Origin of the sequence: Streptomyces sp. NPDC018031 (assembly GCF_044327625.1) — a bacterium.
Lineage (GTDB): Bacteria > Actinomycetota > Actinomycetes > Streptomycetales > Streptomycetaceae > Streptomyces.
Map to the genome: position 1 here is coordinate 92,284 of NZ_JBIRFT010000015.1, position 86,685 is coordinate 178,968.

The window sequence follows — 86,685 nt, forward strand, 5'->3', positions numbered from 1 at the left end:
CGGGGGGGGGCACGCCCCCGCGCGGGGCCCGGGGGGGGGCGCCCGCCCCGCCGGGGCGGGGGGGGGCGCGGGGGGCCCCCCGGCGCCGCGCCGCCCCCCCGGCGCCGGGCCGCGACCCCGCTGCCCGCCGCGGCGCGGCGGATCATCGCGCTCAACAACGGTTTCCAGCTGCTGTTCAACCTGCTGTGGTGGATGCCGGTCTTCTACGCCTACCAGCGCGAGGCCGGGCTCTCCGACCAGGAGATCTTCGGGATCCAGAGCATCTACTACATCGCCTTCTGCCTCTTCGAGATCCCCACCGGGCTGGTCGCCGACCGCATCGGCGCCCGCAACTGCCTGAGCGCGGGGGCGGTGGTGATGACCGCGGCGAACCTGGTCCCGGTCCTCTCGCCGAGCTACTTGGGCTTCCTGGTGCACTTCCTGGCCATCGCCGCGGGCCGCTCCCTCACCTCCGGCGCGGCCAGCGCCTACCTCTACGACGCGCTGCACGCCCACGGCGCGGGGGACCACTATCTGCGGGCCGAGGGCACGGCACGCGCCCTCGGGCTCGCCGCGAAGGTGGTCTGCTGGCCGCTGGTCGGCCCGTTGATGAGCCTGGCCCGGCCCGTCCCCTACCTGCTGAGCGCGGCCGGTGCCGCCGCGTCCCTGGGCTGCGCCCTGGCGCTGCCGCGCCGCGTCCGCCCGGCCGGCGCCGGGGGCTTCGGCGCCGCCGACGAACCCGGACGGCGTGCCGCCGAGCCGCTTCCGAAGAGATCGCGGAACGTCGCCAGGGCGGTGCGCTGTCTGCTGGCGAGCCCATGGCTGGTGCTGGTCATGGTGCAGGGCGTGGCGCTGTTCACGCTGTCCCGCATCTGCCAGGTCAATCTCTTCCAGCCGATCCTGCTCGACCACGGCGTGCCCGAGACCTCGCACGGCGCCGTACTGGCGGCGGTGACCGTGGCCGAGGCCGTCGGGTCGGCCAGGCCGCAGTGGCTGGGCCGCCGGCTGCGGCCGCTGCCTCTGGTGTCCCTGCTCAGCCTCGCCATGGCCGCCGCCCTGGCGGGCACCACCCTCGGCGGTCCACTGCCCGCCATCGCACTGCTGTGCCTGTTCTCGGCCGTCACCGGATTCGCCTATCCCCTCCAGCGGAAACTGGTGAACGACGCGATACCCGACGGCGCGCCGCGCGCCACCCTGCTCTCCGCCGAGAGCATCGTGGACCGGGGCGTCTGCGCGCTGGCCGCGGTGGCCGCGGGCGGTTATCTGTCCGCCGGCCGGATGGACGCCCTGCTCTGGCAGAGTGCCGCGGCCACCGCCCTGGTCATGCTGGGCGTCCACACGGCGGCGGCGATCAGGGCGCTGCGCGGCGGATCCGGCGGCTGAGCCGACGGCGCCGCTGTCGGTGGCGGCCGAAGCGCACCGGACGGTCCCCGCCGCCGGCAGCGGTGGTCACGCGGGCGGAGCGCCGCGGCTGGGGCATGGCCGGGCCGCGGCGCCGGTGGCCCCGTGGTGGCGGCTCACGTCCCCGCCTCCGGGGACGGCTTACCGAGGATCTCCGCCATCACCGAGTGGAGCGGCTCGCCGTCGAGGAGTGTGCCGAGCTCCTCGACGCCGTGCTGTCGCTGCGGCGGGGTGAGCGAGACGTAATGCTCGATCCGTTCGTTGAAGGTGCGGCGGTACCGTGCGTAGAGCGCCTCGTCCTCCCGGATACGGCCGGCCAGCCGGACCAGGGCCGCGGTGCCGGCGAAGTCGTCCTCCGGCAGCGGGTGGCGCGGCACCACGTCCGTGAACCGGCCCCCGCCACGGCCGAACAGCGTGCCGTCCAGCGCGCGCATGGTGAACACATGGGCGTAGTGCTGCTCGTGGATCGCCAGCGGCAGTCGCCCCAGGGCGATCGATTCGTGGAGTGCCGTGAGCCCGGGGGCCAGCAGGTAGTCCGGGGTGCCCGCCACCGCCTGGAGCAACTCGCGCTGGCGCAGGAGACGGCAGTCGGCCCGCCCGCCCGCGGCCGAGACGGTCCGCTCCCGGCCCTGGCCGAACGGGCCGCCGCAGACGAGGACGCGACGGAACCGGGGCCAGTCCCGCAGCAGGTCGGGGATCCACCGGTCCAGCAGGAGCAGGTAGTCGTTGTTGACGTCGAAGTCCAGGAGGAAGTTCTTGAACCCTCCGACGTTGATCAGCAGGTCGTGTTCCGGTCCGGCGGTGGTGCGCGCCACGTCCCGCAGCCCCTCGACGTCGACGATCGAGCCGGTTCGGTGGATCCGCGGACCGGTGCCCAGGGCGGCGATCTCCGCAGCGCGCTCGGAGACCCCGGGAAAGTTCTGTACGACGCTGTGGGTGGCGGTCAGGTGGGCCGCGACGATCCGCTCGTGCGGCGACAGGCCCGCCAGGTGCCGGTCGGCGGCGGCGAAGCAGGAGCGCGGCATGGTCGCGCAGAGTTCGTGGATCCCGGCAGGTGGCCGGGCGAGCTGCCAGAAACCGAACAGGCTGTCCACCATGGTCACGGGCCGCCGCGCCACGACGGACCGGAAGACCAGCTCGGCGTCCATGACCGACACCACGTGGTCACTGCCCCGCAGCAGGACGTCGATCACCGCTGCCCTGTCCTTCTCCGGCATCCCGCCGGTGTCGTACACGCCGTCGAAGGCGTCGGCGTTGTGCCGGGCGAAGACGGCGGCGACGCCGTCTCCGACGAACACCCGGTCGTGCCCGCGGAGCTGCCGGGAGACCGCGACGAGTTCGGCGACCGGACCGAAGCCGCAGTTCTGCGCCCCCATCACGATCCGCATGTCACAGCCCTCCGCCGGCGGTCCCCCGCGGGCCGCCCGCCGTGCCGGGCGCCGCGGTGAGGACCTCGGTGAGCCGTTCGGCGAAGTCGACGGGGTACCTGGCGTAGCCGACGTGCCCGCCGGGGAACAGTTCAGGTTCACGCCCGAGCCGTCCGGCGAGGAGGAGCACGGGGCGGTGCACGAGGTCCCCGCGGGAGGCGTGGCCCCCGGCCCACACGACTGTGTCCGCCACCGCCTCGAGTGCGGCCAGGTCGGGTACGAAACGCGTGAACGGCCGGACGAGGTGGGTCAGGAAGAAGTCGGTGTTGTCGTGTACCTCGGGCAGCGCCGGCGCGGGCCGGCCGCCGTGCAGGGCCTGCAGTTTGACGAGGGCCGGTGCCATGCCCTCCTCGCGATACGTCCGGCAGACGTCGTCGAGGAGCGCCAGGTGCCGTGCCGCGTCCGGCAGGATGCTCAGGACGGGTGGTTCGTGGGCGACGGTCAGCCGGATCCTCTCCGGGTGGCGGATCGTGAGTTCCAGCGCGATGAGTCCGCCCGAGCAGCTCCCGAAGACGCGGACCGGCTCGTCGGGAGCGGCAAGGTGCTCGATCAGCCGGTACGCGTCGTCGGCGTGCTCCTCGACCCGCTGGTCCACCGGGGGGCCTTCGAGCACGCTGCGTGAGTTCCCCCGCGGATCGTAGGTGACGACACGGTGGTCGGGAGCCAGGGCCGCGGCCAGGCGCTTGAAGACGGCCGCATCGGAGTTTCCTCCTCCGATGAGCAGCAGGAAAGGCCCCTCGCCGCGCACTTCGTAATAGATCCTCGCTCCCAGAACCGGGAGCGTCCCGCTGTTCGATGGATTCATCACACTCCACTGGCGAGACCGGTGTGGTGGCCCAGCGTCGCAGATGTGGCGGGGTGAGTGCAGAGCGCGCGACGGCCGGCACCGCCCGGTTCGCACGCCTCCGGGCCGCATGCGCTGTCCACTGCTCCCGCGCGCCGGTCTCGTCCTGAGCCGCACCGGGCATACCGCTCACGGCTCTCACAGCGAGGGAGGCTGCCCATGACCGCGGGGAACACGACCGGTCACCGGTGGCCGCCGCCATGTCCTGGAACGAGGAGACCCGGTTGACGGGCATCGAAGAAGTGCGAAGGATCCTCCGCGACCTGGGAATCGAGGAAGAGCTGCTGCACGACGGCGCACGGTTGCGTGCGCATCTCGCGCTCGACTCCGTCGATCTCACGCAGATCCAGGTGGAGCTGGCCGATCGGTTCGCCACCCGCGTCGATCTGTGGACCGAACACGACTACACCCTGCGTCAACTCGCGGACGCCCTCGGCGAGGACCGGCCCGGCACGGAGCGGTCCGGCCTGGAGCGGTCGGGGTACCGGGACCGCGGCTGGTGGCGCCCGGAGTTCCTGGACGACCTCGTGCTGAGCACCCGCGTGCACCCGGGTCACCGTGCGGCACTGGACGACGGCGACCGCACCTGGACCCGGGCCGAGCTGGACGCCGCGGTGTCCGGCTGCGCCGCCCGGCTGGCGGACACCGGCATCCGGCCCGGCGAGACCGTGCTCGTACAACTACCCAACCGGAGCCGGATCGTCGTTCTCGTGCTCGCGCTGATCAGACTGGGTGCGCGCCCGGTTCTCGCCCTCCCCGCCCTGCGGGGGCACGAGCTCGAGCAGGTGCTCACCGCGGTGGCACCCGCAGCGCTGGCCGTACCGGCCCGGCACCACCGCTTCGACCACCTGCGGCTCGCCGAGAAGCTCCGTGCGCGGCATCCGTGCGTCCGCACCCTGCTCGTCTCCGGCCTCGCCGGCCCGGCCGGCGGCCATGTGGACCTCGACGGTCTCGTCGAGGCCGGTGGGCCGGGTCCCGCGCATCCGGATCGCCACCCCTCGGACACCGCCCTCTTCCTGCTGTCGAGCGGAACCACGGGCGCGCCCAAGGCCATTGCCCGCACCCATGAGGCGCTCGGGCACGTGATCCGCACCTCGGCGGCGGTCTCGGGGCTGACGCCGGAATCGGTGTACCTCGCCGTCCTGCCCGTGACCCACGGTTTCGCCTTCTCCAGTCCGGGGATTCTCGGCACTCTCGCCTGCGGTGGGAAGGTCGTGCTCGCCGCACCGGACGATGCGGCAGGGGCCATGGCGCTGATCGAGCGAGAACGCGTCACGCACTGTGCGCTCACTCCCGCGCTCGCCCGGCAGTGGCTCCTCGCCCGTGCCGGCTCCACCGGTCACGACCTGTCGAGCCTGCGGGTCCTGCAGATCGGCGGGGCCCGGCTGGACGAATCCACCGCCGCCCGGCTGGCCGGTGCCTTCGACTGCCGGATCCAGCAGGTGTACGGCATGAGTGAGGGCCTGCTGAACTTCACCCGGCTCGACGATCCACCCGAGGTGACCTTCACCACGCAGGGCCGCCCGTCCTCGCCGGGTGACGAGACCCTCGTGGTGGACGAGGAGGGCCGGCGCGTCGCCGACGGTGAAGCCGGCGAGCTGCTGGCCAGAGGCCCGGGAGTGATCACCGAATACCACGGCGGCGTGGCGGCGGCGTCGTTCACCTCCGACGGCTTCTACCGCACCGGTGACCTCGTCCGTCGTCACCCGTCCGGGAACCTCGTGGTCGTCGGGCGTCTCAAGGACGTGATCAATCGCGGAGGGGAGAAGATCCCGGCGGACGAACTGGAGGCGCTGGTTCTGGCGCATCCCGGGGTACGGGCCGCGGCGGCCGTCGCGATGCCGCACCGGGTGCTGGGGGAAGCCGTGTGTCTGTACGTCGTGGCCGGTGACGAAGGAACGCCGTCCCTGCGGGAGATGCGGAGGTATCTGGAGGAGAGCGGACTGGCCCGGTTCAAGCTTCCCGAACGTCTCGTCGAGGTTCCGGAACTTCCTCTGACCGCCGTCGGCAAGACGGACAAGACACGGCTGCGTGCGGACATCGTGGCTCGGCTGGAGAGCGAGGGCTGAGCCCCCGGCCACGGGTGCCGGTGCGGCGGCACCAGGCCGACGGGCCGCATGCCGGCGACGGCCCCGGTGCGCGGTGAAGCGGTCCGGAACGTCCAAGCCTCCGCGGGGGCCGACCGTGTCGGCGCTCGGCGGAAGTGGCACGGCCCGGCGTGCCCCGCATCCCGGGTCGCCCGGCCCCGCCCACGGCGGCTGACCGGTTCGGATCACCCGATGCACCCATCCAGGTCACTTCCGGTTCGCCTTCGAGCGGGAGATGCCCGGCGGGGGTAGATCGCTGTGCGCGGGGTGCACTCGGGACGCATGAGGAGATCAGCTGTGTATGCGGTGATTCGGCGTTACGAAGGGGTGACCGACCCGGCCGAGGCGGGGCGCCGAGTGGGCGAGGGCTTCGTGCCTCTCCTCCGCCAGGTCCCCGGCTTCGTGGCCTACTACTGGGTTGACGCCGGGGACGGGGTGATGGTCTCCACCAGCGTCTTCGAAGACCGAGACGGGGCCGAGGAGTCGATCCGGAGAGCGGCGGACTTCGTACGGGACAACCTGGCGGCGCTGCTCCCCCATGCACCTCAGGTCACGGCCGGCCAGGTCGTGGCTGCCGGGTAGCGGCCCGCGGAGTGACCCCGGACGTCACGTACCCCGCTCCGGCAGCCTGCCCGCGTCGCCGGGCCGGGGAAGGGAGCGCCGCGAGGGGCCGCAGGGTGGCGCTCAACGCTTCCACCTGCGGCGTTCGCCTACGAAACGGGCACCAGGAGGCCCGCGCGTGCGGGATGCGTAGGATCCCCGGATGGCAAGCACCGGTTACCTCCTGCACGGACCGCGCGTGGCCGTTCGCCATGTCCGCCGTCAGGATTACGACGAGCTCACCGCGCTGGCCCAGGAGAGCGCCGCGATGCTCAGCCGCTGGCTGGGCGCCCGCGAGAACACGGTGGAGGCGTTCGAGAGCCGCCTCAGACGGTTCGAGGGGCCCTCTCACGAGGGATTCGTGATCTGTCTGCGCGGCACCGGCGCCATCCTGGGTGGTGTCAACATCAACGACATCGTCCGGGGCGCCCTCCAGAGCGGAACCCTGGGCTACACCGCCTACTCCTCCACCACCGGCCGCGGCTACATGACCGAAGGTCTCCGGCTCGTCATCCGGCATGCCTTCGACGGTCTCGGACTGCACCGGCTGGAGGCGAACATCCAGCCGGACAACACCCCGTCACGGAACCTCGTCAGGCGCCTGGGTTTCCAGCGCGAGGGCTACTCGGCGGCCTTCCAGTTCATCAACGGTGCGTGGCGAGACCACGAGCGCTGGGCCATCACCGCCGAGACGGCAGGCGCGGCCGGCCGTCCATGAACGGAAGTGGCCCCCCATCCGGTGCCCTCGGCTCGGGGCAGCACCGGCGTCCGGCGCCCGCCCCGCCCGCACCGTGCGGCCGCCCCTCGCGGTGTGGTCGCGCCTCCCGCGGTGTGCCCCCTCTCGGTGCGGTCGCCCCTGGCGGTGTGGTGGTGGCGTCGTCATCCCGAGGTGGCGAGCAGCTGCGTCGCCGCGAGTTCGCCGTAGAGCGGATCGGAGGCCACCAGCTCGGAGTGGGTTCCCACGGCCCGTACCCGCCCTGCTTCCATCACCACGATCCGGTCGGCGAGGGTCACCGTGGAGAGCCGGTGGGCGACGACGAGCACCGTGGTGTGGCGGGCCGCCTCCGCGACCGTGTCCCGCAGCGCCTGTTCGTTGACGGCGTCCAGCTGCGAGGTGGCCTCGTCGAGCAGGAGCAACCGGGGGCGGCGCAGCAGCGCCCGCGCGATCGCCACCCGCTGCCGCTCACCGCCCGACAGCCGGCTGCCCCGGTGGCCGACGAGGGTGTCGAGGCCGTCCGGCAACCGTGCCACCAGGTCCGCCAGCCGGGTCCGGGCCAGCACCTCGCGGATCTCCTCGTCCGTGGCGGCGGGAGCGCCGAAGACCAGGTTCTCCCGGAGTGTTCCGGCGAGTACCGGGGCGTCCTGCTCGACGTAACCGATGGCCGCCCGCAGCCGGTCCAGCGGCCACTGGCTGACGTCCACCCCGTCGACGAGCACCCGGCCGCCGGTGGGTGGGTAGAACCGCTCGATCAGGGCGAAGACGGTGGACTTGCCGGCGCCCGAGGGCCCGACGAACGCCGTCATACCGCCACTGGGCACCCGGAACGACACTCCGTGGTGCACCCCGGGCGACTCCGGCTGGTAGCGGAAGGCGACCTCCTCGAACTCCACCGTCGCCGGGGCCCCGCCCGGCGTGGCCGCACCCCGCGGCTCCGCCCCGGACTCCGGCTCGAACGCCCGCGCCCCGGGCTCCGGTTCTGTCTCCAGCCGCTCCACCTCGTGGATGCGGGCGATCGCCGCCGTCCCCACCTGGTACGACGACACGGCCTCCACCAACTGCGAGACCGGCTCGATCAGGTAGAACAGGAAGAGCAGGAAGGCGACGAGGGTGGCGACGTCCGTCTGACCGGACGCCACCCGGGCCCCACCGATCCCGAGCACCGCGAGGAACGACACCTGCACCGCCAGGCCCACCGACGACCACGCCACCGCCTGCCACTTCGCCGCCCGCACCCCGTGCCGCCACGCCTCCTCGGTGGCCGCCCACACCGCCTCCGTCTCCCGCTGCTCCGCACCGGACGCCTTGATCGTGCGGAAGGCGCCGAACGCCCGCTCCAGCACGGTGGAGACCGCGCCCACCGCCTCCTGCGCCTGCTTCGTCGCCCGCGCGATACGAGGCATCACCAGCCCCAGCGAACCGCCGATGAGAACCATCACGCCGGCGGTGACCCCGAGCAGCACCGGGTCCATCACCGCCATCATCACCACCGTCGCCGCCAGCGTCAGCCCTCCGGTGACCAGCGAGACCAGCGATTCGGTGGTCACCGCCCGCAGCAGTGTGGTGTCCGAGGTGACGCGGGACATCAGATCGCCGGGCTGGATCCGGTCCGCCTCGGGCACCCGTAGCCGCAGCAGCCGCGCCACCAGCCGCCGGCGGGAGGAGAGCACGATCGACTCGGCGGTGCGCGCGAGGAGGTATGCGCCCACCGACTCGATGACGGTACCCAGCACCACGAGTGCGGTGAGCAGGACCAGTACGCCGGCCACCGGTTCTTCCTCGCCGAGCCGGGTGACCAGGGCCTTGGCCGCGAGCGGCTGGGCCAGGGCGGTCAGCGCGCCGACGAGGGTACAGAGCCCGCCGAGCGCGATGGCCGCGCGATGGGCCCGGATGTGGCCGTACATGATGCGCCAGGTCTCCCGGACCGGCAGCAACGGGGTGGCTGCCCCGGTCTCCTCCGTATCGCCGCCCGGGTCCGCGCCCGGGCCCCCGGCCGCCACGGCGGTACGGGGGTTCCCGGCCGGGCCGGGAACGGCGGTGTCAGGCATGACGGGGGCGGGGGTTCGGGGTTCCGGTGTCCCGCCAGGGGTCGAATCAACTCTCACACCCCATCGGACGCGCTCCGGAAGGAGTTCACCTGAGCGGCCGGGCACATCGGTGCTCCGAGGCTGCGGAACCCGCCCCCGGGGCGCGGGTGCCGCCGCCGTCGCAGCACACCGCGGCGATCCGGCCATCACGGTCCGGCGGCTCGCGAGCCCGCACGGCCGCATCACACCGGGGTCATCAGCGCGCGGAACGGCCCACGAGCCAGTCCATGGCGGCCGCGCCGGCGCGGAGGACGGAGATGTGTCCGTCGGCCGGGCTCAGCCGCAGTTCCGCGGTGGGGCAGCGGGCGGCGAGCCACTCGGCGTGCGCGCTGGGCACGACCCGGTCCTGGTCGCCGTGGAGGAGGAGGACCGGCGCGAGGATCCGCGCGGGATCGAATCCCCAGGGGGCGACGTAGGCCAGATCATCGTCGATCAGGCCGTCCGGTCCGGCCTCGACGGCGGGGCCGACGACGTCACCGAACCAGGACCAGTCGTCGGCGAGCGCGGCGTGGTCGGCGGGGGTGAACATCTCGGGGTCGTACTCGGCACCCGCCTCGTGGCGTTCCTTCGCCTCGCGGCCCCGGGCGGCAGCGCGCAGGGACGCCACGCCCGAGTCCGTCATGCCCGCGTACCAGTCGAGTCCTGCGGCGCGGTACGGGGCCAGTCCGGCCACGCTGACCACCGCGATGACGCGTTCGGGCAGCAGGGCGCCGCAGGCCAGGGCGTGCGGGCCGCCGCCGGAGTGCCCCATGACCGCGAACCGCTCGATGCCCAGCGCCTCGGCGATGGCGGCCACGTCACCGGCGGCCGACGCCAGGTCCCGGCCGGGACGGGGGGTGGATCCGCCGTATCCCGGCCGGTCGTAGGACACCCAGCGGATGCCCAGCCGGGCGGCGGCCGGGAAGAGAGGCTTGGGGGGCGCGCCGATATTGGGCGTGCCGTGCTGCCAGAAGACCGTGAGGCGGGCGTCCGAGTCGTCCGAGCCGGTGTCGTAGACATGCAGCCTGCGGCCGTCGCCCAGCTCCAGGTCGGTCTCCGTCAACGCCGCCACCCCGTCCGTTTCCGTCGTCGATCCCTCAGGCTCCGGTGGTACGAACCTACGGGGCAGCGGCCCGCCGGGGTAGTCGGACCGCTGTCCGGGTGACCGGAAGGTGTGTCGTCCCTCGCGCGCCGCGCCCGCACCGGTACCACGGGCATTGCCGCCGCCGGTGGCGGTCGGCGACCGGCTCGTCATGCCTCGCTCCGGTCTCGCCGGCCGGCCGGCCGCTCGGGGCCGGCCGGAGGACGGCAACACTTCGGAACATGTCCGGCAAGGGAAAGGGATCCTCTCGTGGCTGTGCCCGTCTCGTTCGACCAGCGCTCTCCCGGATACAGCCTGGAGCGGGCCTACTGGCTCGCCCGCGCCTCGGATCTGGCCTACAAGGACAAGTCCACCATCGAGCAGCAGGCCGCCGAGTGGGGCTTCCCCGTGGTGCGGCACCATGAGACGCGGTTCACCCCGCCGTTCCCTCTGCAGGACACCCAGGCCTACACCATGGCCGGCGACGACATGATCGTCACCGCGTTCCGCGGAACCGAACCGCAGCAGATCAAGGACTGGCTCTCCGACGCCACCACCCCGCCGCGCCCCGGCCCCGGCGGCACCGGACACGTCCACCAGGGTTTCGGCGAAGCCCTGGAGTCGGTCTACCCCGAGGTGAGGAACACGCTGGCCGAGCTGCGCACGAACGGCCAGCGGGTGTACTTCACGGGCCACAGTCTGGGCGGGGCGCTGGCCATGCTCGCCGGCGCCCGGATGTTCCTGGAGGAGCCGCGGCTCACCGCCGACGGTGTCTACACCTACGGCCAGCCCCGCACCTGCGACCGGATCCTCGCCACGGCCTACGACAAGGGCTTCAAGGACCGGATGTTCCGGTTCGTCAACAACAACGACGCCGTCCCGCACCTCCCGCCGGAGCCGGTCTACACCCATGTGCGCGCCCTGCGCTACATCGACTCCCACGGGACGCTCCACGAGACGATGCCGCTGGTCAGTGGCGTTGCCGACCACGCCACGGGGCTGACCGCCGACCCCTTCGCGCCGGCTTCCGACGGGATGCGCGACCACTTCATGCGCAACTACCTCGCGGCCATGGAGAAGAACCTCGCCTGACGCCCCGGATCGGGCGTTCCCCTACCTGACCGGAGTCCACATCGTGGGCGCCTTCTTCCGGTCCGCTCGGTACGCCGAACGAAAACCCCCAGGTCGGCACCTCGACCGCGCACGGCTTCAGTGAGCTCGTCAGCCGTGGGGCGAGGGCGATCCCTTCGAAGCGCCGCGTCCGGCATGATGTGCGGATACGCATGGGCCGGAAGGGTGACACGTGAGCCTCGATCAGCCGCCGCAGCCGTCGGATCCATACGGCCCACAGGGCGGGTTCGGACAGCCGCAGCCGGGCTACGGACCGCCGCCGCCCCTGCCACCGGGCCCGCCACCCGGCAGGAGCGGCGGCAGCGGCAAGGCAGCCGTCATCGTCATCTCCGCGGTCCTCGCGATCGCTCTGGTCGGCGGCGGTGTGTGGTATTTCCTGGGCACCGGTTCGGACGGCCCGGAGCTGACGGACGACGGGAAGAACTACGAACTGACGGCGCCACGGACCGTGCTGGGTGAGTTCACGTTGGACAACCCGGGCGAGACCGACGACGACATCACCTATGAGCAGACGAAAGAGCTGGGGATCAAGCGGGCCCACGCGATCGACGCCGAGTACGACGCCGGAGACGTCGTGGACGGCGTGGTGGCGAAGGACGTCAACCTCAGCGGAGTCTGGGGTGAGGTCGAGGATCCGCAGCAGGCCGTGGACAGCGCCTTCGCCCTCATGACCCAGGGCATGGGCCCCGACTCCGAAGCGGAAGCGGTGGGCAGCCCGGAGCGCGTCGAACCCGAGGACCTCACCGACGCCGTGATGAAGTGCCAGGTCATCAAGTGGACGAATTCGCAGGAAACCAGGTGCGTCTGGGCTGACTACAGCACCATCGGCATCGTGTCGGCGAAGGAGCGCGACAAGGAGGTCACCATCGACGCGGCCGCGCGGATCGCCGCGGACCTCCGGGACGAGGTGCGGCAGGAAGTGAAGTGAGGTCCTCCTCGGGCCTCAAGGCCGGCGAGGCGGCTCCGCGGCTCCCACTCACCGTTCAGCTCCGGTTCACCGCCCCGCCCGGGCGGGCGGGGTGCCGTGGCAGCGCGGGCCGCTACGGATGGTAGAGGGTCCGGGCGCGCGCCAGGTCGGCAGGCCCGTCGTCGCCGAGACTCAGGAAGTGGTTCACCTGCCATGCCTGGGTGCTGCGGGCCTGCCGGCTGGTCGTGGTCACCCACGGCGGGTAGACACGGAATCCGCGCTTCCCGCCGGAGCCGTCGCGGGAGACGATGCCACGCTCGCACAACACCTCGCGCGGGAACACGAACTGCCCGAAGCGGTCGTCGTCGCGGCTGCTGATGACGAACAGGTCCACCCCGTCCTCCGCGTCGAAGGGCCGGATGGGCCCCTCCTCGGACCGCTGCCACACGGTGACGAACTGGCCCGCCTTCGTCGGGGTGGTCTTGGCCACCCGGAACCGCACCGAGCGGCCGTCGAGTACGAACGCGCAAGCCGCGTACTCGGCGCTCTCCGGTTCGGCCACCGGCAGCGAGCAGACGAAACCGCTCGGGTCGTACACCAGGGTCTTCGCCGCCAGCAGGTCGCCGTGGAGGTCCGTCCACGGCCGATTCGACACCATGCCCCCATCCTGCCATCGCGTCCGGACGCACTGCTCCGGACCTCACCGCACCGGCCACTCGGCCACCACGCCGGCACCCGGGGCACGTCCTCCGGCCGACGCCCGGATCACCCCTCCCCCCGAAGCAGTCGGGAGCGTCGACGGCCAGGGTCTGGAGCCGCTCGTGCGGGGCATCCCGCCCATACGGTCCCGCCGCGGGCCGCGGCGACGGCGGCCGACGAAGCTGCTCGCAGACAAGGGGGACGACTACGACCACCTGCGGCGATGGCTGCGCGAGCGTGGAATCCGCCACCGCATCGCCCGCAAGCGCGTCGAGTCCTCACAACGGCTGGGCCGACATCGCCGGGTGGTTGAGAGGACCGTGTCCTGGCTCGCAGGCTGCCGGCGTCTCCACCGTCGATACGAACGCAAGGCCGAACACTTCAGCCTTCGTCGGCATAGCCGCAGCCCTCATCGGTCACCGCCGACTCGTCCGCACTACTCTCCCGACATGACCGACGAAGCTGCCGTTTGGCACCGGCTCGCTGCTCTCCTACCGCCCGACGACGCCCGGGCCGTTGAGGACTGCTGGGGCATTGGCGAACAGGAAGGCGGCCTCGAACTGCTTGTGGCCGCCCTGCTGCGACACCAAGTGCCCATAGACGAGACCATCCGGGCCGAGATCGCCGTGGTCTGCGAAGCCTGGGGGATGTGGCCCTTCCCACTGGCCCCGCGCCTCTCGCAGTGCCCCGGCAGTACAACCGCCTCAGTCCTGCAACTGATCGAGAACACCGCCAGCGCTCCCCAGCCTGCGACCACAGTCGGCTTGGGTGATCAGCTCGTCCTGGTCCCCTGGATCAGTTGCACAGCATGCGGCCGGACTCTGGCCCGCACCCACACCCTCGAGCCCTGGGGCATGTCCCTTACTCCTGAGCACTACGTCATCCTGGACCCTGGCCAGAGCGCCATTGACCGCCTCTTCATGCAGGGAAACGGCTGGGACGCGCTGACAGCACTCCGCACTTCATGTGAGAAACCGGAGCTTGCCCAGCCATAGGAAACGACTTCTTGTGAGTCGGGGCCGTGTGGTCTTCGCCGAGGGTTCAGGGCGAAGGGCTTCGGTGGCATCACCGAGGAGGAGACGCACCTGCCGGCCGAGGACGCATCGCTCGGCGACGCGGGGATCCGCCGCACAATCCCGGACAAGGCCGGCCAGGTTCGCAACCGCGAGAAGCGCGGCTCCCGCGACGGTCGGCCGCCGAAGTTCGACAGGACCGACGACAAGGAGCGCCACGCAGCCGAGTGCGGGACCGATCGCCTCCAGCGCCACCGCGCGTTGCCGCCAGCTACCGCTCGACACCTGACGAGATCCGCTTCCGCGTACAAGTCGTGACGTCGGAGACCGCAGAGCCGTTGCCGTGAGCCGGCGACCTGCGACTTCCGCCCGACTGATGCAGCCCCGGGGGTCCGGACAGCCGGTGCCGCTCCCGGCCGGCACGTGGTGGCGGTGGACACCGATGGCGGCCTTGGTGCTTTCCCTTCCGCCGGGGTCTCTTGCGGTGACCCGGAAGCCATAGGAGAGTGTGGGCTGACCTGGAAGAACGCACTGATCGGCGACTGGGGAACCTGATGGTGACCAAGCAACTGCTCAAGGGCCTGCCCGAGGACGCCGACCTGCGGCGCGCGGACTCCCTGGCGCGGGAGATCTTCTCGGACGTCGCCAACAAGTGGGCGCTCCTGATCATCGAGGCGCTCGGCGAGCGCACCCTGCGCTTCAGCGAGCTGCGCAACCGGGTCGAGGGCATCAGTCACAAGATGCTCACCCAGAACCTGCGCATGCTGGAACGCAACGGCCTGGTCGACCGGAAGGTGCACCCCACCGTGCCGCCACGGGTCGAGTACACCCTCACCGAGCCGGGCCGGGCCCTGCGCACCACGGTCGATGCCATGTGCGGCTGGACCCACCGGCACCTCGGGCACATCGAGGACGCGCGCCGCCGTTTCGACGGCTGACGGACGACGCCCGGCACACCGCTCCGGGCGCCTGTGCCGGGCGCATGAGTGGCAGGAGCCTGGCGGTCGGCGCGCGGACGCCGGCCGCCAGGGGTCGCCGGGAGGGGTCAGCCGGAGGGTCAGCCGGTGAAGATCCAGCCGAGCTGGCCGCCTGAGGCCTGGCCTTCGCAGTTGGTCTGGTTGGACTCGAAGAACTCGCGGTGGCTGCCGACCATGCACCGCATCAGCGGGAGCGTGCCCACGTCGGACGGCTGGCCCGGGTGGATCCAGCCGAGGCGGGTCACGTAGGTCTGGCCCTCGCAGTTCACGTCGGTGGACAGGAAGTTGTCCTTGCGCACGACGCAGTGGTACAGCGGCACGGTGCCCTCGCGCGGGGACATGTACAGCTGGCCGAGGCTGCCCTCGACGCGGTAGCCCGGGGGTACGTTCCACACGGTGCTGATGTGCTCGCCGTTCGGTCCGACCAGCCGGTTGAGGCTCCGGGTCGGGGAGCTCGACGCCGGGTCGCCCGAACACGTGCCCTTGACCATGGCGTTGTAGTAGCCGCCGGTCACGTGCTGCAGGATCGGCCCTTCCGTGATCCGGCACTGCGAGGAGCCGAATCCGAGTTCGGCGGCCTGCTGGAGGAAGTGGCCGACCGCGGCGCCGCCCGCGACGTTCGCGGGGCCACCGCCCAGGCCGGTGATGTTGACCACGACCGGGCCTACGTCGGACGCGGCGCCGGAGGCCGCCGAGGGGGTGGGAGCGGGGGTCGCGCCGGCCGGGGCGGCCGTGGTCACGGCGGCCGCCACCGCGGCGGTGAGAGCGAGGAGCGTGGTGCGGAGACGCGAGGTGCGGTGCAAGTCCGTACTCCTGTGTCGTCGGCCGCGGCGGCCCCGTCGGACGACCGCGGGAAGAGCGACTGTGCGCACCGCCCGGCGGGCGGATGCGTATGCATTCCACCCGCCGAATGCCCATATGGGCCAGTCTCTCTTCGGCCGATCCACGGCCGGAAACCACGTCGGGGGCGCTGCCCCGCGCGGGCGGACCCGGCTGCCGGGAGGCGGCGGAGGGTTCGCCCGACGGGATCCGGACCGGGCACGACTTCGCGGTGCGGCCGCCGCTTTCCGAGACCACGCCGGTGGGCAGCGAACCGGGCGGTTTCGCCGCCGAGCGGTGGCTGAGGCGACCAGAGGCAGGCTCGGCGAACACCTCCGGGGCCGCTGAGGCCGGCGGCCGGGGCCGAGGTACGGCGGCGTGCCGGGAGCGGCCTCCGGACCGGCTGGCCGGTGTGCCATGGTGATGGCATGACGTGGAACGGTGACGAGTACCAGGCGCGCTTCGACCGTATCGCTGCCACAGGTGAGGACGTTCACGGCGAGGCCGCGCTGGTTCGTTCCTTCGGGCCGGCCACGGTTCTCGATGCGGGCTGTGGCACCGGGAGGGTCGCCATCGAGCTGGCGCGCCACGGAATCGCCGTGGTCGGCGTGGATGCCGACGAGTCGATGCTCGCCACCGCCCGGCGCCGGGCGCCGGACATTCGCTGGTACCACCGTGACCTGGTGGGGCTCGATCTCGGGGAGTCGTTCGACGTCGTGGTGATGGCGGGCAACGTGCCCCTGTTCACCCCGCCGGGAACGGAAGCCGGCCTGGTGGCCGGCGCGGCGGGCCACGTCCGGCCGGCCGGGCACCTCGTCGCCGGATTCTCCCTGGACCGCGATTACCCACTGGACGACTACGACGCGCACTGCCGCGCGGCGGGGCTCACTCTGGAGGCCAGGTACGCGACCTGGTCCCGGGAGCCCTACACCGGCGGGCAGTACGCCGTCTCCGTGCACCGCAGAGGCTGATCACCCCCGCCCACCACGCCCTGCCGGCGCCCGGGCGCCCGGACACCGGCGCTCTGACGGTGTGTGCGCACCGTGCGTGCGGGGCGCCGGCCCGGCACCGTCGGGCCGCCGCGGCCCCGTGCGCGCCGCCCCCTCGGGCCGGCCGCCCGGATCGCCTCGCCCCGAACACGGCGGCAGGCGGCCCGACGACCGCTTTCCCGGACGATCCCGGAAGTCCGGGGCCGGTCGTATTGCCGTGCCGCGGTGGAGCGGACCGCCTGCCGACCGGGCTCCGCGTGCACCACGACCGATTGTCAGTGGTGGGTGGGAGGATCGAAGCATCCAATCGGAAAAGGGGGGCCGGTCATGTCCGGAAACCAGAACTACATCAATCACGTTGCTCTCGTGCTGGATGCCAGCTCGTCCATGTCGCACCTGAGCCGTAAGGTCGTCGAGGTCGCGGACCAGCAGATTTCCTATCTCGCCCGCCGGTCGAAGGAACTGGACCAGGAAACCCGCGTCACGGTGTACGTCTTCGCGGACACGGTGGAATGCGTCATCTACGACAAGGACGTGCTGCGGATGCCGTCCTTGAAGCAGCTGTACCGGGTCGGTGGAATGACGGCTCTGCTGGCGGCCACGCTGAAGTCGCAGCGGGAGCTGGCGCAGACGGCCCAGTTGTACGGCGACCACAGCTTCCTCACCTTCGTGCTGACCGACGGCCAGGAGAACGCGAGTCATCGCTGTCCGGACGCCCCCACCAGGGACCAGCGCGCACTGGTGAAGGCCGTGGCCGAGATGATGGCCACGCAGCAGGACAACTGGACGCTGGCCGTCCTGGTGCCGGACCAGATGGGCAAGCGCGAGGCCATGCAGTGCGGTTTCCCGCGGGACAACATCGCCGTCTGGGACGCCACGAGTACCCGGGGTCTGGAGGAGGCCGGGCAGGTGATCCGGCAGGCCACCGAGAACTTCATGGTGGGCCGGGCCCAGGGCATCCGGGGATCGCGGGCGGTGTTCTCCACGGGGGCGGACGCGGTCAACAAGGACACCATCAAGGCAGCCGGCCTCACTCCGGTGAATCCGTCGGAATACCAGCTGATTCCGGTGGCTCGAGAAGCGGCGATCCGGGAATGGGTCGTCGAATGCGGGCACACCTACCGTACCGGTTGCGCTTTCTATCAGCTGAGCAAGTCGGAGAAGATCCAGGCGCGGAAGCAGATAGCGGTACTGGAGAAGAAGACGGACCGGGTGTACACGGGACCGGAGGCCCGGACCCTGCTCGGTCTGCCCGATACGGAAGTTCGCGTCAAGCCGGACCACAACGACGACTTCACGATTTTCGTGCAGAGCACCAGCGTGAACCGGAAGCTGGTGCAGAACACGCGGCTGCTTTTGATGCTCTGACACCCCGCACATTCCACGGGCGTCGCCCGCGGGGCGGGGTCAACCCTGGCCCGTATGGGGCAGCGGTGTGACGTGGCCGTGCTGAGCCGGCTTCGGCCATGCCGCGTCGCGTCACCGGCTCCGGCAGCCGGGTACGCCTGCCCCGCCGCCGCCCCGGCCGGGGCCCGGGTCCCCCGGCCGGGGCGGCGGCGGCCGGGACGCCGGGCCCGCGTTGCCGTTCGTGGCGCTGTCCCCGCGGGGTGCCCGGCGACGCCGTAAGGGTTGCCACCGGCGTGCCGGTGCGCCGGGACGTGGCCCGGTGGGGCGGCGGTACCCGGCCGGGCGCCCGGTACCGCGCCGGGGGGAGAGCCTGCCTCCGGCCCGGTGGAACCCCGGCCCGGCCGCTCGTGGTGACGCTCGCGGGGCCCGGGGCCCCTGCCCGGTGCCGGGCAGTGAGCACAGCATAATGACGGTGCTCAGCGCCCATTCCGCCATGCGGTCGGTCCGACCCGGGGACGGGCGAAACACTCGACAGGCCGGGTCCGGTGACGGCGCGGCACGGAAACGGAGCCGCCATGGACCTCCAGCACTTCGAGCGGATCAACGCGTTCATCGAGGACCGGCTCCGCCCGCTCTTCGACGCCGACAGCGGCAACGAGCACGGCTGGGCGATGGACGACACCTCCCGCTCGCTGCGCGCGCTGCGGGACATCGCACTGAGCGCCGCGGCGGTGAAGGGGATCGCCGAGCAGCAGGAGACGGGGAGCGAGGACGTACGGCGCATCGCCGGTCAAGCGCTGGCGCACCAGTGGGACCTGCTGGTCCGCATCGCCCGGCACTGGGAGGACCACCCGGACTTCCGCCGCGAGTTCAAGCGCGGCTCGTGGGAGTTCGACCTGGCGGCCGCCGCTCCGGGCGCCGCGGACTGATCCCGAGCCGGGCGGAAGGGCTCCCCACGGGGCCGCCGGCCGGATCGGCGGCGGCCCGCTCACCTGCTCGGCCGGCCCCCGCGGCTCAGCCGGAGAGCCGGAACCGCGGTTGCCGGCGGTCCGGCTTCCCGGCTGCGGTCAGCGGACGGACCTGCCGCGGGGTCGCGTGCTCCGGGAGGGAACGGGTGTCCCTCGGGCCGTGCCGGCGTCCCCGGGACCTCCTGCGGTGCGGGCGGCGGGCGCCACCGCGGCGTGGAGCCCTTCCACCGGCTCCCCGTCACGGCGCCGAAGGTCACGGGCCGGGCGACGGCGGGACGACCCGGCGGCAGGTCCGGGCCCGGTCTACGGGCAGATCCAGCAGTACAGGCGATGACCGCGGCCGACGGCCCGATCCGCCAGCTCGGCCAGCCGGCGGAGGAAGTCGGCCAGTTCCTCGGGGTCGGGTGGCGTGGAGAAGTCGCCTGATGCCGCCCAGCCCTGGGCGACGTCTTCGAGCAACTCCCGCTCGAATGCGGCGAGCCGGTCGCGGAAGGTGTCGGTGAGCGCCACGCTGACGACCTCTCCGTCCGCCACCATGGCCACCAGGTGTCCGCGTCGGGAATCGGCCTTGACCTCCTCCGCGGGCAGGCCGGTGACGAGCACCTCGGCGGGCAACAGGTCCACCACCGGATCGACGCCCTTGACCACCAGTTCGTCGTACCCCGAGCCGATGGGCTCGACGTCCGCACGCGCGACCGCCCGGCCTGCGTCCTCGTCGTCGGCCGCGGCGTAGTAGCCGAACAGAACCCCCATGCGGCCCATCATGCCATCGGGACCCGCCGACCGGTTCCCGCGTCGGCCCGCGGTGGCGTCGACCGGCGAAGTCGCACGGGGACCGGGACCCGCGCACCGGCGGGCAGGAGCCCCGGGCTGGCGCTTCGTGCGGCGCCGGCCGGCGCCGCCACCGCGCATGGCACCGCGCCCCCGACCGCACGCCGGGCTGCGACGACGGCAGTTCGTACCGTGTCCCGCCCGCCACGGCCCGGGAGCCGTGGAGCTGCGCGGCTCGCCCGCCACGGCCCGGGAGCCGCGAAGCTGCGCGGTCGGCACCGGCGGGTCGTGGCACGGGCGATGCCCTGCGCCCCGCGGCTCCGGTGGGCTCCGCCGCGTACGCTCGGCTCCGTGCCCCGTCATCCGAGAAAGCCCCGTCTGCTGGTCGCCGACGGACAGGCGTACCTGTGGACCCTCCGTCACAGCCACCGCGTGCCGGACGGTGGCGGCCCCGCCCACTGCCGCGAGACCCTCACGCTGTATCCGCAACCGGCCGGCGCCGGCGGCCCGCTGCGCATCGTCTTCGCCGCCGGGCCGGGCCGGTACGTCCCCGGCGGGTTCCCGCTGGGCTCCGGGGACGTGAGGGACGTCCTGGGCGGTTCCCTGAACCTTCACGAACCGGGCGCCGCGCGGGCCCTGCTCGACGCGGCGTCGGCCCGTGGATGGCAGGCGGGACAGCGGGCGGCGGTGGAGGTCGACGGCTGGACCCTGCTGGAGACAGCGGCCGCCGCGCGCGCCGGGGACACCGGTCCCCCGGCCCGGTAGGGGGCGCGTCCCCGCCCGGCGAAGCCCCGCCCGCCCCGTCGCGGCAGCAGGCGTATCCGCCGCAGGTGACCGGAGCCCGTCCGCTGCCGGCCGGGGTGCCTGGCACCGGGCACGGGGTCCGTCGGATCCGGGTGCACCCGCCGCTGACCGGGGCGCGGTGGGACGGGCGGGTCCGGGCGGCAACCCGGGGCGGGCCGTGCACGGCTGACGCTGCCACAGTGCGCCGCGCCGACGGGCGGAGGAGCTCCGGCCGAGGCGGCGGTAGCGGAGTCCCGCACCCGCGCGGGCACGGCGGCCGGCCTCGATATCGAGTCGTGTCCGAAAAAGTGCGGCGCGTCAGACAACCTGCCACGCGGGCGCACCCTCTGGATAGGCGGCGGGTGCAGGGGCAGCCACGGTCGGCTCCCCCCTCTTCGGGGGTCGGGCTCCGCCACTGATGAGTCTTCTGCTTTGGAGGAACCCCGTGCACGCCGCACTTCGTCGCCGCCCCGCCCGGTTGCTGCCCGCCCTGGTGGCCGCGGCCGGCCTGCTCACCGCGTGCGGAGGGGGCGATGGCTCCTCGAAGGCCGACGGGCCGCCCGCCAAGGTGACCGTCACCCCCGCCGGGGGCACCAAGGCGGCCAAGCTCGGCTCGGCGATATCCGTGCGGGCCACCGGCGGCAAACTGACCTCGGTCGACGTCAAGGCCGACAAGGGCGGCAAGGTCGGTGGCCGGCTCTCCGATGACGGCACGTCGTGGACCGCGGACGGCAAGGTCCGGCCGGGGGCCACCTACACGGTCCGGACCGAGACGACCTCGGACCAGGGCCGGAAGGCCACCGCCACCTCGGTCTTCACCACCGAGGGCGCTGACAAGGTCAACAAGCTCACCAACCGCCCGAACGGCGGCGAGACGGTCGGCACCGGAATGCCGGTGTCGATCCTCTTCGACCACCCGATAGCCGAGGACCAGCGCGCCGAGATCGAGAAGGCGCTGAAGGTCACCAGCCAGCCGGAGGTCACCGGTGCCTGGGGCTGGGTCAAGGACTACTCCGGCAAGGACCGGATCGACTGGCGTCCCAAGGACTACTGGCCGAGCGGCACCAAGGTGTCGGTGAAGGGTGCCCTGTCCGGCATCAACTCCGGTGACGCCGGCGGCTGGTTCGTCCGGGACTACGACTTCGACTTCACCGTGGGCGCCGACCGCAGAGCCGTCATCGACGTTCCGGGGCACCGCCTGACGATGTACGAGGACGGCAAGAGCGTCGGCAGCGTCACCGGCTCCGCCGGCTCCCCGCAGGACCCGACCCGCGGCGGCGTGCACACGGTGCGCAGCAAGAACGCCGCCGAGACGATGGACTCCTCCACCATCGGCTACGGCGACCAGTGGATGCTGGACTCGCAGTGGGTGACCCACCTCACCGCGTCCGGGACCTTCCTGCACTCCGCCCCGTGGAACAAGTCCATCGGCGTCGTCAACAACAGCCACGGCTGCTTCGGTATGACCACCGCGGACGCCAAGAAGGTCTACGACTTCCTGACCATCGGCTCCACGGTCGAGGTGAAGGGCACCTCCAACCCCAACAAGACCGACGTCGGCAACGGCCTGGAGGTCTGGCAGGAGACCTGGGAGCAGTGGCAGCAGCGGAGCGCCCTCTCGTAGGGGTGTCTCTCCCCCCTCCCGCCGCCGGCCGACCACGTAAGGTCACCGACCGGCCACGGTCCGGCACAGCGGCGGCGGGACGGGCTACACCCTTCGGATGACCGCGGGGGTGCGCGAGAGGCCCGCGCCGACGGCCCGGCCCACCCCTCGTGCGGGCCCTCGGCCGGTGGCCGGCCGCCGCCGGGTGTCCTCGAGTACGGGGCCCGCCTGCATCCTTCGGCGCAGTCCCGGCCGGGCCGGTTTCACCGGCTGGGCCGATGGCCTGCCGCGGCCGCGCGCCTACGGTCGAGGAAACGGCGGCGGAAAGGACGCCGCCACTGGCCCGAGGGGTTGCCGTGAGGCGCGAAGTCCGACCGCAGAGCACCCGGGGAATCGCCGCCCGTGTCGGTGGCTGGAGCGCCCGGCACCGGTGGGCGGCGGTGGGGGGCTGGGTGATGTTCGTCGTCCTTGCCCTCGCCGTCGGAGCGACGGCGGGCCGGGAGGACGTCAAGGAGAGCGAGCAGGTGCCCGGCGAGACCCAGCGCGTCTCCCGGATACTCGACGACGCCGGTCTCCAGGATCCCGCCGGCGAGAGCGTCCTGGTGCAGGCCAGAGGCCCGGACGGGGCCGAGGCCGGCGATCCGGAGTTCCGGGCGGCGGTGGACGCGGTGCTGACCGCGGTACGCGGCACCGGCCAGGCGTCCGCCGTCACCTCGCCCTACGCCTCGGACGGCATATCCGCGGACGGGCGTTCGGCGCTGGTCCGGTTCGACCTGCGCGGCGACCCGGAGCGGGCGGCCGACCGGGTCGGTCCGGTGCTGGACGCCGTGGCGGACGTCGCGGACCGGCATCCGGAGCTGCGCGTGGAGCAGTTCGGCGACGCGAGCAGCGACAAGGCCGTCGACGAGGCGTACGGGGACGACCTCACCAAGGCGGAGTTCTCCGCACTGCCGGTGGCGTTCGGCATCCTGCTGGTGGTGTTCGGGGCGCTGGTCGCGGCCCTGCTGCCGGTGGCGCTGGCGCTGAGCGCGTTCCTGGCCACCACCGGGCTGGTGGCCGCGGTCAGCCATCTGGTGCACATGAGCGACACCGCGAACTCGGTGATGCTGCTGGTCGGTCTGGCCGTCGGGGTCGACTACTGCCTGTTCTACCTGCGCCGGGAACGTGAGGAGCGGGCCGCCGGGCGGGACGCGGGAACGGCGCTGCGGATCGCGGCGGCGACCTCCGGTCACGCCGTGCTGGTCTCCGGTTTCACCGTCATCGTGGCGATGGCGGGCATGCTGCTCACCGGTGTCGCCGACTTCAAGGCGATGGGTCTGGCCACCCTGATGGTGGTGGCGGTCGCGATGACCGGCTCCGTGACGGTGCTGCCCGCGCTGCTGTCGCTGCTCGGGGAACGGGTGGAGAAGGGGCGACTGCCCCTGTGGGACCGGCTCCGGCACGGCGGCCGTGACCGCCGGGGCGGCGGTGGTGAGCGCGACAGCCGGATCTGGGGTGCGGTGCTCCGCCGTGTGCTGCGCCGGCCCAGGCTGTCCGTCGCGGTCGCGGGCGGGGCGCTGCTGCTGCTGGCGGTGCCCGCCGCGGGGATGCGCACCGCGGAACTGACGCTCGACCAGGAGCTGGGTGACTCGGTGCCGATCGTGGCGACCTACGAACGGATCAACCAGGCGTTCCCCGGCGGCGCCGAGCCCGCGGAGGTCGTGGTGCGGGCCGACGACATCGAAGCCGCACCGGTGCGAGCCGCCATCGCCGAGTTCGGCACTCAGGCGGTCGCCCAGGGGGCCGCCGGCGGTCCGGTCGAGGTGACGGTGCACCCGCGGCAGAACGTCGCCGTGCTGGACGTGCCGCTGGCCGGCGCCACCGACCAGCGGCAGAGCGAACGGAGTCTGGACATCCTCCGGGACGACGTGCGGGCGGCGACCCTGGACCGGGCCGAAGGCGTGCACGAGGCGCCGATCGGCGGCCCCACCGCCGCCTCCAAGGACTTCACCGCGGCGATCGGCTCCGCCGTGCCACCGGTCCTCGCCTTCGTCGTGGTCTTCGCGTTCCTGCTGATGCTGGTGTTCTTCCGCTCCCCGGTGATCGCCCTCACCGCCGTCGCGCTCAACCTGCTGTCGGTGGGAGCCGCCTACGGCATCCTCACCGCCGTCTTCCAGCACGGCTGGGGCGCCGGGCTGGTGGGCGCCTCCGGTGTCGGGGCGGTGGTGCCCTGGCTGCCGCTGTTCCTGTTCGTCATCCTCTTCGGGCTGAGCATGGACTACCACGTGTTCGTGGTCTCCCGGATCAGGGAGGCGCGGATGGCCGGCCGCGGCACCCGCGACGCGGTGGTCCACGGCATCAAGACCACCGCCGGTGTCGTCACCAGCGCGGCGGTCATCATGGTCGCGGTCTTCTCGGTCTTCGGCACCCTGTCCATGCAGAGCATGAAGCAGATGGGGGTCGGCCTGGCGGTGGCGGTGCTGATCGACGCCACCGTGATCCGCGGCGTCCTCCTCCCGGCGCTGATGACACTGCTGGGTGACCGCAACTGGTACCTCCCGCGCTGGCTGCGCCGCCTGCCGGACCCCGGTCACGCCGAGGTGTCCCGGACGGCCGCTCCGGTGCACCGCGCCATGGAGACCACCGGGCGGCGGGAGTGACGCGGTAGGCCCGGGTGCGGCTGAACGGCCGCACCGGACCGGGCCGCGGTGGTGCCCCGAGGGCACCGCACCGCGGCCCGGGCCACCCGAGGAGGGCCGGTTCCCCGATCGTGGGGAACCGGCCCTCGTGCGTCATGGGTGGCGTGTCATGCCCGGGGTTCCGTCGCCCGCCGCCTGACGGGACGTGGCCGCGTGCCGGCAGGCGGGTCCGGGTGCCGTGGCGGTCTCGCTCGGGGGCGGGGACCCGCCGCCGACGCGTGTGCGGGCGCCGGCGGCGGATCAGCGGCCGGCCGAGCCGTCGATCAGTTCGCGGAGGATGTCCGCGTGGCCGGCGTGCCGGCCGGTCTCCTCGATCATGTGGGTCAGGGCCCAGCGGACACTGGGGCGGGGGTGGCCCGGCCGTGGCCGGGGGACGGGTGCGGTGAGATCGGTGCACCCGTCGAGGACGTGGTTCGCGCGCTCGACCGTCTCCCGGTAGCGGGCCACGACATCGGCCACGCTGTCCGTCGGCGCGGCCCGGAACGTCCCCTCCCAGTCGGGGACGTGGTGGCCGAGGAACATCGAGCGCTCGACGAACGTCAGGTGGTTGAGCAGGCCGAGCAGGTTCGTGCCGGAGAGCACCACGGCCGTGCGCACCTGCGGCTCGGGGGCACCGTCGACCTTCGCGGCGATCGAGGTGCGGAGGTAGTCGAGGAAGCCGCGCAGGACCTCGGTCTCGCCGGCTCCGGTGCGGGGCGGCGGGGTGTCGCCGCGGCGGTCGGGGCGGATGGTGCCGGACATCGGTGATCTCCTTCCTTCGCCTGGGCCACCGGCCACCGGGTCAGGCGCTGCGGCGGATGAGGAGGACGTGGTCGACGACCTCGGCGGTGCGCCCGTCCGGTCCGGTCGCGACCCGGCGGAGAGCGTCGGCCCGCTCGACGGTCCATGTCCGCGGGGCCGGATCGATCCCGGCGGCGACCTCTCGCGGGCTCGGGTACCGGGTACCGGGGTCCTGGTTCCACGACCACGGCGCGGTCGAGCCGTGGTCGACGACCAGCAGCCGCCCGCCCGGGCGCAGTGCGCGCACGGCCGAGCGCAGGACGGCTGCTCGGTCCGGTTCGTGGGGGCTGTGCAGGTAGTGGGCGCAGATCAGGTCGAACGCGCCGGGCGGGAAGGACTCCCGCAGGTCGCGCCGCACGGTGCCGACGCGGTCTGCCAGGCCGTGGGAGCGGGCGAGGGCGGCGAGCCGCTCCAGCGCCACGGCCGAGATGTCGGCGGCGGTGACCCGCCATCCCCGGCCGGCGAGCCACAGCGCGTCGCCACCGTCGCCGCAGCCGAGGTCCAGCGCGTCGCCGGGCGGCAGACCCCTCACCGTCTCGGTGAGCCGAACGTTCGGTCGCGGGTCGGCGGCCGCCGGCCGGGCCGCGTGGACGCCGTCCCAGAACGCGACCGCATCGGTGGTACTCATCAGCACTCCTCGTGTCGGTGGGCGGCCAGTCTCACCGGGCGCGCCACGATCCGGCACGAGAACTTGCGGTAACGGCAAGATGGGCGTCATGGACCCCAGGACGGACGACGACGTGCTCGACGCGGTGGGGCCACGGCTCCGTGCCCTGCGCCGTGACCGCGGCATCACCCTCGCCGGCCTCTCGGCCACGACCGGCGTGTCGGAGAGCACCCTGTCCCGGCTGGAGAGCGGGCAGCGCCGGCCGACCCTGGAACTTCTGTTGCCGCTGGCCCGTGTCTACGACGTTCCGCTGGACGACCTCGTCGGTGCCCCGCGCACCGGCGACCCCCGGATCCACCTCAAGCCGATCCGGCGCCACGGGATGACCTTTGTGCCCCTGTCCCGGCGGCCGGGCGGGGTGCACGCCTTCAAGATGGTCATCCCCGCCCGGCCGGAACCGCTCGAACCGGCCCCGCGGACCCATGAGGGCTTCGAATGGCTCCATGTGCTCAGCGGCCGTCTGCGGCTCGTGCTCGGCGAGCGCGACCTGACGCTGCCGCCGGGTGAGGCGGCCGAGTTCGACACGTCCCTGCCGCACTGGCTGGGCAGCGCCGACGGCGGCGCGGTGGAGCTCCTCGTCCTGTTCGGCCCGCAGGGGCTGCGTGCGCACGTACGCGCCGGCCCCGACCGGTCCTCTCCGGCCGGGCCCCGGCGGTGAACCACCCTCCGCCCGCGGGCGTCCGGCGGCGGCGCCGGTCCCGTCACCAGGCGCACCGCCGCGAGGCGTGCACCGGTCCGCGGGGGAACACATCACCCGTCGGCCCCGGCTCGGCCGTCAGCACCTGTCCCATCGAGCCCGGCGTCCCGGGGCGCTGCCCGGCCGCGCTCGGTTCGGTGTCTCCTCACCCGGGCGCTCCCCAGCCCGGGGCCCGGCCCGCTCAGTGGGCCCCGCCGCGTACCGCCCCCGCGCTCGCGGCGACCACCAGGGCGATGCCCGCACACGCCGGCACCGTCGGCGTCTGTCCCAGCACCAGGAATCCCGCCAGCGTGGCGAGCGCCGGTGCCAGGCTCGTCAGCACCGCGAAGGTCTCCGTCGGCAGCCGCCGCAGGGCCAGCAGCTCCAGCGTGTACGGCAGCCCCGAGGACAGCACCGCGATGGCCACCCCCAGTGCCAGCACGCCCGGTTCCAGCAGCGTGCCGCCCGCCGAGCCGATGCCCAGCGGCAGGCTCACCAGGGCGGCCACGGCCATCGCGACGGCCAGACCGTCCAGCCCCGGGAAGCGGGCTCCGGCCCGGGCGCCGAAGACGATGTACGCCGCCCACATGGCCCCCGCCGCGAGGGCGAAGGCCACCCCCGCGGGGTCGAGTCCGGCGAGGCCGCTCCGGCCGAGCAGGAGGACCCCCGCGAGGGCCAGGCCGGCCCACAGCAGGCCGCGGGCCCGGCGCGCCCCGACGACGGACAGCAGTAGCGGGCCGAGGACCTCCAGGGTGACCGCCGGGCCCAGCGGGATCCGGTCGATGGCCTGGTAGAAGAGGACGTTCATGCCGCCCAGCGCGAGGCCGAAGACGCCGGCCACGGCCCAGTCCGTACCGGAGCGGCCGCGCAGCCGGGGACGGCACACGGCCGACAGGAGCAGCGCGGCGATCGTGATCCGCAGCGACACCACGCCGAACGCGCCGGCCCGCGGGAAGAGCAGGGCGGCCACCGCGGAGCCGAACTGCACCGAGACCCCACCCGCCAGGACCAGTCCGATCCCGCCGAGGCCGGCCACGCCCGAAGGGGTGCGGACCAGGGTGCCCGTCGTCGATGCCCGCGCCGCGGGCGTTGCCACCGTCTTCGTCATGGACGTCACGCTACGGATCCCTCGGCACGGCGTGAAATGCCGGTTCGAGCGGCCGTTATGCTTCACCGGCATGACCATGGAGCTGCGCCATCTGCGGGCCTTCCTCGCCATCGCCGAGGAGGGCACGATCACCCGGGCGGCGGCCCGTCTGCACACCGGCCAGCCCGCCCTCTCCCGTACGCTGCGCCAACTCGAGGACCACCTGGGCGTACGGCTGGTCGACCGCTCCACCCACCACCTGGAGCTGACGGCGGAGGGCCGTACGTTCCGGCAGAAGGCGACCGCGGCGCTGGCCGCCGTCGACGCGGCCCTCGACCCTGGCGCCCTGGGGGTGTGGCCGCTGCGGCTCGGTCACCCGTGGGCGGCACTCGGTCCCTACACGGTCCCGCTGCTTCGGCGCTGGGACGAGGAGCACCCCGACGTACCGCTGGAGCTGCGCCGCATCGACGACCGCTTGGCCGGCCTGGCCCATGGCGCGGTGGACGTGGCACTGCTGCGCGGTCCGGTGACGGCCCCGGGACTCGTCACGGTCCAGCTGCTCACGGAGGAGCGGGTGGCCGTGGTGCCCGCCGACAGCGACCTCGCGGCACGGGAGACGCTCACCCCGGCGGACCTCGCTGCGTGGCCGGTCGTCCTGAACACGGTCGCCGGGACGACCACGCTGGACCTGTGGCCGGTGGACGCCCGCCCCGCGACGACGATCGAGGTCACCAACACGGACGAGTGGCTGACGGCGATCGCCGTGGGCCGCGCGGTGGGCGTCTCCACCTCGGCGACGCCCCGCATGCACACGCACCCGACGATCGCCTACCGGCCGCTGACCGGTGCCCCGCCGGTCCCCCTGGTCCTGGCCTGGCCCGGCGGCACGCCGGGACACCCGGCGATCGCCGATCTGCTGGCGCTGGCCCGCGAGGTGGTGTCGGGACGTCAGGACCCCTCGGCCACCGGGTGCGCGCCCCGGCCTGACGGGACCCCGTAGGCCCGGGCGAGGACGCCCACGGTGGCGGCCATGGCCTCGCGCAGTTCGGCCGGCGCGACGACCTCGACGTCGACACCGAGCCGCAGCAGCTCGCCGCAGGCGTGGTCGGTGCTCTCGGTCGGTATGACGGCCTCGACCCATCCGTCGTCGCCGACCGGGGTCGCGGTGGCCTCGACCGCCCGCACCACCTCCGCAGGGACGTTGTCGGGCAGGCGTCGACGTCCGCGCGGGGACAGCCGGACGGTGGCGGTGCCGGTGTGACGGCGGGCCTGGAAGTCGTCCAGGTAGGAGGTCCAGTACGCGCCCAGGTCGAACCCGTGCGGCCGGTCGAACCGCTCGTCGCTCGGCACCGCGTCGAGGACCTGGGTGACCCGGTACGTCGCGATCCGGCTTTCCCCGGCGGCCACCAGGTACCAGGTGCCGGATTTGAGCACCAGCCCGTAGGGGCGCAGCCGGCGGGCGACTTCCTGCGGCGCGCGCCAGCGGCGGTAGCGTACGTCCACCGCGCGCCGGGTGAGCAGCGCGTCGACGAGCACCGGCAGCCGCGGCGTCGGTTCGGGTTCCCGGTACCAGCCGGGAGCGTCCAGGTGGAACACCGCCGCGGTACGGGCCGCCTCCTCGCGCAGTCCGGTCGGCAGCGCGGCCAGGAGCTTCAGCCGTGCCGCCGTCACCTCCGCCGCGAGGCCCAGATCGGCGGCGGGCCCGGGCAGTCCGGCGAAGAACAGGGCCCGCGCCTCGCCCTCGCTCATCCCGGTGAGCCGGGTGCGATAGCCGTCGAGCAGCCGGTAGCCGCCCGCCCGGCCCTGCTCGGCATAGACCGGGACCCCGGCGGCCTGCAGACGTGCCAGGTCACGGTAGGCGGTCCGGACGGATACCCCCAGTTCGTCGGCGATCCCGCGGGCGGGCATGCGGCCGCGGGATTGCAGCAGCAACAGCAGCGACAGCAGGCGACCGGCAGACATGAGCGCATTCTCCCCGGAAACCCTGACAGCTCCTGGCACACGGCTCCCCTAGCGTCGAGGAGCGTCCGGCACCGGCCGGACCGGCCGGCCGTCCGTGGCCGGAGAAGAGCGGTGAACAGGAGTCCCGTCATGTCCCCCACCGGCCCCGCCGACCGCCCCGCCGTGGTCGAGCTCCGCCAGTACACGCTGCGTCCCGGTCGGCGCGACGAACTCATCGACCTGTTCGACCGGGAGTTCGTCGAAACCCAGGAAGCGACCGGGATGGTCGTGCTCGGCCAGTTCCGGGACCTCGACGATCCGGACCGCTTCGTCTGGCTGCGCGGGTTCCCGGACATGGCGGTACGGCACCGCGCGCTGACGGACTTCTACGGCGGGCCCGTCTGGGCCGAGCACGGTCCGCGGGCCAACGCCACCATGGCCGACTCCGACGACGTCCTGCTGCTGCGGCCTCTTTCGGCCGGCAGCGGCCTCGCCGTCCGCCGGTCCGAGCGGCCCCGGACCGGTGCGCCGGCGCCGGACCGGTTCGTGGCCGCCACCGTGTGGTCCTTCCCTCCCGGGCGGCCCGACGGCGGCGCACTCGTCCGGGACGGTCTGCTGCCCGTGCTCCGCGAGGCGGGGCCCGCGCCCCTCGCCGTCCTGACCACCGAAACCGCGCACAACACCTTCGCCAGGCTGCCGGTCCGCACCGGAGAGAACGTCGTGGTGGTCCTCACCTCCTACCCCGACGAGAGCGCCCACCGCCGGCATCTCGCCGAGGTGCTGGCCCACCCCCGTGGCGAGGCGGTCCTGGCGGAGATCGGGAAGGAGCAGGTGGCAGCGCCCCATGCGCTGAGGCTGGCACCCACCGGACGCTCGCTCGTCCGCTGACCCGGGAGCCCCAGGCTGTCGGCGGCCCTGGCCCCGCCGGTGCCGCACGCCGACGTCGGCACTCCCGCTCGCGCCACGCCCGGCGCCCGGCGCCCGGTACGGCGGCGGCTCGCGGGACCCGCCTCCCCGGCGCCGGGCGACCCGGTTCCGGCCCTTCCGGCCCTTCCGGCCCTTCCGGCCCTTCCGGCCCTTCCGGCCGCGAGCCTTCCGGTTGCGGTGCCTGCCGGTTGGGGACCGGCCGGCGCCGGTGCGGGGTCAGACCCCGGTGTGCTCCGCGACGACCCGGCCGTCGCGGAGCGTCAGCCGGGAGCCGCTGAAGCGGGAGCGCATGCGGCGGTCGTGGGTGACCACCACCACCGCACCCTGGTAGTCCGTCAGCGCCTGCTCCACCTCCTCCACCAGCACCGGGGTGAGGTGGTTGGTGGGCTCGTCCAGCAGCAGCAGATCCACCGGATCGCCGACCAGCCGGGCGAGTTCGATCCGGCGCCGCTGTCCGTACGACAGGTCCCGCACCCGCCGCCGCAGGTCGGACGGGCCGAACAGGCCCAGGGAGAGCAGCTTCTCCGCGTGGTCCTCCAGCCGGCCGTCCCGGCCGTGCGCGAAGGCTCGCAGCACGGAGAACCCGGGCGGCCACGGCACGTCGTCCTGCCGCAGATGGCCCACCCGGCCGGACACCCGCACCGAGCCGCCGTCCGCTGCGAGTTCGCCGGCCAGCACCCGCAGCAGGGTGGACTTCCCCGCTCCGTTGGGGCCGGTGACCAGCAGCCGTGTGCCGCGCCGCAGGGTCAGCGCGTCGACGGCGAGCCGACCGTCGACGCGTACTCCGGCCAACTCGGCCACCACCTCCTCCGCCCCGGGGCCCGCGGTGCTGATCCGGACGGCGAAGGACAGCGGGTCGGCGGGCGGTGTCACCGGGTTCCCGGTCAGCCGGGCCACCCGCTCCTTGGCATTGCGGATCCGCACCATGGCGCCGTGGTCGCGTCCGCGCCGCCGGTAGGCGCCGGCGCCGAACACCGCGAGGGGCAGCTTGCGCGGGATGCTGTCCATCCGTGCCACGTTGGAGAGGACCAGCTGCCGGTTCCGGTCCAGTTCGGCCCGCCACTCCTGGTACTCCCGCAACCGCCGTTGGCGCTCCACCGCCTTGGCGGTCAGATAGCCCTCGTAGCCGTTGCCGTAACGGACGACGCGCCCGGAATCGACCTCCAGGATGGTGGTGGTGAGCCGGTCGAGGAACACCCGGTCGTGGGTGACCGCGATGACGGTGCCGCGGTGGTCGCGGAGGTGCTCCTCCAGCCACCGCACCGCCCGGTCGTCGAGATCGTTGGTGGGCTCGTCCAGCAGCAGCAGTTCCGGCGCCGAAGCCAGGGTCGCCGCCAGGGCGAGGCGGGACCGCTCGCCGCCGGAGAGGGTACCCAGCCGCCGGCCCCGGTCCAGGCCCGGCAGGCCGAGCCCGTGCAGCGCCACCTCCACCCGTACGTCGGCCTCGTAACCGTCGCGGGCCTGGTACTCCTCGACGAGGCCGGCGTAGCGCCGGAGGAGGGCGGACAGCTCGGGGCCGGTGCCCTCCCGGTCCCGCTCGGCCAGTTCCGCTTCGGCCCGGCGCATTCCCGCCTCCAGCTTCCGCAGGTCGGACAGGGCCAGGTCGACGGCGTCCTGGACGGTGGCGTCCGGCGGCAGTTCCAGCCTCTGTGCCAGATAGCCGACGCCGCCGGGTGCGCTCACCGTCAGCGTCCCGTTGTCGGGCCGCTCCCGCCCGGCGATGATTTCGAGGAGCGTGGACTTGCCCGACCCGTTGTCACCGATCACCCCGACCTTCTCGCCGGGCCTGACGGTGAAGCCGATCCGGTCCAGGACGACGTGCTCGTCGTAGCGCTTGGTGATGTCATGCAGAGCGTATTGCGCGATGGGCACGCAGGCGTCTCCTGTTCACGATGAGGATGAGGGTTGCCTGAAGCGCGCTCGGCGAACGGTCGGAAGGTCCCGGAAAGAATCGGAAAAGACGACGACCGGGCCACCGCCGCGGCGGACGGCCCGCGGGGCGGCGGTGGTTCAGCGGCGCGCTGACGGATGCGGCGACGGAGACCGGCTCAACGCCACGCATCCTCATCCATCACAGAGATCCCATGCCGGGCACCGTAGACGGCCAACGGAGCGTCCCGCAAGCGGATTCCGGCGCCCACCGGCCGAGGCGCCCGGTCGCGCCGAGACGGTCACCCCGGCCGGCCGCCGGCTTTCGTGGGCGACCGCACGCCCCACCGGCACGAGGACCGAGCCACCCGCACCCTCGCCGATCCGCGTGCCTCCCTTTATCCGGAGATGCGTTCGGCGACCTGAACCGCCGGAAATGAACGGTGGTCACTTTCTCGTCATGCGTTCATCACGGGCATTCCCGCCCGGCCCTTGTCGTCCCTTGGCGACTTCGCAGCCCCGGACCGGTACTTGCAGTACACAAGAGTCTCCAAGTCGGCGCCAAGACCATCGAGGTAGGCTCCGCGAGCCGGACAAAAAATCTCGTCTGAAATCGCTTCCACGGCCTGGGGGATCGTGGAGTGCGCCGCCAGGGAACCCGACGCCGAGTTCCTCCCTCACGGTAGCGGTCGAGTGGCAGCAAGGACCTATTCGATGCGTACATCGGAAGGCATGACGGCTGTGATGAGCGAATGTGCGGGCCGCGTGATCGCGGGGGTGGGCGGCCGCCGCCCGCATCTCGGGGCGGCGGCCGCCGAACCGTTCGCGGAGCGCCCCTTCGGCAGGTCCGCCGAGGAAGCCGCCGCCCCGGCTCCGGGGCGGCACCGCACACCGCCGGCCGTGCCCGGCCCGCCGGTCCTCCGCCGCGGTCTCGCCGATGGTGCCGGCTCCGCCGCACCGGGAGCCGGCCGCCGCGCCGCACGCCGGCGCCTCCCGCGGCCGGGGGGCGCCGCTCCCCGCGGGGCGGTCGTCCCCACAGCCCCGCCGGGGACTCCGGGCCGGGGTCTCCTCCTCGGCCGGCAGCGGCGCCGACACCCATGTGGTCCTGGGCCGGGACATGCCGGAACAGGGCGTACGGGAACGGGGCGTTGACGAGTCCGCCGCCGGCGCGGACGGCGGCGGCGCCGACCTCGCGACCGGCCCCGAGGCCCGCTGCCATGTCCCCGCTCCGCCGGCCGGTCGACGCGTTCCGGTGCGGCGCCGCGCACCCGGGGGTCACGGGCGGGCGGCACCGTCCGCGCGGCCTCCGGGGGCGTTCGCTCGGGCCCCGCACCGTGCCGTCCACCGGCCGCCGGTGGCCGGCCGCCGGTGCGGCCGACTCCGTTCGCACGCCCTGTGGCCGCCCGCGGCCGGCCGCTGCCGGGGCCCGTTCGCACCCCCGGGAGAGGCCGGACCCGCCCACGTCGCCGCCCTCCTCCCCGAGACGCGCGGACCGGCGGCGGGCCGCCGGTCGTCGCCGTCCGGCACGCGGAGCGGAGGGGCCGCCGGCTCTCCCGGACGGCGGTCCGGACGCGGCGGCGGATGGCGAGGCCGGCGACTTCGCCGAGAGGGAACTCGATATCTCATGACCGGAACCAACGCCGGATGCGGCAGGGCAGCGGCCCCGGATTCCACGGAATGCGCGGCATTCACGTTGCCCGGGAAATACAGGGCATGCAGCGAGGGAAGGTTTCAGCGTGGAGAATGACGAGAAGCTCCGTTACTTCCTCAGGAAGGTCACCGTCGAGCTCACCGAGGCCCGCCGTCGGTTGCAGGAACTCGAGGCTGTCGAGGGCGAGCCCATCGCCATTGTCGGAATGTCCTGCCGCTTTCCCGGCGGTGCCGACAGCCCGGAAGGGCTGTGGCGGCTGGTCGCCGACGGCCGCGACGCCGTTTCCGCCTTCCCCACCGACCGCGGCTGGGATCTGGAAGAGCTGTACGACCCCGACCCCGACGCCCCCGGCAAGACGTACGGACGCGCGGGCGGCTTCCTGTACGACGCGGACCGTTTCGACGCCGGCTTCTTCGGTATCGGCCCGCGCGAGGCCCTCGCCATGGACCCGCAGCAGCGGCTGCTGCTGGAGACGGCGTGGGAGGCGTTCGAACGGGCCGGGATCGATCCCGCCGCGGTGCGCGGCAGCGGCACCGGGGTGTTCGTCGGCACCGGCCACCAGGAGTACGGGGCCCTGCTCCAGCGGGCCACCGAGAACTTCGAGGGCTATCTGCTCTCCGGCAGTGCGGCGAGTGTGATCTCCGGCCGGCTGTCGTACGTCTTCGGCCTGGAAGGCCCGGCGGTGACGGTCGACACGGCCTGCTCGTCGTCGCTGGTGGCACTGCACCTGGCCGGCCAGGCACTGCGCCGCGGCGAGTGCGACCTCGCCCTGGCCGGCGGGGCGGCGGTGATGGCGTCCCCGGGGATGTTCGTGGAGTTCGCCCGGCAGCGGGGGCTGGCGCCCGACGGCCGGTGCAAGGCGTTCGCCGCGGCCGCCGACGGCACCGGCTGGGGCGAGGGTGTGGGTCTGCTGCTCGTGGAGCGGCTCTCGGACGCCCGCCGCAACGGCCATCCGGTGCTCGCCGTGCTCCGTGGCTCCGCCGTCAACCAGGACGGCGCGTCGAACGGGCTGACCGCGCCCAGCGGTCCCTCCCAGCAGCGGGTGATCTGGCAGGCGCTGGCGAACGCCCGCCTCTCGGCCGCCGACGTCGACGCCGTGGAGGCGCACGGCACCGGTACCGCGCTCGGCGACCCGATCGAGGCGCAGGCCCTGCTGGCCACCTACGGCCAGGACCGGGCCGCCGACCGCCCGCTGTGGCTGGGCTCGGTGAAGTCGAACATCGGCCACACCCAGGCCGCCGCCGGTGTGGCCGGCGTGATCAAGATGGTGATGGCCATCCGTCACGGGCGGCTGCCCCGCACTCTGCACGTCGATGCGCCCACGCCGCATGTGGACTGGAGCGCCGGTGGTGTCGAACTGGTCACCGAGGCGATGGACTGGCCGGACGTCGAACGTCCGCGGCGGGCCGCTGTTTCCTCCTTCGGCGTCAGTGGCACCAACGCGCATGTGATCCTGGAGCAGGCGCCGTCCGACGACATCGCGGCGCAGCCGGCCGAAGCCGGAGCGCGGTCCCCGGCCGCGGAAGGGGCCGGAACGCCGTCCCCGGCCACGGGAGAAGCGGGGCCGAACGGCACGGACGCCGAACGCGCGGCCACCGGCGGCGTCCTCCCCTGGCTGGTGTCGGCCAGGGACGAGCGGGCGCTGCGCGCCCAGGCCGGCCGGCTGGCCGACTTCGCCGCGGCCCACCCCGGCCTGGAGCCCGCCGAGATGGGCTGGTCGCTGGCGACCGCGCGGAGCGCGCTGGAGCACCGGGCGGTGGTGGTCGCCGCCGGCCGGGACGCGCTGGTGGCCGGCGCGCGCGGCATCGCCGAGGGGTCGGACCCGGCCGGCACGGTCACCGGCCGGGCGGCGGACGGCCGTCGGCCGGTGTTCGTCTTCCCCGGCCAGGGCGCCCAGTGGGCGGGCATGGCGGTGGAACTGCTCGACGCCTCCCCCGTGTTCGCCGACCGCATCGCCGAGTGCGAGGCGGCGCTCGGCGGCTTCGTGGACTGGTCCCTCACCGACGTCCTGCGGGGCGCCGACGGCGCCCCGGGCCTGGACCGGGTCGACGTGGTGCAGCCCGTGCTGTGGGCCGTGATGATCTCCCTCGCCGGGCTGTGGCGGTCCTTCGGCGTCGAGCCCGCCGCCGTCGTCGGCCACTCGCAGGGCGAGATCGCCGCCGCCGTGGTGGCGGGCGGCCTGTCGCTGGAGGACGGCGCACGGGTGGTCGCACTGCGCAGCCGCGCGCTCGGGGTGCTGGCGGGGCGGGGTGGCATGGCCTCGATCGCGCTGCCGCGCGAGGGCGTCGAGGAGTTGCTGCGGCCCTGGGACGGGCGCGTCACGGTGGCCGCGCTCAACGGGCCGGCCTCGGTCGTGGTCTCCGGCGACGCGGACGCCCTCACGGAGCTGCTGGCCGGCTGCGAGCGCGACGGCGTGCGCGCCCGTCGCGTCGAGGTGGACTACGCCTCCCACTCACCGCATGTCGAGGCCATCGAACGCGAACTCGCCGAGGCACTGGCGCCGGTGGCACCGCGCGCCGGCGACATACCGTTCTTCTCCACCGTGACGGGGGACTGGCTGGACACCGCCGGGCTGGACGCCGCCTACTGGTACACGAACCTGCGGCAGACCGTGCGCCTGGAGCCCGCCGTACGCGCCCTCGCCGGGCAGGGCCACACCACCTTCGCGGAGATCAGCCCGCACCCGGTGCTCACCGCGGCGATCGAGGAGACGCTGGACACCGCCGACGCCCCCGCCCTGGTGGTGGGTTCGCTGCGGCGCGACGAGGGCGGCTGGTCGCGCTTCCTGACCTCGGTGGCCGAGGCGTACACCGGGGGTGTGGCGGTGGACTGGTCCCCGGCGTTCGCCGGGACGCCCCGGCGGGGGCTGGACCCCGGCCTGCTGCCGACGTACGCCTTCCAGCGCCGCCGGTACTGGGTGGACACGCTGCCGCCCGGGGCGACCGGCGGCCCGGCGGAGGATCCGGCCGAGGTCCGCTTCTGGGAGGCCGTGGAACGCGGGGACCTGGGCAGCCTGGCCGAGTCGCTGGGCATAACCGACGACGACCAGCTGTCCACCCTCGGCTCGCTGCTGCCGGTGCTGTCCTCCTGGCGCGGCCGCGGCCGCGAGCGTGCCGCGGCCGACGACCCCATCTCGGCGGCGGCCGCGCTGCGCCGGCGGCTCGCCGGACTGCCGGAGGCCGAACGGGAGCACACCGTCGCCGAGATGCTGCAGACGCACATCGCCGCGGTACTGGGGACCGAGGAGCCCGTCGACCGGGCGCGCCCGTTCACCGAACTGGGCTTCGTCTCGCTCACCGCCGTGGAGCTGCGGAACCGGCTCAACGCCGCCACCGGGCTGCGGCTGCCGGCGACCACCGTGTTCGACCACCCGACCCCGCAGGCGCTGGGCCGCCGGCTGCTGACCGAGCTGCTGGGCACGCAGCCGGACACCGCCGGACCGGCCCCGGTGGCCTCGGTCGCCGCCGACGACGAGCCGATCGCCATCGTCGCCATGGCCTGCCGCTTCCCGGGGGACGTCGGCTCGCCCGAGGACCTGTGGCGGCTGGTGGACGGCGGCGGCGACGCGATCTCGGGGTTCCCCGACAACCGCGGCTGGGACATCGAGTCGGTCTACGACCCCGACCCGGACCGCGCGGGCCGGACCTACACCCGGGAGGGCGGGTTCATCGCCGACGCGGACGAGTTCGACGCCGCGCTGTTCGGGATCAGTCCGCGCGAGGCCCTCGCCATGGACCCGCAGCAGCGGCTGCTGCTGGAGACGGCGTGGGAGGCGTTCGAACGGGCCGGTATCGCGCCCGAGTCGCTGCGCGGCAGCCGTACCGGGGTCTTCGCCGGCTCCAGTGGCCAGGACTACACCCAGCTGATGGTCGGCGCGGTGGCCTCGGGCGTCGAGGGCTACGCCCTCACCGGCAACGCGGCCAGTGTGATCTCCGGCCGGCTGGCCTACTCCTTCGGGCTGGAGGGGCCCGCCGTCACGGTGGACACCGCCTGCTCGTCCTCCCTGGTCGCGCTGCACCTGGCCTGCCAGTCGGTGCGCAGCGGCGAGAGTTCGCTGGCACTGGCGGCCGGTGTGACGGTGCTGAGCACCCCGCTGGCGTTCATCGGCTTCAGCCGGCAGCGCGGGCTGGCGCCGGACGGCCGGTGCAAGGCGTTCTCTGCCGCCGCCGACGGCACCGCGTGGGGCGAGGGCGCCGGCGTGGTGCTGGTGGAGCGCCTGTCGGACGCCCGGCGCAACGGCCATCCCGTCCTGGCCGTGGTACGCGGCACGGCCGTCAACCAGGACGGCGCGAGCAACGGGCTGGCCGCGCCCAACGGTCCCGCCCAGGAGCGGGTGATCCGCCAGGCGCTGGCCAACGCGCGGCTGACGGCGGGCGAGGTGGACGCCGTGGAGGCGCACGGCACCGGCACCGCGCTCGGCGACCCCATCGAGGCGCAGGCCCTGCTCGCCACCTACGGCCGGGAGCGGCCCGCCGACCGGCCGCTGTGGCTGGGCACGGTGAAGTCGAACATCGGCCACACCGCGGCCGCCGCCGGCCTCGCCGGCGTGATCAAGATGGTGCTGGCGATGGAGCGCGGCGTGCTGCCGCTCACCCTGCACGCCGAGGAGCCCACCCCGCATGTGGACTGGTCCATGGGCGCGGTCTCCCTGCTCACCCGGGCGATCCCCTGGCCGGAGACCGGCCGCCCGCGCCGGGCCGGCGTCTCCTCCTTCGGGGTCAGCGGCACCAACGCGCACGCCATCATCGAACAGGCCCCCGCGCCGGTCGAGTCCCCTGAGTCCGCGGTGGCCGCTCCGGAGGAGTCCGCGCCGGACCGGGCGGAGCACGCCGCGGGCACGTCCGCCGCGGCGGCTGACCCGCCGCCGCCCGGCGCGGCACCCGTGTCGGATGCAGCGCTTCCCCCCGGGGCCGCCCCCCGGCCGCCGCTCCCCGTCCCCTGGCTGCTGTCCGCGAAGAGCGAGCCGGCGCTGCGCGCCCAGGCCGCGCGGCTGCGCGACCACCTCGGCGAGCGGCCCGGTCCGCGGCCGGTGGACGTCGGCTACTCCCTGGCGGTCTCCCGGTCCGCGCTGGAGCACCGGGCGGCCGTCGTCGCGGACGAGGACGGGCAGCTGCTCGCCGGGCTCGACGCCCTGGCGGCGGGGCGGGCCGCCCCCGGGCTGGTGCGCGGCGTCGCGGCGGGCGGCAGGACCGCGTTCCTCTTCCCCGGTCAGGGGAGCCAGCGGCCGGGGGCGGGCAGCGAGCTCTACCGGGCGTTCCCGGTGTTCGCCGAGGCACTGGACGAGGTCTGCGGACTGCTGGACCCGCACCTCGCGGCGCACCTCGGCCGGCCGCTGCGCGAGGTGATGTCCGCGCCCGAGGGCTCCGCCGAGGCCGGACTGCTGGACGAGACGGTGTGCACCCAGCCCGCGCTGTTCGCCCTCGGCGTCGCCCTGGCCCGGCTGCTGGACTCCTGGGGTGTGGTGCCCGACTGTGTGAGCGGCCACTCGGTGGGCGAGCTGACCGCGGCGCACCTGGCCGGGGTGCTCTCGTTGGAGGACGCCTGCGAGCTGGTCGCGGCGCGCGGCCGGCTGATGCACGGCACCTCCGCCGGCGGTGCCATGGTGGCGGTGCAGGCGGCCGAGGCCGATGTGGCGCCGCTGCTGGCCGGCCGCGAGCACCTGGTGTCCGTCGCCGCCGTCAACGGGCCGCTGGCCACGGTGGTCTCCGGTGACGCCGCCACCGTGGCCGAGGTGGCGGACACCCTGGCCGCGCAGGGCCGCAAGACCAAGCGCATCCGGGTCGCGCGGGCGTTCCACTCGCCGTTGATGGACGACGTGCTGGAGGAGTTCGGCCGGATCGCGGCGGGGCTGTCGTACCGGGCGCCGCGTATTCCGCTGGTGTCCAACCTGACCGGTGACCGGGCCGGCGAGGAGGTCGGCTCGCCGGAGTACTGGGTGCGGCATCTGCGCGAGGCGGTGCGCTTCGGTGACGGCGTCCGCCGGATGGCGGCCGACGGCGTGACCACCTGGCTGGAGCTGGGCCCCGGCGGGGTGCTGTCGGCGCTCGTCCAGGACTGCCTGACCGAGCCGGACGCGCCCGCCGCGGCGGTGCCGCTGCTCCGGCGGGACCGCCCCGAGGCCGGCAGTCTGCTGACGGGCCTGGCCCAGGCGCACGTCCACGGTGTCCCGGTGGACTGGCGGGCCGTGTTCGACCGTTCCGGCGGGCCCCGGCCCCGGCTGGTCCAGCTGCCGACGTACCCCTTCCAGCGGCAGCGGTACTGGCCGGACTGGTCCATGACGTCATCCGGCGACGGGTCCGGCGCGGCGCCCGCCGGCACGAGCGCCGGAGCCACCGGGACCGACGGCCCGGCCGCGCTGCGGCAGCGTCTGGCGGAACTGTCCGCCGCCGAGCGGGAGGAGGCGGTGCGGGAACTGGTGGCCGCCCAGGTGGCCGCGGTGCTGGGGCACCCCACGACCGAGGCGGTGGAGAACAGCATGGGGCTGCCCGAGCTGGGCTTCGACTCGCTGGCGGCGACCGAGCTGCGCAACGGACTGCGGGCGGCCACCGGCCTGCCGCTCGTCGCCTCCCTCGTGTTCGAGCACCCCACGCTGAAGGCACTCACCGCCCATCTGGTGGCCGGTCTGGAGTCCTCGGACACCCCGTTCGAGCCGGGCGCGGGCGCGGGCGCGGCGCCGGCGACCGGTGACACGGCGGCGGCGACCCCGGCTCCCGAGGGCACACTGACGGCGCTGGCGTTCCGGGCCGCGGAGCTCGGCAGGTACCCGGAGGTCCGTGAACTGCTGATGACGGCCTCCCAGTTCCGTCCCTCGTTCGACCACACCTTCGACGCGGCCGGGAGCCCGCCGGCGGCCCCCGCACCGGTCCGCCTGTCGCACGGCCCGCAGGGCCCCCGCATCCTCTGCTTCCCGTCCTTCGCGGGCCGCTCGGCCGCCCGGCAGTACGCCCGGCTCGCCGCGGCCGTACACGGCCGGCAGGACCTGTGGGCGCTGCCCGCACCGGGGTTCGCCGCCGGCGAGCCGCTGCCGGCCGACGTCGACGCGCTGGCCCGGCTGCACGCGGAAGAGGTGGTGCGGCGGGCCGGGGGCGAGCCGTTCGTGATCCTCGGGCACTCCTCCGGCGGCTGGATCGCCCACGCGGTGGCGGCCCGGCTGGAGCACCAGGGCACCCCGGCCGCGGCGGTCGTCCTGCTGGACAGCTACTCCCCCGACAGCGTCACCCTGCCCCGCATCCACTCCGCGATCGCCCGGCGGCTCCTCGGCGCCGGGGCGGACTCCCCCGGTGCGGCGGAGGAGCGGTGGGACGACCTCTGCCTCACCGCGATGGGCGGCTACGACCGGCTCTTCGAGCGCTGGCGGCCCAAGGACATCGCCACCCCGACGCTGCTGCTCCGGGCGACGGACCCGCTGCCGGGCTACCCGGCCGACGACTGGCGGGCCTCCTGGCAGCTCGCCCACACCGCCGTCGACGTGCCCGGCGACCACTTCACCGTGATCCGGGAGCACGGCCCGACGACCATGCAGGCCATCACCGACTGGCTTGCCACCTCTCCCAACCCCTCGTGAAAGGCGACACATGAGCATCGACCACAGCCGTGATCCGAAACCGGTCGACCAGGACGTCCTGGACGGGCAGTCCGCCTACCACAAGCGCGCGCTCGCCTTCTACGACCTGATGGTCCACCGCGGCAGCGCACCGTTCTTCTGGCGCTGCCCGCCGCGGAACTTCCTGCAGATGTACGACACCTGCGTCGGCGCCGAACACGTCGAGATCGGCGTCGGCACCGGCTACCTCCTCGACCACTGCCGCTTCCCGGTCCCCGACCCCCGGATCACCCTGGTCGACCTCAACCCGGCCACCTTGGACTTCACCGCCAAACGGCTGGCGAAATACCGCACCACCCAGGTCGTCGCGAACGCGCTGGAGCCGCTGCCGCTGCCCAAGGGGGCCCATGACTCGGTCGCCCTGAGCTTCCTGCTGCACTGCATCCCGGGCAGCCTGCGGGAGAAGGGCGTGGTGCTGGCGCACGCGGCGGAGGCGGTACGGCCCGGCGGCGTGGTCTTCGGCAGCACGGTGCTGTCCTCCGGTGTCCCGGTGAGCCGCGCCGGCCGCTGGCTGATGAACAACCTCAATGCCAAGGGCGTCTTCCACAACGACCAAGACAGCCTCGGTGACCTGCGCGAACAGCTCGACAAGCACTTCGCCGGCCATGAACTGGTGGTCCGTGGCAGCGTCGGACTGTTCCGCGCCCGCACCGCCGCCCAGTGACAACGCCAGTGAGAGCTCGGTAAGAAAGGAATTCGCCCGTGGGCAACCGCTGGTACGCGATCGAAGAGGTCGACGACTCGTTCTTCGACAAGGCTCCGCTGCGCCACGCCCGGTCGGTGGACATCCCCTTCCCGGTCGAGGAGACCTGGGCCGCACTCACCGGGGACGAGGTGTCGAGCTGGACGAAGGGCATGAACAAGCTCACCTGGACCTCGCCGCGGCCGTTCGGTGTCGGCACCACCCGGGAAATCGACATGAGCGGCAACTTCCTGCTCCGCGAGCGCTTCTACCGCTGGGAAGAGGGGCGCCGCAAGACCTTCACCGGAGTCGAGGCGACCCGCCCGATATTCCGGCACCTGATCGAGGACTACGTCGTCGAGCCGACACCGCAGGGATCCCGGTTCAGCTGGCGCTTCGCGGCCGAGCTGCGGCGTCCGTGGAACTTCGTCCAGGGCCCGCTGGACCGGTTCTTCTTCGCTCCCACGGGGCGGTCACACATCGACGGACTGCGCGACTTCATGATCGGCCGTGCCGGCGCGCGCGGCGGCGACTCCACGGCAAGGGGGAACTGACATGTGTGGCATCTCCGGATGGGTCTCCTTCCAGCGGGACCTGGCGAGCGAGCGTGAACTCCCGCTGCTCCAGGCGATGAACGAGACCATGATCTGCCGCGGCCCGGACGCCGAGGGCACCTGGGTGTCGCGGTCCGCCGCGCTCGGGCACCGCCGGCTGGCCGTCATCGACATCGAGGGCGGCACCCAGCCCATGGTCGTGGAGACGCCGGACGGCCCGGTCGCCATGACCTACAGCGGTGAGGCGTACAACTTCACCGAGCTCCGCGACGAACTGCGCCGCCGGGGCCACGCGTTCCGCACCGCCAGCGACACCGAGGTGGTGCTCCGCGGCTATCTGGAGTGGGGCGAGGCGGTCGCCGAGCACCTCAACGGCATGTACGCGCTCGGCATCTGGGACGGCCGCAGCGAGCGGCTGGTGCTGCTGCGGGACCGGCTGGGCATCAAGCCCCTCTACTACTACCCCACCAAGGACGGGGTGCTGTTCGGCTCCGAGGCCAAGGCGATCCTGGCCCACCCGCTGGCCGAGGCGGTGGTCGACGCCGACGGCTTCCGCGAGCTGTTCGGCTTCGTGAAGACGCCCGGCCAGGCGGTGTGGGCGGGGATGCGCGAGGTCAAGCCGGGCGCGCTGGTGACGCTGGACCGCACCGGGCTGCGCGAGCACGTCTACTGGAAGCTGGAGGTGACCGAGCACCGCGACGACACCCCCACCACGGTCGCCCGGATCTCGGAGCTGCTGGACGACATCGTGGCCCGCCAGCTGGTGGCCGACGTGCCGCTGTGCGTCCTGCTCTCCGGCGGCCTGGACTCCAGCGCGCTGACCGCGCTGTCCGCCCGTCACCTGCGCGAGCAGGGCAAGCAGGTCCGCTCCTTCACCGTCGACTTCGTGCAGAGCGGTGAGTTCCGGTCGGACGACGAGCTGCGCGCCACCCAGGACGCCCCGTACGCCCGCCAGGTCGTCGAGCACGTCGGCTCCCTGCACCAGGACATCCGGCTGGACTACCAGGAGCTGGCCAACCCGCTGGTGCGGCAGGCCACCGTCGCCGCCCGGGATCTGCCCTTCGGCTTCGGCGAGGCGGACAACTCGCTCTATCTGCTCTTCAAGGCGATCCGCGAGCACTCCACGGTGGCGCTGTCCGGGGAGTCGGCCGACGAGATCTTCGGCGGCTACCCCTGGTTCCACATCCCCGTGGTGCAGCAGGCCGACATGTTCCCCTGGGTGACCGCCTCCCGGCTCGACCCGTCCGGCCACCCGACCAAGCTCATCGACCCGGAGCTGCTGCTGACCACCCTGGACGTGCCCGGCTACTGGGCCCAGCGGTACGCCGAGGCGGTGGCCGCGGTACCCGGCCGCGACGGCGAGGACCCGCACGAGCGCCGTATGCGGCAGCACTGCTACGTCCACCTCACGAGCCTGCTCGGCATGCTGCTGGACCGCAAGGACCGGATGAGCATGGCGGTCGGCCTGGAGGTGCGGGTGCCGTTCTGCGACCACCGGCTCGTCGAGTACGTCTTCAACACCCCCTGGGCGATGAAGACCTTCGACGGCAAGGAGAAGAGCCTGCTGCGCGCGGCGGTACGGGACGCGCTGCCGGCGTCGGTGGCCGACCGCACCAAGGCGCTGTACCCGCACACCCAGGAACTGGCCTATGTCTCCGAGCTCCAGCGCCAGGTCTCCGAGCGGCTGTCGGCCGGCCACCAGGCGGTGGAGTTCTTCGACGGGGACGCGCTGCGCAAGGCGGCGGGCGGGCCGGCGGAGGCCGTACAGCGCGACGAGCGCGAGGCGTTCGAGCGGGTGCTGGACCTGGCCGTCTGGCTGGACATCCGGCGACCGGTCATCAAACTCTCCTGACTCCTCCCCTTCCCTCTAAGGAGCACCCGGACATGGCTGTCGACAACGACCTGTACAACGCTCCGGACGCCTGGTGGCGCGACGATCAGCCGTTCGCCACCCTCAAGGAGTTCACCCCCGCCCGGTTCCAGTACTTCCGGACCGTCCTCACCGAGCGGCTGCGGATGGATCTGACCGGCCTCAAGGTCCTGGACGTCGGCTGCGGCGGCGGGCTCCTCGCCGAGCAGTTCGCCGCCGCGGGCTGCCGGGTCACCGGCCTCGACCCGTCCAAGGAGTCCCTGGCGGCGGCCACCGCGCACGCCCGCGAGTCGGGCCTGGAGATCGAGTACCGGCACGGCGTCGCGGAGCGGCTGCCGTTCCCCGACGGCGCCTTCGACCTGGTCTACTGCTGCGACACCCTGGAGCACGTCACCAGCCCGGACCAGGCGGTCGGCGAGGCGGTGCGGGTGCTCCGGCCCGGCGGCCACTACCTCTACGACACCATCAACCGGACCTTCCGCTCCTGGCTGGTGATGATCAAGATGGCCCAGGACTGGAAGTCCGTCAGCTTCGCGCCGCGCAACCTGCACGACTGGAAGCAGTTCATCAAGCCGGCCGAGCTGCACGGCCTGTTCGCCAAGCACGGCCTGACCAACCGGGACCTCGTCGGCTTCGGCTCCAGCCGCCCGCAGCGCGAGGTGCTGCGGCTGCTGCGCAGCCGGGCCCGCGGCGAGATCAGCTACGGCGAGCTGGGCCGCCAGTTCGGGCTCGCGCACAACAAGGACACCTCCATCATCTACGCCGGGTACGCCCACAAGGCCGAGCGGAGTGCCCATGCCGCAAGCTGACCGCACGTCGGGGACCACCCCGGACATCAGGGTGCCGGTGCTGGTCGTGGGGGGTGGGCCGGCCGGCCTGACCGCCTCCCTCGCCCTGTCCCGCTACGGCGTCCGCCATCTGGTGGTGCACAAGTACCCGGGCACCGCGCACACCCCGCGCGCGCATCTGCTCAACCAGCGCACCGGGGAGATCCTCCGCGACCTCGGGGTGGCCGACGAGGTGCTGGCCGAGGCGGCCCCCGCCGAGTTCCTGGCCAACCACGTCTTCATGTCGACCTTCGCCGGGGCGGAGATCAGCAGGCTCGACGCGTACGGCAACGGGCCGGACCGGATCGGGGACTACCGCGCGGCCAGCCCCGCCCCGATGTGCAACCTCCCGCAGCACCTCATGGAGCCGCTGCTGGTGGCGGCGGTGCAGCGGGCCGGGGTCGGGGAGCTGCGGTTCGGGCAGGAGTTCCGCAGTCTGGAGCAGGACGAGGACGGCGTCACGGCGGTGATCGGGGACCGGGATTCGGGCCACGAGTACACCGTCCGCGCCGACTACCTCATCGGCGCCGACGGGGCACGCAGCCGGGTCATGCAGCAGGCCGGGCTCGCCGTCGAGGGTGCCAGCGGGTTCGCCAAGGCCGTCTCGGTCTGGTTCGAGGCGGATCTGTCCCGCTTCAGCGCGCACCGGCCCGGCATCCTCTACATGGGCACGTGCCCGGGGGACCGGCCGGGCGACATGCGGGTGTTCATCTCCGTCCGGCCGTGGAACGAGTGGGTGTTCCTGTGCGCCGACGACCCGGACCGCGGCTTCGACAAGAACGACCCGGAGGCGATGCGGGCGCGCATCCTGGAGAGCATCGGCGACTCCTCGGTTCCGGTCACCATCAAGAACATCTCGCCGTGGGAACTGAGCAGCACCATCGCGCCCCGCTACGCCAGCGGCCGGGTGTTCTGCGTCGGCGACGCGGTGCACCAGAACCCGCCGACCAACGGGCTGGGGCTGAACACGGCGGTCGCGGACTCCTTCAACCTGTGCTGGAAGCTCCGGTTGGTACTGGAGGGGCGCGCCGGCCCCGGGCTGCTGGACACGTACCAGACCGAGCGCCAGCCGGTCGGCGGGCAGGCGGTCGACCGGGCCTTCCGGTCCATGCTCGACCTGCACGGCATCCCGCACGCGCTGGGGTTCACCGAGGGGCAGAGCGCGGCCGAGCAGTGGCGGCTGCTGCGGGAGCTGGAGGAGGACACCAAGGAGGGCCAGGCCCGGCGTGAGGCCCTGGCCGCCGCGACCCGGCAGATCGACTACCAGGTCAACGCCCACGGCGTCGAGATCGGCTACCGCTACCGGTCCGGTGCCATCGTGCCCGACGAGACCCCGGAGCCGGTCCCGGACGGCGATCCGGAGCTGACCTACCAGGCCACCACCTGGCCGGGCGCGCGGCTTCCGCACGCCTGGCTGGAGGACGGCCGGCGCCGCTGCTCCACCCTGGACATCACCGGCCAGGGCCGGTTCGTGCTGCTCACCGGGGCCGGTGGCGGCCCCTGGCACGAGGCGGCCCGCGCGGCGGCCGAGCGCACCGGGGTGCAGGTGACGGTACGGGGCATCGGCCCGGGCGAGGCGCTCCGGGATCCGTACGGCCAGTGGGAGCGGGTCCGGGAGGTGGCCGCCGACGGCTGCGTCCTGGTGCGGCCCGACGGGCATGTCGGATGGCGCGCCGCCTCCGCGGAGGCCGCCGGCCGGTTGCCGGACGTCATGGCCCGGCTGCTGTGCCATGTCTCCGCCGCGCCGGTGGCCGCGTCGAACGGCGCGGCGGCGGGCACGGCCGGCTCACCGGCCACCGGTGGCGCCGGCTGAGTCACCCGCGCCCCCGGCGCCGGTGGCCCGGACCGCTGACGCGGGTACGGGCCACCGGCGCCGCCTCGTGCGGCCGTCACGGGGCGGCGGCGTGCGGCGGGGCGGGCTCTCGGGGGCCGCACGCCTCAGGCCGACGTGACGAAGCGCAGCGCGAGGCCGGAGGCCGTCATCCAGTAGGTGACCCGGGCACCGTCGTCGGCCGTCAGCGAGTCCACGCCGGGCAGGTCGACGTCGATCGGGTCGCCGACGGTGCTGCCGGGCTCGCGGTCCTGGAGGCCGAGGGTGATGGAGTCCGCCTCATAGGTGTCCCGCGCGCCGCCGCTGACCAGCACCGCGGCGTACGCCTCCGCACCCGGCGCGAGGGTGGCGAGCGCCTGCGGATCGCTGTCCTTGATGACGGCGACCGGGGCCTGCGCGTCGGACCCGAGCCATACTTCGGGGTAGTGGTGGACGTTGCACTTCTTGTCACCGACGTTGGTGACGGTGAGGAGGAGGTGCCTGACGGCCTCGCCCTCCTGGGACTCGTTGGTGGCGGAGAACGAGAGGGCGTCCCCGGCGCAGGCGGTGACGGCGGCCGCGTCGCCGTCACCGCCGGCGTCGCTTCCGCCGGTGTCGCCGGAGCCGCCGCCCGGCTTCACCGAACCGGTCCCGCCGGGTGTCGCCGGGCCGGTCCGGTCCGGCGTCGCCGAGCCGGTCCCCGGCGTGGGCGCGCCGGTCGCGCTCGGCCGGTCCGTGGCCTTGGCGTCGCCCGGGCCGTCGTTCCCGTCCGACTCGCACGCCGTGGACGCGAGCAGCGCGGTGAGCACCGCGGCCCCGACGGCGTAGGTCTTCCAGCCCCTGGGGTTCTTGTGTTCCGGGCAGGTGGAAGTGGTCATGGTGTCCCCCGTGATCGGCCGCGGTACGGCCGCCCTCGACTCGAATGCGCACGCAGAGTCTGCGGCACGCGTCGTCCCGGACCGGCGCGTCCACGCGGGCCTGTGACGAACCGGAGACAGGGAGCGGAAGGTTCCGTCGGAAAACCGCGAACCCGGCCGTCCTCCCGGCCCGGACCGCGGCGCTCCGCCGCCGAGGCTGCCTGCCGGACCGCGGGCCCCGGCGGCCCGTGCCACCGGTGCCGGCGACGCGGACTCGTCCCGCCGTGAGCCCGGCCCGGCGGTGCGCGTTCGCGTCCGGTGCACGGCGTGGTGCGGGACGGCGCCGCGGCCGGCCCGGCTCCGCGGACGAGGGCCGGCGGGCCGCGGGAGCCGGTGCGGCAGCGGGGTGAGGAGGGGGCGGTGCTCCCGGCGCGGGATCCGGGGCACCGCGGAGGTCTCACCGGCGGCCGTATGCGGCGGCGAGCTGGCCGACGAGGGTGGCGAAGGGCATGTCCAGATCGGCGTACACCTCCCGCGCGGCCGGGTGCGCGTTGTCGGCGAGGATCTCGACGGCGAGACTCGCGTAGTCGCTCACCACCACTCCTGCCTGCTGGAGGCGGAGGAGCCCGGTCTCCCGCTTCGTCGGGGAGAAGGTGCCCGAGGCGTCGACGGCGACATGGGCGTCGTAGCCGTCGGCGGTCGCCGCGATCGCGGGCAACGCGGCGCAGACCTCGAGGGAGACCCCGGCGATGATGATCTTCTTGCGTCCGGTTGCCTCGATCGCGTTCCGGACCCGGTCGTCGTGCCAGGCGTTCACCGTGCTGCGGTCGATGACCCGGAGGTCTTCGGGCAGCGCGGCGCGGAGTTCCGGGATGAGGGGGCCCCACATGCCGTCCGCCGCGGTGGTGGTGACGACCACGGGGAGGTCCAGGTGCAGCGCCGCCCTGGCCAGACCGGTGACGTTGTGCTTGAGCTCGCTCACGCCGAGGTCGCGCACGCCGGTGAAGAGCCCGATCTGGTGATCCACCAGCAGCAGGGCGGCGTTGTCCGCGGTGAGGGGCTCGTGGAATCGGTTGCGCATCGTGGTATCCCCTGGTCCTGAAGTCGTTGACGGGCGGTCGGCCGTTCCGACGGCCACGACGACGATGGTTGACCAGGGCGCCCCCGCCCCGTAAATGTTTCATCCGTGACTGAATCCTCGTACGCCGAGTTCGACTTCACCTCCGCCGACCTCGCGCGTCTGAGGTTCGCCTTCTCACCGCTGTCGGAGGCGGTGGCGAGCCTGCGCATGCTGCGGGATCCCGGGCGGCAGGCCCTGCACCTGCCGTGGATCCGTGCCGTACGCCCCCGGCTCGCCGGCCTCGACCTGAGGCTGCTCCTCGAACTGGTGCCGCTGGGCCCCTACATCACCGACTTCCTCACCCCGCCCCCGACCGGCCCGCTGCCGGACGTCGCCGCCGAACTGGAGCTGGTCGCCGCGGCCGACCCGGACGAGGCGGCGAGCGAGGCGGCCCGGGTTCCCGGCGCGGGCACCCCGCCGGTGCGGGAGTTCCTCGCCGACCCGGCCGCCGGGGTGGCCCGCGCGGCCGCCGAGCTGCGGCTGTACTGGGACACGGCGCTGCACCCGTACTGGCCGCAGATCCGCGGCCTGTTCGAGTCGGAGGTGCTGCGCCGCTCCCGGCAGCTGACCCGCGACGGGGCCGGTGCCATGTTCAACGACCTGCACCCGAACATCACCTGGCACGACGGCCGCCTGCGGGTGCGCACGCGTGCCTGGCGGCGCAGCGGTCCTCTCGACGGCGACGGCATGGTCCTCGTCCCGAGCGTCTTCCACTGGCCGGACACCACGGTGATGGCCGAGCCGTACCAACCCATGCTGGTCTACCCCGCCGCGGGGGTGGCCACGGTCTGGTCGCACGGGGCCGTCCCCACCGCCGACGCGCTCAGCGCGCTCATCGGCCGCACCCGGGCCCGGATCCTGGTCACCCTCACCGAAGCGGCCACCACGAGCATCCTGGCGCGCCGGCTGTCCATGGCGCCGGGCGCCGTGAGCCAGCATCTCAAGGTGCTGCACGAGGGCGGTCTGGTCACCCGCACCCGCAGCGGGCGCGAGGTGTTCTACGAGCGCTCCCCGGTGGGGCACTCGCTGTGCACCGCGAACTGAACCCTGCGGGGAGACCGGGCCGGACGCGCACGCTGGTGTCCCGTGTGTCCGAGCCGGTGCCGGTCACGGCAGGAACCCTTCCGGCAGGTCGTCGTGCGGCCCGAGCACGAACCGGTGCTCGCCGGTGCGGTGGGCGGTGCCGGTGATGTCGGTGACCGTGCCCTCATCCGTGACGGAGGCCACGCGGCCGGTGAAGACCGTACCCGCGACCGACTCGTGGCGCAGGAGCCGGCCGGGGGCGAGGCGGCCCTCGTCGGCGAGCAGGGCGAGCCGGGCGGAGGTGCCCGACCCGCAGGGGGACCGGTCGAACTGGCCGTCGGCGAAGACGGTGACATTGCGCTGGGCCGGGCCTTCGGAGGTGTCGGCGAGGTCCTCGTGGAGGATGACGCCGTACACCCCGGAGAGCAGCGGCCGGCCGGGATGGCGGCTCCCGGGGTGGCCGGCCAGCGCGGCCCGGATCTCCCGCCCCGCGGCGATGAGCCGGGGCAGCGCGGCGCGGTCCACGGAGAGACCGAGACGGGCCGCGGACACCGACGCGTAACAGGCCCCGGCGTGGACGAGGTCGACCTCGACGGTGCCGGCCCGGGTGGCGACCGGGACGGCCCGGGCGGTGATCCGGGCCGGTACGTTGCGGAAGGTGACGCCGGTGGTGCGGCCGTTCTCCCGGTGGACGGTGGCGGTGACGCGGCCGGAGGGGACGTCGACGCGGACCTGGACGGCGCCGTCGGCGGGGGCGGCGACGATGCCTTCCTCGACGGCCCAGGCGCCCAGCGCCATGGTGCCGTGGCCGCAGGCGGTGGAGTAGCCGTCCTTGTGCCAGAACAGGACGCCGAGATGGGCGCCCTCGTCGTCGGGCGGGACGACGAAGCCGCCGTACATACCGGCGTGCCCGCGCGGTTCGCGCACCAGCAGCCGGCGGACGTCGTCGAGGGGGCCGCGGCGGGGTGAGGTGGGGGCGCCTCCCGCGCCCACGGCGGTGGCGAAGCGCTCGGCAAGGGTGTCGCCGGGCACCGGAGGGAGCCCTTCCCGGACGATGCGGAACGGCTCCCCGGCGGTGTGGTAGTCGGTGGTGCGGACCGTGATCACTGCGGAGTTCCTCACTGACGGGGGACGGAGCGGGGGCGGGGCGGGTGGCCGGGCCGACACGCCGGCGGCCGGCGCACCACCGGGCCCCGCCGCCGGGAGTGCCGGCGGCGGGGCCCCGGCGCGCACCGGGGCCGGGACGAGGTGACGGCGCGGCCGACGGGCACCGGCGGCCGGGGCCGGGCCGGGTGGTCCGCCGGGGTCGCGGGGCGCGCCGCGGACCATCCCGGTGCGACGCTCAGCTGCGCAGCGGGCCTTCGCAGGTGTAGCCGGCGGTGCCGGCGCGCCGGTCGCTCCAGATCTCGACCTCGCCGAAGCTGCAGTTCATGTCGGCGAGGTTGTTGGTCGCGGCGCCGGCGCGGTCGAGGATGAAGTAGTCGACGGTCTCCGACATGTCCTTGAACACCTGGTCCGGGCTGCCGGCCGCCGACAGGTTCGCCGTGATCCTTCCGGTGCACACGAAGCGCCGCTTGCCGGGGTCGCCGTTCTCCGCGCAGTCCGGGTTCATGTACGTCGCGGCGGCGAAGGCGGCCCGGACGGCGTCCACCGAGGAGTCCCTCAGCCGCTCGTTCGGGGTGAAGGTGGTGGCCGGCACGTACAGGTCGTCCACCTTGGCGATCTGTGCGTCGAGGAACGCGTCGTACTCGCGCTGCACGGCGGAGTCGGAGCCCAGGCGGCGGCGCCAGCCGTCGAAGGCGGCCGGGTCGTCGGCGCGCAGGTGCCGGTACATCTCCCGGAGTGTGCCGGGACGCTGGGTCCACAGGTACTCGTAGAAGGTGCCCGCGTAGTTGTAGAACCGGAATCCGTCCCCCGCGTACGTGGCGTGGAGCAGCTGGTTCACCGTCATGCGCGGGCTGCCGTCGGCGGTGTCGGCCATGATGCCCTTGACCAGGGAGCGGCGCACCGCCACCCCGTCGGAGCGGGTGGCGCCGTCGAAGAACTCGGCGGTGCCCTCGTCCATCGCCGTGGTGCGGTCGCCTTCGTACCACGGTCCCTTCCCGAAGAAGCCGGGGACGGCGAACCGGCCGTTGAGGTAGTGGACGTATTCGTGGCGGAACAGTTCCTCCAGGGTCAGCGAGGAGTCCTGCGGCACCCGGCGCTCGTAGGTGTAGAAGGTGGCGCCCCGCTCGATGTAGACGCCGCCGTTGTCGGTGTCCATGCCCGTGAGGAGCGGGTGGTAGTTCTCGTAGTCGGCGCGGGACGCGTACAGCACGATGGTGAGCACGTCGTTGGGGTCCCCGGCGAGCGGCTGCTCGGTCCCCAGGACCCGGTGGTACTGCGCCTTGACCTGCTTGCTCGCGTAGTAGAGCCGGTCGACCGTGCTCCGGGGGAGGGCGGTGCGGACCTTGATGGCGCCCTTGTCGTAGGAGTAGGTGTTCGGCAGGACGACCTTCTCGATGTCCTCCTTGCACACCTGGTACGGCTTGCAGGCCCCGTAGAAGTCGAGCCAGGAGACGGTCTTCGCCCACGGGGCGCTGCCGTAGCCGAAGTTGGTCACCGTGGCGGGCAGCACCTGTCCGCCGAGGTCGGCGACGGTCGCGTCGCGTACCGCGTCGACCTGGCCGAAGCGGCCGTACTCCATGACGGCGTCCCGCGCCACCCACTCGTTCGGGGTGCCCTTGAGGTGCGCGTGGCCGGCGAAGGCCTTGAAGGCGGCGCGGTAGGAGTCGTCGCGGGCGACGGCGGCGTGGAAGTCGGAGTCGCGGTTCCCGGGGTAGACCCCGAGGTAGTTCACCGAGAGCGCGGCCAGTACGGCGCCGCCCCAGGCGGGGTCCGAGCTGGTCGAGGAGTGGCTGCCGTCCATGGTCGCCAGCACCTTCTTGACCAGGCCGAGCTGGCGGTGCCGCAGGCCGGGGGCGCTGCCCGCGTAGAGAGCCTCGCGGAGGGTCTCCGCGTTGGTTCGGGTGGCGTCGAAGGTCCGGGCCGCCGCCCCGAAGGAGTCGATGGCCCGGGCGATGGCGTCCGTGGTGGCCGGGTCGGTGATGTCGATCTCACCGCGGCTGAAGTCGTGGTACGCCACGGCGTGGAGGTAGGTGAAGAGCTCCAGCAGGTGGCTGCGGTTGGTGCCGTCGTGCGTTGCGGCGAGTGAGCCGATGCGGTTGCCGACGGCCTGGACGTGGGCGTCGGACATGACGGGGGCGAGGCGCGCGTCCCACGACCAGATGAGGCCGCTGAGGCAGCCCTCGGCGGTGACGGCCGGGTCGGCGAGGAAGTCGGCCAGTGCCTGCGGGGCGAGTCCGGTGACGCCGTCGAGGGTGCAGGGCACTCCGGCGGCGGTGCGGGGTGCCGTGACCTTGGCCTTCGGTGCCGTGGCCTTGGCCGGCTCCTGCCGTCCCGGTATGCGTCCCTCGGCGGCGTCGCCGGGGGCGGGTGCGGGCTTCGCGGCCGGGCGGGGGGCCTTGGCGAGGCGCTCCACCTCGTCGTGCGGCTGGGCTCCCGGCGTGGGGGTGCCGGTCGGCGCGGCCCGGAAGGTGGCCGGGGCGGTGGACCGGGAGTCGGCCGCCTGGACGGCCGGTGCCGCGGTGGTGAAGAGGGTCGCCGCTGCCGTGGCGGCGAGGAGCGAAGAACGCACGGGTCTGCGCTGGAACACCAGTTCCTCCGGAGGGGGGTGTGAAGGGGCGCGGCAACGGGCCGATGAAGCCGGGAAATGCCGTGCCCTGCCGGGCGTTGACGGTGCCTCGGCATGCAATGTGACCCTCAACATAATAATGTGAAATTGCACAGGCAAGACCTGTGCGCCGGTCAATCCCGGCTCGACTCCCCCGCCGCCGAGCCGAGTTCACACCGCCCGGCCGGCGGATGCGGCGGCAGCACGGCCGCCGCCCTCGGCCCGTGGACCGTGCCGGCCCGCCCGCCCCTCCCCCGCCGGTGGGGCGTGGACCGGCCGACGGGCCGGTGACACCAGGCGCCGTCGGCTCGGCCGCGTCCCGGTGCGGCGGGGACGCGGGCGGGCCGCGTCCGCGGCGGCTACTCGGGGGCGGGCCCGGTGGAGGCGCGGATGACCAGCTCCGGGTCGAAGAGCAGTTCCCCGGCCGGCACCTCACGGTTGCTCACCAGGGCCAGCACACTGCGGCCCACCTCCAGCGCCAGCCGGTCCGCGGGCTGGCGGACGGTGGTCAGCGCCGGGTCGGTGAACTCGGTGATCGTCGAGCCGTCGTAGCCCACCACCGAGACGTCGTCCGGCACCGACCTGCCCTGCCGGCGGATCCCGCGGATGGCGCCGAGCGCCATGTAGTCGCTGGCCGCGACGATCCCGGTGGCCCCCATGGCGAGCAGCGGGGCGACCGCCGCCTGTCCGCCCTCCACGGTGTAGGCCTGCCGGATCACCCACCGCTGCGCGTCGTGGACGCCCCGCCTCGCCATGGCGTCCAGGAACCCCCGCACCCGACGGTCCGCGGGCCGGTTGCCCGGCGGCCCGGAGGCCATGCCGATGCACCGGTGCCCGAGCCGGTGCAGGTGGTCCACGGCCAGCTCGGCGGCGAGCGCGTCATCGGTGGAGAAGACCGGTACCGGTACCCCGTCGGCGAACTCGCCGTTGATCCCCACATAGGGCACCCGGCGCTCGCGCAGCAGCCGGTAGGCGTCGGTGTCCGCGCCCTCCACCGTGTTGGACGCGGAGAGGAAGACCACCGCCGCCACGCCCTTGTCGACCAGGGCGGAGATGAACTCCTGCTCCTGCACGCCACCGGGGAAGGCGGGGCAGAGTACGGTCTTCAGCCCGTGCGGGGCGAGCGCCGACTCGATGCGCTCGGCGACATCCGCGAAGAACGGGTTGGAGACGAGCTCGGTGACCACCGCCACCAGCTGGCCCTGGGTGGGCCGCTCGTACCCCAGCTCGGCCATGGCTCGCTCGACCGCTTCCCGGGTCTTCCGCGAGACCCCCTGCCGGCGATTGATCACCCGGCTCACGGTGGCCTCGCTGACCTGTGCATGGGCTGCGACGTCGGTGATCCCGACCTTCATCGCGGTCCTTTCGTGAGCGAAACCAGACCGCCGCGCGGAACGGCCAGGGGGTGGGGTCCCTCCGGCGGGAGCGTCAGCGGATCATCCATGATACGGCCGTCCGGACCGTGGACCCGCGCGCTCACCCGCCCCCCGCCGCCGGTGACCTCCACCATCACCCGGTCCCGGTCGGAGCCGTTGACCAGGTGGTAGCGGCGGTACCCGGTGAAGTCCAGCGGCACGACCCGGTCGCCGTGCACGCTCACCACGCACTCCCCCTCCGCCGCCGCCGTCACCAGCGGGTACAGCTCGTCGGGCCGTCCCGGCTCCAGCCGGCCGTCCAGCAGCAGTGCCCGGTGCCGGTGCCACCAGCCCAGCCAGAACCGCACGGTCGTCAGATGCTCCGGCGGGACGCGGTCCAGCCGTACGGAGATCTGCGGGACCGCGTGCAGCGCCCCGATCAGCTGCCGGGCGACCGCCTCCACCGGCGCCCGGCGGGACCACATGAGCATGTCGGAATGGACCGGAGCGCCCACCGCGAGCAGCCCGGTGTCCAGGGTGCGCACCCGGTTGGCGGTGGCGTCGGCCGGGCAGTCGAACGAGCGCAGCATGTTGCCGTACGGCGCCATGCCCGGACCGGTGTACGGCTGGCGCAGCTCCAGCAGCAGCTCGGGCCGCACCCGTTCGAGCGCCCGGCGCAGCCCGGTCAGCAGCTCGGCCATCGCCCGGCCCACGTCCCCGGCGCCGTCGCCGGCGTACCCGGCCGCCTGGTCGAGGAAGTCCAGCTTGAGGCCGTCCAGCCCGTGCTCGCGCACCAGGGAGACACACAGCTCGATCACATGGCGGCGCACCTCGGGCCGGCGCGGGTCGAGCACCCGGGCGCCGGGCACCGTGGCGGGGAGCGGCGCGTGGGGCGCCCACCGGTCGTGGCAGCCGGCCCCCGGGCCGATCAGCAGGGGCGCGACCCAGAGCAGATAGCGCAGCCCGCGGGCCTGTACCCGGGCCACATGACCGGCGAAGTCGGGGAACTTGACCGGATCCGCCTGCCAGTCCCCCAGGCCGGCGTAACCCCGGCCGTTGCCCAGCCGCTGCCAGCCGTCGTCCAGGATCAGCGCCCCGCAGCCCAGCTCCGCGGCGAGTTCCGCCTGGGTCTCGACGGCGGCCGCGGTGACGTCCTGGTTGAAGGCGTACCAGGTGGAGTAGACGGGCCTTCGGGCGGCGTCCGGCACCGGCATCGGGGGGTGGGCGGCGGCGAACCAGGCACGCAGCCGCCGCATCGCCGCGGCCACCGACGGCGCGCGCGGGACCAGCAGCAGCCGGTGCGGCTCCGCGGAGGCCGGCAGGCCCAGGTGCACCACATGGGTGTCGTTCTCCTCCGACACCCCGAAGCGGACGGTGGCTTCCGGGACCGGGTCGGCGGTGGCGAAGGTGAGCAGGGTGGCGCCGGAGTGCTCGTACAGGCAGCCGGCGGCGGGACCGTCGACCAGGCAGGCCCGGCCGCGGCCCGCCCAGTCGGCCACCAGGGTGCGCCGCCAGCCGGCCTGCGGGTGCCAGTAGCCGGTGGCGTCGCCCAGCGGCACCGAGAGCCGGATCTCCACGGGGGCGTCCCCGGCCCGCACCTGGAGCATCCGCAGTCCGCCGGGGAGTGCGGTCAGCGTCCAGCGGGGGCTCACCCGCGCGCCGGGGGCGAGGACGGCGATCGACACCTGGTCCAGCAGCGGCTCGGCGGCGGCCGGAGCCGCGTGCGCGGTGGTCACCGGCTCCGCGGGGGTCGGGATGGTGTGCATGCTGATGGTCACTCCTTCACTGAGCCCGTGAGCAGGCCGGAGACGAAGTGGCGCTGGAGGGCCAGGAACACCAGCGCCATCGGGATGGCGGCGATCGAGGTGCCGGCCAGGATGGCGCCGTAGTCGGTCTCGTCCAGGCCCTGGAGCGAGGCGAGCGCCACCGGGATGGTGAACGAGGTGTCCTCGCGGAGCACGATCAGCGGCCAGATGAAGTCGTTCCACTGGAACAGGAAGAGGAAGATGGCCAGGGCCGCCAGGGCCGGCCGCATCGGCGGGAGGGCGACCCGCCACAGCAGGCGCAGCTCCCCGCAGCCGTCCATGCGCCCCGAGTCGAGCAGTTCCTTCGGCAGGGCCGCCATCGACTGCCGCATCAGGAAGATGCCGAAGGGCAGCGCCAGGTTGGGGGCGATGACGGCTTGGTAGGTGTCGAGCCACCGCAGCTCGGCCATCATCTTGAACAGCGGGACCAGGGTGATCTGGGTGGGGATCACCAGTCCCAGCATCAGCAGGCCGAACAGCGCCTCGCGGCCGCGGAAGCGGTAGGTGGCGAAGGCGTATCCGGCGAGGGTGCACACCGTGCCCGCGGCCAGCGTGTAGATGAGGGAGATGCCCAGGGAGTTGAGGACCACCCGGCCGAAGTGCGCGGATTCCTGGAGCGAGGTGAGGTTCTCGCCGAGGTGCCCGCCGGGCAGCAGCGGCGGCGGGCTGTCGAAGATCTCCCGCGAGCTGTGGGTGGAGGCGACGACGAGCCAGTAGAACGGGACGGCCACGGCGGCCAGCGCGATGGCGAGCCCGGAGGTGAGCAGGATGCTCCTGCCGGGATGGCGAGTGGTCACGACTTCTCCCCCAGGAGGCGGAACTGGATGAGGCCGAGGAGTCCGGTGAGGACGGCCAGGGCGTAGGCGATGGCGGACGCGTAGCCGAAGTCGAAGTACGTGAAGGCGTTCTGGTACAGGTACACGCCGATGGTCAGCGTGGCGTTGTCCGGTCCGCCGCCGGTGAGGACATAGGGCTCGTCGAAGAGCTGGAGGGTGCCGATGGTGGACAGCACCGTGGTGAGCAGCAGAGCGGGGCGCAGGCCGGGCAGCGTGACATGGCGGAACACGGCCCAGGCACCGGCCCCGTCCACCGCCGCCGCGTCGTACAGCTCACGCGGGATGGTCTGCAGGCGGGCCAGCAGGATCACCGCGTTGTAGCCGGTGTAGTGCCAGGTCAGCGCCAGGCCCACGGAGATCTTCGCCCACAGCGGGTCGGTCAGCCAGGGCACCGGGCCCACCCCGATGCCGCCGAGCATCCAGTTGACCAGGCCGTAGTCGCGGTTGAGCAGGACGGAGAAGACGATGCCGTAGGCGACCAGCCCGGTGACCACGGGCAGGAAGAAACCCAGCCGGAAGACGGACCGGCCGCGCAGCACGGTGGAGTTCAGGGCGAGGGCGAGCCCGGTGGCGAGGGCGAGCATCACCGGCACCTGCACGGCCAGGATCACCGCGGTGTTGCGCAGCGCGGTCCACAGCAGTGGGTCGTCGACCAGGCGTGCGTAGTTGTCGGCGCCCACGTAGACCTCGGCGCCGGCCACCGTCCGGTGCAGGCTCAGCCAGAAGGACCAGCCGATGGGGTAGAGCTTGAAGGCGGTGAAGAGCAGCAGCGCGGGCAGGACGAAGAGGTAGGGGGCCGCCCGGCCACGGCGCCGGCGCGAGCGGGCCGGCGTCCGGGCGGAGCGGGCGGCCGGGGTCTGGTCCGCGGTCGTCTCGGCGAGGGTCATCAGGCGACCTTCCGGCCGGTCTGGCCGGCCAGTCGGCGGGCGGCCTCCGCGAGGACCTTCGCCGGGTCGGCCCCCTTCAGCAGCACCTTGGACTGGGCGTCGGTGACCAGCTTCAGGGCGCGGGCGTAGTCGGCGGTGTAGTTCGCCGCGGAGGAGGGCGCCCTGAGCGCGCCGAGGAAGATCTCGCCGGTGCGCTGGCCGCTGAAGAACGCGGACGGCCGGTGGAAGACGGCGTCGTCGTACGCCTTCATCAGGGCCGGTGCGATGCCCTTGTCGCGGTGGATCCGCACCTGGGAGGCGGGGCGGGTGAGGGCGAACTCGATGAAGGACCAGGCGGCCGCCTGGTGTCTGCTGCTGCCGGCGACGGCGAGGTGGGTGGAGTTGACCGTGGCGGCGGTGGAGCCGCCCGGGCGCACGGCCGGCGGGAGCCGGACCTTCCACTTCCCCGCCTCGTCGGGCACCTGCTCCTCGATGATGCCGCCGAACCAGGTGGGCCAGGGCAGCACCGCCGCGGTGCCCTTCTTCAGCGAGCTGATCAGGGCGTTCCAGCCGCCGGACAGATCGCTGACCAGGCCCGCGTCGTTCATGGTCTTGATCAGCGTCAGGGCGCGGACGGCCTCGGGGGAATCCAGGGTGATGGCGCCCTCACGGTCGAAGTAGAAGACCCCTTGGAGCTGGAGCAGCATCTGGAAGAAGTTGGCGGCGTCGGCCTGCGACGCCGGTTTGTCGATGCCCAGCAGATGGGCGCCGGTGCGGGCCTTGAGTTCCTTGCCCGCCTCGACGGTGTCGTCCCAGGTCCGCAGCGCTTCGGCGTCGACGCCGACCCGCTCGAAGAGGTCGGCCCGGTAGTAGAAGCCGGCCGAGTTGGCCTCCCAGGGCAGGGCGTTGACCCGCTTGCCGTCCGGGGACACGGTGCGCCACAGGCCGGGGGCGAAGGCGTTCCGGTGCGCGGCGGCGCCCAGCGGGGCGAGGTCGGCCAGGCCCCCGGGGAAGCGCTCCACGTATCCGGGGAGGTAGTCGACGCCGATGTGCAGGACGTCGGCGAGTCCCTGACCGCCCGCCGCCATGCCGGTGGTGATCTTGTTCCAGATCGCCGGGTTGCCGATGTCCTCGACGGTCACCTCGATGTCCGGGTAGGACCTGTTGAACTCGGGGACCAGGGACTTCAGTCCGGCCGCCGGCCCCTGCCAGGACCACACCGTGATCCTGCCCTTGCGGGCGTCCCCCACGGCGCCCGAGCCGGTCGAGCCGGTCCCGGAGCAGGCGGCCGACATTCCTCCCAGGCCCGCGGCCGCGGCCAGTGCGCCGCCCATCCGCAGCACGCTTCGACGTCCGGGCCGGCTCTCCGGTCTCTTCTCCGCCATGTGGCATCACCCTCGCTCGCTCCGTCGGAAGCTGACGGGCCGGGACAGTACAAGGGCCACTCCATGAGTTGCAATGATGAGTTGAAAATTTTCAGCATTTCCTTCTCCTCAAGTCCGTCGGATCCATTGCAAGGTTTCCGCGCTCGTTGCTAGCGTGCGCCCCGCCGCGGCCGCCGACCGACCACCGAACCCGATCCGGGAGAACCCGATGACGCGTTCCCGCTTGACGCTGCTCGCCGCTGTCGCGCTGCTCGCTCCGCTCGTCCCGCTCACCCTCGGCTCCGCCGCCGCCGACCCGGCCGGCAGCACGGCACCGGCCGCGCGGCGCGGCGCCGGCGCACCCGCCCTGCTGACCGTGGCCGACCCCGGCTTCGAGGCGGGCGGTTCGGGCTGGGAGTTCACCGCCGGCACCGGAGTCGCCACCAACTCCCCGCACGGCGGACGCCGCCTGGCCTACCTCGACGCCGGCAGCGGCAGAACGATCTCCCAGACCGTGACCGCCACCGGGCACGGCAGCTACGACATCTCGGCCTGGATCGCCACCGGCGGCCCCGGCGGCCGGTACGCGCTGCGGGTCAACGGCACCACCGCCGCCGCCCGGACCCTCCCCGGCACCGACGGCTACCGCCGCCACACGCTCGACCGGATCCGGCTCGCTCCCGGTGACCGGCTGGAGGTCGTGTTCGAGTCGGGTGACGGCTGGGTCAACGTCGACGACGTGATGGTCTCCCCCTCCGCCCCGGCCGACCCCCGGATCAGCTCCAGCGACCCGGAGATCGTCGAGATGTTCGACTGGGCCAAGGGCAAGGCCAACAGCTGGGTGCACCTGCCGGGCACCCGGGGGCCGCTCAACGTCGACGAGCGCAACACCAGCGGTACCGGCAGCGGCACCTACGCCCCCTCCTACTGGGCCGGCTACGCCAATCGCAGCGGCTACTACTCACGCGACATGGCCCACCAGCTCGCCGGTGCCGGCATCCTGGGCCTGCACGCCGAGAACAAGGAGATGCTGCGCTCCTTCGCCGCGTCCGCCACCCCCGGGCACAAGTACTACCCCGTGTGGGCGCAGAACTTCGACGCCCGGACGTACCTGTCCATCGACTACCGCGACCCCGGACTCTTCGTGCGTGAGGTCCCCGCCCCCTTCGAACTGGTGCAGAAGGCCGAGGAGGCCTACCGCTGGAGCGGCGACCGCGACTACCTCACCGACCCCGCCCTGTGGGACTTCTACCGGCACACCACCGAGGAGTTCATCGCCCTGCACGACGGGCAGAAGGACAACGGCCGGGTGCGGGTGGCCGAGGGCACCGGACGGGGCATCTTCCAGGGCACCGCCAGCTACAACGAGCAGAGCGGAGAGCCGCTCGCCGAGGCCGGGGACGCCATCGCCAGCCAGTACCAGGCGTACCGGGCGATGGCCGCCCTGGCCCGGGCGAAGGGCGAGCGGAAGACGGCCGGCCTCTTCGAACGCCGGGCCCACGAACTCAAGCGGTACTTCAACTCCACCTGGAGCGGCACCGGTTCGGGCGCCGGCATGGTGCGCGGCTACACCACCGACGGCCGCGCGCTGACCGGCTGGGGCAAGGAGAACAGCTGGTTCATGCCGATGAAGCAGATCATCGCCCCCGGCGCCCGCCTCGACGCCTACCTGGACTACATCGACGAGCAGGCCGAAGGCGCCGGCCGGCCCGACAACATCGAGGCCCTCACCTACCTGCCGGACACCTTCTTCGCGGGCAACCGCGCCGACACCGCCTGGAAGTGGATGCGGCACGTCTACCAGCAGAAGGACGTGCGGCACGTCAACTCCGGGCAGGGCGCCAACGGCGACTACCCGGAAGTCTCCTTCACCCTGCTCAGCCAGACCGTGCAGGGCCTGATGGGAGTCACCCCCGACGCCCCCGCCCGCGCCCTGGCGACCCGGTCGCTGCTGCCCTCCGGCATGGACTGGCTGCAGATCGAGGACCTGCGTATCGGCGGCTCCGCCTTCACCCTGCGGCACGACGGGGCCCGCAAGTCGACCCTCACCCACACCTCGGGCACCGCCCCGCACACCTGGGAGGCCCGCTTCCCCGGCTCCCACCGCACCCTCACGGTCGACGGAGTGGCCCGTCCGGCCCGTACCACCGTGGTGGACGGTGTGCCCTGCACCACCATCCGGACCCGTGTGGCCCCCGGCAGCACGGTCACCGTGGAGGTGCGGTGACCGCGCCCACGCCGCCCGCCCCCTTCCCCGGCGGCCGGCGGCTGTTCCGGCTCGGCCGTCAGACGGCTCACCTCAACCACGGGTCCTTCGGTGCCGTACCGGTCCCGGTGGCCCGGGCCCGCCGGCGGTTGCTGGCGGAGGCGCTGCGCGACCCCGACGCGTTCTTCCTGGCCGTGCCGGACCGGCTCGCCACGGCCCGGGCCCGCGTCGCCGACCACCTGGGCGCCGACCGCGAAGGAATCGCCTTCGTCACCAACGCCACCGAGGCCGCCCAAGTCGCGCTGGACGCCCTGGCTCTGGACGGGGACGACGAGATACTCGTCACCGACCACGGCTACGGCACCGTCGTCCGGGCCGCCGCCCGCCGGGCCCGCCTCACCACCGTCGCCCTCGACCCGTTCCTGGCCGACGAGGACGCGGTGCGCCGGGCGGTGCTGGCCGCCGTCACCCGCCGCACCAAGGCAGCGCTGCTCGACCAGATCAGTTCGCCCACCGCCCGCCCGATCGCCACCGCCCGGCTGCTGGCCGACCTCGCCGAACGAGGGGTGACCACCGTGGTCGACGGCGCCCACGCCCCCGGCATGATCGCCGCCCCACTGGCCGGCCGTCCCGACTTCTGGTTCGGCAACCTGCACAAGTGGGGGTACGCCCCGCCGGGCAGCGCGGTCCTCGCGGTGGCCCCCGCCCACCGCGGCCGGGTACCGGCCCCCGTCCCCTCCTGGGAGGACGACCGCGGCTTCCCGCGCGCGGTGGAGTACCGGGCCACCGCTGACTACACCGGCTGGCTCGCCGCCCCCGAGGGGCTCGACCTGCTTGCCTCACTCGGCGCCGAACGGGTGCGCGGCCACAACAGCAGCCTGGCCGGCTACGGGGCGGAACTCCTCTCCGCGCTCCCGGGGCTGACACCGCTGCCCGCCGACGAGTCACTGGCCATGCGGGCCCTGCGCCTGCCGCCGAACCTGGCCAGGACCCGGGCCGAGGCCGAGGCCCTGCGCGAGGAGATCGCCGCCCGGTACGGCTGCCGGGTGCTGATCTGGCCCTGGACCGGCGGCGGTGGCATCCGGATCTGCGGCCAGATCTACAACCGGCCCCAGGAGTACGAGCGCCTCGCCATGGGCCTGGGCTCGCTGCTGGCCGCCGCCTGAGGGCGGGGCAGCCCAGCGGCGGCGGGACCTCGCGGGGGCGGACCCCCTGGAGTCGCGGGCCGCCCGGGCGCCGGGCGCAACGCCGGCGGCGACCGGGCGGCGCGCGTCCGGCCCGGCCGTCCGACGTGGCCCGGGCACTCGCCGGTGACCCGGCGGCGGGCTTCGCCCTCACCACGACCGGCCCGCACGACCTGCCCGCCTTCGCGGTCCGGGCGACACCCCGTGGCCTCGACGGGCGCCGCACCGACCGCATCGGCTCGCTCGACGGTGTCGACCGGGTGGCGACGGTGCTCGTCACCCGGTACGCGAAACGAGCCGCCGCGGCGTCGCAGGGGTGAACCGGAGTGGCTCGACGGCTAGGCTGCGACAGTGGTCAACTCGCCTATAGCACCTGACGATCTGGTCCTTCGGGTCTCCCGAGCGCACGCCCGGATCCTTGAACTGGCCGCCGCGCTCGACGACGCGCGGAAGGACGCGGCTTCCGCCCTGCCCGGGTGGAGCCGGGGACATGTCCTCGGACACCTCGCCGACAACGCCCGCGCCTTCGACCGGCAGGCATCGGCGGCTCTGCGGGGCGAGGTCGCCGACATGTACGACGGCGGCCAGGCGGGGCGCGACCGGTCCATCGACCGAGGGGCCGCCCGGCCCGTGGTCGAGCTGCGGGAGGACCTGAAGTCGGCCCAGCGGGCTCTGGAAGCCACCTGGAGCCGGCTCACGGCAGCGGACTGGCGCCGCCCGGTCCGGTTCCGCCACGCCACGGTGCTGGACACCGCGCTGGCACGGTGGCGGGAGGCCGAGATCCACGCCGTGGACCTGGCGGTCGGCTACCGTCCCCGCGACTGGCCGGTGGACTTCGCCCTGCACACCCTGGACTTCCTGTCGGGGCGCGCCCCGGCCGGTACGCGACTGGTCCTGCGGTCCACGGACGTGGATGTCACCCGAGCCCTGGGAAGCGGCACGACCGTCGAGGTCTCCGGGGCGGTGCGAGACCTGGCGGCCTGGATGGCCGGACGGGGTGTCGACGGCCACCTGAGCACGACCGGCCCCCGGTTGCCGGAACTGGGCCCCTGGCCGCCCGACCCGGCGGACTGAGAGCCACCGGCACGCGCCGCCGCTTCCGGTCCGCACCGCCGCCGGGGCGGTTCCGAAGGGCGCCGGGAAGCGGGCGAGCCCACCCCGGTACCGCACATCTGTGCAGCTGACGCATTGTTGTTCTGGTTGTGGTCCATGAGAGATCATCAGCTCATGGACATCACGGGGGTACACCGGTGAGCCCAGGCTGCGCACCGCCACGCCCGTCGCCCGGGCCCGTGTCACCGCGGCGCCGGGGCACCAGATCCCGCGGCGGGTCCGGGCGGTGACCCGGCCGCGTCCGGCGGAGCGCCGGACGCGCAGGCGGGCCCCGGCGCCCGCCTGCCCGGGCAGCTGACCCGGCCCCTCCTCTTTTCCCACTCTTCTCCGACGACGTCTCCGAGGCTCGGCGCAATCCCTGGCACGCACCGGAACCGACCACAGATGGGGAACGGACCATGACGATTTCACAGGATCACGCGGTGGTACTCGGAGCGGGGATGAGTGGATTGTTCACCGCCCGGGTGCTCGCGGACCACTTCCGGCGGGTCACCGTGGTGGAACGCGACGCGACCCGTACGGACGACGGCCCGCGACGAGGCATCCCGCAGGGGCATCATCCGCACGGCCTGCTGCTCAAGGCCTCGGATCTGTTCGAGTCGCTCTTCCCCGGCATCATCGCCGAGTGCGCCGAGCACGGCGCCGTGCGGGCCAGCGTCCTCACCCAGCACCGGGTGTACGTCTACGGCCACCAGCTCAAGCAGACCGAGATCGGCCGGGAGACCGTCCTCCTCAGCCGTCCCCTGCTGGAACACCGCGTCGCGGAGCGGGTGCGTGCGCTGCCCAACGTCTCGGTGCGGCGCGGCTGGGAGGCGATGGACCTGGTCACCGCCGCGGGACAGCGGGTGACCGGAGTCACCATAGGCCGGAGCGGAGCCGCGGAGCGGGAGGAATTACCCGCGGACCTCGTCGTCGACGCCACCGGACGCTCCGGACGGGCACGGGCGTGGCTGCGGGCCCTCGGCTACCCGGAGCCCACCGAACAGCGCATGCCCGTCTCCCTCAGCTATGTCACCCGCCTGTACGACCTGCCGCCGGACGTCCTGGGCAACGACCGGCTGGTCAGCGTCGGCCCGCACCCCGGCCGCCCGCTCGGACTCGCCTTCGTGGCCCGGGAGAACCACCAGTGGTCGCTGTCGGTCTACGGCTACGGCCCGGGCCGGCCGACCGGTGACCCGGAGCGGTTCAACGCCATCGTGGAGCAGTTGGCGCCCGAGTACCTGCTGAAGGCGCTGCCCCGGGCGACCGGCGTCGGCGACATCCACGTCATGCAGTACCCGGCCGGGGTCCGACGCCGCTACGACTCCCTGGACCGCTTCCCGGAGGGCTTCCTGGTCACCGGGGACGCGATGTGCAGCGTCAATCCGGTCTACGGCTCCGGGATGACCAACGCCGCCGCGCAGGCCCGCGTACTGGACCGGCAACTGCGCGGCGGGGTGAGGGGGCTGTGGCGGCGCTACTTCCGGGCGGCGGCCCGGGTCACCGCCCCGGCCTGGTGGTTCGCCACCCACGGGGACGCGCCGCTGGTCGGCGAAGCGAAGTCGCGGCTGCCCGGTGTCCGTCTCGGCGCCGCCTATCTGCGGCGGATGGCGCGGGCCGCCGAGTCGGACACGGAGGCCTCGGCCGCCCTCATGCGGGTCGTCGGCATGGACCGGCCCCCCGCCTCGCTGTTCCATCCCCGGCTCATGGCGCGAGCCATACGCGGCGGCCGCACCGCCCCCTGACCCCCATGCGGTCCCCGGGGACGGCCCGACCCGTCCCCGGGGACCGCCGGGGCCCTCGGCCAAGGTCCAGGCCGGTCCGCCGAGTTCCGTCCTGTGCCGTGCTGTGCTGTGTCGTCCCGTGCCGTGCCGTCCTGTTGTGGTCGTCGGCATCGGCGTCCGCCGCTGCCGGGACGGCGCCGAGGATCGTCTCCCAGGTGCCGTCGACCTCCCACCCGGTCAGCCGTTGGTGAGGACGAGGCGAGACGAGGTGAGGGTCAAGCCGCGTCGGTGGGACCGCGAGGCACCCACACGCACCCCGGAGGCCGGTGGCGCGCATGGGGGCCGCTCCCTACGTCGGTGGTCAGACGGGGCGAGGCGCGGAGATGCGGGCCGGGTGACCGGGCCCCAGAAAGGGCACCAGACCGGCGCCCCCGGGTACCGGATCGGTGGCCTGGGTCCAGCCCGTCCGCTCGTAGAAGCCGACGGTGGCCCGGGCATGGACCGAGGTGATCAGCCAGCAGCGGCCATCGGCCTGGTCCTCGGTCACCGCATCGAGCAGCCGGGCGCCCAGGCCGGTGCCCCGGGCGTGGGCGGCGACCGCCAGTTCGTCGACCTTGCGGGCTCCGCACAGCCACTCGGTGGTGCGCCGCTCGCCCAAAGCGGCGGATATCCGCGGGTAGTTGCGGTCGGCGGGGAACGGGTGCGGAGTGGTCCAGGCGGTCGCCCAGCCGAGGACGGTGTCCCCGTCGAGCGCGAGCGCGGCGGTGAAACCGTGCCGGTCCACATCCGCGGTGAGCCGATCCAGGTAGGCGTCGGCCTGTTCCGGGCCCTCCGACCAGGGCGGGGCGCCGAACGCGTCCACGTAGACGGTACGCAGGCCGGCCGCGTACGACAGCAGGCGAGCCCCCGAGACCCGCTCGACGAACGCGGCCATCAGACGGCTCCCGCCGGGTGCGCGGTACGGGGCGACTCCGCCGCGGAGCGGCACCGCGGGTACGCGTCCCTGGCCAACGCCGCTGCGTGCCCGAGCGGTTTCCCTCCGCGCGAGCCCCGCGCCGGTCTCGCCGCCCGCCGGCTCGGTCCCCGACACCACCGTCCGCCCACAGCACACCCTCCTCTTGGCCAGGTCTTCAAGGCACTTGCCGTATACGCGTAACAACGGCGGAGCGGAGGCCGATTCCCGGCCATCGCGGCGGTCACGCCCGGCGTCGGCAGTCGCGATGCCCCCGCAGGCTCCGGGCGCGTACCGGACCCTCCGCCCCGGTGGGTCGCCGACGGTGGCCGGACGCCCTCGAACGCCACCGGCTCCGGGGGCGGCGCGTGTCCGGCCGCCCTGGCCGGGCACCGGTCCGCACCATGGCCGGGCTCCGCCGGCCACCACACCGCCGGGTGGGCCCCCGGGGGGGGCCATATGCCGGGCGGCACCGCGACCGCCGGACGACGTACCTCCGCCCCCGCGCCTCCCCCCACACGCCCCGGTCACCCCCGCGGCGTGCGCTGCGGCGCGGCGGGCAGCGCCATGCACAGGGCGTTCAGCGCTCCGGCGAAGGCGTGGTCGGGCGGGGTGCCGTAACCGATCACCAGGCCGTCGCGGGCGGGCATGCCGCTGTCCGGATGGCGGAACGGGGCGAGCCCCGCGAGGGCGACACCCAGGCGTCCGGCCGCCCGCAGCGCCTGCTGTTCGGTGCCGGGCGGGAGGTCCAGCACGGCGTGCAGTCCGGCGGCGATGCCGCTGACCGTGATGTGCGGGGCCTGTCGGGCCAGTGTGGTCACCAGCTGGTCGCGCCGACGCCGGTAGGTCTGCCGCATGCGGCGCAGATGGCGGTCGTACGCCCCGCCGGCCAGGAACTCGGCGAGGGTCAGCTGGTCCACCGAGCCGGACCACAGTTCGCGGGAGCCCTTGGCCGCCAGGAGTTCGTCGACGAGGTGGTCGGGCACGGCCATCCAGCCCAGGCGGAGCGCGGGGGTCAGGCTCTTGCTGAGCGAGCCGAGGTAGACGACCCGGTCCGGGTCCAGGCCCTGGACGGCGCCGACCGGTTCGCGGTCGTAGCGGAACTCCCCGTCATAGTCGTCCTCCAGCACCAGCCCGCCGGTGGCGCGCGCCCAGTCGATGACGGCCGCCCGGCGTTCGGGGTGCAGGGGGCCGCCGGTGGGGAACTGGTGGGCGGGGGTGAGAAGGACGGCGCCGGCCCCGGTGCCGGGCAGGGCGCCGACATCGGCGCCGTGCGCGTCCACCGGCAGGGGCACCAGGTCGCGCCCGGCGGCGGTCAGCAGGTCGCGGTGGAAGTCGAGGCCGTAGGCCTCCACCGCCACGGGGCGGCGCAGCACCGTGCCGAGCAGGCTCAGCCCGTGGGCCACACCGGCGCAGATGATGATCCGGTGGGGCGCGGTACGGACCCCGCGGGCGCGCGCGAGGTACTCGGTGAGCTGGGTGCGCAGCTCGATGCGGCCGTGGGGATCGCCCACGCCGAAGGCGTCGTTGGGGGCGGCGGCCATGGCGCGCCGCGCGGCGGCCTGCCATGCGGTCCTCGGGAACGCGGCGGCGTCCGGGGAGGTGGGCATCAGGTCGTGCGCGGGCCGCCGGGGCGGCGGGGCGGAGCGGTGCGTGCGTTCCCGGGGAAGGGGGCGGCTGCGCTGCGCGACGCGGGTTCCGGAGCCCTGGCGCGCGGTCAGCCAGCCTTCCGCGACGAGTTCTCCGTAGGCCGCTCCCACCGTGTTCAGGGCCAGCCCCAGGTCCTTGGCGAGGGCGCGGTACGGGGGCAGCCGGGTGCCGGGGGCCAGCCGGCCGGAGCTGATGGCCTCTCGCAGGGCGTGCATCAGCTGATCGCGTTTGCTCCCCTTTCCGGTGAGGGGCAGATGCAGGTCCGTACCCGGGACCCGGTCGTCACTCGACGGAGAATTGCCCCAATGATCTTCCATGGAAATGCACCATACCAAGGGGCTAATCGGCTCCTAGTGTTCTTGGCATGACAGCAGTCGAGATCCCCCAGCGGATGAACTTCACCACCGTCGCCCCGAAGGTCTTCAAGGCCGTGCTCGCTCTGGACGCCGCGGCCCGCCAGGGCCTGGACCCGGTCCTGATCGAACTCGTGCAGATCCGTGCCTCCCAGATCAACCGGTGCGCGTACTGCATCGACTACCACACCGGTGACGCCCGCAAGGGCGGCGAGAGCGAGGACCGGATCTACCAGCTCAGCGCGTGGGAGGAGTCCAGCCTCTACACCGCCGCGGAGCGCGCCGCGCTCGCCCTGACCGAGGCGGTCACCCGGCTTCCGGAGGGCGTGCCGGACGACGTGTACGACGAGGCCGCCCGGCACTTCGGGGAAGAGGAACTGGCGCACCTGATCGCCCTGATCCTCACCGTCAACGCCTGGAACCGCATGAACGTCACCACGCGCAAGACCCCGGGCACCGCGTAGCGACCCGCTCCCCTCCTTCCCGCGGGCGGCGGGCGGCCGCTGTGTGCCGACCGCCGCCCGCGGCATGTCCGCCGCACCCCCGCGCATGCCCCAAGACCGTGCCCGCACCATCCGGAAGGACGGATCGCTCCATGACCGCCGCCGTCTCCCCACCGCTCCCCGCCGGGGAGCGTTCAGCCCTCAAGGGCTGGCTCGCCGTCCTCGCCGTCACACTCGGCATCTTCTCCCTGATGACCTCCGAACTGCTGCCCGTGGGTCTGCTCACCCCGGTCGGCACCGCCCTGGACGTGCCCGAGGGCACCGCCGGGCTCATGGTGACCGTGCCCGGTCTGGTCGCCGCGGTCTCCGCGCCATTGGTGACCGTGGCCACCGGCCGCGTGGACCGCCGTCTCGTCCTGGTCCTGCTCATCGGGGTCGTCGGGGCCGCGAACCTGGCCTCCGCCTTCGCCACCGACTTCGCCCTCGTCCTGGCGGCCCGGGTGCTGATCGGCATCGGCGTGGGCGGCTTCTGGGCGATCGCCGGCGGCATCGCGCTGCGGCTGGTCCCGGAGCGGCAGGTCCCGCGGGCCACCGCCGTCATCTTCGGCGGCGTCGAGACGGCGTCCGTCCTCGGCGTCCCGACCGGCACGCTGCTGGGTGATCTCAGCGGCTGGCGGGTCGCGTTCGCGGCCGTGGGGTCGCTGGGGCTGCTGGCGATGGTCTGCATGGTCTTCCTGCTGCCCGAGCTGCCGCCGGAGCGCACCCTCACCCTGGCCGACCTGCCCCGGGTGCTGCGGACCGAGACCGCCGTGCGCACGGGCCTCACGATGACCTTCCTGGTGATCACGGGCCACTTCCTCGCGTACACCTTCGTACGCCCCGTCCTGGACGGCCGCGGCGTGGACGACGACCTCACCAGCGTGCTGCTGCTCGTCTTCGGCGCGGCCGGGATCTGCGGCAACTTCCTCGCCGGCGCCCTCGTCCGCACACGGATGCGGCAGACCGTCGTCGGCATCGGCGCCACCCTGGCCGTCGCGATGGCGCTGCTCGCCGTGGTGCCCGACGGCCCGGTGGGCTCGGCCGCGCTGCTGGTGCTGTGGGGACTCGGCTACGGGGCGGTGCCGGTCACCCTCCAGACCTGGATCATGCGCGCGGCACCCACCGCCGCGGAAGCCGCGTCCTCGCTGTTCGTGACCGTGTTCAACCTGTCGATCGCACTCGGCGCGCTGTTCGGCGGCTGGGCCGTCGACTCCCTCGCCATGACGAGCGTCCTGTGGATCGGCTCCGGGCTCGCCCTGCTCACGCTGGTGACGGTCCGCCGCCCGGCGACGTAGCGCCTCGGGACCCCGCCGGGGGCAGGGGCGTTGACGGCGAGGTCGATCGCTGGTCCAGGCCGCACCACACCTCGCCGGCGTCCCCATCCGGACCCGACACCGGCCGAAGGGGAACCTGGCCGGTGGCGCGGTCGGTGGAGCGCGGCCACCGCTCGTGTCCGGCGATGCCGACGCCGCCGCCGGCGACGCCCGTGATGAGCGCCTGGTGGACGGCTGCCCGCTCCCGCGCCGACACCGGGAGCGGGCGGGTGGTGTCGCGGGAGGCGCCGGCTTCCTTCCGCACGGTCACTCGGGTCCGCAGCCGGGCCTGGTGCCCGTCGTCCCAGTCGCGGAGGCTCGACGGCACCGGCCCCTGGTGGCCGTGGCCGGCGTACCGGTACACGGTGAGGCACAGACACGCGAAGAAGGCGGTCGTGAGGATCCGGCCCACGTCGTGCAGCAGCACCCCGGCCACCAGGACCGCGCCGAACACGAAGCCCGCCTTCAGCAACCCGCCGCGGAGGCTCGCGCGGTCGGCCGGGAGCCACTTGCGCGGGCTGCGGAGCGGCGGTCGGTAGGCCGCGCCCAGCCGCACGGCTCGGGGCAACCGGGCGGCGTAGGCCGCCAGGGACAGCGCGGGCAGGTGCCAGGCGAGCGTCACGGCCATGGACGGTCGGGTCCAGCCCCACACGAGCCAGGCCGCCGGGACCGTCACCACTCCCCAGGCCCCCAGCCACAGCGTGACACGGACGGCCGCCCCCCAGCGGGCGGCGGGGGTGAGCCGACGGGCCTCGCAGGCGGCCCACTGACGCTCGTGTTCGGCGCGGGCCGCCGCGAGCGCGCGGTCCTCCTCCGCACGGGCCGCCCGTTCGGCCCGCCGCTCCGCGTCGACCGCGGCGTAGGCGGCGAAGTCGGTGCGCACGAGCTGCCCGACGGGGGACCCGGGGTCGCCGCCCCGCTCACACAAGCGGTCGTACCATGCGACTCGCCCCGCGGCGGGCGGCGTCAGCCGCCCGAAGGCGGTGCGGATCCATTCCCCGGTACGGGGATCGGGCAGCAGTGCGGCCAGCAGCATGCCGCGGGCGTCGCCATCGGCCCATTCCCGGGCCCGGTCCGGCAGATCGACCGGTCCGGCCGCCCGCCGCCAGGACCGCCAGGCGTCGTCCCATGCCTGCTGCGTCCCGCGCAGGCCGCGCAGTTCGGTGAAGTCGGCCAGCGCCTCCAGCAGTCCGCCCGCGCGGAGGTCCCGGTAGACCTCCGCCGCCGGGCCGTCGGTGTCCAGGCGGCCGCGCAGGCACGCCGTGGCCAGCGACTCCAGGGTCACCCGGGTCCCCTTCCAGACCGCCTCCCCGTCCGGGTCGAGCCAGCCCAGCAGGTGCAGGACCTTCAGGTCGGGCGTCACCTCCGGGTCCGTCAGCCGGCGGTCGATCAGCTCCCGACGCGCTTCGACATCGTCGGTGAAGGGGTCGTCGAACTGCTGCAACCAGGTGAGCAGGTCGCGTCGGCCGGTGGTGGGCCCGGGCGGTGTGCCGCCCGCGCGGTCGAAGAACTGCTGCCGGGCGGTGGTCCAGTGCGCGCGTATGGTCGCCGCCAGTTCCCGCGGTGCGGAGTGCAGCGTCCCGGCCAGGACGAGCGGCTTCCTCGTCCGGGTGGCCGACGACAGTGCGTCGACCGGCGGCGCGGTCCCGGCATGGCGGGTGAAGGCGGCGACGAAGGACGCGTCGTCGAGCAGGGTCGCGCCCTTGACCGCTTCCAGCCGCCGGTGCCGCCAGTTGCCGGGTGCCTCCGTCACCACGCCCAGCAGCAGCCCCTGGGCGAAGAGCGCGGCCCCCGACATGCCCTCCCACGGTGACCTGCCGCCCGCCGGTTCCGGCGCGACGTCCTTGACGTCCAGGACGTACCGGTAGCGGACGATGCCCGAGCCGGGGCGCAGCGCGCACTCGATGTGCTCGAGGTCCACGCCGCGGGTCCGGTCGTGCTGGGCGCGGGGGAAGCCCATGGCCTGGCAGCCGCCGAGGGGCGAGTCGTCCGTCAGACGCGCCCAGCGCACCGGGGGCAGTCGTGCGGCGGTCTCCGGCCGGACGAGGTCCTCGGCGGAGACGAGCAGGGCGGCGTCGCACACCCCCGCTCCCCGCCACACCACCCGGGCGCGCCGGGTGCCCGTTCCGCCGACCACCGTCACCCGTGCGTCGGGCTCGTCCCGGACGACGTGTGCCGCGGTGAGGAGAAGCCGCGGGGTCAGCAGATAGCCGCTGCCCCTGCCGCCGGGAATCTGCACGGCGGCGACGCGGTGGTGCACCGGGCCGGCCGGCCTCCCGGGGAGCGGGGTGCCGTTCACAAGGTGCCGGCCCCGGCGAGACCGGACACGTCACCCTCGTCGTCGGCGGCGATGAGCACCGGCTCTCCGTTGGACCGGACCGGCTCGAGCGTGACCGACACGCGGTGGGTACGCGCCCGGCTCGTCCCGGCGTCGGTCTCCCCGGAGACGACGAACGCGCGTATGCCGCCCCGTGCACGGGCGTCCTTCCGCAGCTCGACGGTGAACTCCAGCTCGATCGGCCCCACCTTGAAGGAGACGTCGCTGCCAGCGCCCTGGGCGGCGGCACTCATCAACTCGTCACGCACCGCCTGCACCGCCTCGGCGAGCTCCATGTCCGCGGCCCCCAACGCATCCCCCTCGTACGGTCGTTCGTGTCACCGTTGTGCTGACTCAGCGTAAGGCAGGGGCAACGGCACGGGCCTCGGGGTGCCGGCTCGCCCCGGGCTCCTGGCTCCCGCGGCCCGCCCGGCGGGCGGCCGGCGACCCGGCCGGGTCAGGCCGGACCGCCGGCCCGTCGTATGTGCAGGTGGCCGTCCCTGGGGAAGGGAGGCTGCGCCGGAAGGACCTGGTGGAACAGGTAGCCGGTCTTCTCCGCGACCCGGCACGAGGCGAGGTTGTCGATCTGGTGGAGCAGGTCGAGGCGTTTCAGGCCTTCGACCGCGAAGGCGTCGAAGGCCCAGTGAGTGAGCGCCTCGAGGGCACGCGGGGCCACCCCCCGGCCTCGGGCGTGGGCCGCCGTCCAGTAGCCGACCTCTGCGGATGCCGGGCTACCGGTGCGCTTCAGGACCACGTTGCCGGCCAGCTCGCCTTCGTCTCCGGAGCGGTCCTCGTACACGGCGAAGCCCAGTCGCTCTCCGCTCTCCCAGCCGCGCCGTTGCAGCTCCAGCCACTCCTCCGCGTCCGCGGTGCTCTCCACGGCGAGCCCCGTCCAATGACGCAACGTGGCATCGCGATAGGCCCCGATCAGCGGGTCCACGTCATCGGCGTGCCAGGGACGCAGCAGGAGCGCGGAGGCGGACGGGGTGGCGTCCACCCGCAAGATGACCTTCATGGAGACCCTTCCCGGACGGTTCACCTGATCATCCTCCATCCCCTGAGCCCCGGTCCGGGCGGGAGGGCGGTCGGCCGGACACCGTCCGGAGCAATCGATCCGGACGGCGCCAGCGGCCGACCCGGCCGAGTGACCGGCATGAACAGCGGCTCGGCCGGCGGTCGGACGGCCGCCCGCAGCCGGCCGCGGTGTGACCGTGGGGCGCCGACCACACCGGTGGCCGGCGGCGCACCGCCCGTCGTCCGGTCCCGCCGCGGCCTCCCCGCGTGTCGCCGCCCGACCCGTCGAAAACGACGTGTTGACCTCAAGTGCGGTTGAGTTTCTAGGGTCGTCGGCGACGAAAGGAAGTCGCTGTGACGACACTGGTTACGGGTGCCACCGGAAACACCGGCCGGCACGTGGTGGCAGAACTGGTCCGCCGAGGAGAGCGCGTCCGGGCACTGACACGGAATCCGCAGGCGGCCGCGGGCAGGTTCCCGGCCGAGGTGGAGCTCGCGGCCGGCACGCACACCGCTCCGGAGGGGCTGGATGCCGCCCTCGACGGCGTCAGCCGGCTGCACATCACGGTGACGGCGGGCCTGGCCGAGGTCGGCCCCGAACTGGTGCGGCGGGCGGTCGACGCGGGCGTACGGCGCATCACCGTGGTGTGGGGCGGATGGGTGGGGCCGGTCGAGCAGGCCGTGGCGGACTCCGGGGTGGAGTGGACCCGCCTGGAACCGCAGGAGTTCATGTGCAACACGTTGACCTGGGCCGAATCGGTCCGGGCCGAGGGGGTCGTGCGCGAGCCGTACGACTTCCCCAGTGCCCTCGTCCACGAGGCCGACATAGCGGCGGTGGCCGCGGTCGCACTGCTCGACGAGGGCCATGCGGGGCGTGCCTACAACCTCACCGGGCCCGAGGCGCTGACCCCCCGTGAGCGGATCGCCATCCTGTCCCGGGCCGTCGGCCGCGACATCGGATTCGTTCCGATCACGCACGAACAGGCCGTGGACAGGCTGATGGCCACCGGCGTGCCCAAGGCGGATGCCGAGTACGTCGTCGGCTGGTACGCCGCTCCCACCGACGACTCCACCACCGTCGACGGCACCGTCGAGAAGGTGACCGGCCGTCCGGCGCGCACGTTCACCCAGTGGGTCGCCGAGCACGCGGAACGCTTCCAGGCGGTCGGCGCCGCGTCCGTGCAGGCCGGGAACTCCGTGCCGGGACGGTGACGCAGTGCGGGTGGCGGCCGCCGGGCAGGCCGCCACCCCGCCCGTGGCAGCCCGGCCGCGATGGAACGGGGACCTGGCACGGTCCGTCACCGTGGCGTGCCGGGTGGGGCGAGGGCGTGGCACGGTCCGTCACCGTGGCGTGCCGGGTGGGGCGAGGGCCTGGCAGGTCCGTCACCGTCGGCCGCCGGACTCCCACTCCCGGACCTCTGGCCGGGCCCCGGGCGCCGGCAGGGCAGGACACCGGCAGGGCCCGCGGGCGGCACCTTCGCGCCCTCACTCCCTTGGGCCGGTCGGCGCAGGCACGGCGCGCCTCGGCCGTGCGGCCGGCCACCGGTGGAGAATCGATGGGGCCGCGGCCCCGGGACGGGCCGCCGGCAACGCCCCACCGTGCGAAGAGGTCCGGTCATGAGACGGTTCGGCGACGCCCACCCCGCCGCTCGGGTCAAGCTCCGCTCCGGCAGGCGCACCGGCCCGCAGGATCTCGGATGCGGCCGGCGCGCCGGGTACGGGCGCCCCCGTCACGCCGGGGGGCGGCCCCATCCGGCGTCCGGCCGGCGGCCGGCCGACCGGGTCGGCGGCACCCGCGACGCCGGGCGGGCGGCCGCATGACCGCCGCGCCGGGCGGAGGAGCCGCGGGCGGTGGCGCCCGGGACGGAGGCCGCTACGGCGAGGCGGTGTTCCGTCCCGAAGAGTCGGGCGAGGACGAGCGCATCGACCTCGGCGCGCTCGCCTACGACGACATCACCATGGCGCGGCTGCGGGCACTGGGGGCCGGCCCGGGGTGGCACTGCCTCGACGTGGGCGCCGGCACGGGCACGGTCTCCCGCCGGCTGCTGGACGAGGCCGGCGTGGCGAACGTCCTCGCCGTGGACCGCGACGTACGGTTCCTCACCGGACGAACCGCACCCGGGTTCGAGGTGCTGGAGGCCGACATCACCGTTCCGGGCTTCGCCCCCGGCCGGTTCCGGCTCGTCCACGCACGCTTCGTGCTGATGCACCTGCCCGAGCACGCCCGCCTCGTCACGGCACTGGCCGACCTGGTGGCACCCGGCGGTGTGCTGGTGCTCAGCGACGCGGTCGACCTCACGAGTGACCGGGAGCCCGGCACGCCGTACACCGAAGCGATGCGGGCGATGTGGCAGGGGCTGCGGGCCACCATCGGCACCGATGTGAGCTGGGTGCCGTCGTACCCGCGACTGCTGAGCGCGGCGGGGCTCACCCGCGTCGCCGCCGAGATCCAGGTGCCGCCCCTCGTCCCGGGCAGCCCCATCAGCCGCTTCTGGGCGGACACCTGGGAGCGGAGCAGAGCGGCGATGCTCGCCACCGGCCTGGTCGACGACGAAGCCGTCGACGCGGCGGTCCGGTACCTGGACTCCGACGAGTGCGCCGCCCTGTCGGCCGGCATGCTCACCGTCTGGGGCTGGAAACCCGGGGATGCCGTGCGCTGACCCGGGCGGGCATGCCGGCGACGGTACGCCGGCCGCCGGGCCGGCCACCGGAACGGAGCCGGGGCGTCCGTGCCGGTGCCGGTGAGCCGGTCCAGCAGCCGATCCGCCGACTCGGCCGGCCGACGGTGGCCACGGGAACCGGACCGGGCGGACCGAGGCGCTGCCCCGGCACGGGCACGGGCACAGGCGGGGATGCCCGGGGCCGGCGCCGCGTTGTCAGGGGAAGCGGAGAGGATGGCAGCCATGACGATCGGAACAGCCTGGCTCGCCGACCCCCGGTGCATCGCGTTCGGGGGGTACCGCGTGGTGCTCGCCCGCGGCCTCTCCGCTGACGAACTCGCCGGCCGCCTCGCCGCGGCCGTGCTGTACGACGCCGAGCACATCGCCGTGGCGGTCGGGGAGCACACCGGAGAGTCCCTTCTGCGGCTCATGGACGAGACATACGGCGATCCCTCGGACGGCATCGGCCTGCGCCTGGGTCACACCGGCGACTGGTCCTACGCGGTGGCCTACGGCGGCTGGCCCGGCGAGTTCGGCCCGCCGGCACCGCTGTCGGAGGGCGGAGCGCACGTCTGCGTCCTGGAGTACGAGGAGGAGAACGGCAAGCCGGTCCCGCCGGACTTCGCGTACTTCCACGACGGCCGGCTCCTGAGCGGCTGCAATCTGCACCTGGACGCCTCGTGGGGCTACCGGGGAGTCGACGGCGACCCGGCGACGGCCGCCCGCCTGCAGGAACTGCTGACCGCCGCCGGCCTGCCGGATCCGGACCGGGACCGCGGGGATGTGCACCGCACCGCGCTGAGCGTCCTGGACGGCTTCTTCGGGTTCGCGCTGCCGCGAGACGAGATCGTGACGGGCACCCTGCCGGCCGTCCTGCTGGAACCGGCGTAGCCTCGGGAGGCCGCCCGCGCGGCCCGCTCACACCACCGGGGCGGCGGCCCGGCCACGTCGGAGGAGGCCCTACCGGCCTCCTGGTTCCTCCGACGCCGCCGCCGGCTGCGGCGCGGTCCAGCTGGTGAGGAGCCGGAGGGCCTGGGCGGTGCCGGAGGACGGCTCGACGTTGTAGACGCACAGGGTCTGTTCGGCGTCGCCGGGGGCCTGGAAGGACTCGTACGCGAAGGACAGCTCGCCGACCAGGGGGTGGTGGTATCGCTTCGTACCGTGCGTGCGGCGCAGCACCCGGTGGTCGTTCCACCAGGCCGGGAACTCCGGTGACTTCAGGGTGAGTTCGCCGATGAGGTCGGCGAGCCGGCGGTCGTCGGGGTGGCGTCCGGCCTCCAGGCGGAGGATGGCGACGGTCTCGGCGGCGATCCGTTCCCAGTCGCCGACGCGGTCGCGGGCCTCGGGGTCCAGCAGGTAGTAGCGGGCCAGGTTCCGCCGGGTCGCGGGCAGGGCGTCGAAGTCGGTCAGGACTTCCCGGGCCAGGCGGTTGGACGCCAGGACGTCGGTGCGCCGGCCGAGGATGAAGGCGGGTACGTGGTCGAGGGTCTGCAGCATCAGGTGCAGTCCGGGGCGCACGCGCTGCGGGCCCGCGGGGGTTCGCCGGGCCGGGGCGGGGCGCGCCAGGAGATCGGTGAGGTGCTCGCGCTCGGCCGCGTCCAGCTGCAGGGCGCGGCCCAGGGCGTGGAGGACTTCGGGCGAGGGGTTCTGCGCACGGCCCTGCTCGAGCCGGGTGTAGTACTCGGTACTCACCCCGGCCAGGCGGGCCGCCTCGTCACGGCGCAGGCCGGGCACTCGGCGGATCCGGCCGTCGGCGGGCAGTCCGGCCTGGTCGGGGGTGATCCGGGCCCGGCGGGTGCGCAGGAAATCGGCGAGCTCGCGACTACGGTCATCCATACCCCCAGTGTGGCGGGCGGGGGCCGGGCACGCGGGGCGCCAGGTGGTACTGCCAGTACCTGCCTCGCGGAGACCTGCCTGCTCAGGGCCCGTTGTGACGTCCCGTGAGACGTCCGCGGGTGGTGTTGTTGTGAGGGGGCCGGCGGCGGCAGGCCGCAGACCCGGCCCCCTCACCCCACCCACCTCGAAAGGTTTTCCCATGCCCACGCAGACCTCTGCCCGTCCCCTCACCGGTCGCGTCGCGGTCGTCACCGGTGCCTCCAGCGGCATCGGTGAGGCTTCGGCCGAGCACCTGGCCGCACTGGGCGCCCGCGTCGTCGTCCTGGCGCGGCGTGCCGAGCGGCTGGACGACCTGGTCGCCCGGATCGAGAAGGACGGCGGTACGGCGCTCGCCCTGGAAGTCGACGTGACCGACGCCGCAGCCGTGCGGGCGGCCGCGGACCGGGTGGCGGCCCAGGCCGGTGGTGCCGACCTGCTGTTCAACAACGCGGGTGTCATGCTCCCGGCCCCGGTCGAGGAACTGGCCACCGACCAGTGGCAGCGGCAGATCGACCTGAACATCACCGGACTGATGAACGTCATCGGCGCGTTCACGCCGCAGTTGGTGAAAGCGGCCGCGGAGCGGGGCGTGGCCGACCTGGTCAACACGTCCTCGATCGCCGCGCAGAACATCTTCCCGAACTTCGCCGTCTACTCCGCGACCAAGGCGTACGTCACCCATCTCTCCCGGCACCTGCGAGTCGAACTGGGGGCGAAGGACGTCCGGGTCTCGGCGATCGAGCCGGGCATCGTCGGCACCGAGTTGCAGAGTCATGTCACCGACGCGGGGGCGCTGGAGTGGCTGGAGGGCTCCAGGGAGACCGTGGAGTGGCTGACGCCCCAGGACGTCGCGCGGACCGTCGGCTTTCTCGCGAGCCTCCCCCCGCGGGTCAACCTCCAGCAGGTCACCATCATGCCCACCCGCCAGCTCGGCTGAGGTGCCCCCCCCACCGTCGGTGAACGGCCGGGGCCGGCGCGGCGCCGGCCCCGGTCCGTTCGCCGGGCGCCGGCCCGGGCGAGGCCCGGCCGGCGGTGGCGAGCCGCGGGGTCCGCGACTCCGCCCGACGCGACCCTCGCCTTGGTCCCGGTGATCGCGACAGCGGGTGGCGCGGCGGCTCCGTAGGGTTCGAGTGCCGGTGCGCGGCCCCGGACGGCGGGAAGGGCCCTTGTCCGTCCCGCTGATCGCCTACGTCATCGGCGCGCGATCGCCTCCGTGATGGGCGCCGTCCGCCCGTCCACCGGCCGGTGGTGTCAGCAACCGGCGGAACGCCGAACGCCGACGGATACCGCCCTGGTTCGCGATGCCGCGGTGGAGCGGCCGGTGACGCGCGATGCGGGGCCAACGGTCCGGGCGTAACCTGGAGAGGGCCGGGAAGCGGATGCCTCACCCGCGCGCCGTGGGCAGGGGTCGTCCCTGATCGCCACAGGCTGCGAAGCGAGCCGATCATGCTGGAAGTTGAACTTGACACTTTCTCAGCCGTGTCCAGCCCCCGATGGTTCCTGACGACCCGGGCGGAGCGGGAGCTGACGGATCGGGTCGAGGCGGACACGGACCAGCCGTCCCCCGTCACGTCCGTGGTCGAGCCGTCGGGGCTCGGGTACCGCGGTTTCACCGTGCGTACGGTGAAACCGGGCGACGGTGCCCGGGCGGCATGGCGGTCGGGGGTGCCCCGGCATCGGCCGTCTCCCCGTACGCCGGATGACCGCCGGGGGTTGGGTCGTCCGGCGCCATCCCCGGAACCGCGTCGAGGCGCCTCCCGACCCCGGTGTCCCGCTGTACCCGGAGTTCACCGGCTGGTTCCACCAGAGGAAGGCGACCGCCTCGGTCGCCTGACCGGTCGCCGCGGAACGGGCCCCGCCGGCCGACGGGCGCCGGGGCGGCGCGCAGCGGGCTGAACCGTCCATGGCGTGAGCACCGGAGGACGACCGTCACCACGCATGAGGGGATGTCATGTCAAGCGTTATCAACTATCGCAGCAACGCGATCGTCGAACTCCTGGAGTCGCCTGCCGAAGAGCGCGACGAGCCGTGGCTGAAGCAGTCGCTGCAGCAGGCCATCATGCTGGAACTCGCCACGCTCCCGCCCTACTTGTGCGGGCTCTGGTCGATCGAGGAGCCGGACCAGGAGTCGGAGGCCTTTCGGACGATCCACGCGATCGTCTTCGACGAGATGTCGCACATGGCCCTGGCCTGCAACATGCTCACCACCATCGGGGGTGAGCCGCGCATCGCCGACGAGAGCCTGGTGCCGAAGTATCCGGGGCCGCTTCCCGGTGGTGTGCGGCCCGGGCTGACGGTTTCCCTGACCGGGCTGACCAAGCAGGCGCTCGACATGTACTCCGGCATCGAGCGGCCTGACGACCCCGTGGCCGAGGACCAGGAGGAGCACACGTCCATCGGTGCCTTCTACACGGCGATCCTCGAGGCGTTCCGCGCCCAACCGGACTTGATCAGCGGCACCCGGCAGCTGACCAGGGACATGTCGTCCCACGGTGAGGGGAATGACGTGGTCGCCCTCGGCTCACTCGCCGATGTCGAAGCGGCGGTGAAGATCATCAAGGAACAGGGGGAAGGCACCACCGTGTCGCCGGAGAACCCCTTCCCGGGCAACACCGGGGAACTTGCCCATTTCTACTCGTTCCGGGAGATCTTCCACGGACGCAAGCTGATCCGCGCGTTCGACGATCCACCGCGATTCGACTTCCAGGGTGCCGAGGTGCCGATGCCCAGGGCCCTGCCGATGGGAACGGTACCGGCGGGCGGCTGGGCCGCGGGCGGGGTGCCGGTCCCCGACGACGTCCGCCAGGACCTCGACACCTTCAACCGCCACTACAGTTCGCTGCTCCGGTTCCTGGAGCGCGCCTGGCAGGCGGACCAGCCCGGCACGGCGGCGCAGATGCTGAACCGTGCGGTCGGCCAGATGTTCCAGTTGCAAGGACCGGCCCAGGACTTGATGCGCAAGCCGCTGCCCGATGGAGGTGGAAAGACCTACGGTCCGGAGTTCCGATTCGTTCCGGAGGAGCCGTGAGGGGAAGCCGCGGAGGGGCGGGCGCGGCGCCGGCCGGCCCCGCCCACAGCCGCTGACGGCGGTCCCGGCCCGGGCCACCGACGCCCCGCTCCCCCGCCACGGCCGTGCCCCACCGGCCGTCGGCGGCCCATGGGGCAACGGCGAGGCGCGCGGGGGTCACACGCCGGACCGCCGGGTGGCGGTCGTGGCCGGTGCCGCCGCGACGGGGGCCGGGCCGGAGGCGCGGCGCGCGGTGGCCAGGTGCCACAGGAGGGCCAGGGCGGTGACACCCGCGGCCACCGGCCCCAGTTCGGCCGGGGTGAGCCCGAGCCACTCCTGGGCCAGCCCGCCCAGCCCGCCACCGAGGGCGACTCCGAGGTAGAGCGCGGAGGTGTTGAGGCCGAGCAGTACCGGTGCGGCGGCGGGGCTGAGGGAGATGAGCCGGTGCTGCTGCGGGACGACGACGACTCCGGCGGTGGCGCCCCAGACCGCCGCCCAGACCAGGGCCGGCGCGAGGGCACGGGTCGCCGCCGGGGTCAGGACCAGAGCGAGGGTCGCGAGGGCGAGGGTGCCGGTGAGGACGCGAGCGGAGTCGCGCCGGTCGACCAGGCGTCCGGCGACGATGTTCCCGGCCAGCGTGCCGACGCCCCAGGCAAGCAGGATCAGCGTCAGCAGGGACTCGTTGCCGCCGGTGGCGTCCTCCAGGCCGGGGCCGATGTAGGTGTAGAGGGTGTAGGTGCCGAGGAAGGCCAGTGCGGTGACCGCCAGCAGGGCCAGTACCCGGCCTTGCCCGAGGGGGCGCAGGCGGTCGGGCAGCGAGGCGGCGGGGAGCGTCACCCTCGGCAGGCCGGCCATGATGCCGACGGCCGCCAGCAGGCCGGTTCCGGCAACGGCCCACAGGGTGACGTGCCAGTCTGCGCGGCCGATCAGGGTGCCGAGCGGCAGCCCCAGCGCGGTCGCCAGGGTGAGGCCGCCCAGCACGAAGGCCAGCGCCCGGCCGCGGCGCTCGGGCGGCGCGATGGCGGCGGCGGTGCTGGAGGCGGCGGAGGTGATGACGCCCGCTCCCACGGCGGTGACGACACGGGCGGCCATCACCACCCCGTAGCTGGTCCCCAGCGCGGTGACGGCGTTCCCGATCACGAACACGGCCAGGGCGATCAGCAGTGCCTTCCGCCGGTCCAGGCTGCTGGTGAGGGCGCCCATGATCGGCGCCGACAGCGCCATCGTCATCGCGAAGACGGTCACCAACTGGCCGGCGGCCGGGGTGGACACCCCCAGGTCGGCAGCGATCGCGGGCAGCAGGCCCGCGATGACGTAGCCGTCGGTACCGACGGCGAACGTCGCCATGGCCAGGGGGAGGAGTTGTTTGAGCATGGATCGTGCCGCCTTTCCGGAGCACCACGGAGGTGGGTGATCGGCACTGTAGGCGACACATGGATAGCTGTCCATGTATCAATGTTTCGGTAGGCTGGGCCGTAGACCCGCGAAGGACGGAGGGAAGCGATGCGCGAGGTGTCCCAGCCGGCGACCGAAGCGATCCGGATGGTGGAGGTGCTGCGGGCGCTGGCCGATCCGGTGCGCCTGGAGATCGTCCAACGGCTCGCCGTGACCGGCGAGGAGAGCTGCAACGCCATCGGCGGCGACCTCGACGTGCACCAGACGACGCTGTCCCACCACTACCGGGTGCTGCGCGAGGCGGGCGTCACCTGGACCACGGTCAAGGGCCGGTCCCGGCTGGTGCGGCTGCGCCGCGACGACCTGGACGCACTGTTCCCCGGGCTGCTCGACTCGGTCCTCCACGGGGCTCGCCGTACGCCTGCGGCGGCGGGGGGCTGACGCCCGGCGCGACCGCCGGACCGTCCGCCCCCAAGGCGGCGCCCGGCGCCGCGCGCCGCGTGGTCCGCAGGTCCCCCGCGCCGACCGCGGCCGTGAACCGCACACGGCCGCGGTCGGCGGTGTGCCGTCGTGCCCCCGTTACCGCCCCACCGAGGGCGTCGCCCACCCCGGCGGCCGACGCCGGCACTCAGGCGCCGGTGCCCGTCCGGGCGCCGTACTTCCCTCCGCGGGACGCCAGTTCCTTCAGCACGACCGCGGTGCGCCTGGGGACCAGGACCCGCCGGAGGGTGTCGTCGGGCCGGGTGAGCCGGCCCACCGCGTCCCTCCGTCCCAGGGTGACGGCCCGGGCCAGGTACCGCAGGGCGTACGGCTCGGGCCTGCGGCCCTCGGTCAGCCGGGCCAGGGTGTTGGCCGCGTGCGCGGCCTGTCGCGTGGCGAGCGCGCAGGCGAAGCGTGCTCCCGGCACTGCCGCGCAGTCGCCCACGACGAAGACGCGTTCGTCGTCCACGCTGCGCAGGTACCCGTCCACGAGCGCACGGCCCGCCGCGTCGACCGTGAGGCCGCTGCGTGCCGCGAGGTCGGGGACGGCGTTCACGATCGCCCACAGGGTCAGGTCGGAGAGAAGCGCCTCACCCGGCCGAAGGCGCACCAGGCCGTCGGCGGCCTCCGTGACGCCGTCGTCCACGAGGTCCACCCGCAGCCGCTCCAGGCCGGCCCGGACCCGCTGACGGCGGACGCCGGACGGGCCCCCGGGGCGGCCGGGCGGCTGCCGGAGGCCGGTCGCGCCCGCGTCAGTCCCCCTGCGCCCACGCGGCCACCGGGAGCGACAGGTACACCCCCAGAGCGCGCACCCCGGTCGCCGCCCGAACGGCGTCGTGCAGGGCGTCCACCCGCTCCTGACGGTTCGTGGCCCTGCTCTCGGACCACTTCGACCGCACCTCGATCACGACGTCCAGACCACTGCGGTCCAGCGGCCCGAGCCGGCGGAAGCGGATCTCCACATCACCGGGCCGGAGATGCCCGTCGTAGGGCTCCTCGGGACACTCCACCGCCAGCGACACCAAGTGCGGGAGTACCGAACCCAGTTCACGGAGCGTCGACTCCGCGACGTGCGGCGCGTGGGTGACCTCGACGAGTGGCATCGCACCAGCTTATCCACGGCCCCGGCGGCGTGGCCGGGCGGTCCTCGCCGGCGGCCGGCCACAGGGCCGTCGAGCCGGTGGTCCGCCGCGTCCGCCCTGCCGGATCGCGGACCCGCCGGGCCGGACCCGCCGGGCCGGGCTCGTCGTCACCGCCCGCCTGGTGCCGGAGCACGATGACGGCGGCCTCCGGGACGCACGGGGGCGTGTGCCGGACGCGGGCGCGGGGTGTACCCGCCGGGCGGCTCGGCCCGGGGACCACCGATCAGTGCCGGAGGTCTTCCGCCGGCCGCGGCGGGTTCTCCTCCCGGAACGCCTTGGCCTTCTTCAGCAGACGCAGGCCGGTACGGGGTGCTGTCTCCAGCCGCCGCGCGACCTCCGCGCCGGAGAGCTTCGCGCCGGTTTCCTCGGCCTCCACCAGCCAGGCGACCACCTGCCGGAGGCGCTGTTCGGCGGGGGTCGGGTCCTCGGACCCGTAGGACCCGGCCGACGCCCCGCCGCCCGCGGCGACGGCCGTCTCACCGGGGGTGCCTCCCGCCCCGGCCACCGCCGGCCGTCCGGCCGCCTCACCGGTGTCCGCCGGGGAGATCTCCGCGGTGGCCTCCGTGGGTGCGTCATCGGCCTGGCGTGCCTCGTACAGGGCGCGGAGCAGTTCCACTTCGGGCAGTGGCTGGCCGGTGACCGGGTCGGCCACCCCGTAGGAGTGGAACAGGAAGAAGCTCAGCTGGTAGGCGCTGGGAAAGACGCCGTACTGAGCGCTGTACTCCTGGACCGCGGTCACGTAGTCGGCGCCGGCCGGCGCGGCGGACGGCTCGGCAGGGACGCCCGGCCTCGCAGGCGGCCCGGCGGGGACCGGGCCGAGGGCCGGGTGCGGCTTCGCCGGCTGGTCGCCCTCCGGCCTCGCGGGCCGGTGCACGACCTCCGCGGTGGCCACCGGGCCCGCGGTGAGGGCGGGCCGGTCCGCCGACGGTCCGATGCCGGCGGCGGCCAGCCCCGCCTCGGCCGTCTCCGCCAGTGGTACTCCGTACCGGGCCAGCCGCAGTGGCATCAGCGATTCCACCGGTGCCTTGCGCTTCCAGGCCCGGCCGTAGCGGGCGCGCAGCCGTGCCCG

General features: G+C 73.8%; 68 protein-coding genes and 2 pseudogenes. 39 read left to right on the forward strand and 31 right to left on the reverse strand.

Translation table 11 applies throughout. The annotated features are described in order from the left end of the window. The first annotated feature begins 192 nt into the window (after window positions 1-192). Window positions 193-1,362, forward strand: coding sequence for an MFS transporter (locus tag ACH4B3_RS26955; protein ID WP_398466970.1), 1,170 nt, complete (start codon window positions 193-195; stop codon window positions 1,360-1,362). Window positions 1,363-1,496: 134 nt separating this feature from the next. Here the strand turns inward: ACH4B3_RS26955 and ACH4B3_RS26960 are convergent, their stop codons facing one another. Then, complete coding sequence (locus ACH4B3_RS26960; RefSeq protein WP_398466972.1) at window positions 1,497-2,768, reverse strand: hypothetical protein; 1,272 nt, start codon at window positions 2,766-2,768, stop codon at window positions 1,497-1,499. Window position 2,769: 1 nt separating this feature from the next. After that, window positions 2,770-3,612: an alpha/beta fold hydrolase gene (locus ACH4B3_RS26965; RefSeq protein WP_398466974.1), complete on the reverse strand. Its 843-nt coding sequence runs from the start codon at window positions 3,610-3,612 to the stop codon at window positions 2,770-2,772. Between the two features lie 239 nt (window positions 3,613-3,851). On the opposite strand from ACH4B3_RS26965, the gene ACH4B3_RS26970 reads away from it, so the two are divergent. The 3 genes from ACH4B3_RS26970 (at window position 3,852) to ACH4B3_RS26980 (ending at window position 7,056) form a co-directional block, all read left to right on the forward strand. Further along, window positions 3,852-5,720, forward strand: a complete 1,869-nt coding sequence (locus tag ACH4B3_RS26970) for an AMP-binding protein (protein WP_398466976.1) — start codon at window positions 3,852-3,854, stop codon at window positions 5,718-5,720. Window positions 5,721-6,035: 315 nt separating this feature from the next. Next, window positions 6,036-6,320: a hypothetical protein gene (locus ACH4B3_RS26975; protein ID WP_398466978.1), complete on the forward strand. Its 285-nt coding sequence runs from the start codon at window positions 6,036-6,038 to the stop codon at window positions 6,318-6,320. 181 nt (window positions 6,321-6,501) lie between these two features. Then, window positions 6,502-7,056: a GNAT family N-acetyltransferase gene (locus ACH4B3_RS26980; protein WP_398466980.1), complete on the forward strand. Its 555-nt coding sequence runs from the start codon at window positions 6,502-6,504 to the stop codon at window positions 7,054-7,056. A 161-nt stretch (window positions 7,057-7,217) separates the two neighbouring features. Here the strand turns inward: ACH4B3_RS26980 and ACH4B3_RS26985 are convergent, their stop codons facing one another. Next, entirely contained in the window at window positions 7,218-8,960 is a 1,743-nt protein-coding gene (locus ACH4B3_RS26985; protein ID WP_398467109.1) for an ABC transporter ATP-binding protein, read from the reverse strand. Between the two features lie 379 nt (window positions 8,961-9,339). Continuing rightward, window positions 9,340-10,185 (reverse strand): alpha/beta fold hydrolase, encoded by an 846-nt coding sequence (locus tag ACH4B3_RS26990; RefSeq protein WP_398466982.1) that lies wholly within the window; start codon window positions 10,183-10,185, stop codon window positions 9,340-9,342. Window positions 10,186-10,473: 288 nt separating this feature from the next. Here ACH4B3_RS26990 and ACH4B3_RS26995 point away from each other — a divergent pair, with 288 nt between their 5' ends. Continuing rightward, entirely contained in the window at window positions 10,474-11,295 is an 822-nt protein-coding gene (locus tag ACH4B3_RS26995) for a lipase family protein (RefSeq protein ID WP_398466984.1), read from the forward strand. Between the two features lie 211 nt (window positions 11,296-11,506). Further along, window positions 11,507-12,262 (forward strand): hypothetical protein, encoded by a 756-nt coding sequence (locus ACH4B3_RS27000; protein ID WP_398466986.1) that lies wholly within the window; start codon window positions 11,507-11,509, stop codon window positions 12,260-12,262. Window positions 12,263-12,374: 112 nt separating this feature from the next. Here the strand turns inward: ACH4B3_RS27000 and ACH4B3_RS27005 are convergent, their stop codons facing one another. After that, entirely contained in the window at window positions 12,375-12,899 is a 525-nt protein-coding gene (locus tag ACH4B3_RS27005; RefSeq protein WP_398466988.1) for a MepB family protein, read from the reverse strand. Between the two features lie 139 nt (window positions 12,900-13,038). Here ACH4B3_RS27005 and ACH4B3_RS27010 point away from each other — a divergent pair. From ACH4B3_RS27010 to ACH4B3_RS27020, 3 genes and pseudogenes are all read left to right on the forward strand, one after another. Next, window positions 13,039-13,393 (forward strand): annotated as a pseudogene (locus ACH4B3_RS27010) (transposase); the annotation flags it as partial. After that, the gene (locus tag ACH4B3_RS27015; protein WP_398466990.1) at window positions 13,390-13,935 is read left to right on the forward strand and encodes a hypothetical protein; all 546 of its coding nucleotides are present in this window, start codon (window positions 13,390-13,392) and stop codon (window positions 13,933-13,935) included. The pseudogene ACH4B3_RS27010 and the gene ACH4B3_RS27015, both read left to right, overlap by 4 nt. Window positions 13,936-14,507: 572 nt before the next feature. Continuing rightward, complete coding sequence (locus ACH4B3_RS27020) at window positions 14,508-14,891, forward strand: winged helix-turn-helix transcriptional regulator (RefSeq protein WP_398466992.1); 384 nt, start codon at window positions 14,508-14,510, stop codon at window positions 14,889-14,891. 119 nt (window positions 14,892-15,010) lie between these two features. On the opposite strand, the gene ACH4B3_RS27025 is transcribed toward ACH4B3_RS27020, so the two are convergent. Then, the gene (locus tag ACH4B3_RS27025; protein ID WP_398466994.1) at window positions 15,011-15,733 is read right to left on the reverse strand and encodes a hypothetical protein; all 723 of its coding nucleotides are present in this window, start codon (window positions 15,731-15,733) and stop codon (window positions 15,011-15,013) included. Between the two features lie 444 nt (window positions 15,734-16,177). Between ACH4B3_RS27025 and ACH4B3_RS27030 the strand changes: the two genes are divergently transcribed. The 3 genes from ACH4B3_RS27030 (at window position 16,178) to ACH4B3_RS27040 (ending at window position 19,014) form a co-directional block, all read left to right on the forward strand. Further along, window positions 16,178-16,720 carry a class I SAM-dependent DNA methyltransferase gene (locus ACH4B3_RS27030; protein WP_398466996.1) on the forward strand — a complete coding sequence of 181 codons (543 nt, stop codon included), beginning with the start codon at window positions 16,178-16,180 and terminating at the stop codon, window positions 16,718-16,720. Window positions 16,721-17,065: 345 nt separating this feature from the next. Then, window positions 17,066-18,106 (forward strand): vWA domain-containing protein, encoded by a 1,041-nt coding sequence (locus tag ACH4B3_RS27035; protein WP_398466998.1) that lies wholly within the window; start codon window positions 17,066-17,068, stop codon window positions 18,104-18,106. Window positions 18,107-18,660: 554 nt separating this feature from the next. Beyond that, a complete protein-coding gene (locus ACH4B3_RS27040) occupies window positions 18,661-19,014 on the forward strand; it encodes a hypothetical protein (protein ID WP_398467000.1) in 354 nt (117 codons plus the stop codon). 342 nt (window positions 19,015-19,356) lie between these two features. Here the strand turns inward: ACH4B3_RS27040 and ACH4B3_RS27045 are convergent, their stop codons facing one another. Next, window positions 19,357-19,806, reverse strand: coding sequence for a hypothetical protein (locus tag ACH4B3_RS27045; protein WP_398467002.1), 450 nt, complete (start codon window positions 19,804-19,806; stop codon window positions 19,357-19,359). Between the two features lie 369 nt (window positions 19,807-20,175). On the opposite strand from ACH4B3_RS27045, the gene ACH4B3_RS27050 reads away from it, so the two are divergent. The 3 genes from ACH4B3_RS27050 to ACH4B3_RS27060 all read left to right on the forward strand — a co-directional run bounded on the left by ACH4B3_RS27050 (window position 20,176) and on the right by ACH4B3_RS27060 (window position 24,849). Then, entirely contained in the window at window positions 20,176-20,589 is a 414-nt protein-coding gene (locus tag ACH4B3_RS27050; protein WP_398467004.1) for a hypothetical protein, read from the forward strand. Between the two features lie 463 nt (window positions 20,590-21,052). After that, complete coding sequence (locus ACH4B3_RS27055; protein WP_398467006.1) at window positions 21,053-22,231, forward strand: Ig-like domain-containing protein; 1,179 nt, start codon at window positions 21,053-21,055, stop codon at window positions 22,229-22,231. Window positions 22,232-22,488: 257 nt separating this feature from the next. Then, complete coding sequence (locus ACH4B3_RS27060; RefSeq protein WP_398467008.1) at window positions 22,489-24,849, forward strand: MMPL family transporter; 2,361 nt, start codon at window positions 22,489-22,491, stop codon at window positions 24,847-24,849. Window positions 24,850-25,128: 279 nt separating this feature from the next. On the opposite strand, the gene ACH4B3_RS27065 is transcribed toward ACH4B3_RS27060, so the two are convergent. Both ACH4B3_RS27065 and ACH4B3_RS27070 read right to left on the reverse strand, forming a co-directional pair. Then, entirely contained in the window at window positions 25,129-25,629 is a 501-nt protein-coding gene (locus ACH4B3_RS27065) for a DinB family protein (protein ID WP_398467010.1), read from the reverse strand. A 40-nt stretch (window positions 25,630-25,669) separates the two neighbouring features. Then, window positions 25,670-26,296, reverse strand: a complete 627-nt coding sequence (locus ACH4B3_RS27070; RefSeq protein WP_398467011.1) for a class I SAM-dependent methyltransferase — start codon at window positions 26,294-26,296, stop codon at window positions 25,670-25,672. A gap of 88 nt (window positions 26,297-26,384) precedes the next feature. Here ACH4B3_RS27070 and ACH4B3_RS27075 point away from each other — a divergent pair, with 88 nt between their 5' ends. After that, the gene (locus ACH4B3_RS27075) at window positions 26,385-26,993 is read left to right on the forward strand and encodes a helix-turn-helix domain-containing protein (protein ID WP_398467013.1); all 609 of its coding nucleotides are present in this window, start codon (window positions 26,385-26,387) and stop codon (window positions 26,991-26,993) included. 220 nt (window positions 26,994-27,213) lie between these two features. Here ACH4B3_RS27075 and ACH4B3_RS27080 read toward each other — a convergent pair whose 3' ends face one another. Further along, window positions 27,214-28,119: an EamA family transporter gene (locus ACH4B3_RS27080; RefSeq protein ID WP_398467015.1), complete on the reverse strand. Its 906-nt coding sequence runs from the start codon at window positions 28,117-28,119 to the stop codon at window positions 27,214-27,216. 70 nt (window positions 28,120-28,189) lie between these two features. On the opposite strand from ACH4B3_RS27080, the gene ACH4B3_RS27085 reads away from it, so the two are divergent. Next, window positions 28,190-29,098: a LysR family transcriptional regulator gene (locus tag ACH4B3_RS27085; RefSeq protein ID WP_398467017.1), complete on the forward strand. Its 909-nt coding sequence runs from the start codon at window positions 28,190-28,192 to the stop codon at window positions 29,096-29,098. Here the strand turns inward: ACH4B3_RS27085 and ACH4B3_RS27090 are convergent. Further along, window positions 29,047-30,060: a helix-turn-helix transcriptional regulator gene (locus ACH4B3_RS27090; protein WP_398467019.1), complete on the reverse strand. Its 1,014-nt coding sequence runs from the start codon at window positions 30,058-30,060 to the stop codon at window positions 29,047-29,049. The genes ACH4B3_RS27085 and ACH4B3_RS27090 overlap by 52 nt on opposite strands. Before the next feature lie 129 nt (window positions 30,061-30,189). Between ACH4B3_RS27090 and ACH4B3_RS27095 the strand changes: the two genes are divergently transcribed. Further along, entirely contained in the window at window positions 30,190-30,927 is a 738-nt protein-coding gene (locus ACH4B3_RS27095; RefSeq protein ID WP_398467021.1) for an NIPSNAP family protein, read from the forward strand. Between the two features lie 255 nt (window positions 30,928-31,182). On the opposite strand, the gene ACH4B3_RS27100 is transcribed toward ACH4B3_RS27095, so the two are convergent. Next, window positions 31,183-32,838 (reverse strand): TlrC/CarA/OleB/SrmB family ABC-F type ribosomal protection protein, encoded by a 1,656-nt coding sequence (locus ACH4B3_RS27100; RefSeq protein ID WP_398467023.1) that lies wholly within the window; start codon window positions 32,836-32,838, stop codon window positions 31,183-31,185. A gap of 1,733 nt (window positions 32,839-34,571) precedes the next feature. On the opposite strand from ACH4B3_RS27100, the gene ACH4B3_RS27105 reads away from it, so the two are divergent. The 6 genes from ACH4B3_RS27105 to ACH4B3_RS27130 are packed head-to-tail and all read left to right on the forward strand — an operon-like array spanning window position 34,572 to window position 47,835. Beyond that, window positions 34,572-42,050: a type I polyketide synthase gene (locus ACH4B3_RS27105; RefSeq protein ID WP_398467025.1), complete on the forward strand. Its 7,479-nt coding sequence runs from the start codon at window positions 34,572-34,574 to the stop codon at window positions 42,048-42,050. 10 nt (window positions 42,051-42,060) lie between these two features. Further along, window positions 42,061-42,753: a class I SAM-dependent methyltransferase gene (locus ACH4B3_RS27110; RefSeq protein WP_398467027.1), complete on the forward strand. Its 693-nt coding sequence runs from the start codon at window positions 42,061-42,063 to the stop codon at window positions 42,751-42,753. Between the two features lie 38 nt (window positions 42,754-42,791). Continuing rightward, complete coding sequence (locus tag ACH4B3_RS27115; RefSeq protein WP_398467029.1) at window positions 42,792-43,325, forward strand: SRPBCC family protein; 534 nt, start codon at window positions 42,792-42,794, stop codon at window positions 43,323-43,325. A 1-nt stretch (window position 43,326) separates the two neighbouring features. Then, window positions 43,327-45,177: an asparagine synthase (glutamine-hydrolyzing) gene (gene asnB / locus ACH4B3_RS27120; protein ID WP_398467031.1), complete on the forward strand. Its 1,851-nt coding sequence runs from the start codon at window positions 43,327-43,329 to the stop codon at window positions 45,175-45,177. 32 nt (window positions 45,178-45,209) lie between these two features. Continuing rightward, on the forward strand, window positions 45,210-46,004 hold the full coding sequence (gene ubiG, locus ACH4B3_RS27125) for a bifunctional 2-polyprenyl-6-hydroxyphenol methylase/3-demethylubiquinol 3-O-methyltransferase UbiG (RefSeq protein WP_398467033.1): 795 nt from the start codon (window positions 45,210-45,212) through the stop codon (window positions 46,002-46,004). Further along, window positions 45,991-47,835 carry an FAD-dependent monooxygenase gene (locus ACH4B3_RS27130; RefSeq protein ID WP_398467035.1) on the forward strand — a complete coding sequence of 615 codons (1,845 nt, stop codon included), beginning with the start codon at window positions 45,991-45,993 and terminating at the stop codon, window positions 47,833-47,835. The genes ubiG and ACH4B3_RS27130 overlap by 14 nt, the downstream gene beginning before the upstream one ends. Window positions 47,836-47,960: 125 nt before the next feature. On the opposite strand, the gene ACH4B3_RS27135 is transcribed toward ACH4B3_RS27130, so the two are convergent. Further along, window positions 47,961-48,710, reverse strand: a complete 750-nt coding sequence (locus tag ACH4B3_RS27135; RefSeq protein WP_398467037.1) for a DUF4232 domain-containing protein — start codon at window positions 48,708-48,710, stop codon at window positions 47,961-47,963. Between the two features lie 436 nt (window positions 48,711-49,146). Further along, on the reverse strand, window positions 49,147-49,770 hold the full coding sequence (locus tag ACH4B3_RS27140) for an isochorismatase family protein (protein ID WP_398467039.1): 624 nt from the start codon (window positions 49,768-49,770) through the stop codon (window positions 49,147-49,149). A 105-nt stretch (window positions 49,771-49,875) separates the two neighbouring features. Between ACH4B3_RS27140 and ACH4B3_RS27145 the strand changes: the two genes are divergently transcribed. Further along, window positions 49,876-50,853: an ArsR/SmtB family transcription factor gene (locus ACH4B3_RS27145; protein ID WP_398467041.1), complete on the forward strand. Its 978-nt coding sequence runs from the start codon at window positions 49,876-49,878 to the stop codon at window positions 50,851-50,853. Between the two features lie 63 nt (window positions 50,854-50,916). Here the strand turns inward: ACH4B3_RS27145 and ACH4B3_RS27150 are convergent, their stop codons facing one another. The 7 genes from ACH4B3_RS27150 to ACH4B3_RS27180 form a co-directional block, all read right to left on the reverse strand. Continuing rightward, window positions 50,917-51,939, reverse strand: coding sequence for a proline racemase family protein (locus tag ACH4B3_RS27150; protein WP_398467043.1), 1,023 nt, complete (start codon window positions 51,937-51,939; stop codon window positions 50,917-50,919). A gap of 235 nt (window positions 51,940-52,174) precedes the next feature. Further along, on the reverse strand, window positions 52,175-54,526 hold the full coding sequence (locus ACH4B3_RS27155; protein WP_398467045.1) for a collagenase: 2,352 nt from the start codon (window positions 54,524-54,526) through the stop codon (window positions 52,175-52,177). 377 nt (window positions 54,527-54,903) lie between these two features. Next, complete coding sequence (locus ACH4B3_RS27160; protein ID WP_398467047.1) at window positions 54,904-55,899, reverse strand: LacI family DNA-binding transcriptional regulator; 996 nt, start codon at window positions 55,897-55,899, stop codon at window positions 54,904-54,906. Then, on the reverse strand, window positions 55,896-57,665 hold the full coding sequence (locus ACH4B3_RS27165; RefSeq protein WP_398467049.1) for a glycoside hydrolase family 36 protein: 1,770 nt from the start codon (window positions 57,663-57,665) through the stop codon (window positions 55,896-55,898). Before ACH4B3_RS27165 ends, ACH4B3_RS27160 begins: the two co-directional genes overlap by 4 nt. Before the next feature lie 8 nt (window positions 57,666-57,673). Then, window positions 57,674-58,501: a carbohydrate ABC transporter permease gene (locus tag ACH4B3_RS27170; RefSeq protein ID WP_398467051.1), complete on the reverse strand. Its 828-nt coding sequence runs from the start codon at window positions 58,499-58,501 to the stop codon at window positions 57,674-57,676. After that, complete coding sequence (locus ACH4B3_RS27175) at window positions 58,498-59,427, reverse strand: carbohydrate ABC transporter permease (protein WP_398467053.1); 930 nt, start codon at window positions 59,425-59,427, stop codon at window positions 58,498-58,500. Before ACH4B3_RS27175 ends, ACH4B3_RS27170 begins: the two co-directional genes overlap by 4 nt. Beyond that, the gene (locus ACH4B3_RS27180; RefSeq protein ID WP_398467055.1) at window positions 59,427-60,791 is read right to left on the reverse strand and encodes an ABC transporter substrate-binding protein; all 1,365 of its coding nucleotides are present in this window, start codon (window positions 60,789-60,791) and stop codon (window positions 59,427-59,429) included. The genes ACH4B3_RS27175 and ACH4B3_RS27180 overlap by 1 nt, the downstream gene beginning before the upstream one ends. Before the next feature lie 208 nt (window positions 60,792-60,999). Between ACH4B3_RS27180 and ACH4B3_RS27185 the strand changes: the two genes are divergently transcribed. From ACH4B3_RS27185 to ACH4B3_RS27205, 5 genes are all read left to right on the forward strand, one after another. Further along, window positions 61,000-62,997, forward strand: coding sequence for a hypothetical protein (locus tag ACH4B3_RS27185; protein WP_398467057.1), 1,998 nt, complete (start codon window positions 61,000-61,002; stop codon window positions 62,995-62,997). Then, window positions 62,994-64,142 carry an aminotransferase class V-fold PLP-dependent enzyme gene (locus ACH4B3_RS27190; protein WP_398467059.1) on the forward strand — a complete coding sequence of 383 codons (1,149 nt, stop codon included), beginning with the start codon at window positions 62,994-62,996 and terminating at the stop codon, window positions 64,140-64,142. The genes ACH4B3_RS27185 and ACH4B3_RS27190 overlap by 4 nt, the downstream gene beginning before the upstream one ends. Before the next feature lie 125 nt (window positions 64,143-64,267). Further along, window positions 64,268-64,480 carry a hypothetical protein gene (locus ACH4B3_RS27195; protein WP_398467061.1) on the forward strand — a complete coding sequence of 71 codons (213 nt, stop codon included), beginning with the start codon at window positions 64,268-64,270 and terminating at the stop codon, window positions 64,478-64,480. A 31-nt stretch (window positions 64,481-64,511) separates the two neighbouring features. After that, window positions 64,512-65,234 (forward strand): maleylpyruvate isomerase family mycothiol-dependent enzyme, encoded by a 723-nt coding sequence (locus ACH4B3_RS27200; protein ID WP_398467063.1) that lies wholly within the window; start codon window positions 64,512-64,514, stop codon window positions 65,232-65,234. Between the two features lie 437 nt (window positions 65,235-65,671). Continuing rightward, a complete protein-coding gene (locus ACH4B3_RS27205) occupies window positions 65,672-66,997 on the forward strand; it encodes an NAD(P)/FAD-dependent oxidoreductase (RefSeq protein WP_398467065.1) in 1,326 nt (441 codons plus the stop codon). A gap of 340 nt (window positions 66,998-67,337) precedes the next feature. Here the strand turns inward: ACH4B3_RS27205 and ACH4B3_RS27210 are convergent, their stop codons facing one another. Together ACH4B3_RS27210 and ACH4B3_RS27215 are read right to left on the reverse strand one after the other, a co-directional pair. Continuing rightward, a complete protein-coding gene (locus ACH4B3_RS27210) occupies window positions 67,338-67,910 on the reverse strand; it encodes a GNAT family N-acetyltransferase (RefSeq protein WP_398467067.1) in 573 nt (190 codons plus the stop codon). 545 nt (window positions 67,911-68,455) lie between these two features. Beyond that, window positions 68,456-69,895, reverse strand: a complete 1,440-nt coding sequence (locus tag ACH4B3_RS27215) for a PLP-dependent aminotransferase family protein (protein WP_398467069.1) — start codon at window positions 69,893-69,895, stop codon at window positions 68,456-68,458. 74 nt (window positions 69,896-69,969) lie between these two features. Here ACH4B3_RS27215 and ACH4B3_RS27220 point away from each other — a divergent pair, with 74 nt between their 5' ends. Together ACH4B3_RS27220 and ACH4B3_RS27225 are read left to right on the forward strand one after the other, a co-directional pair. Then, window positions 69,970-70,395 carry a carboxymuconolactone decarboxylase family protein gene (locus tag ACH4B3_RS27220; protein WP_398467111.1) on the forward strand — a complete coding sequence of 142 codons (426 nt, stop codon included), beginning with the start codon at window positions 69,970-69,972 and terminating at the stop codon, window positions 70,393-70,395. A gap of 131 nt (window positions 70,396-70,526) precedes the next feature. Beyond that, complete coding sequence (locus tag ACH4B3_RS27225; RefSeq protein ID WP_398467071.1) at window positions 70,527-71,708, forward strand: MFS transporter; 1,182 nt, start codon at window positions 70,527-70,529, stop codon at window positions 71,706-71,708. Here ACH4B3_RS27225 and ACH4B3_RS27230 read toward each other — a convergent pair. From ACH4B3_RS27230 to ACH4B3_RS27240, 3 genes are all read right to left on the reverse strand, one after another. After that, on the reverse strand, window positions 71,674-73,986 hold the full coding sequence (locus ACH4B3_RS27230) for a trypsin-like peptidase domain-containing protein (RefSeq protein WP_398467073.1): 2,313 nt from the start codon (window positions 73,984-73,986) through the stop codon (window positions 71,674-71,676). The genes ACH4B3_RS27225 and ACH4B3_RS27230 overlap by 35 nt on opposite strands. 35 nt (window positions 73,987-74,021) lie before the next feature. Then, on the reverse strand, window positions 74,022-74,339 hold the full coding sequence (locus ACH4B3_RS27235) for a trypco2 family protein (RefSeq protein WP_398467075.1): 318 nt from the start codon (window positions 74,337-74,339) through the stop codon (window positions 74,022-74,024). Window positions 74,340-74,500: 161 nt separating this feature from the next. Next, a complete protein-coding gene (locus ACH4B3_RS27240; protein ID WP_398467077.1) occupies window positions 74,501-75,058 on the reverse strand; it encodes a GNAT family N-acetyltransferase in 558 nt (185 codons plus the stop codon). Window positions 75,059-75,411: 353 nt separating this feature from the next. Between ACH4B3_RS27240 and ACH4B3_RS27245 the strand changes: the two genes are divergently transcribed. From ACH4B3_RS27245 to ACH4B3_RS27255, 3 genes are all read left to right on the forward strand, one after another. Beyond that, window positions 75,412-76,269, forward strand: coding sequence for an NmrA family NAD(P)-binding protein (locus tag ACH4B3_RS27245; RefSeq protein WP_398467079.1), 858 nt, complete (start codon window positions 75,412-75,414; stop codon window positions 76,267-76,269). Between the two features lie 605 nt (window positions 76,270-76,874). After that, entirely contained in the window at window positions 76,875-77,717 is an 843-nt protein-coding gene (locus ACH4B3_RS27250; protein WP_398467081.1) for a class I SAM-dependent methyltransferase, read from the forward strand. A gap of 243 nt (window positions 77,718-77,960) precedes the next feature. Beyond that, a complete protein-coding gene (locus ACH4B3_RS27255) occupies window positions 77,961-78,608 on the forward strand; it encodes a hypothetical protein (protein ID WP_398467083.1) in 648 nt (215 codons plus the stop codon). A 69-nt stretch (window positions 78,609-78,677) separates the two neighbouring features. Here ACH4B3_RS27255 and ACH4B3_RS27260 read toward each other — a convergent pair whose 3' ends face one another. Beyond that, the gene (locus tag ACH4B3_RS27260) at window positions 78,678-79,553 is read right to left on the reverse strand and encodes a helix-turn-helix transcriptional regulator (RefSeq protein WP_398467085.1); all 876 of its coding nucleotides are present in this window, start codon (window positions 79,551-79,553) and stop codon (window positions 78,678-78,680) included. 199 nt (window positions 79,554-79,752) lie between these two features. Here ACH4B3_RS27260 and ACH4B3_RS27265 point away from each other — a divergent pair, with 199 nt between their 5' ends. From ACH4B3_RS27265 to ACH4B3_RS27275, 3 genes are all read left to right on the forward strand, one after another. Further along, window positions 79,753-80,529, forward strand: a complete 777-nt coding sequence (locus ACH4B3_RS27265) for an SDR family oxidoreductase (RefSeq protein ID WP_398467087.1) — start codon at window positions 79,753-79,755, stop codon at window positions 80,527-80,529. A 762-nt stretch (window positions 80,530-81,291) separates the two neighbouring features. After that, the gene (locus ACH4B3_RS27270) at window positions 81,292-81,426 is read left to right on the forward strand and encodes a hypothetical protein (RefSeq protein WP_398467089.1); all 135 of its coding nucleotides are present in this window, start codon (window positions 81,292-81,294) and stop codon (window positions 81,424-81,426) included. A gap of 117 nt (window positions 81,427-81,543) precedes the next feature. Beyond that, on the forward strand, window positions 81,544-82,620 hold the full coding sequence (locus tag ACH4B3_RS27275; RefSeq protein ID WP_398467091.1) for a ferritin-like protein: 1,077 nt from the start codon (window positions 81,544-81,546) through the stop codon (window positions 82,618-82,620). 156 nt (window positions 82,621-82,776) lie between these two features. Here ACH4B3_RS27275 and ACH4B3_RS27280 read toward each other — a convergent pair whose 3' ends face one another. Then, entirely contained in the window at window positions 82,777-83,973 is a 1,197-nt protein-coding gene (locus ACH4B3_RS27280; RefSeq protein ID WP_398467093.1) for an MFS transporter, read from the reverse strand. Between the two features lie 129 nt (window positions 83,974-84,102). Between ACH4B3_RS27280 and ACH4B3_RS27285 the strand changes: the two genes are divergently transcribed. Continuing rightward, complete coding sequence (locus tag ACH4B3_RS27285) at window positions 84,103-84,435, forward strand: ArsR/SmtB family transcription factor (protein ID WP_398467095.1); 333 nt, start codon at window positions 84,103-84,105, stop codon at window positions 84,433-84,435. Window positions 84,436-84,622: 187 nt separating this feature from the next. Here ACH4B3_RS27285 and ACH4B3_RS27290 read toward each other — a convergent pair whose 3' ends face one another. The 3 genes and pseudogenes from ACH4B3_RS27290 to ACH4B3_RS27300 form a co-directional block, all read right to left on the reverse strand. Continuing rightward, on the reverse strand, window positions 84,623-85,129 hold the full coding sequence (locus ACH4B3_RS27290; RefSeq protein WP_398467097.1) for an FAD-dependent oxidoreductase: 507 nt from the start codon (window positions 85,127-85,129) through the stop codon (window positions 84,623-84,625). A 97-nt stretch (window positions 85,130-85,226) separates the two neighbouring features. Then, window positions 85,227-85,577, reverse strand: a complete 351-nt coding sequence (locus ACH4B3_RS27295) for a hypothetical protein (RefSeq protein ID WP_398467099.1) — start codon at window positions 85,575-85,577, stop codon at window positions 85,227-85,229. A gap of 262 nt (window positions 85,578-85,839) precedes the next feature. Continuing rightward, window positions 85,840-86,685 (reverse strand): annotated as a pseudogene (locus tag ACH4B3_RS27300) (hypothetical protein); the annotation flags it as partial.

Excerpts from the sequence above, each read along its gene's own strand:
- ACH4B3_RS26955 (WP_398466970.1), top strand. The coding sequence starts at position 193 with ATGCCGGTCTTCTACGCCTACCAGCGCGAGGCCGGGCTCTCCGACCAG.
- ACH4B3_RS26960 (WP_398466972.1), bottom strand. The coding sequence starts at position 2,768 with ATGCGGATCGTGATGGGGGCGCAGAACTGCGGCTTCGGTCCGGTCGCC.
- ACH4B3_RS26965 (WP_398466974.1), bottom strand. The coding sequence starts at position 3,612 with ATGAATCCATCGAACAGCGGGACGCTCCCGGTTCTGGGAGCGAGGATC.
- ACH4B3_RS26970 (WP_398466976.1), top strand. The coding sequence starts at position 3,852 with ATGTCCTGGAACGAGGAGACCCGGTTGACGGGCATCGAAGAAGTGCGA.
- ACH4B3_RS26980 (WP_398466980.1), top strand. The coding sequence starts at position 6,502 with ATGGCAAGCACCGGTTACCTCCTGCACGGACCGCGCGTGGCCGTTCGC.
- ACH4B3_RS26985 (WP_398467109.1), bottom strand. The coding sequence starts at position 8,960 with ATGTACGGCCACATCCGGGCCCATCGCGCGGCCATCGCGCTCGGCGGG.
- ACH4B3_RS27005 (WP_398466988.1), bottom strand. The coding sequence starts at position 12,899 with ATGGTGTCGAATCGGCCGTGGACGGACCTCCACGGCGACCTGCTGGCG.
- ACH4B3_RS27015 (WP_398466990.1), top strand. The coding sequence starts at position 13,390 with ATGACCGACGAAGCTGCCGTTTGGCACCGGCTCGCTGCTCTCCTACCG.
- ACH4B3_RS27020 (WP_398466992.1), top strand. The coding sequence starts at position 14,508 with ATGGTGACCAAGCAACTGCTCAAGGGCCTGCCCGAGGACGCCGACCTG.
- ACH4B3_RS27030 (WP_398466996.1), top strand. The coding sequence starts at position 16,178 with ATGACGTGGAACGGTGACGAGTACCAGGCGCGCTTCGACCGTATCGCT.
- ACH4B3_RS27035 (WP_398466998.1), top strand. The coding sequence starts at position 17,066 with ATGTCCGGAAACCAGAACTACATCAATCACGTTGCTCTCGTGCTGGAT.
- ACH4B3_RS27040 (WP_398467000.1), top strand. The coding sequence starts at position 18,661 with ATGGACCTCCAGCACTTCGAGCGGATCAACGCGTTCATCGAGGACCGG.
- ACH4B3_RS27045 (WP_398467002.1), bottom strand. The coding sequence starts at position 19,806 with ATGGGGGTTCTGTTCGGCTACTACGCCGCGGCCGACGACGAGGACGCA.
- ACH4B3_RS27060 (WP_398467008.1), top strand. The coding sequence starts at position 22,489 with ATGGCCTGCCGCGGCCGCGCGCCTACGGTCGAGGAAACGGCGGCGGAA.
- ACH4B3_RS27065 (WP_398467010.1), bottom strand. The coding sequence starts at position 25,629 with ATGTCCGGCACCATCCGCCCCGACCGCCGCGGCGACACCCCGCCGCCC.
- ACH4B3_RS27070 (WP_398467011.1), bottom strand. The coding sequence starts at position 26,296 with ATGAGTACCACCGATGCGGTCGCGTTCTGGGACGGCGTCCACGCGGCC.
- ACH4B3_RS27075 (WP_398467013.1), top strand. The coding sequence starts at position 26,385 with ATGGACCCCAGGACGGACGACGACGTGCTCGACGCGGTGGGGCCACGG.
- ACH4B3_RS27080 (WP_398467015.1), bottom strand. The coding sequence starts at position 28,119 with ATGACGAAGACGGTGGCAACGCCCGCGGCGCGGGCATCGACGACGGGC.
- ACH4B3_RS27085 (WP_398467017.1), top strand. The coding sequence starts at position 28,190 with ATGACCATGGAGCTGCGCCATCTGCGGGCCTTCCTCGCCATCGCCGAG.
- ACH4B3_RS27090 (WP_398467019.1), bottom strand. The coding sequence starts at position 30,060 with ATGTCTGCCGGTCGCCTGCTGTCGCTGCTGTTGCTGCTGCAATCCCGC.
- ACH4B3_RS27095 (WP_398467021.1), top strand. The coding sequence starts at position 30,190 with ATGTCCCCCACCGGCCCCGCCGACCGCCCCGCCGTGGTCGAGCTCCGC.
- ACH4B3_RS27110 (WP_398467027.1), top strand. The coding sequence starts at position 42,061 with ATGAGCATCGACCACAGCCGTGATCCGAAACCGGTCGACCAGGACGTC.
- asnB (WP_398467031.1), top strand. The coding sequence starts at position 43,327 with ATGTGTGGCATCTCCGGATGGGTCTCCTTCCAGCGGGACCTGGCGAGC.
- ubiG (WP_398467033.1), top strand. The coding sequence starts at position 45,210 with ATGGCTGTCGACAACGACCTGTACAACGCTCCGGACGCCTGGTGGCGC.
- ACH4B3_RS27130 (WP_398467035.1), top strand. The coding sequence starts at position 45,991 with ATGCCGCAAGCTGACCGCACGTCGGGGACCACCCCGGACATCAGGGTG.
- ACH4B3_RS27135 (WP_398467037.1), bottom strand. The coding sequence starts at position 48,710 with ATGACCACTTCCACCTGCCCGGAACACAAGAACCCCAGGGGCTGGAAG.
- ACH4B3_RS27140 (WP_398467039.1), bottom strand. The coding sequence starts at position 49,770 with ATGCGCAACCGATTCCACGAGCCCCTCACCGCGGACAACGCCGCCCTG.
- ACH4B3_RS27160 (WP_398467047.1), bottom strand. The coding sequence starts at position 55,899 with ATGAAGGTCGGGATCACCGACGTCGCAGCCCATGCACAGGTCAGCGAG.
- ACH4B3_RS27165 (WP_398467049.1), bottom strand. The coding sequence starts at position 57,665 with ATGCACACCATCCCGACCCCCGCGGAGCCGGTGACCACCGCGCACGCG.
- ACH4B3_RS27175 (WP_398467053.1), bottom strand. The coding sequence starts at position 59,427 with ATGACCCTCGCCGAGACGACCGCGGACCAGACCCCGGCCGCCCGCTCC.
- ACH4B3_RS27180 (WP_398467055.1), bottom strand. The coding sequence starts at position 60,791 with ATGGCGGAGAAGAGACCGGAGAGCCGGCCCGGACGTCGAAGCGTGCTG.
- ACH4B3_RS27185 (WP_398467057.1), top strand. The coding sequence starts at position 61,000 with ATGACGCGTTCCCGCTTGACGCTGCTCGCCGCTGTCGCGCTGCTCGCT.
- ACH4B3_RS27205 (WP_398467065.1), top strand. The coding sequence starts at position 65,672 with ATGACGATTTCACAGGATCACGCGGTGGTACTCGGAGCGGGGATGAGT.
- ACH4B3_RS27210 (WP_398467067.1), bottom strand. The coding sequence starts at position 67,910 with ATGGCCGCGTTCGTCGAGCGGGTCTCGGGGGCTCGCCTGCTGTCGTAC.
- ACH4B3_RS27215 (WP_398467069.1), bottom strand. The coding sequence starts at position 69,895 with ATGGAAGATCATTGGGGCAATTCTCCGTCGAGTGACGACCGGGTCCCG.
- ACH4B3_RS27220 (WP_398467111.1), top strand. The coding sequence starts at position 69,970 with ATGAACTTCACCACCGTCGCCCCGAAGGTCTTCAAGGCCGTGCTCGCT.
- ACH4B3_RS27225 (WP_398467071.1), top strand. The coding sequence starts at position 70,527 with ATGACCGCCGCCGTCTCCCCACCGCTCCCCGCCGGGGAGCGTTCAGCC.
- ACH4B3_RS27235 (WP_398467075.1), bottom strand. The coding sequence starts at position 74,339 with ATGGAGCTCGCCGAGGCGGTGCAGGCGGTGCGTGACGAGTTGATGAGT.
- ACH4B3_RS27240 (WP_398467077.1), bottom strand. The coding sequence starts at position 75,058 with ATGAAGGTCATCTTGCGGGTGGACGCCACCCCGTCCGCCTCCGCGCTC.
- ACH4B3_RS27250 (WP_398467081.1), top strand. The coding sequence starts at position 76,875 with ATGACCGCCGCGCCGGGCGGAGGAGCCGCGGGCGGTGGCGCCCGGGAC.
- ACH4B3_RS27255 (WP_398467083.1), top strand. The coding sequence starts at position 77,961 with ATGACGATCGGAACAGCCTGGCTCGCCGACCCCCGGTGCATCGCGTTC.
- ACH4B3_RS27260 (WP_398467085.1), bottom strand. The coding sequence starts at position 79,553 with ATGGATGACCGTAGTCGCGAGCTCGCCGATTTCCTGCGCACCCGCCGG.
- ACH4B3_RS27265 (WP_398467087.1), top strand. The coding sequence starts at position 79,753 with ATGCCCACGCAGACCTCTGCCCGTCCCCTCACCGGTCGCGTCGCGGTC.
- ACH4B3_RS27270 (WP_398467089.1), top strand. The coding sequence starts at position 81,292 with ATGACCGCCGGGGGTTGGGTCGTCCGGCGCCATCCCCGGAACCGCGTC.
- ACH4B3_RS27275 (WP_398467091.1), top strand. The coding sequence starts at position 81,544 with ATGTCAAGCGTTATCAACTATCGCAGCAACGCGATCGTCGAACTCCTG.
- ACH4B3_RS27280 (WP_398467093.1), bottom strand. The coding sequence starts at position 83,973 with ATGCTCAAACAACTCCTCCCCCTGGCCATGGCGACGTTCGCCGTCGGT.
- ACH4B3_RS27285 (WP_398467095.1), top strand. The coding sequence starts at position 84,103 with ATGCGCGAGGTGTCCCAGCCGGCGACCGAAGCGATCCGGATGGTGGAG.
- ACH4B3_RS27295 (WP_398467099.1), bottom strand. The coding sequence starts at position 85,577 with ATGCCACTCGTCGAGGTCACCCACGCGCCGCACGTCGCGGAGTCGACG.